The organism is Actinoplanes regularis (assembly GCF_900188005.1).
Lineage (GTDB): Bacteria > Actinomycetota > Actinomycetes > Mycobacteriales > Micromonosporaceae > Actinoplanes > Actinoplanes regularis.
In genome coordinates this window covers 1-115,343 of record NZ_FZNR01000017.1, presented here as the reverse complement: position 1 = coordinate 115,343, position 115,343 = coordinate 1, and the positions used below count along the sequence as shown (strand labels likewise).

The window sequence follows — 115,343 nt, the reverse complement described above, 5'->3', positions numbered from 1 at the left end:
GCGACCACGTCCTGATGATCAGTAACGGGGTCGGTGTCTCCCTCGCCGCCGCGGTCGTCCAGATCACCACGCTGCCCGTCTGGGCCACCGGGACGCCGCAGCCCTTCAGGGAGACGGTCGCGCGCGAAGAGCCGGTCGCGGCGGGATCGGCCCGATGAGCGACCCGATTCCGCGCTTTCCGTTCGCTGACCGGCCCGGGATCGAGCTGACCCCCGCCTACCTCGACCTGCTGCGCGCCGGGCCGCTACTCCCCGTGCAGCTGCCCGGCGGGCGGCAAGCGCTGCTGGTGACCGGGTCCGACGACGTCCGGACCGTGCTGGCCGATCCGCGGTTCAGCCGGGAGGCCTGGCAGAACGGCACCCTGTTCGCCCGTGACTCCAGCACGCTGGCGCTGGCCACCAGCGACCCACCGACCCACACCCGCCGGCGGCGCGCGGTCCAGCAGTGGTTCACCCATCGCAGGGCGGAGCAGTCCCGGCCGCGCATCGCGGCCGTCGCGCGGGAGCTGATGGCGGGCCTCGTCGACCGGGCGTCCACGGTGGACCTGATCGCCGAGTTCACCGCGCCGCTGCCGTACCGGGTGATCAGCGAACTGCTCGGTATCCCCCGCGACGATCTCGAACGGCTGCTGCCGTACGTACCGGTGATGATGTCGGCGGGCAGGTTCGGCGCCGACGAGGTGACCGCCGCCCGCGAGGCCATGTACGACTACTTCCGCGCCGCGCTGGCCGAACGCGGCCGCGCGACGGACCCCGGCGACGACCTGCTCACCGCCCTGCTGACGGCGCCCGAAGAGACCCGGCTCAGCCCCGAGGAGATCGCCGTCTTCGGCTTCGGCCTGCTGATGGCCGGCGGCGAGACCACCGCCTCGCACCTGGCGATGTGTGTACTGCAACTGCTGCGCCGGCCGGAGCTGGCCGGGCCGCTGCGCCGCGACCCGGCGACGATCCCCGCCTTCGCCGAGGAGATGCTGCGCTGGGTCTGGTTCGCCGGCACCGGCGGGCAGCCGCACGTGACCCTCGAGGAGGTCGATCTGGCCGGCACCGTGATCGGCGCGGGCGAGGTCGTCGTGCCGCTCACCGACGCGGCCAACCGGGACCCGGCGGCCTTCGCCGACCCCGATGAACTGCGCCCGGAGCGTACGCCGAATCCGCATCTGGGTTTCGGTCACGGCCGGCACATGTGCCTCGGCGCCGCGCACGCCCGCGTCGAACTGCAGGAAGGGCTGGCGGCGATCCTGCCGCACCTCGACCGGATGGAGCTCGCGGCCGACGATTCCGAGCTCGACTGGCGCGACAAGATGTTCATCCGCGGCCTGTGGACCCTGCCGGTGCGGTGGCGCCGGTGATCGGGCGGTGGGCTCGTTTCATCGCCGGTAGCTACCCGGTCCTGCCCTCGGTGCTGTTCGCGGTGGCCTGGGCCTACGGCGTCACCGGGCTGTTCGCCGCCGTCGATCCGCGGGCACCGCACTGGACGCCCGGCCCCGGGACCGCCGTGGCCGCGGCCACCCTCGCCGTCGACCTGCTGCTGATGCGGGCGCTGGACGACATCCGCGACCTCGAATACGACCGCCGGTTCAACCCCGGACGGCCGCTGGCCGCCGGTGCCGTGCGCGTCCGCGACCTGCTCGTGCTGTACGCGGCCGGCACGGCCGGACTGCTCCTGCTGAACGCCGCCGACCCGGTGGCCATGACGGTCCTCGCCGTCCAGCTCGGCTACGGCGCGCTGGTACTGACCCTGCATCACCGGGCGGGCTGGCCCAGCGGCGACAAGCTGCTCCTCGGCCTGCTGGTGAGCTTCCCGGCGCAGCTGTTCCTGCACGTCTACCTGTACGCCGGCTATCTGCACGCCACCTGGCTCGGCCCGCATCCCAGTGCCGCCGTCGCGATCGGCGTCGTCGTGCTCGCCGGCGTCCACCTCGAACTGGCCAGGAAGATCACTCGAGCGCCACGCCCCGGTGAACGCACGTACGTGAGCGTCTTCGGGTTGACCGCGACCATGGCCGTCGCGCTGACCGCTCCGGTGCTCTCGGCGGCGCTGCTGCTCGCCTGGGCCGGGCCGCCGGGCCGGATCGTGCTGCCGGCGGTCGTCGTACCCCTGGTCCTGCCCATGTTCGCGGCCTGGCGTTTCAACAGGACGGAAAGTTCCCGGTGGCCGGCCGCCGAACCCGCGCTGTATCTTCTGCTCACGTTCGCCGGTTACTTCCTCCTCGGCCTGCAGCCCAGTTGATCGCGCCACGCGACCGGACGCCCTGACCGAGAAAGGCAGCGAGAGGAGCACCGTGCCACGGCCGAAATCCGACACCCGGGCCCGCATCATCAGCAGCGCGCGCACCCTGCTGCGCAGGCACGGTTACCACGCCACCGGGCTCGCCCAGATCATCGCGCACAGCGGCGCGCCGCGCGGGTCGGTTTACTTCCTGTTCCCCGGCGGCAAGGAGCAGCTGGCGGTGGCCGCGGTCGCCGAATGGACCACCGAGTTCGACCGGCTCGTCCGCGAACTCCGGGCCAGCCACGACAACGCCCGTGCCTGGGTGCAGAGCATGGCCGATCACTTCGCCGCCGAGTTGCGTGCCTCCGATTTCATCGAGGGCCTGCCGATCACCGCCCTCACCCTCGATTCGGTGCCGATGTCGGCGAGCCTCACCACCGCGTGCCGCAACGCGTACGACGTGTGGACGCTCGCCCTGACCGACGGCCTGACCGAGTCCGGCGCCGATCAGGAACGAGCCGAGACCCTCGCGAAGCTGATGATGGCCAGCCTGGAGGGTGCGATGATCCTCTGCCGCACGTACCAGTCGACCGCGCCGCTCGAGCACATCGTGCCGTTCATCCTCGACCAGCTACCGGCCGAATCCGTGGTGTGACGGCACACCCTAGTTGCCCGCGCTCTCGTACCGGCGCAGTCCGCGTTTGAAGATGAACGCCGCCGTGCCGGCGCAGTACGCGGCCACCAGTGGCGTCAACAGCCCGACCCACCGCGACTGCCCGGTGTCCAGCAGGTACGCGACCGGGAAGAAGCTGATGAACGCGAACGGCAACGCCACGCCGAGCACCGCCTTGAGCGCCATCGGATAGATCGACAGCGGGAAGCGGGCCAGGTCACCCACCTGGTGCATGGCGAAGGCGAACAGCGGGGTGGGGCTGGACAGCCAGAACGACGCCGCGTTGGTGGCCAGGCTGATCGACAGCTTGATGACCACCGAGCTGATCAGCAGCAGGACACCGAGCGCCACCCGCCACGGTGTCCAGACGACGTCCACGTGCGCCAGTCCCGTGCCGATCATGAGACCGCCCACGACGATGTTGCTCAGCCCGTTGATCCCGACGGCGGCGCTGCTCGACTGCAACGCCACCGGGTACGGCCGGACCAGGAAGTAGTCCAGCTCCCCCCGGTTGATCTGCCAGGCCAGGTTCCACATGCCCTCGAAGAACAGGGATCCGACACCCTCGGCCAGGGTCACAGTGCCGAACATCAGCACCATGGACCAGAACGTCCAGCCGTTGAGCACCGGAACCCGCGCGAACAGCGCCGCGAGGAACACGAGGTTGACCACCTGCATCAGCACGGTGGCCAGCGCCAGGATCAGGAAGTCGGCCTCGTATTCCAGCAGCGCGCGGAAGTGGGCACCCAACAGCCGCAGGTAGAGCCGTGCCGTCCGCATGTCAGCCTCCGTTCACCGTGAGCCGGCGCAGCCCCGCGCGCCACATCAGGCGGGCGCCGAACCAGAGCAGCAGCACCCAGCCGAGCTGCACCGCGACCAGGGTCAGCCCGTGCCGTACGTCGACCCGGCCCAGGAAGATCAGCGCGGGAGTGGAGGTCAGCCCGGCGAACGGTGACCACTGGGCGACCGTGGCCAGCCAGCCCGGCAGGTAGGCCAGCGGGATGAGCGCGCCGGAGAGCAGGTTCATCACGGCCAGCCGCGCCCACTGCACTCCGATGAAGTTCTGCGTCCAGAAACAGAGCAACGTGCTGCCATAGACGATCAAGAACTTCAGCGGTACGAGCAGCAGCATGCTCACCACGAAGAGGGCGAGCGCCGGCCCGGCCGGGGTCCGCACGCCGCCGGTGACGGCCAGCGTGACACCCACGACCACCCCGATGAGGAGCACCTCGATCCAGAGCCCACCGATCGTCTCGGCGAACCTGGCCTTCTGATAGTCGACCGGCTTGACGAGGTCCAGCGCGACGTCCCCGTCCAGGATCCGGAAGGCCATCCGGAAGTCGCCGAAGGCCGAGACCACCGTCCCGGCGGCGAACGCCACCAGCAGGTAGACCCGCATCTGCGGCCAGGTGAAGCCGTTCACCGACGACTGGGCGAGGATCACGCGCCACACCGCCAGCAGAGCGACCAACTGGACGAACACGGTGCCGAGCCCGAGCAGCAGGTTGAGCCGGTAGGTGAGCGCGGACCGCGCGGTCGCCCGGGCCAGAGCACGGTAGGCCCTCATCGGCGCGGACCGGTCTCGTCGAGCACCAGTTCGCCCGAGTAGACCCGGCGGATCACGTCCTCGATGCTCGGCTCGTCCACCCGGAAGTCCACCAGGTCGGTCAGTCCGGCCAGTGCGGTCACCGCCTGCCCGGCCGTCATGATGAACCGGTCGAAGCGCACCGCGTACCGGACCTCGCTCTCCTCGACCGTGACCTGCGCGCCGGGCAGCGACGCGCGCAGGGTCTCCAGCGGCACCGGCCGGGCCGTCTCGACGTGCAGGATCCGCTCGCGGGCGAACCGGTCCTTCACCGCCTCCAGGTCGCCGTCGAAGATGATCCGGCCCTCGTCGATGATCACCAGCCGGCGGCAGAATCCCTCGATGTCGGCGAGGTCGTGGCTGGTCAGCATGACGGTCGTGCCCTCGTCCCGGATGCTCCGGAAGAACTCGCGGACCCGGTCCTTGACGGCCAGGTCGAGCCCGATCGTCGGCTCGTCGAGGTAGACCACCCGCGGACCGTGGATCAGCGCCGCCGCCAGGTCCGCGCGCATCCGCTGACCCAGCGACAGCTTCCGCCCGATGACCGGCAGGATCTCGCCGAGCTCCAGCACCTCGTCGAAGCGGGCCAGCCGCTTGCGGTAGGTGGCGTGATCGACGCCGTAGAGGTCGCGCAGCACCGCCAGCGACTCGCGCACCGGTAGGTCCCACCAGAGCTGCGTACGCTGGCCGAAGAGCACGCCGATGCGGTGCGCCACCGTCATCCGGTCGCGCTGCGGGTGCAGCCCGTCGATGCGGACCTCACCCTCGGTCGGCACCAGGATGCCGCTGAGCAGCTTGACCGTGGTCGACTTGCCGGCGCCGTTCGGCCCGACGTACGCCACCGCCTCGCCCGCCTCGATGGACAGGTCGATGTGGTCGACCGCGACCTTGTCCTGGAAGCGGCGGGCGAACAGATGCTTGACCGACCCGGCCAGGCCGGGTCCCTTGTCCGGGCGGCGGAACACTTTGGTCAGTGCTCGCGCCTCGACGATCGGCACGCGGAAGCCACCCCCGTCTGCGTGTGACATTGATCGTCACCACAGTACGGAACCGGTTCCGGCGCGCAAATCAATTCTCGGAACGACGGGCAGGCGTGCCGACCGGCACGCCTGCCCGGATCTCAGGACTCGCAGGCGACTTCCGTGTCACCGGTGTCGGAGGTGCACTTGTCGGTGCCGACTCCGCCGTCCGAGTCGTCGTTGGCGGACACGCCGTCGTCCGCCGACAGGGTGTCGTTGCCGCTGCCACCGAAGAGCTCGTCGGCCCCGAGGCCGCCGAAGAGCTCGTCGGCCCCGGACGCGCCGAGCAGCTCGTCCTCGCCTCCACCGCCGAGGATCCGGTCGTTGCCGACACCGCCGACGAGGAGATTGTCGGAGATGTTGCCGGCGACCAGGTCGTCACCCGAGCCGCCCTGCGCGTCCTCCACATCGGTGAGGAAGTTGTCCCCCTCACCGGAGGCGCCGTCATCAGCGGTCCCGTTGAGGCTGATGTCGATCGCCGTGGTGCGGTCCGCGTAGGTGCCGAGATCGCCTCCCGGCCCGCCGGAGAACCTGTCCGCACCGTCCGCGCTGCTCAGTGCCCGCGCGGTGTCGTTGCCGTCCTCGCCGTTCAGCGTGTCGTTGCCGGTCCCGCCGATGAGCGTGTCGTCGCCGGTCCCGCCGCAGATGACATCGTCACCGCCGAGCCCGTTCACGGTGTCGTTGCCGCCGAGGGCGTTGATGACGTCCCGGGCGGCGGTCCCCTGGATGGTGTCGTTGCCGGCGGTACCGACGATGGTCGCCGTGAGGCCGGCGCAGGTGACGGCGGCCTGCGCGCCGGTGCCGGGGATGAGCACGCCGGCCGCGGCCAACAGGCTGACCGCCGTACCCACGGTCAGCGTACGGATGGTCGATCGATGACGGTTCATCCTTGATTCCCCCTCGAGGTGATCATTGGGCGTGCCACACGCCACAACACCTGCCGCCAACGGAGTCTGTCGATGTGCCGACCGCCTAGCATCTGGTGAATGCCATACCTGCCATCATCCCGGGGCAATACCGGACGCAAGCCCGGCGGCCCCGGCTCCGATGTGGCGTTCGTGGGGCGCGCTGCCGAGTTGCAGTGCCTGCAAGCCGCCTACGACCGGGCGTCAGCCGGCTCGTGGACCGTCGTCGAGATCACCGGCGACCCGGGCATCGGCAAGTCGAGCGTGCTGGCCCGGTTGCTGGCACATGCCCGGGGCGCCGGCGCTCAGGTCTGCGCCGGCCAGGCCGTCGAGTCGGACCTGCATGTTCCGTACGGGCTGCTGGTCAACGCGCTCGGTGACGCGGTGCACCAGCCGCGGGCCGCACGACTGGCCGCGGCCCAGGCCGACCTGCCGGTGCTGCGCGCCGTCTGGCCGCAGCTGCCCGGGCCGGCGGCGGAGCCGGAGCCGATCCCGGCGGCGCAGCGCTACCGGGTGCACCGGGCCGTCCGGAACCTGCTCGCCGTACTGGCCGCCGACACCGGGGACGGGCCGCTGGTGATCGCCCTGGACGACATGCACTGGGCCGACGAGAGCTCGACCGAGCTGCTCGGGCACCTGCTCCGGCATCCGCCGCGCGGACGGGTCCTGCTGGTGGCGGCGTACCGGCCCCGGCAGTTGGCGAGCGGGCTGCGCGGCGCGTTCGCCGAGGCGGCCGTGACCGGCACCAGCGTCCGCGTGGACCTGCCGCCGTTGACCGAGGACGAGACCGCGGCGCTGCTGCCCGGCCGGCTGTCCCGGCGGCGGCGCCGGCAGCTGCACGCGGCCAGCGCCGGCAATCCGCTCTACCTCAAGGCGCTGTCGGCCGCCGCCGAGGTGACGCCGCCCGAGCCGGCCGGCGGTCACCGCCTCTCCGAGCAGGCCGGTGTGCCGGACCCGGTGTGGTCGGCGCTCGCCGCCGAGCTGGCCACCCTGACACCGGCCGAACGGCTGGTCGCGGCGGCCGTCGCGGTGACCGGCCCGGCCGCCGACATGGATCTGCTGGCCACCGTCGCCGCGCACCCCGTGCCCGAGGTGGTCGCCGCGCTCGACCGGCTCGCCGCCCGCGACCTGCTGCGGCCCGGCCCCGGGACCGCGCCGTTCCCGTTCCGGCATCCGGTGGTGCACACCGTCACCTACGAGTCGGCTCCGGCCGGCTGGCGGACAGCCGCGCACGCCCGTGCCGCGACCGCTCTCGCCGAGCGCGGCGCGGCGAGCACGGATCGGGCATATCATCTCGAACGCTGCGCCGGCGTGGGAGACACCGCGGCGGTCGGCACGCTGAGCGACGCCGCCTCGACGGTCCTCCCGGCGGCACCGGCGACGGCCGCCCGGTGGCTGACCACCGCGCTGCGGCTGCTGCCCGCCGGCGCCGCCGACAGCGATCGGTGGGAGCTGCTGGTCCGGCACGCCGAGGCGCTGTTCCTGGCCGGGGACCTGTCCGGAGGCCGGGACAGCGTCCACACGCTGCTGTCGCTGCTGCCGCGGCACCCCGCTGACAAGCGTGCCCGGGTGGCCGTGCTCGCCGCCACCGTGGAACGGCTGGTCGGCAACGCGATGGAGGCGGAGGCGCTGCTGACCGCGGAGCTCGCCGCCTGCCCCGAGGCGCACGGCACCGCCGGGGCGACGCTGCGGGCCGGCCTGGCCACGTGCGCCGTGATGCGTTCCGACCCGGTCGCGGCCGACCGGTGGACCGAGCAGGTGCTGCGGGACGCCCGGCATGGTGCCCGGCCGGCCCAGCTGGCCGGGGCCCTGGCGCTCGCCGCGATGTCCGGCCACCTCACCGGCGCGTTCGCCGTCGCCGCGGCGCGGCTCGACGAGGCGGCCCGGACCCTGGACGGCCTGCCCGACGACGACCTGGTCGAGGTGCTGCAACTGGTCGGCCTGGTGGGTGCCGCCGAGATCGCCCACGAGCGGATCCCGGACGCCGTCCGGCACCTGAACCGGGTCCTCGCGGTGGCCCACCGGCACCGTCCGGCCCACGTGCTCACCGACCTGTACGGACAGTTGGGCACCGCGTACGCGTTGACCGGCGACCGCGACCGGGCGGCCGAGTGCTTCGACGACGAGTACGACGCCGCGCTGCTCACCGGCAGTGCGGCGCAGTGCGGTACCGCGCTCAAACATCAGAGCTGGCTCGCGCTGTGGCGCGGCGACCTGCCGGCCGCCCTGCATCTGGGCGAGCGGGCCCTCGCCGACGCCCGCGCGCAGCGACACCCGCTGTCCTGGAGCTCCATGGCGATCTACGCCCTCGCGCACCTGTTCGACGACGACCCGGCGGCGGCGCTCCGGCTCCTCGACTCCGCCGGCGACCGGCCGCACAAGCCGACCATCGATCCGGGGGCGCGGATCCGCTGGTGGGAGGTGCGAGCGGCGGCCTGCGCGGCGACGGGAGACACCGGTGCCGCCCGGGACGCCGCCGAGCACGCGAGCCGGCTGGCCGCCGGCAGCAGTCTGCGCCGGAGCCAGGCGCACGCCGCCATGGCACGCGGGTACGCCCTGCTCGGCGACGACCCGGCCGGCGCCCTCGAAGCCGCCCGGGCCGCCAGCACCCTGCTGGACCAGGCGGGCGACCTCCTCGCCGCCGGACGGGCCCATCACCTCGCCGCGAACGCCTCGGCGGCGCTGCGCCGGCCGGCGCAGGCCCGGGCGGGATTCGCCGACGCACGGGCCCGATTCACCACGGCGCAGGCGCCGCTGCTGTACGACGCCGCCGTCCGCGACGAGCGACGGATGAACGCCCGCCGTCCTCGGCCCGGCGATCGAAGCGCACTGACGCCGCGCGAGTCGGAGGTCGCCGGACTGGTCGCCGAAGGACTGACCAACCGGCAGATCGCCGAGCGGCTGTTCCTCAGCGTGGGCACCGTCGGTGTGCACGTCGGCCGGGTGTACGCCAAGCTCGGCGTGGGACGCCGCGCCGCGGTCGCGGCCCGGCTCCCGGCGCCACCGCAAACCGCCGACCGGTCCGGCGACCACCGGTAGCGGTCAGCACGGTCAGCGCTCCGGCGGTACGGCTCGGGAGGCCCGGACCCGGCCGGCGGCGGGCCGGGATCGTGCCGCGCGCAGCAACGGGCGCAGCACGACGGCGGCCGCCACCGCACAGCCGGCGAGCAGCACCGCCTCGCCCGGCCGGTGGTGCCGCACCAACTGGGCCACGGTGAGCAGGAGCGCGGCGAGACAGGCGACGGCGCCGACGGCGCTGTGCAGGCGGCCCAAGTCGTGGTGCGGGAAGGCGTCCGGCGGGCCGGCCGGCGTCGGCTCCGGGTGCTGTGCCCGATAGCCGGCCAGCATCCGGCTGGACCAGGCGCTGGGATCGCGACGACCCAGCCGGTGCAGGCCGATCGCCCCGGCGATCAGCAGCAGGCCGTACCCCGCGGTGAAGACGACCTCGAACGGCATGCCGATCACCGCCCGGACAGCTCACCGGCGGCGGTGGCCTCACCCGGCTCCGGCGACTCCACCTCGGTGAAAAGCATCAGCTCCGCGATCTCACCGCCGCGGCTGGACGGCACGGCGGCACGGCCGGCCGCCGCACGGCCACCGCGCAGCCCCTGGAAGGTCAGCCAGAGCAGGGGCAGCACGCCGCCGACGATGAACACCACGTCCCCGGGCAGGCGCAGCCACTCGAACAGCGCGTTGGTGTCGTTGGTGAGGAACGCCATCGAGCGGGCCTCGAAGTATCCGGCGTCGACGGAGTGGTAGAGCTGCATGATGCCCAGCGGCAGCAGCGTCACGAACGCCATCCAGGCCAGGCCGGCGTTCAGGCTCCAGAAACTGATCCGGACCAGGTTGTCGTTCCACCGATGCGCGGGCACGAGGTAGCGCAGGGCGAACACGGCGAAGCCGAGGGCGAGCATGCCGTAGACGCCCATCATGGCGGCGTGGCCGTGGTTGGCCGTCAACGCCGTACCGATCTCGTAGTAGGAGACGATCGGCAGATTGATCAGGAAGCCGAACACACCGGCGCCGAGGAAGTTCCAGAAGCCGACGGCGACCAGGAACAGGACCGCCCAGCGGTGCGGGAACGCCGTCGCGCTGCGGGCCTCCTGCCGGGCGCCGAGGCGGATGAAGCTCCACGCCTCGACGGTCAGGAAGGTCAGCGGGATCACCTCGAAGGCGGAGAAGAACGCCCCGAGGGCCAGCGTCTGGGCCGGCGCGCCGCTGAAGTACCAGTGGTGCGCGGTACCGATGACGCCGCCCGCGCTGTACAGCACGATGTCCAGGAAGATCACGGTCAGGGCGATCCGCTCGCGGACGACGCCCAGCAGCACGAAGACGTAGGCGACCATGACGGTGGTGAACAGCTCCAGGAAGTCCTCCACCCAGAGGTGGACGACCATGAACCGCCAGTAGTCGGTGACGACGAAGTCGGCTCGCTGGTTCGCCATCAGGCCGGTGGCGTACACCAGCGGCAGCGCCAGCGCCGCGAAGAAGAACATCCAGGGCATGTTCGCCCGGCTCTCGGTGGCCAGGCGACCGCGCAGTCCACGCCAGAGGATCGCCACCCAGAAGACCATGCCGGCGGTGAGCAGCACCTGCCACAGTTTGCCCAGGTCCAGATACTCGAAGCCCTGCATGCCGAGCCAGTGCCAGGCACCGGTCAGTCCGCCGTGGATGCCGATCGCCTCGCCCGCCAGCGAACCCACCACGACCACCGCCAGCGCACCCAGCAGAAGGTAGGCCAGGACCGCCTGGCCCTTCGGATCCGGCCGGCGGGTGATCATCGGGACCAGGAAGATCCCGGCGGCGAGGAACGAGGTCGACACCCACAGCAGGGCCAACTGCACATGCCAGGTCCGAACCAGGTTGTACGGCAACCAGCGCTCCAGCGGGATGCCGAAGAAACTGGACAGGTCGGCGCGGTAGTGCTCCGAGGCCGCGCCGACCAGGGTCTGCACCAGGAACAGCGCGGCCATGGTGAAGAAGAACCAGGCGGTGGCCCGCTGCGCGCCGGTCAGCCGGACCTTCAACGGCTCACGGAAGCGCAGCTCCTGCTGGTCGCGGCCGTGCCAGCCGAGCCAGTTCCACCGGCCGAACGCGGCGAACAGCGCCCCGGTACCGCCGAGCAGCGCGATGAGGCTGAGCACGCTCCAGACGACCGTGTCGGCGGTGGGCCGGTTACCCACCAGGGGCTCCGGCGGCCAGTTGTTGGTGTAGCTGTGGTTGGTCCCGGGCCGCAGGGTGGACGCCGACCAGGCGCTCCAGGCGAAGTAGGCGGTCAGCTGCCGTACCTGCGCGGGGTCGGTGATCGCGTTCGGACGCAGTCCGGTCTTGCCGGCCGGGTTGCCCAGGGTCCGCGCGTAGTGCTCGATCAGCGTCTCGAACGCGGCCGCGCGCGCCGCGGAGATGGTCAGGGTGCCGGTGCCCGGGTCATAGCGGTTCGATTTGAAGTCCGCACGGGTCCGCTGGACCGCGCTGTCGGAGGCGGGTCCACCGTAGCTGTCGAGCACCGCGACGGCTGAGCGGCGCAGGAAGTCGGCGGTGAAGTCCGGGCCGAGATAGGCGCCGTGGCCGAAGATCGAGCCGTACTCCATGAGCCCGTTGCGCAGGAAGACCTCCTGGCCGGACCGCACGTCGTCCTCGGTGAAGACGATCCGGCCGGTCTCGGTGACGACCTGGCGCGGTACCGGCGGTCCCTGCTTGTACGCCTGGAAGCCCATCAGGATCAGGACGAAGAACCCGCAGATCGAGATGAGCGCGGCGGCCTGAACCCACCCCCGGCCGATGAGCGACCGCCGAGGTGTCACCGCCACTGACGTTGCGTCCATCGTTCCCCCGAAAATCGGCACAGCTCATAAACCGTGCAAATACCTCGAGAGCATATGTACCTTATTCAGTCCACCAAATCGGACGAAATCAGCCGCGTGCCACCGTTCGAGGGCCGGTCTGTCGAGTTCGTGACGTGCGGCGCTCAGGGGGTGAACCCGAAGCGGCTGTCGACTGTACTCATCCATGGCGCGACAACGGGCCACTGAAGATGGAAATTTGTTTATGTTGTCGGGGCAGTTGGTGGCTGGTCGGAGGAGAGATGGAAGCTGCGGAAGAAGCGAAGCTGACGCTGCAACGGCTGGTCGGCAAGGTGGCGCTACTTCTGACCTTCATATACATCCTGTTTCTTCTGGGCGGGGTGATGACGCTGGCACGGGGACGCGACGTCAGTCCCTTCACCTGGCCATTGTTCGTGCTGCCGGCCACCGCGTTCGTTCCAGCCGTACTGTTCGCCGTCAAACTTCATCAAACCTCTGATCCGGTGAAGCTGAAGGATCTGTGGAAGCGATGCGCCGTCTACGCCATCACTGGTTTTGCACTTCTTCTCGCCATGGCGTTCTCGCTGATCGAATTGAACGGCTGAATGATGTTCAGAGTCGATCCTGCGGCGCTGAGAATCTACGCCACTCACCTCGCTGGGCTTCAGCAGGCCGCTCAACGAGCGAAGGAATACGTCAACAAGCACGGCACTCTGGACATCCACTCACAGGGATTGATCGCCAAAGCCATGGGCTTTCATGACGACTATGTCAGGGACCTGAACGCGACTCTCGACCACCTTTCAGCACTCCTGGCGGCGTCCGGCGGGGCCTTGACGAAGTCAGCGGGCAATTACGAGCGCACCGACATGAAAGCGGCTGCGGCCATCGACGCCGCACTCCCGCCCACTCCGAGGGCAGTCCCTTCACGCGACTAGCGCCGATGAACGGGGGAACAACGGTGGATGACGATGACCTTCACCCGCTGGCCGTTCTGGGATGGCGTGACCCTACCGGGTACCTGGTTGAGCCCGGCAAGCCGGAAGAGTCGATCACCAACGGCTTCCTGAACCCTTTGGACCTCTTCAACGCAGTGAGCCCGACGGCCTGGCTCAACAGCGCCATTGAAGCGCTCACGGGCGTTGATTTCCTCGGATGGTGCACCGAGTGGCTGAGTGGCGACTGGGAAGGCGTCTGGAGATTCGGTGACGCCATGGGGAATCTCGCCGAGTGCATGCAGCAGATCGGCGTGGACCTCCAAGCGGGGTTCAGCCAGGTTGACGGCACGTGGGACGGAAACGCCAGCGATTCGGCCTACGCCTACTTCTCGAATCTGGCCACCAGGACGAGTGGGCAGCAGGTAGCGATCTTCCCGACGGAGAGCGCCTACCACAAGGCCGCGACCGGTGCATGGCAGGTTTCCAACCAACTGGGCAACATCGCTCAAGCGCTGGCGGACAACGCGATCCTCGCCGGCCTGGTTGTGGGTGCGAGTGGCGCCCTCATGGGAACAGGCGTCGGTGCTGTGGCCGGCGGTGCGGGCCTGGGCGCTGTCGGCCTGATCATCCTGGACATGCTCAAGCTGATCAACAATGCGTCCCTGATCATCAACACCGCGGGTACCGCCATCCTCGGCATCATCGGTGAAGCCATGTCGCTGGCTTACCAGGGTGGCGACCTGACCAGCCTGCCGCTCCCCAATGTCCCCTATGTCTCCCCGGAGATCTGATCCGATGAACGAGAACCTGGAGCACCAGATCGAGACGACGGTCAGTTCACCGAAGGTGGCCAGGGCGGTCAAGGACAGTCTTGAACGACTCCGGCGTGGTGACGGCGGCGCCGAGTTCCAAGAGATCGCACGTGACCTCCTGGAAGGCCGGATCACGCTGCGTGATCTGACACGATCCTCCGTCTACTCCGGTGTGTTCCTGGAACAGTTGCGGCGCTACAAGGATTGGGAAGCCAACCTCACCCAGGAACAGCGGAAAGAGTTCGAGCGGGAAGTCAGGGAAGCATACGGTCCAGTCGCGCCAGATCGCTGAAGATCCCGTCAGATCGACGTCGGGCACCGGCCGGCCACCGAGATCGGTGACCGGCCGGGCGCTCGGGAGACGGTGGGCGGGCCTCAGTGGTCTCGGGGGAGGTCGGCGGCCGCGGTCGCCCAGGTCCGGTTCGGGGCTGTGCCCAGGGTGAAGGCGACTGTGCCGCCGCGCTGGACGAACGACTCCGGCAGCCAGGAGCGGCTCAGGTTCTTCCCGTTGAGTTCGGCGCTCTGGACGTACTTGTCCGTGGTGTCGGCGGTGACGGTGAGCCGCACGCCGTTGCTGCGCAGGAGTTCGATCCGGGTGAAGACCGGGCTGCCGAGCAGCAGTTCGGCGCGCCCCGGAACCTGCGGGAAGAGGCCGATGGCGGCGAACACGTACCAGGCGCTCATCGTGCCGAGGTCGTCGTTGCCGGGCAGGCCGGCCGGGCCCGTTCCGTACGCGGTGTCGACGATCTGCCGTACCGTCTCCTGGGTCTTCCAGGGCTGACCGAGCCCGTTGTAGAGCCAGGGCGCGTGGATGCCCGGCTCGTTGGTCGGGTCGTAGCGCAGGGCGTTGCCGCCGAGCACGGCCCAGTTGCCGGCCTCGTCGTGGAAGAACCCGTCGAGCCGGGTCGCCGCCGCCTCCCGGCCACCCATCAGCGCCGCCAGCCCGGAGACGTCCTGCGGCACCATCCAGGTGTACGTGGCACTGGACCCCTGTGCGAACCCGACGTCGGTCGACGGGGTGAAGCCGCTCTGCCAGCTGCCGTCCGCACGGCGGGCCGCCTGGTAGCCGACCGCGGGGTTGAACGTGTTCTTCCAGTAGTCGCCGCGCGGCAGCAGTTGGCGGTACAGGTCGTTGCGCCCGGCCCGCCGGGCCCACATCGCCAGTGAGAAGTCGGCGAGCGAGTTCTCCAGGGTCTCGGCGGCCCCGCCCCAGCAGTGGCAGATGTCGTTCGCGGCGTACTTCAAGGCCAGGTAGGTGTTGAGGGTCGGCCGCTGGCCGAGGCACTGCCCGGGGCAGCCGAGGTCGGAGAGCGCGTCGGGGTTCTGCACCGTGGCCTGCCGGACCAGTGAGGTGAGCGCGGCGTCGGCGTCGAAGTTGCGCACCCCCATGGCGTAGTAGGTGGCCAGGGTCGGGGCGGCCGGATCCCCGGTCATGACGTGGGTGCTCGCGCCCAGGTGCAGCCAGCGGTCCCAGACGTTCTTGTTCTGCGCGGAGAAGTCCAGCATCGACTGGGCCATGTCGCCCGCGACGTCGGGCCGCAGCAACGCCAGCAGCTGGATCTGCGCGCGGTACTGGTCCCAGCCGGAGAACGTTCCGTACGCGTTGCCCTGGCCGGCTCGGACGGCGTGGATCTGCAGGTCCGCGCCGAGGTAGCGGCCGTCGAGGTCGCTGATGGTCTGCGGCTGCATCAGCGAGTGGTAGATCGCGGTGTAGAAGGCCTGGGTGCGGGCATCCGTGCCGCCGGCGACCTGGACGCGCCCGAGCTCGGTGTTCCAGGCGTCGCGGGTGGCCGCGGCGACGGAGTCGACGGTGGCGGTGCCGGGCACCTCGGCGTCCCGGTTCGCGGCCGCGCCGGCCTCGCTCACGTACGAGATGCCGACCCGCATCCGCACGTCGCCGCCGGCGGAGGTGTCGAAGCCGACCCAGCCGCCCGAGCCCTTCCCGGCCCGGTCGGCGCCGGTGAGGTAGCCCTCTCCCCCGGTCGCGGTGGTGCCGCCCGGGGTGACGGTCGCGTTCTGCCAGGTGCCGGTGCCGGCGAAGTCCCGGTCGAAGACCGCGCTGAAGTACAGGCGGTAGTACGACCGCCGGTTCGGGTTGGTGGCCCCGCCGCCGTTGCCCCGCCGGCCGCAGAAGCCACCGGTCAGGACGGATCCGGTCACCGTACGGGTGGCGGGGTCGATGGTGATCCGGGCGTCCTCGCTGCCGTTGAGCGAGTTGGAGGTACGGAACAGCAGATTGGCCGCGGAGCCGGTGGGAAACGTGAAGTCGGCGATCCCGGCGCGGGTGCTGACCGCGAGATCGGTGCGTACCCCGTTGTCGAGACCGACCGTGTACCGGCCCGGACTGGCCGCCTCGTCGGCGTGCGAGAACGTCGACACGTACCGCTGGTCTCTGGTGTCCGCCGTGGGTGAGCTGTTCACCTCACCCACGAACGGCATGATCGGCACGTCGCCCGCGGCGCCCGGGCTGCAGCCGGCCCCGTTGAGGTGGGTCAGGCTGAAGCCGCGCACCTTGGTGACGTTGTACTCGTAGCCGTTGCCGCCGCCGGTGCCGGTCTGATCCCCGCTGGTGCTGGTCGGGCTCCAGGCGATCATTCCGAACGGCCGGCTCGCGCCCGGCCAGGTGTTGCCGCCGCGGGTGGTCCCGATGAACGGGTCCACGTAGCTCGCCGGATCCTCGACCAGCACCACCGGCGGGGACGCCCCGGCGGCGGGGACGGCGGCGGCGAGCGTGACGACCAGGACCGCACCCACGAGCCCGGCCAGACCGGCACGCACACGTGACATCGACATGAGTCAGCCTTTCGCAGAGTTGCGCCGACCCTACGGGGATGTTGATGATCACAAATGCCGTGCCGGTCCACCGCGAGGTGAATGCCGCGCGAATCGTCGGCGGCGCGTCCCTCAGCCGTCGCTAAGCGGGCTCTATCCAGAGGTTGCGATAGCGGACGTTCGCGCCGGGATCGCCGTGGTCCTGCAGGCGGATCGGCAGGAAGGCCGGGCTCTCGGGCGCGCCGTTGCCCGTCGGCCCGTCGATGGCGACGTTGTCGTGGACGGTCGTGCCGTTCCAGACCACGGTCACCCGGGCGTTCTCGGTCTTCGTGGCGCCGTCGTACCGCGCCGCCCGGAACGTGATGTCGTACGTCTGCCACGTCTCCGGTGCGGTGCCGGCGTTGCTGGAGGGCGCGCGTTTCAGATAGATGGCGGCGCACTCGTTGTCGGCCAGGGCCGGCTTGCCGTACGTGTCGAGGACCTGGATCTCGTAGCGGTCCTGGAGGTAGATGCCGCTGTTGGCGCGGGCCTGGCCGGTCACGTCGGCCGGCAGGTTCGGCAGCCAGAACTCGGCGTGCAGCCGGAAGTCACCGAAGGTCTGTTTGGTGCGCAGGTCGCCGCCGAGCGCCTCGGCGGAGCCGCCCGAGATCGGCCAGGTCGCCGGCGTGCCGTCGGCGTTCTGGAAGGCCTGCAGGTTGCCGCCGTCGAAGAGCGTGACCCGGCTCGTGCCGTTGTGAGTCCATCGCTGCTGGGCCACGTCGGCCCACTCCCAGATCTGGATCTGGGTGCCGTTCGCGCTCGCCCCGCCCGCGGCGTCGAGGACCTTGCCGGACGCCGGGTTGAGCAGCGAGCCGTTGGGCTGGGCCTGCCACACCTGGGCGGGACCGTTGTTGCAGGTGTAGAGCTGGACCTTGGTGCCGTTGGCGGTGCCGGCGTTGTCGACGTCCAGGCACTTGCCGAGCGCCCGCAGCGTGTCGCCGTCGCGTGTCCAGCTCTGCGCGGACGAGTTGTTGCAGGTGTACAGCTGGATCTTGGTTCGGTCGGCGGCGCCGGCGTTGTCCACGTCGAGGCACTTGCCGCCGATGCCGGTGATGGTCCCGGTCCGCGTGGTGGCGGTGCCGGCACCGACGGTCAGGCTGTCGAGGTTGACGTGCCCGACGTCGCCGGAGTCCACCCGGTAGGCGATGGTGTTGCCGCCGGCCCGCAGTGTCACGGTGTCGGTCCTGGTCGCCCAGGTGTCCCAGTTCCCGGTGTCGGCCAGGCTGATCTGCCGTAGCTTGGCGCCGTTGACGTACAGGCTGACGGTCTTGGCGCCCGCCGACGGGTTGGGGCCGTTGCTGAAGCGCAGCGAGACCGGGTAGGTGCCGGCCGACGGCACGTCGACGGGGAACGTGGTCGCGGCCCCCGCGGAGCCGTAGCCGGCGACGAAGCCGGAGCCGGTGTAGCCCGAGTGGTCCGACGCCACCCCCGCGCTGCCGCTCAGCCCGGCGTTCTCCGCCTCGACCCGGTCGGTCCGCGGCGTCGTGCCGTCGGCGAGGCTGTTCAGCGTGTACCAGGCCTCCGTGCTCCACAGCGATGCACCGGAGGTCGAGGTGAAGGGCCGCGGTGAGCGCACGTGTACGACCCGGCCCGGTTTCAGCCCGGTCAGCTTGAGCGTCACCTTGAGCCGGTCCGCCGACAGGGTCGCCGAGGCGATCGGCAGCGATTCCTCGTCGATCTTCGGTCCGCCGTACGCCGGGGTCGGGACGTAACGCCACTGCTCGGCCCGGTACCGCGCGGCCAACTGCGCCGCGGTGTCGGCGGACACAGGCTGGGTGTACTCCAGCTCGAAGCCGTCGCCGATCGCGCGCATCGCCTTGATGTCGAAGACGCTGGTGCCGTTCGGTGTCAGCTTCTGCAGCCCGTACGTCAGCTTGCCCTCCTGGCCCCAGTTGCCGCCCGCGCCGAGCCCGCCCATGTACAGCGCCCCGTCCGGGCCCTGGCTCAGCCGCAGCACGCCCGACTCCAGGCCCTGGGTCAGGCGGAAGACCGCGCCCTGGTACTGCCCGTTGACCTTCTCCAGGAAGGCGCGCTGAATGCCGCCGTACGTGACGTCGCCGAACAGCATCTGGCCCGCGTACGGCCCGGTGTCGAGCAGCAGCGGAGTGCTCGGCGAGTTGGCGATCTCGTTCTGCGGAAGCCACAGCACGGGCTGGGTGACCGGCTGGCCGTCGAACGGTCCGTCCGGGTTGGTGTAGTGGCCGAAGAAGCGGCCCGGCTTGATCTGCACGAGCTTCGACGCGGGCAGCCAGCCGCCCTGGTTGTCGGTGACGAAGATGTCCCCTTCCGGCCCCCACCCGAGGCCGTCCGGGGTTCGCAGGCCGCCGGCGACGTACTCCACCGCGCCCGTCGCCCGGTTGATCTTCAGGGTGGTGCCCCGGTTCGGTGAGCCCTGCGGCTCGGTGGTCGCTCCCCCGAGGTTGATCGAGACGGACAGGTTCAGATAGAAGTAGCCGTCCCGGTAGAGCAGGCCGAACGCGAACTCGTGGAAGTTGCCGTCGAACGGCCAGGTGGCGACCCTGCGGTACTCGTCGGTGACGCCGTCGCCGTTGGTGTCGTTCAGTTCGGTCAGCTCGTGCTTCTGGGACACGTAGATCTTGCCGTCGACGATCTTCAGGCCCATCGGTTCCCGGAGCCCGGTGGCGACCCGCTTGTAGGTGACCTGGCTCGCAGTGGTGGCGCCGGTTACTCCACTGAGGACGTAAACCTCGCCGGTAACCAGGTCGCTGCCGCCCCAGGTGGCGATCGCCAGGCGCCCGTCCGGATACCAGTCCATGGCGCTCACCTGCGGCTGGAAGCCGGCCGGCCGCAGTTCGGTGAGCGTGTAACCCGGGTGCACGGCGGTGAGCGGGAGGCCGTCGCCGGGGCTGTCCGCCGCGCCCTGACACTCCTTGCGTCCGGGCGCGGTCACCCGCACCACGCCGGCGTCCGTACTCAACGCGGAGTTGGGCACGACCGCGAACGAGCCGGCGCCCGGCGGCCGCCATTCCAGGGTGAGCTGCTGGCCGCCGTCGCGCTCGAAGTAGTCGACGCGCAGTGCGTGGTAGCCGGTCGTGAGGGTGACGGCGCCCTCCTTCGCGGTCGAGCCGTGCAGACCGTCGTGGTTGATCACGGTCGCGCCGTCGATCAGCAGCCGGGAGCCGTCATCGCTGGTGAGCCGGAAGGTGTACGCCCCGGCGGTGGCGATGTTGACGTTGCCGATCACCTCCGCCTGGAAGCGGTCCTCGAAACCGAAGTCGGCGGCGGCGGTCCAGTTGACGGTCGGCATGAGCTTGTCGACGTTGGGGGTCTGACCGTCCTTCAGGGTGCAGATCGTGTCGCGTGCGGTCTGCAGGTCGTAGGTCCTGAGGGTGACACCTGGCTCCTGTGGCGGGACGGCCGCGGAGGCGGGTAGGGCGTGCAGCAGTCCCGCGAGCAGGAGGGCTGCACCCAGCATCGGTGAGACGGTGCGGATCAGTTTTGTCATCGCGCGCTCCAGAGGCAGCAGCACGACTCCGACCAGGGGTCGAGAGTCATCGATGCGTGGTCACGCTAGGCGGCTTCTGTTCGAAAGTCCATAACTTCAATGCAAACAGAGTTAACTTTTGCTCTGAAAAACAAAAGTCGCAGACGTACGTCGCCATCTCAAGAAAACGTCGAAGGGCTTGATCCGCGCATGGGAGCGCTCCCGTACTGCTGCCTGCAAGAAAGGCTCAGCTTCCGGCGGAGGGCGCGGGATTCCAATGTACAGATCACGGTTGAAGGTGGCCCGCTCCCGGGTCCGGCGGTGGCAGGTCGTGGCGGTGGCCGGCGTCGCCACGGTCGCGGTGGGGATCGGGATCGGCGTCGCCTCGGCGGGCCAGGCGGCCCCGACGGTCAACTGTCCACAGGTGAAGATCAACGTGGTGGTGCCCGCCCAGCAGCGGGCCGACGTGGAACGCAATCTCCAGCTGCTCAACACGCAGATCACCGAGGCGAACAACCGGCTGCGCAGCACCGTGGGGCAGGGCGGCCCGAACTTCATCCAGAACGCGATCCTCGGCCCGCTGCGGGACAAGCGGGTCGCCACCATCGACCGGATCGAGATCGCGATCGGCCGTAACGCGGCGCGCCCCAACCTGAACGCCGCCAAGGTCGCCACCTGCACCCTGAACTCCAGCGGTGGCGCCTCCCAGCAGCAGCCCACCGCGATGCCGGCCGCCACCAGGACCGCGACCGCCAAGCCGACCACCCCGGCGACGAAGGCTCCGACCACCGCGCCGGCGACCACGGCACCCACCAGCGCGCCGGCGGCGACCGCGACAGCGGTTCCGGCCGGGACGCCGGTCGCGGTCAACGGGCAGCTCAGCGTCTGCGGGACGAAACTGTGCAACAAGAACGGCACGGCGATCCAGCTGCGCGGCATGAGCAGCCACGGCCTGCAGTTCTTCCCGAACTGCGTGAACGCCGCCTCGCTCGACGCGATCCGCAACGACTGGAACGCGGACTTCATCCGGCTCTCGATGTACGTCCAGGAGGGCGGCCTGGAGACCGACCCGACCGGCTTCACGAACAAGGTCAACGGCCTGGTCGACACCGCCACCAAGCTGGGCCTCTACGTGATCGTGGACTTCCACATCCTCACGCCGGGTGACCCGAACTTCAACCTGGGGCTGGCCAAGACGTTCTTCGCGAACGTGACCGCCAAGCACGCCGGCAACGACAACGTCATCTACGAGATCGCGAACGAGCCGAACGGGGTCAGCTGGACCGCCATCAAGTCCTACGCCGACCAGGTCATCCCGGTGATCCGGAAGAACTCGCCGAACAGCGTCGTGCTGGTCGGCACCCGCGGCTTCTCCTCGCTCGGCCTGACCGACGGCGCGACCGAGCAGGAGATCATCGACGACCCGGTCACCTTCAAGAACGTGATGTACACGTTCCACTTCTACGCCGCGTCACACGGCGCGGACCGGCGGGCGGCGGTCGCCCGGGCGGCGAAGAGCCTGCCGCTCTTCGTCAGCGAGTTCGGCACGCAGACCTTCACCGGTGACGGCGGCAACGACTTCACCAGCACCACCGCCTGGCTCGACCTGCTGAAGAGCCTGAAGATCGGCTACGGCATGTGGAGCCTCTCCGACGGCCGGGAGACCAACTCGGCCTTCAAGCAGGGCACCTGCTCCGGCACCACGTTCAAGGGCACCGGCGTGCTGACCGAGTCCGGCCGCTACATCCGCAGCCGCATCCTGACCGGCGTCGGCTCCCCCAACTGACGCCACCGGCCCGGCCACGCCCACTCAGGGCGCGGCCGGGCGACTGGTGGAATCAGGACTTGGTCGAGGCGCTGCAGACCCAGTCGCCGTTCAGGACACCATCCTTGGAGCGGACCTGGCACGCATGCACAGTGATGTTCTCGCTGATGTCGTAGTTGCAGCGGCGGACCTCGGTACCGTCGTCGCCGATGCTGGTGTTGTCGTTGCAACCGGTGCGCAGATCCACCCAGTGCATCCCGTCGCATGCGGCGTTGGCGCAGACGTAAGACTGAATCTTGCCGTGCACGGCGTAGCCATCGGCGTCGAGGTCGTGGACGTAGAGCCAGTCACCGTCCGGGATGAACGTCGTACTGCCCCAGCTCTTGCTGATGGTCACGTTGGACCCGCTCGCGGCTGCGGAGCTCTCCGTCCCGACAACCATGATCGCGCTTGCCGCCAGGGCCAGACCGACGTGCGCCAGTCTCTTGAGCTTCATGAGGAGTTCCCTTCGTGCCGTCGTCCGGTTGAGGAGCGGAACGCGTCCGCTCCCGTTCGGCTGAAGAGACTTCGTACCGGCCAAGATGATTGATCACGACCTGGTGAGCGGGAAATCAATCATTCCCGAATGGTCAGGCCGGGTAGGAGCAGGCCGCGTTCACGGCCTCGGCGCGCTGCGAGGCGGTGAGCGAGACCGGCGGGAATTTCGGTCCGAGGCGGCCCGCACCGGCGGACCGGACGTCCACGATCCCGGTCGGCCCATCGCCGCCGAGGCAGGCGACCGCGGCGATGAGCACCGGATCCGGCCCGGTGGCGACCCCTCCGAGTCGCCAGGACACGCCGAAGCCGGGCTTGCCGGCGGTCTCCTCGGTGAAGCCGATCTGTCGCCAGCGCCGCGCCGTGGGCGGCTCGGCCGGCTGGTAGAGGGCGGCGAAGCCCACGATGTCCAGGCGGGTTCCGGTCGCCTTGAGCCGCACCGTGCCCGGCTTCGCCGGATCCACGGCCGCCGTCAGCGCGATCGTGCCGGGAGGTGTCCGGTCATCGACGCACCGGCTCGCGGCGAGACCTCGTGGCGGGTTGCCGTGGACGATTCCGGACGCGACGACGTCGCCGTCGGGCAGTTTGAACCAGCGGACGTCGGGCGTACCACCGGTGTTGTCGTGGATCTTCTCACCGAGGCAGTAGCCGACGAAGCCGATCGTGCACCCGCTCGGGATCGTCCGGGTGATCGGCGCGTCCCGGGCCGCGCCGGTGTGCGCCCGCGCCCCGGCGCCGTAGCTGACCGCGGTGAACGCCGGGTGGGCCGGCTGCTCCGGGCAGCCCGAGCCCCGCTGATCCCGCGCGAGGTACACGCCGCCGGCGGTCGCGGTCAGCAGCACCGGCACGGCGGCCCAGGCCACGAGTCGCCGAGGCGACGGCCGGCCACGCCGGGAGACCGCGTCGAGCGGCGCTGACGGCGCGGGCTCGACCGGATCGGCCTCGGGAAGAGGAACCGGATCGGCCTCGGCGACAGGCACCGGGCCGGCCTCGGTGAGGGGCGCCGAGGTCAGGGCGGTGTCCAGCTCGTGCCAGCGCCGGCGCCACAGGTCGACGTCACCGCGGCAGGCCCCGACATAGGCGAGCACCACGTCCAGGGTGGGTTTGCGGGTTCCGCCGGCCGCCTCGGAGAGGGTCGCGGCGCTGTAGCCGGCGCTCCTGGCCAACGCCCGGTAGGTCGGGCCGCCCGCCTCAGTACGTACCTTGCGCAACTCGAAGGCGAACGCCTGGAGCGGACCGGCCGCCGGATCCACCGCCTTCTCCTGACGAGCCACGCTGCTCCCCCCGATATGGCGGCTCGCGGTCGTCTCGTCGCCGAGATGGCGGGCAGATCACACCGGCGACAACATGTCGTCAGGCCGTCCGAACCCGGCAAACGATATCAAGCGGCCGGTAGCGCCTCCCGCGCGAACGCTCAAGCGTTGCCGGCCGAGGCCGAATGAAGAAGGAACGACGAAGGTTGTACGGGGAGGGAATGGTCGTGTCGATCGCTGCCGCGGAGCCGGACGCCGCCAAGATCAGGCCCTTGAGCCATTCCGAGCCGGAGATGCGTAACATCCTGAACTCCGTTCCGCGGGTCAGCTGGATCGCCGGTCTGAACGCCGTGCCGGAGTGGTTCAACGTGCTGGCGGTCGACTACAGCGGCAGCACGGCCTCCGCCGACGAGAAGTGGGACTGGATCAGGTTCATCCACCCGGACGACGTGCGGGGCGTGCGAGCCGCGGCCGAGCGGGGCGCCGACACCCACCTGTGGTACGAGGTCGACTGCCGGCTGCGCCGCCGTGACGGACGGTTCCTCTGGCATCGGGTGATGGCCATGCCGATGGCGGACGCCGCCGGACGGGTCACCGGGTGGGCCTGCACCGCGGCCAACATCGAGGACCAGAAGAACGTGGCGGCCACGCTCCGCGAGGCGCAGCGCGACAGCGCGGAGGCCCTGGCGCTCACCGAGGAGTTGCTGTCGGCGCTGCCGGTCGGCCACGCCCTGGTCGACCGTGACCTGCGCTACGTACGGATCAACGACACGCTCGCCGCCATCCACGGCACGCCGGTCGCCGGCCACCTCGGTCGTACCGTCGAGGAGGTGATCCCGGACCTCGCGCCGATCATCGGCCCGGACTTCCGTCAGGTGCTCTACAGCGGCGAGCCGCTGCTGAACCGGGAGATCACCGGTGCCTCGCCGGTCGGGCCGGGCCGGACCTGCCGGTGGCTGTGCAGCTATTACCCGGTGCGCACGGACGGCGAGATCGTCGGGGTCGGCGTCGTGGTCATGGACATCACGGCCCGCGCCGAGGCCGAGGAGTTCCGGTCGGTCGTCATGGACAACATGGCCGAGGGGCTCTACACCGTCGACGAGTACGGCGAGCTGATCTCGATGAACCACGCCGCGTCGAGCATGCTCGGCTGGACCGAGGACGAACTGCGCGGCCGGCTGGTCCACTCGGTGGTCGAATTCCGCGGCGACGACGGCTCGGCACCGGCGGTCGACCCGGCGACGCCGGCGCACCGCGCGGTCGGCACGGCGACGGTCACCTGCCGGGACGGCCGGAACCTCCCGGTGGCGTACTCGGCCGCGCCGTTGCGGGTCGGCCCCGCCACGGTCGGCGGCCTGGTCGTGGTCTTCCGGGACATCACCGAGGAGAAGCAGCGCCGGCAGCGCGAGATCGAATCCCGGCACGCCCAGAAGCTGGAGTCGCTGGGCCGTCTCTCGGCCGGCATCGCCCATGAGATCAACACGCCGATCCAGTTCGTCGGCGACAACACCCGGTTCCTGGCCAGCTCCGCCCAGGCCCTGATCGATCTGCTGCTGGTCTACCGCGAGGGCCTGGGCCTGTCGGCGACGTCGGAGCCGTCGCCGTGGCGGGACCGTCTCGAACGGGCCGAGGAGGAGGCCGACCTGGAGTACCTCACCGAGGAGGTGCCACTGGCGGTCAACCAGAGTCTGGAGGGTATCGAGCGGGTCGCCTCGCTCGTCCGGGCCATGAAGGTGTTCAGCTACAAGGACGCCGGTACCGCCGCGTACGCGGACCTCAACGAGGCGCTGGAGAGCACCCTGACCGTGGCCCGCAACGAGGTGAAGTACGTCGCGGACGTCGTCCTCGACCTCGGCGACCTGCCCCACGTGCTGTGCCACGTCGGCGACCTCAACCAGGTCTTCCTCAACCTCCTGGTGAATGCCGCCGACGCGATGCTGGGCCGGGACGGGCGGGGCACGATCACGGTCACCAGCCGGAAGGACGGGCCGGACGCGGTCATCACGATCACGGACGACGGCAGCGGCATCCCGGAGGAGCTGCACAAGGTCATCTTCGAGCCGTTCTTCACCACCAAGGAGGTGGGCAAGGGGACCGGCCAGGGACTGCCGCTCGCGCACGCGGTCGTGGTGGAGAAGCACGGTGGCACGATCGAGTTGAGCTCGGCGCCGGGCGAGGGGACGACGTTCGTACTGCGCCTGCCCGTCGACGGCAAACCCACCGGGACCGGCGCCACACCTTCGGTATAGGGACGGCAAACGTTCCATGAACACGGTCGAACCGACCCACCGCAATCGATGATCTTCCCGTTACGGTCCCTGCGGCGGGCTCCACAGAGGAGCCCGATCCGTTTCTCGGGGGGATCGAAATGCGCAGACGCGGACCTCGTGCCGCAGCCGGCCGGCTGACCAGCGCGGTTGTCCTGACGGTGGCGGTGACCGGGTTGACGGCGGGACCCGCCCAGGCGGTCGCGCCCAGCCCGGAGGGCTACACCCTGTTCGGTGGGAACGACATCTTGAACGGTGTCTCCTACGACAGCTTCCGGATTCCGGCCATCGTGAGCACCACGCCGGGAAGCCTGGTCGCGTTCGCCGAGGGGCGGCGTAACAGCGAGAGCGACTGGGGCGACATCGACCTGGTGATGAAGACCTCGGCCGACAACGGGGCGACCTGGTCGGGTCTGCAGCCCGTCGCGACCGGAGGAACCGACACGTGGGGTAATCCGACGCCGGTGTACAACCCCAACAGCGATCCCGCCACCGGCGGCACCATCTGGCTGTTCGCCCAGCGGACCGACGGGACCGTCACCAGCACCGATCAGACGACCTGGGACAACCGGGAGGTCTACGGACTGTCGAAGCAGGTCGGCGCGGACGGCGTACCGACCGGGTCCTGGACCTTCAAGAATCTGAACTCCACGCTCAAACCCGCCGGCTACAAATGGGACGCGATCGGCCCCGGCAACGGCATCCGCCTCACCCAGAGCGGCCCGGACAGGGGCGCTCTGGTCATCCCGGCATGGGGCCGCAACATCTACAGCAAGGACGGCGGGACCACCTGGCAGCAGTCGGCCCTGCCGAGCCGCGACGGCGTCGAGGGCACGGTCAGCGAACGCACCGACGGCAGCCTGTACCGCAACGACCGGCCGGGCAGCGGAAGCGGGTTCCAGCCCTACCGCAGATTCCTCAGCGGTACGCTCACCGGCGGCTACACCGCCTACCAGTGGCACGACGGCACCCACGACACGCTCACCGAGCCGACCAGCGGCGGCGGCTGCCAGGGCTCCGTGCTCCGCTACAACTTCGACGGCCGGCACCGGCTGATGTTCCTGCACCCGAGCGACGCCACCAACCGCCGGAAAATGATGATCAGCATCAGCTACGACAACGGCGCGACGTGGGACGAGATGTCCCGGCTCATCCCGCACCCGACCGGCTGGGGCGGCGACGATCCGGTGGAGGGCGGTTACTCCAGCATGGCCAAGACCTCGGATTACCACGTGGCAGCGCTCATCGAGGGCAGCAAGGCCGACCCGTCCGACCCGAGCGGGACCGGGGCGAAGGAGCACTTCATCGTCTTCCACAAGTTCAACCTGAACTGGATCCTCAACGGCCGCACCGAGCCGTAGTCCACACCGGTGTTACGGACCGTAAAACGTCCGATAACTTGTGGCGACAGCGGCGTGGCGGCGGCATTACGCTCGGCGGATGATCCGCCCTCACGCCGGTGGCCGGTGAGTGGGCCGGCCGACGACCCGGCGCGGCGACCTGCCGCCGATCGACGCGCGCCGGTCGCGTGACTCGGCCGGGGCGGTGCTGCGCGCGGTGCTCGACCACGGGCCGATCGCGCGCAGCTCCGTCGCCCGGGTGACCCGGCTGTCCGCGGCGTCGGTGACCGGGGTCGTCTCGTCCCTTCTGGACCGCGGGCTGATGTGTGAGGTGCCGGAGGCGGCCGGGCCGCCCGGGATCGGCCGCCCGCACGTGCCGCTGGACATCCAGGTCGAGGGCGCCGCCGTGATCGGCGTGCACATCGCCGTCCCACGGATCACGGTGTCGCTGCTGGACCTGCGCGGGCGGATCATCGCGCAGGTCCAGGAGCCGCATGGCCGTACCGACCCGGCGAGCGTCATCGCCACGGTCGCCGCCCGGATCGCCACGCTCCGCCGCCGGCACCCACGCCGCCGGGTCCTGGGGCTGGGCCTGGCCACCGGCGGCTGGGTCGACTCCCTGACCGGGACGATCGTCGAGCATCCGGCGCTGGACTGGCGGGACGTGCGGATCGGCGCGGCGCTGGCCGAGGCGACCGGCCTGCCGGTGCGCACCGACAACAACTCGCGGGCGCTGCTCCGCGCCGAGCTGCTCTTCGGCGCGGTGGCCGGCCGGGCCCGGGAGAGCGCCGTGCACCTGTTCGTCGGCAACGTCGTCGACGTGGCGTTCGCGACCGGCGGAGCGATCCATCAGGGACCACGGTCGGCGTCGGGCGCGGTGGCGCATCTACCGGTCGAGGGCTGCCGGGAGGCCTGCTCGTGCGGCCGGGTCGGCTGCCTGCAGGCGGCGGTCTCGGAGCGCGTGCTGGTCCGGCGGGCGATGACCGCCGGGCTGATCGACCGTCCGGAGATCCCGGCCCTGGTGAAGGCCGCGGCCGACGGCAGCGCCGGCGCGCTGGAGCTGCTGCGGGATCGTGCCCGGCTGGTGGGCCGCGCCGCGGCGCTGCTGCTGGACCTGTTCGACCCGGAGGTGCTGGTGGTCGCCGAGGCCGGCGCCAATCAGCTGCCGGAGTGCCTGGCGACGCTGCGGGCGGAGGTGGCGGCCTGGTCGTCGGCGGGAGCCGAGATGGAGCGGGTGGTGCACCCGTCGAGCTTCCCCGGCACCGTGCTGGCGGTGGCCGGCGGGGCCGTCGCCCTGGACCAGGTTTACGCGTCGCCGCTGGATCTCGGCGTGCGACTGCGCGCGTCCTGAGCAGCCGAAACTTAATTCAGTTCGACGCATACTTGCCTGCTAATCCTAGCGGCATAGTATGAATTCAGCGGGCGCACCCGACCCCCAGCCCGCGACCTCCGGGCCCGATCAGCCCTGCCCTCCTCGAATTCGGTTGGGAGCCCGCCATGACCGTCACTGTTTCCCGCCCGACCCCGCCCGCACCCGTCGACGCCGCCCTGTTCCGCCAGGTGTTCCGTCGCCACGCCGCCGGTGTGGCCGTCGTGACCGCCGACGCCGGCCGCGGCGCCGCCGGAGTCACCGTCACCTCGCTGGCCTCGCTCTCGTCCGAGCCGCCGTTGCTGTCGTTCAGCATCACGGGCACCGCGTCGGCCTGGCCGCACCTGCGCGACGCCGGCACCGCCGTCGTACACCTGCTGGGCGGCGCGCACACCGAGCTCGCCCGGACGTTCGCGACCAGCGGCATCGACCGGTTCGGCGCACCGACGCGGTGGCGGCGGCTGCCGACCGGTGAGCCGCTGCTGGACGACGCGGCCGCCTGGCTGCGGATCTCGATCGAGCTGCGCCACCCCGCCGGCGGATCGCACCTGGTCGTCGGCCGGATCGAGGAGGTCGGCCTCGCCGAGCACAGCGCTCCACTGCTCTATCACGACGGCAACTTCCACGTTCTCTGACTCAGCGGAAAAGGAAGACCCATGAGAAGAATTTCCCGAGGTACGGTCGCCGCCCTCCTCGCCGCCACCGTCCTGCTCGCGGCCGGCTGCGCGAAGGAGCAGGCCGGCACCAAGCTCGAGCTGACGGCGGCACTGCCGGACCAGGTCCCCAGCGGCACCGTGCTGCGGCTCGGCGACCCGCAGATCCAGGCCATCGTCGGCGCCTCCGGGCTGGACAAGGAGCTCACCGACGCGGGCGTGAAGGTCGAGTGGGCCAACATCAGCGGCGGCCCACAGAGCATCCAGGCGTTCCGCGCCGACAAGCTGGACTGCGCCTCGGTCGCCGACATCCCGTCACTGTTCGCCGCGTGGACCGGCACCTCCACGAAGATCGTGTTCCAGTCGGTCACCCTCGACCCGCTGAACCACCCGATCTACCGGCTCGGTGTCGCGCCCGGCGCGAACGTCAAGTCCCTGGCCGACCTGCGGGGCAAGAAGATCGCCTACAGCGCCGGCCAGGCCCAGGGCGCCCTGGTGCTGCGGGTGCTGCAGAAGGCCGGGCTGAGCCAGAAGGACGTCCAGCTCGTCGAGCTGACCAGCAACGGCGACTCCTACGTGACCGCGCTCGGCAGCAAGGCCGTCGACGTCGCGCCGATCGGCGCCCAGAACATCAAGCTGTACGAGGCGAAATACCCGGGCGCCAGCTCGATCGGCACCGGCATCCGGGACGACGCCTCCACCCTGTACTGCCTCACCAGCGCGGTGGAGAACTCGCAGAAGGCGGCCGCGCTGAAGGCGTATGTCGGCGTCCGCACCAAGGCCATCCTGTGGGCGAACGAGCACCACGCCGAGTACGCGAAGGCGTACTACCAGGAGAGCCAGGGGCTCAGCGCGGCCGACGCGAAGGCGGTCGTCGAGATCGTCGGCAACAAGGGCATCCCGGCGACCTGGGACGCCGCCATCGCCCGCCTGCAGGCGACCGCTGACCTGCTCGCCAGCGAACAGAACCACGAGAAGATCGACGTGAACAAGCTCGTCGACCGCCGGTTCGAAGCCGTCCAGGCGGCGGCCGCCGGCTCCCAGGTGGTCACCGGTGATGCCGCATGACCGCCACCCTGCACACCCCTGAGCCCCAGGTCCTCGATCGGGTCGACGAGCGGGTCGTCCGCCGCCGGCTCGGCCCCGGCCGCCGCATCCGCTTCGCCTTCTGGATCGGCCCGGCCCTCGTACTGGCCCTCTGGTCGGCCGGGTCCGCGACCGGCGTCATCACGCCGGCGATCCTGTCCGCGCCGTGGGACGTGGTGGTCGCCTTCGAGGACCAGTGGGTCAACCACGACCTGCTCGGCAACATCCTCTCCTCGCTGCAGCGCGCGGCGATCGGCCTGACCCTCGGCGTGGTCACCGGCGCGGTGCTGGCGGTCGTCTCCGGCCTGTCCCGGATCGGCGAGTCGCTGATCGACGGGCCGATCCAGATCAAGCGGTCGGTGCCGACGCTCGCGGTGATCCCGCTCTTCATCGCCTGGTTCGGCATCGACCAGGAGATGAAGATCATCACGATCGCGCTGATCAGCCTGGTGCCGATCTACATCCACACCCACAACGGGCTGCGCTCGATCGACGGCAAGTACGCCGAACTGGCCGAGACCATCGGTATCGGCCGCGGCGAGTTCGTCCGCCACGTGGTGCTGCCCGGCGCGCTTCCGGGGTTCCTGCTCGGCATGCGGTTCGCCGTCACCGCGTCGCTGCTCGGCCTCGTGGTCGTCGAGCAGTACAACGCGGTCGCCGGCATCGGCCACATGATCACCCTGGCCGAGCAGTACGGGCAGACCGACGTCATCGTCGTCGGCCTGGTCATCTACGGGGTCTTCGGCTACTGCGCGGACAGCGCGGTACGCCTCACCGGAAGGAGGGTGCTGGCATGGCGACAGACGCTCGAGGGCTGACCACCGAGGTCGCGGTCCGCGTCCGCGACCTGCACCGCAGCTTCAACAAAGACGGCGGCGTCCTCAACGGTCTCGACCTGGACATCGCCCCCGGTGAGTTCGTCGCCCTGATCGGCCGCTCCGGCACCGGTAAGAGCACCCTGCTGCGAGCGCTCGCCGGCCTGGACCGCGACGTCGCCGGCCACGGCCGGATCACCGTCCCGGAGCAGGTGTCGGTGGTCTTCCAGGACTCCCGGCTGCTGCCCTGGAAGCGGGTGCTGGACAACGTCGTCCTCGGGCTGCGCGGCCCGGACGCCGCCGACCGTGGCCGCAACGCGCTCGAGGAGGTCGGTCTCGCCGGGCGGGAGCGCGCGTGGCCGTACCAGTTGTCCGGGGGTGAACAACAGCGAGCCGCGCTCGCCCGCTCGCTGGTCCGCCAGCCGCAACTGCTGCTCGCCGACGAACCGTTCGGCGCCCTGGACGCCCTGACCCGCATCCGCATGCACGCCCTGCTGCGCAAGCTCTGCGCGGCCCACCGGCCGGCCGTGCTGCTGGTCACCCACGACGTCGACGAGGCCATCGTGCTCGCCGACCGGGTGATCCTGCTCGACGCCGGCGTGGTGCGCACCGACGTCCGGGTCGAGCTCACCAACCGGGTCCGCTCCGACGCCGAGTTCGCCCGGCTACGCACGCTGCTCCTGGATGAGCTGGGCGTGGACGAGGAGGCCCGGCGATGACCCGCAACCCGAACCGGCTGCACCTCAACGCGTTCCTGATGAGCGTCGGCCACCACGAGGCGTCCTGGCGGCTGCCGGAGAGCGACCCGTACGCCGGCTGGAGCGTCAAGCACTACCAGGAGCTGGCCCGCATCGCCGAACGCGGCCGGCTGGACTCGCTGTTCCTGGCCGACAGCCCGGTCCAGCAGGGCGACCCCGGCCGCCGGCCGACCGGCAAGCTGGAGCCCACCGTGCTGCTGACCGCGCTGGCCGGCGTCACCGAGCGCATCGGGCTGATCGCCACCGCCTCCACCTCGTACAACGAGCCCTACAACCTGGCCCGCCGGTTCGCCTCGCTCGACCACGTGTCGGACGGCCGGGCCGGGTGGAACATCGTCACCACCGCCGGCGCCGACGCGGCCCGCAACTTCGGCCTCGACGACGTACCGCCGCACCAGGAGCGCTACGAGCGGGCCGACGAGTTCCTGGAGGTCGCGACGAAACTCTGGGACAGCTGGGCCGACGACGCCGTCGTCGCCGACAAGCACGGCGGGGTCCACTCCGACGCCGCCAAGGTGCGGGCGATCAACCATCGGGGCCGGTTCTTCCGGGTGGACGGGCCGCTCAACGTGCCACGATCGCCGCAGGGCTGGCCGCTGCTGGTGCAGGCCGGCTCGTCGGAGGACGGCAAGGACTTCGCCGCCAAGTGGGCCGAGGCGGTCTTCACCGCCCAGCAGACCCTCGACGAGGCGCGGGCGTTCTACCGCGACCTCAAACAGCGCACCGCCGCGGCCGGCCGCGACCCGGACGGCATCAAGATCCTGCCCGGGATCGTGCCGGTCATCGGCGCCACCGAGGCCGAGGCCCGGGAACTCGACGCCGAGCTGGAACGGCTGATCAGCCCCGAGTACGCCCGCAGGCAGCTCGCCGAACGCTTCAACCTGGACCCGGCCGACCTGAAGCTGGACGAGCCGCTGCCGGACAACCTGCCGACCGAGGACGAGATCGAGGGCGCGAAGAGCCGGTTCACCCTGATCGTCGACCTGGCCCGCCGGGAGAACCTGACCGTGCGGCAGCTCATCGGCCGCCTCGGCGGAGGCCGCGGGCACCGCACCTTCGCCGGCACCCCGGTCCAGGTCGCCGACACCATCGAGGAGTGGTTCGACAGCGGGGCCGCGGACGGCTTCAACATCATGCCCGCGGTGCTGCCGTCCGGCCTGGCCGCCTTCGTCGACCACGTGGTGCCGATCCTGCAGGAACGGGGCCGGTTCCGCACCGAGTACGAGGGCACCACCCTGCGCGACCACTACGGCCTCCCCCGCCCCGCCAACAGCCTGGAGCTGATCCCACGATGAGCCGCCAACTGCACTTCAACCTGTTCCTGCACGACACCGGGCACCACGAGGCGTCGTGGCGGCTGCCGGAGTCCGACCCGTACGCCAATCTGTCGCTCGCCGCCCACCAGCACCTGACCCGGGTCGCGGAGGAGGCGAAGTTCGACTCGGTCTTCCTCGCCGACAGCCCGGTGCTCTGGAGCGACCCGGGCCGCCGTCCCTCCGGCAAGCTGGAGCCGACGCTGCTGCTGGCCTCGCTGGCGGCGACCACCACCCGGATCGGGCTGATCGCGACCGCGTCCACCTCGTACAACGAGCCCTTCAACCTGGCCCGCCGGTTCGCCTCACTGGACCACCTCTCCGGGGGCCGGGCCGGCTGGAACATCGTCACCACCGCCGGGGAGGCGGCCGCCCGCAACTTCGGCCTGGACGAGCAGCCCCAGCACCGGACCCGTTACGAGCGGGCCGACGAGTTCCTCGAGGTCTCCACGAAGCTCTGGGACAGCTGGGCCGACGACGCGATCCTCGCCGACAAGCAGGCCGGCGTGCACGCCGCGCGGGACCGGGTCCGCAGCATCGACCACCACGGAACCTACTTCCGGGTGGACGGGCCGCTGAACGTACCCCGCTCCCCGCAGGGCTACCCGCTGCTGGTGCAGGCCGGCTCGTCGGAGAACGGCAAGGAGTTCGCCGCCAAGTGGGCCGAGGCGGTCTTCGTCGCCCAGCCGACCCTGCGGGAGAGCCAAGACTTCTACGCCGACCTGAAACGCCGCGCCGTGGCGGCCGGCCGCGACCCCGACCATGTCGTCATCCTGCCCGGCATCGTGCCGGTCATCGGCGACACCGAGGCGGAGGCACGTGAGCTGGACGCCGAACTGGAGCGACTGATCGCCCCGGAGTTCGCGGTCGCCACCCTGGCCACGGTCCTGGGGGTGGACGCCGACCGGCTCCGGCTGGACGAGCCGCTACCGGCGGATCTGCCCGGCGAGGACGAGATCGAGGGCCACAAGAGCCGGCGCACCCTGATCGTGGAGTGGGGCCGGCGGGAGAACCTGACGGTGCGCCAGCTCATCGGCAAGCTCGGCGGAGGCCGCGGCCATCGCACGTTCACCGGCACACCCGTCCAGATCGCCGACACGATCCAGCACTACTTCGAGAACGGCGCCGCGGACGGCTTCAACATCATGCCGGCGGTGCTGCCGTCGGGCATCGAGGCGTTCGCCGCCAAGGTCGTGCCGATCCTGCAGGAGCGGGGCCTGTTCCGCACCGAGTACACCGGCCGCACGCTGCGCGAGCACTACGGGCTGCCCCGTCCCGCCAACCGCCTGGAGCTGATCTCCCGATGACCGTTCCCCTGCGCCCGTTCGGCCGTACCGGCGTCAAGGTCAGCGCCCTCGCGCTGGGCACCATGATGTTCGGCTCACGCGGCAACAGCGACCACGACGACAGCGTCCGGATCATCCGCCACGCTCTCGACGCCGGCATCAACCTGATCGACACCGCCGACGTCTACAGCCAGGGCGAGTCCGAGACGATCGTCGGCAAGGCCCTGCTCGGCCGCCGCGACGACGTCTTCCTGGCCACCAAGTTCCACGGTCAGATCGGCACGGACCCGAACCAGTTCGGCAACTCCCGCCGTTGGGTCGTCCGCGCGGTCGAGCACAGCCTGCGCCGCTTGCAGACCGACCACATCGACCTGTACCAGGTGCACCGGCCCGAGGACGACACCGACTTCGACGAGACCCTCGGCGCGCTCTCCGACCTCGTCCACCAGGGCAAGATCCGTTACATCGGCACGTCCACCTTCGAGCCCTCGGCGATCGTCGAGGGCCAGTGGACCGCCGACCGGCGCGGCCGCGAACGGGTCGTCGCCGAGCAGCCGCCGTACTCGATCCTGGCCCGCGGAGTCGAACGTGAGGTCCTGCCGATCGCCCGCAAGTACGGTCTCGCCGTCATCCCCTGGAGCCCCCTCGCCGGCGGCTGGCTGACCGGGCGGTTCCGGGCCGGCGGCGCCCAGCCGTCGAGCAGCCGCGCGGGCCGGCAGCCGGGCCGCTACGAGATCGACGCCCCCGAGAACGCGACCAAGCTCGCCGCCGTCGAGGCCCTCGCCGAACTCGCCGAACAGTCCGGGCTGTCGCTGATCCATCTGGCGCTCGGGTTCGTCCTGGAGCACCCCGCGGTCACCGCCCCGATCATCGGGCCGCGCACCCTGGAACAGCTCGAGGGCCAGCTCGGCGCCGCCCGGGTCCGGCTCAGCGCGGACATCCTGGACGAGATCGACAAGATCGTGCCGCCCGGTGTCACGCTCTCCGCCCGGGACCAGGGCTACCACCCACCGGCGCTCACCGACCCCACCCGACGCCGCCGTAGCGCAACCTGACAACGACAAATTCAAAATCCATTTCCCCTGGTACGACCGATGGAGCCCCGCCTCCAGGCCTTTCGGCCCAAGCACCGTGACACTCTCGCGCGAGGGCCGCGCCACCCCGGCCCACCGCCTTCGGTCACCGTGCCGGCGTGTCCGTCCGGGCACGCCGGCCGGCGATCATCGCGGTGGTGCCGGTGACCGCGGCGAACACGAGGCCGAGCGTCATCACCGCCGTGCCGGTCACGGTTCCCGCGTCGCCTGATCGGAAGTTCGGCGTCATCTGCCCGGCCGCCCATCCACCGACCACGATCCACAGCGAGATCAGCACTCCGGACACCGGCGCCCACCAGCGGCCGGACGCCACTACGACCAGGGCCGCACACGCCGCGATGAACAGAATCCCCGGCGGGAACCCGCCGAACTTCGCCGGGTCCGCGACCCACTGCACGACCAGCCCCGCGATGCCGGCCGCCAGCCCGGCCAGGGACAGTTTCGTGCTCTTGGGCGCCGCCGAGAACCGCGCCGCAATCGTGCTCAACACCATCTTCTCCTCACTGACGTCGCCGGATGGCGGCCGTCCCGCAGACGATCGCCGCGGCGAAACTGAGCATCTGTAGCCAGGCCGCGACGAATCCGGCTCCGGAACCGGCGGTGAGCCGGTCGACGAAGTCCGCGTCAGCGAACCCACCGAACAGGAAGAACGCCGACATCACCACCGCCGCCGACGGCACGAAACGCCATCGCAGCGCCGCGACCAGCACGGCGACACCGAGATAGATCAGCGGTCCGGGCCCGTCATAACCGGCCACCAGGCTGCGCGAGGCGACGATCTCCGGGCCGGCGTCACCGACCGCGGCCAGCACCAGCGCGGCGCAGGTCGCGGTGACCCATCCGGAGCGGTGGCCGGTGTCGTTCGCGCACTCGTTCGCCATGACCCGACTATCGGCCGTACGGCCGGGAACGGCGTCAGCTCATCGCGGTACCGGCCCGTACGCAAAGTCGCGTACGGGCCGGTCGGTAGACGTCACCGCGACTCGGCAAGCATGTCCTGGACACCGTCCGAGGCTCGCCGCTTGAGCATTGCCGGACACGCCGCAGAGGCGGGTCTCAGCCGCTCGTTCTGCCGGCGGATGCGGCCGGGGTCAGTCTCGGGCGACGTACACCCAGGCCGTGTCGCCGGAGGCGAGTGGTGCGGAGACCCGCTGGTAGTCGTCGACCTCGTACTCGTCGGCCTGCAGCAACTCGTCCTCGGTGATCTCCAGGACGGAGCCGGCCACGGTGTCGGCGGCGGCACCGGTGGCGGAGAGGATGGGGTGATGGGTCAGGCCGCTGACCGCCAGCACGTGCGGATCGGTGATCCGCACCTGATCGAGCCGGAACCCGATGATCCGGTCCTCGCGGCCGACGAGCTCACGACCGAAAGTGGACTTCTGCACAGCGGGATCACGAAGTGTCCCGTAGGAGAACAGCAGCGGCACAACCGCGTCCTCTCGCTACCGAGGCCGAAACCGATGCCGCCAGCCTATTCAGCGATCGGTCCACGCCGGCGACCCGGACAGCCCGTGCCGCCTGCTGAGACGAGGCCCCGGAGACCGGCGACCGGAGTTCCGACGGGCAGCACATGATCTTCAGATCGAATTCGCGTTGCCTCAACATCGGCTCAGCAACGTGCTGTCCATGTCGTACACCCCTGCCCGCACCGCCCTGGCTCGCGCCGGCGTCCTGACCGTCTCCGGTCTCGCTGTCGTCGCGTTCGCCGCCACGCGGCCCGCGGCGGCCGCCGATCCCGCCGGCTACCAGAACATCCGGATCAACGAGGTCACGTCGAGCAACAACGACACGGTCGAGCTGTACAACGCCGGCTCGACGCCGGTCAGCGTCAGCGGCTGGAAGATGTCGGACGACGGCTTCTCGCCGCAGTCGTTCAGCCCGTCCTCGACCACGATCCCCGCGGGCGGCTTCGTCACCTTCAATTCTCCCAAGGGCCTCGGTGACTCCGACAAGCTGGTGATCTACTCGGCGGACGGCACGGTGGTCGACCGCGTCGAGTGGGCCACGAACAAGGCCAAGCCGGCGATGGCCCGCTGCGGCGCGGACGGTACCGGCGCGTGGGTGACCGCGACGACCGCGGCGACGTTCGGTTCCGCGAACGCCGCCGGCTGCCCGGCGACGATCCCGGCCGCCGGCCGGCTGCGGATCAACGAGGTGACCTCGAACGGCTCCGACACCGTCGAGTTGTACAACGGCGGCACCAGTGCGGTCAGCATCGGTTCGTGGAAGTACGTCGACGGCGACACCTCCCACTCCACATCCTCGATCTCGTCGTCGTCGCCGAGCACGACCAGCATCGCCGCCGGCGGGTACGCCACGTTCAACTCCACGATCGGCCTCGGCGACAACGACGCGCTGTTCCTCATCGACGGCAGCGGCAACACGATCGACTCGGTGACCTGGATGCTCGACGGGGCCAAGCCGTCGGACGAGCGATGCGCCGACGGCACCGGCTGGTTCCGGACGGCCACCACCGCGACGCTCGGCGGCGCGAACTCCTGCTCGGGCGCTTCACCGACCCCGACGCCGACCTCGACGCAGCCGCCGACCGGTCAGCTGCTCGGCGGCGGCGGTGCGCTGACGAGCGGCTGCACCCCGGAGGCGGCGACGGGTACGGGCTCGGCCCCGGCCGGCACCGTGGCGTGGCCCGGTGGCCTGGACGTCACCATCGCCGACAACGTCTGCGCCTTCACCACCTCCACCGGTCCCGAGGGCCGCGACGTGAGCGGCCTGGCGTTCGACCCGTCGAACCCGTCGACGCTGTGGGCGGTCAAGAACAAGAGCTGGCTGTTCAAGCTGGTCAAGAGCGGTACCAAGTGGATCCCGGACGCGTCCTGGAGCGCGACGGGCAAGCACCTCCGTTTCGCCGGCGGATCCGGTGAGCCGGACGCGGAGGGGCTGACGATCGGCGGCAACGGCCACCTCTACCTCACTTCGGAGCGCGACAACGACCACAACACGGTCCCCAAGGACACGATCATGGAGTTCGACCCGGCCGCGACCGGTTCGACGCTCACCCCGCTGCGCCAGTGGGACATGACCTCGCAGTTCCCGCAGCTCAACACCGGCGACAAGGACGACGCCAACCTCGGTTTCGAGGGGGTGGCCTACGTACCGGACAGCTGGCTGACCGCCGGCGGCTGGATCGACCCGCTGACCGGGGCGGCCTACAACCCGGCGAACTACCCGCTGCACGGGTCGGGCCTGTTCTTCGCCGGCCTCGAGTGGGACGGCACGCTGCACATCTACGGCCTCAACTCGGACGGCACGCTCACCACCTTCGGCACCGTCGCCACCGGCAAGACCTCGGTGATGGACGTCCTGTTCGACGCGGGCACCCAGCGCATAGTCGCGACCTGCGACAACACCTGCGGTGAGACGCACACGTTCCTGAAGGTGAACGCCGGCGGCGCGATCGTCGCGGACGCGACCTACACGAACCCGGCCGTGCTGCCGGTCGGCAACCTCGAGGGCTTCGCGATCGCCCCGGCCGCCACGTGCGTCAACGGCGCACGCGAGGCGGTGTGGTCCGACGACGGCGTCTGGGGATTCGGCTCCGGCACCTCGTCGTACGGCCACGCCCTCTACAGCGGCACGTTCCCCTGCTGATGCCGGGGCGCCCACGGATCGAGCTCCGTGGGCGCCCCGCACCTCACTTCAGATCGGCGGCGTCCGGCAGGCTCTCGTCCGACCACTGCGACTTCAGGACGGCGGTGTACCGGCCCCGCTCGCCCTTGGTCCAGGATTCCTGCGCCAAGGCGTACCCGGTCGCCGGGTCGACGATGAGCCGCTGCTGCGACACGTTGCCGCTGTCGCCGCGCCGGCTGTAGCCGACCGCCATCCCGTCGCGGCCGAGGGCGTCGGTGACCCTGCCCAGCGCGGTGATGCCGGGCAGCTTTGCCAGCATCCGGTAGGCGGCCGCCCGGACCGGCGCGGGGACCGGCAGGTTCAGCGTGATCGCCACTCCGCAGTAGAAGAGATACTGGTCCCGGCCCTCGTTACTGACCTCGTCGCTGTACCACGAGAGCAGCCGCGCCTTGAGCCGGTCCGGATCGGAGGGCAGCGCGGCCAGTTCGGCGGGCGGTCGGGTCTGTCCCGCCAGCAGGAAGTTGTTCGCCGCGCTGTGGCCCTCCATGGGCCGGGCCCGCCAGTCGCGGGAGCCGACCTTGAAGTACGCGACGCTCGGGTCGCCGTCCCGCAGCGCGAGCCACTGCTCGTCGACGATCGTGGGCTTCGCCTGCTCGCCGTGCTGGAAGCGCACCACCCAGTAGCGGCCGTCGCGAACCGGTTCCGCGTCGTAGCGCTCCGCCGCCACCAGCAGCAGGCCGGCGGCGGTCGTCGGGACCACCGTGGGGGCGGTCGTGGCGGAGACGGAGGAGGACGCCGTGGCGTTCGGCGCCGGCACTCCGGTCCGCAGACTCAGCACGGTGGCGACCGCGGCCACGACCGCCACCCCGCCGCCGACCAGCGCCAGGCGGCGGCCGGGCCGCGGCGCCCGCGCCATCCGAGCGACTTCCCGGGGGTACGCGGTGAGCGCGGCCGGGTCGGGCAAGGGACCGTCCGGCTCGAGCCGGCTCGGCCGGGCCTTCGCCAGCGCCTGCATGGTGTCGCGGTGCTTACTCATCGGGTGTACTCCTGGTTCTGCGCGGAAACGGGGACGCGACGAGCCGCCGGCGGCGGGCCGGCGAGTGCCTGTTCGAGACGGCGGCGGGCCCGATGCAGGCGAACGAAGTACGTGGCGGTCGAGCAGCCGACCACCCGGGCCGCCTCGCGGGTGCTCAGGCCGTGCCAGGCGACCAGCGTCAGCAGTTCCCGGTCCTCGTCGCCGAGCCGGGCCAGCGCGTCGAGCATCGCCGCCCGTTCCGCCACACTGTCGGCGACATCGGCTTCCGCCTGTGTCCGCTCGACCCAGGCCCGCAGCTCGGTCGTGATACCGGCCTGCCGCACCTCGACCCGGTACCGCTCACGGATCATGTTGCGGGCGACCCCGAGCAGCCAGGGCAGCGGCGCCGGCGGTATCGCGTCGAGCCTGCGCCACGCGGTCAGGAACGTATCGCCGGCCACGTCCTCGGCGAGGTCACGGCCGGCCCGGCTCACCGCGTACGCGTACACCTGCGGGTAGCACGCGTGATAGATCGCGGTGAACCGACGGCTGTCGTCGGGATGCTCCACAGTCCTTCTCTCCTCTGTGCCGGCAGTGGCTCGTCACGAGGTAATGCGCGCACCGCCCCACTTCTTACCTGAGGACTCGACTTTGGACGGAAACGACGCTGCGCGTACGAAATGCGACGCACAGTCGCCACCGGAGCACAGGGGCGTAGCGACGCTACGGTAGTGTCCGCCCCCGTGCCAGAACTGCATCGACGTACGTCGACGGGCCCTGTCGTCGCGTCCGTCGAGCCGGATGGATGGGGGAGGAATGGCAGTACGGGGTTCATCGGCCGCGGCGCCGCCCGCACCGGACGCCGACCCGGAGCGGATCGTGACCCGGGAGGACTTCGGCCGGGAGTTGACCCTGCTACGTCAGGGGGCCGACCTGAGCGTGCGCCAGGTCGCGGCCAAGACCGGCAGCTACCGCAACCACAGCACCATCGGCGACTGGTTCGCCGGCCGTGGTCTGCCCGCCGCGGCCTCACGGGAACTCTTCGTCCAGGTGCTGCGGGCGTGCGGCGTCACCGACCCCGCGCTGCTCGCCGCCTGGGTGGCGGTCTGGCAGCGGCTGCGGCAGGCACCTGGCCCCCGTCCGCTGGGCCCCGAGCCGTACCGGGGCCTGGCCAGCTTCGAAGCCGAGCACGCGGACTGGTTCTTCGGGCGTGAGGCCCTGACCGCCGAACTGATCGACCGTCTCGCGACCGGGTACGCGGCGGGCGGCGGGATGCAGGTCGTCGTCGGCGCCTCCGGTGCGGGCAAGTCCTCGCTGCTGCGCGCCGGGCTGATCCACGCGGTCCTGGGCGGCCGGCTCGACGGCGACGGCTGGTCGGTGCGGCTGTTCACCCCGGGCCGCTCGCCCCTCGACGAACTCGCGGCCCAACTGGCCGCCGCGACCGGGCTGCCGGCCGAGGAGGTCACGGCCGACCTGCACGACTCCCCCTCCCGCGCGGCGGACTACGCCCGGCGCGCCGATCCCGGCTCGCACCGGCTGCTGCTCGTGGTCGACCAGTTCGAGGAGGCGTTCACCACCTGCGTCGACGGCGCCCAGCGGCAGTCGTTCGTCACCGCGCTCTGCGCCGTGGCCGGTCCGGGACGGGCCCTGGTGGTGATCGGGCTCCGGGCCGATTTCTACGCCCCGCTGCTGCGGCATCCCGAGCTCGTCGCGGCGGTGCGCGCCAACCAGCTCACGGTCGCGCCGATGGCCGACGCCGAGCTGCGCCGCGCGATCACCGAACCGGCCCGCAAGGCCGGCGTGGAGGTGACCGACGGCCTCGTCGAGCTGCTGCTCAGCGAGGTCGGCTCCGGCGAGATCCCGACCCGGGCGCACGACGCCGCCGTACTCCCGCTGCTGTCGCACGCACTGCTCGCGACCTGGCAGCACAGCCGCGACCGCCGGCTCACCGTCGCCGACTACCGCGAGGTCGGCGGCATCGACCGCGCCGTCGCGGCCTCCGCCGACGCGGTGTACGCGGCGTTCGACGAGCACCAGCGGCACCTCGCGCGACAGGTGTTCCTCGGCCTGGTGCACATCGCCGCGGACGCCCCGGACACCCGGCGCCGCCGCGAGTGGGCCGAGCTGGTCGCCGAGTGCGACGGCTCGACCGGCCAGGTGACCGAGGTGCTCGACCGCTTCGTCGCCCAGCGACTGATCACCGTGGACGCCGACCGGGTCCAGCTCAGCCACGAGGCGCTGCTGACCGCCTGGCCGCTGCTGCGCGGCTGGCTGGAGGTCGACCGCGCCGGCATGCTCACCCGCCGCCACCTGGTCGAGGCCGCCACCACCTGGCAGCGGGAACAGCGCTGCCACACCGCCCTGTACCGCGGTGCCCGGCTCGCGGTGGCGCAGGAGTGGGCGCAGCGCACCGGCGCACCGGCGCTTAACCCGGTGGCCCGCGAGTTCCTGGCCGCCTCGGTGGCCCGCGAGCTCGCCGAACAGCACGCCGCCCGGCGCCGGACCCGCCGCCTGCGCCAACTGGTCGCCGCGCTCACCGTGCTGTTCCTGCTCGCCACGACCATGACCGTGCTGGCGGCGCGGGCCGAGCAGATCTCCACCCGGCAGCGGGACGAGGCCGTGTCCCGGCAGGTCGCCCAGGAGGTCGACCCGCTCCGCGGTGACAACCCGGCCCTGGCCAACCAGCTGAGCCTCGCCGCGTACCGCCTGGCCCAGACCTCGGAGGCGCGGGGCGCGCTGCTCAGCTCGTTCGCGGCGCCGTACTCCATCCGGCTGACCGGGCACACCGGGTACGTGCACGACGTGCGGTTCAGCCCCGACCGCCGGCTGCTGGCCAGTGCCGGCAGCGACCGGACGGTCCGGCTCTGGGACACCAGCGTCGCGCACCGCCCGACGCTGCGAGCCGTGCTCGACGCGGCGTCGGACTACGTGTCGTCGGTGACGTTCAGCCCGGACAGCACCACCCTGGTCACCACCAGCGCCGACCGTACGGTGATCCTCTGGGACGTCCGGGATCCGGGCCACGTCACCCGGATCACCGCCCTCACCGGTCATCACGGCTCCGTCGACCAGGCGGCGTTCAGCCCGGACGGCCGCGTCCTGGCCACCGCGAGCTACGACCGCACCATCCGGCTCTGGGACGTCGCGGACCGGGCACACCCTCGTCCGATCGCCACCCTCACCGGCGCGCGGGCGTGGTTCGCGGTCGCGTTCAGCCCGGACGGCCGGACCCTGGCCGGTGGGGACGAGCGCGAGGTCCGGCTCTGGGACGTCACCGATCCGCGGCGGCCCGTCGAAGCCGGTGTGCTGACCGGGCACACCGCGGTGGTGAGCATGATCGCGTTCAGCCCGGACGGCCGCACCCTGGCCACCGCGAGCTACGACCACACCGCCCGGCTGTGGGACCTCGCCGCCCGCAACGTGTCGAGCGTGATGAGGGCGCACACCGGTCTGGTGTACTCGGTCGCGTTCAGCCCGGACGGCCGCACCCTGGCCACCGGCAGCGGTGACGCCACGGCCCGGTTGTGGAACGTGACGAATCCCGGCAGGCCGGTACCGATCACCGTCCTCGACCGGCACGCGGACGAACCCGGCGACACGAACGCGATCGCCGGGGTCGCGTTCAGCCCGGACGGCCGGACCCTGGCCACCGGCAGCTACGACTACACCGTCCGGTTGTGGGAGCTGACCGGCCCGGTTCCGACCGGCCAACCGGACGCGGTCCGGCCGTTGCAGTTCGGCCCGGACGACCACCGGCTGCTGCTCGGTCCGGGCCGGGCGCCGGCGGTACGGGTGTGGACGGTCGACGACCGGTCCGGGCCGGCCGACCCGATCGACGTCCCCGCGGACGGTTCGGTGACCTTCTGCCAGAATTCCCGGCTCCTGGTCGCCGCGGGCCCGACCACCGTACGGCTCTCCGACCTGAGCGATCCACGGCACGTCACGGAACTGTCCCGGCTACCGCACGGCCTGGTCGACGACGTCCCCCTGCCAGTGTGCAGCCCCGACGGGCACCTGCTGGCGGTGCTCGGCGCACGCAGCCGGGCCGCTCGGCTCTGGGACGTCACCGATGCCCGCCGGCCGGCCGACCTCGCCGCGTTCTCGGCGAAGAGCCACATCAACGCGCTGAACATGGCCGTCTTCAGCGCCGACAGCCGCATCCTGGCGACCGCCAGTCTCGACCACACGGCACGGTTGTGGGATCTGACGGACCCCCACCGTCCGGTCGAGGCGGGAACGCTCGCCGGCCACACCGACGCGGTCACCACCGCCGCGTTCAGTCCGGTCGGCCGCGTCCTGGCGACCGGCGCCAACGACGGCACCATCCGGCTCTGGGAGGTGAGTGACCCCTACCGCCCGTCCGTCCTGGCCACGCTGACCGGGCACACCGCGTACGTCGAGGAGGTCCGGTTCAGCCCGGACGGCCGGACGCTCGTCAGCAGCAGCGGCGACCACACCGTGCGGTTGTGGAACGTCGGCGATCCCCGCCGGCCGGCGAAGGTCGCCACCCTGACCGGCCACACCGCGACCGTGAGCGCGGTGGCCTTCACCTCGGACGGCCGGCACCTGGCCACCGCGAGCGCGGACGGCACGGTCCGGTCCTGGGACCTGGACCCCGAGCGGGTGGCCGCCCGCGTCTGCGCGCTCGCCCACCCGACGCTCACCCGTACCGAATGGGCGCTGCATTTCCCCGGCATCGAATACCAGCCGCCGTGCCGTACGGCGTTGTCCGGATAACCCCCTGACCTCGTCCGGGCTTGTCCGGACAACCCCGCCGGGCCTTCCGGAGCCGGCCGGCCGGGCCGGATCGTCTTCGGCAGACGTCCGGCACCGAACGCCGGCTACGAAGGGATCTCCACGATGAGCATGAACCCGGTCAAGGCCCTGAAGCGCACGATCATCGGCGCCACCGCCGCCCTGGTCGCCACCGCGGGCCTCGCCGCCGCCGCGGCACCCGCCCAGGCCGGCCCGATCGGCAACTGCGCCGAGCTGCGCGCCTTCTACCTGAACCTCGGGACCGGTGGCGACGACCTGCGGGACAACTCGGAGGTCATCGTCTGGCTGACCCAGCGCAGCGGCGGGGACGTGGAGCTCCAGCACGTGACGGGCGGGATCGGCAACTGGAGCAACCGCAGCTACCAGCTCGCCTACCAGAACACCAACTGGCACGTGAGCAGCTGCAACGTGACCGGCATCAAGGTCCGCATGATCTCCCACAACGGCACGTTCCAGTCCGACGACAACTGGAACATGGAGTCGATCAGCCTCAACGGGTACGCCGACGGGGGTGCCCCGGCCTACTCGATCTCCACCAACGGCAACCCGGTCAAGCGGTTCACCGGCAGCAGCCAGTGGTGGTCGATGCTCGGCTGACAACGCCGTACGGGGTGGGGAGGCCCGGGACCGGCCGCCCCACCCCGTATCCGTTCGTCACGCGAGCAGGCGGGCGAACTCCTCCGGGTCGATGACCGGGATGCCGAGCTGGGCCGCCTTCTTCGCCTTGCTCGTGGTGGTCTCCGCGGTCACCAGCGCCGTGGTCTTCGCCGACACGCTGCTGCTGGCCGAACCGCCGAGGGCCTCGATCCGCTCGGAGACCGTGGTCCGCGTGTAACCGGGCACCGAACCCGACACCACATACGTCTTTCCGGCCAGCGGCTTCTCCCCGCCGTCGTCCTCGACCCGCATGGTGAGCCCGCGCTCGGCCAGCCGGTCGATGACCTCGCTCATCGCGACCAGCCCGTCCACCACGTGCTGCGCCTTGATCAGGCCCATCTTGTCGATCTGCGCGATCTCCTCCACCGTGGCGGCCCGCAGCGCGTCCATCGACTTGAACCGGGCGGCCAGCCACCGGCCGACGCTGCGCCCGGTCATCCGGATGCCGAGCCCGGTGATGACCCGGTTGAACGGCTGACGCTTGCTGGCCTCCAGCCCCGCGATGATCCGCTCCGCGTTGGAGCGGCCCAGCGTCACCGTCCCGCCCGCGGCGGTCTTGCCCACCGCGAGCTCGGCGATCCCGTCGACGGTCAGGTCGTAGAGGTCGGCGACGTTACGCGCGATCCCCGCCTCGACCAGCACGTCGCAGAACGCGTCACCGGCGCCGTCCACGTCCAGCGCCTCCCGGCTGCACCAGTAGGCCAGCGCGTTCGCCGCCGCGCAGGACGCGGTGTGGCAGCGCCACAGCAGGCTGGACTTGTCCCACGGCTCGCCGCACTGCGGGCACTGCTCGGGCGCGGTCCACGGCGTGAGGCCGTGCGGCTGCTCGCCGATCGGGGCGGTCACCCGCGGAATCACGTCGCCGGCCCGCCACACCGCGACCGTCTGCCCGAGGGCCAGCCCCTGCTCGGCGACCCATTGCGGATTGTGCAAGGTGGCCTTCGTGACCGTGGTGCCGCCGACCATGACCGGGTCGATGATCGCGCGCAGGCTGATCCGCCCGGTCCGCCCGACCCGCACCTCGATGTCGCGCAGCACCGTCGACGCGGTGTCCGGCGGGTACTTGAACGCGGTCGCCCAGTACGGCGTCCGGCTGGCGAGCCCGAGCCGGCGGCGGGTGCTGTCGAGGTTCGCCTTGATCACCGCCCCGTCGATCGGGAAGGCCAGGTCGGAGCGGTGGGCCCCGATCGTCTCGATCGCGGCGATCACCTGCTCGGCGGTGTGGCACTCCCCCGCCGCCTCGGCGATCAGGGTGCACGCCGGCGGGAACCCGAGGCTCTCGGCGTGCGCCATGGCCGCCAGGTGACTGCCGAACTCCCCGCTGATCTCGTACGCCGCGAAGGTCATCGGCGCTTCGTAGTCGCGGTCGATCGCGCGGATCGAGCCGGCGACCGCACCGCGCGAGTTGACGAACGCCTTGCCGCCGGCGGCGACCCGGTTGGCGCTGGCCTCCTCGAAGTCGGTGACGGTCATGTAGACCTCGCCGCGCACCTCCCCGCTCCACGGCGTGGGCAGCTGCGTGGGGAGCCCGGCGATGCCGCGCCGCACCTGCGGGGTGACGTCCTCCCCGGTGGCGCCGTCGCCACGCAGGGCGGCCAGCACGAGGCGCCCCTCGACATATTCGACGCGGATCGCGAGGCCGTCGAGTTTCACCTCGACCAGGCACCCGTCGCCGCCGAGGGTGGCGACGAACGCCGCGACCTCCTCCGCGGTCTTGATCTTGTCGAGGGAGAGCATCGGCGTCGGGTGCCGCACGTCGCCACCGGCCGAGGCGCCGGCCGCGACCGCCGTGGTGATCCCCTGATCGTCCCAGTCCGGGTGGGCGGCGATCGTCGCCGCGATCCGGTCGGCGAGCAGGTCGTAGTCGGCGTCGGTCAGCAGCGCGTCGCCCGTGTCGTAATACGCCCGCGCGGCCCGGCGCGCCTCCGCCACCGCCTCGTCGAACGCGTCGCGGGCGGGGAACGGCGCGGTCACCGGCGTGCTCTCGATCATGTCTGGAGACTACGGGCGGGGTCTGACACTTTTCCTCGCCGCCACGAGCGCCTGTCATCATGGCATAAAAGACGCTTATAGTGCATTTAAGTCAAGTTTGGCGTATCCGTGCGGCCGACAGCCGTACGTCTGGCACATGTTCGAGCCGGCGTCCCGTGCGCGGACGCTGCCCAACCGGCTCTGGCCCACGGCGAAACCCGGCGGTCTGCTGCGGCCTCAGGCGTCGACCGGTCGGCGGCGCGCGATGAGCGGGATGACGGCCAGCGCGAGGATCCCGCCGCCGAGAGCGAGGGTGGCGTAGCTGGTGGCGGAGAGGATCATGCCGCTGGCGATGCCGCCGCCCGCGCCGGCGAGCGCCACGCACAGGTCGACGACCCCCTGCGTCCGGGCGCGGGTCTGCACCGGCAGCGCGTCGGTGACCATCGCGGTGCCGGAGACCAGGCCGAGGTTCCAGCCCAGGCCGAGCAGGGCCAGGGCCAGCGCGAGAGCGGTGACCGAATCGGTGGGGGCGCTCGCCGCGACCACCCCGGCGACCAGCAGCGTCAGCCCCGATGCCGCGGCGACCGGGATCCGGCCGAAACGGTCCACGAGCAGGCCGGTCAGCGGGGACGGCAGGTACATGCCGCCGATGTGGATCGCGATGACCAGGCCGGTCGCGTGCAGGTCGTGGCCGTGGGTCCGCATGTGGATCGGGGTCATCGCCATGACGGCGACCATCACGAGCTGGGTGAGGACCATCGTGGTGGTGCCGGCCAGGACGCCGCCGGTGGACGGCTTGCCGACGCCGGTCCGCTGCCGGCCGGTGGCGGCCGGGTCGGACGGCTCGGCGGCGGCGATGCGGCGTGAGGCCTGCAGCGGGTCCGGGCGGAGCAGGGTGAACAGAATCGTCCCGGCGAGGCCGTAGGCGACCGCGGCGAGCCCGAACGGGCCGGCCAGGGCCGGAATGCCGAGGTCCCGGGCGACGTCGCCGGTGGCGGCGACGAGGTTGGGTCCGGTGACCGCGCCCAGGGTGGTGGCGACGAGTACGGAGCTGACCGCGCGGCCCCGGCGTCGCGGGCCGGCGAGATCGGCGCCGGCGTACCGCGCCTGCAGGTTGGTGGCGGTGCCCGCGCCGTAGACCAGCAGGAAGAGCAGCAGCAGTACGACGCTGTCGACGGCGGCCGCGAGAACAACTCCGGCGCCGCCGAGCGCGCCGGCGGCGTACCCGGCGGTCAGTCCGGCGCGGCGTCCGAGACGCTGCGAGAGCCGGCCGATGAGCAGGGCGGTGCCGGCGGAACCGGCGGTGAACAGGGCCACGGGAAGCCCGGACAGGCTGCTGGTGCCGAGCATGTCCGCGGCCAGCAACGTGCCGACGGTGACCCCGGCGGCGAGCCCGGCGCCGCTGAACACCTGGGAGGCCATGACGACGCGCAGGGTCCTGCGCCGCAGCGCCTCACGGGCGGCCGGCGAGTCGAGGTAGTCGATGGCGGTCATCCGGACGGTTGATCCTTCCAGTCTGGACAACGAAGAGCCGCCGGCGCGTTCACCGGAAGGCTCGGTGCCGGACGCGGTCGAGGATATCGATCGGTACGGGTGGGGCAGGGCGGTCAGTCGCCGGCCGGGTTGCGGGCGAGTACGCGCTCGACGGTACCGGCCTTGAGCCGCTCGGCCTCCACGATGTCGAAGCCGGCCGCCCGGACCAGGGGCAGCTGGCGGCGGGTGAAGTGCTCCCCGGCCGCCCGGATGGTGAGCCGCTCGAGGAGCCACTGCGCGGCGCGGATCGGCGGCCAGGTGCTGCCGACGTGGTCCACCAGCAGCAGCCGCCCACCCGGCACGAGCACCCGTTTCATCGCACCGATCGCGGCGGCCGGGTCCGGGATCCCGCACAGCGACAGCGCGCACAGCACCGTGTCGAACGAGTTGTCGGGAAACGGCAACGCTTCGGCGTCACCGAGGTGCAGGTCGACGGCGCGGCCGAGGCGGGCGGCCCGGCGTTCGGCGATGGCCAGCATCGCCGGGCTCAGGTCGAGGCCGGTGATGGTGACGTCGGGCGGGTAGTGCGGCAGGTTGAGGCCGGTGCCGATCGCGACCTCCAGGACCCGGCCGCGGGCACGGGCAGCGAGCCATTCCCGGCCGCCGGCGAACCAGAACCGCTCGAGGAAGGCGATCTGCCGGTCGTAGCTCGGAGCGGTCTTCTCCCAGGCGGCCAGGACCTTGGCGGTCTCGTCGGGGGTCGCGCTCATGAGCTCCTCCAACTGTCGGCGGGTGCCCCGGCTGAACTCAGGTGACGGCGAACTCCCGCACGGCCCGGGCGACGGCGGGCGAGTCGTTGCGCAGGATCTTGCTGTGGTTGCTCGCGACCTTCGCGCTCACCGTGATGTTCAGGTTACGAGCGAGAATCGGATCGAGCACCTTCCGTCCCCCTCTACTCCTGCTGTGCGGTGGCACCGAATAGCTCCGATCAGGCGCGGCGGAACGCGCGCACCGCCAGCGGCACGAAGACCAGCAGCAGGGCGGCGAGCCAGATGAGCACCCGCGATACGGCGGGTGCGGGTTCGCCGAGGGTCAGGCCGCGGACGGCGTCGACGACGAGGGTGACCGGATTGTGTTCCGCGAAGGCGCGGACCGGCCCGGGCATGCCGTCGATCGGCACGAAGGCCGAGGAGGCGAAGGTCAGCGGGAAGACCCAGATGAAGCCGGCGGACTGGGCGGTCTCCGGATTCCGCACGGACAGCCCGATCCAGGCGCTGATCCAGGAGAAGACGAAGGAGAACGCGAGCACCAGCAGGAACGCGGCGGCGAGCGACCAGATCGGCCGGCCGGGACGGAAGCCGACGAGCAGGCCGACCACGGTCATGACCAGCAGCGTGAAGACGTTGATGACCAGGTCGGCGACGGTCCGGCCGAGCAGGACCGCGGACCGGGCGATCGGCAGGGAGCGGAGCCGGTCGACCACACCGCTGCCGAGGTCCTCGGTCAGGCCGAGGCCGGTGACCAGGGCGCCGAAGATCGCGGTCTGCACGATGATGCCGGGCATCAGGTAGTTGACGTAGGCGGTCTCGCCGGTGTCGATGGCGCCCCCGAAGATGTAGCGGAACAGCAGCACGAAGATGACCGGCTGGACGAACGAGAACACGATGTAGGTCGGACGGCGGAGCGTCTTGCGCAACTGGCGGGCGACGAGGACCTGGCTGTCGCGCAGGACAGCGACGGGGGTGAGCCGTTGCCGCCCGGTGCGGGTCGTGGCGATGGTCATCGGGACTCCTCGGCGGGTGCGGGACCGGCGGTGGCGTGGCCGGTCAGGGACAGGAAGACGTCGTCGAGGCTGGGCTGGGTGAGCTGGATCGCGGCGACGCGCAGGCTCCGGCCGTCGAGGCGGCGGAGGGCTTCCGCGGAGGCGTCCGGGCGGGAGACCCGGATCGTCAGCTCACCGGCGGAGCGATCCGGCACGACCGCGGTGCCGGCGGCCGCGAGATCGGCCAGCAGTGGTGCCGCGGCGTCCAGGGTGGAGGGCTCGCGCAGCCGGACGCGAAGGATGTCGGTGCCGATCCCGGCTTTGAGCTCGGCCGGGGTGCCCTCGGCGAGGACGGTTCCGCTGTCGATGACGGCGATCCGCTGGGCCAGCCGGTCCGCCTCCTCCAGGTACTGCGTGGTGAGCAGGACCGTGGTGCCCGCGTTCCGTAGCTCGTCGACGATGGTCCAGAGCTCCTGCCGCGAGCGCGGGTCGAGCCCCGTGGTCGGCTCGTCCAGCAGCAGCACGGGCGGGCGGCCGGTGAGGCCGGCGGCCAGGTCGAGCCGGCGTCGCATGCCACCGGAGTAGGTGCCGACGCGACGGTCGGCGGCTCCGGTCAGGTCGAAGCGCTCGAGGACCTCACCGGCGCGCCGGCGGGCCTCGGCCCGCGGCAGGCGGTGGAGCCGGCCGACCATCTCCAGGTTCTCCCGGCCGGTGAGCTCCTGGTCCACCGCGGCGTACTGGCCGGCGAGGCCGATCGCGAGGCGCACCGGCAGCGGGTCGCGGACGACGTCGTGGCCCATCACCCGGGCCGTGCCACCGGTGGGGCGCAGCAGGGTCGAGAGCACCTTCACCAGGGTGGTCTTGCCGGCGCCGTTGGGGCCGAGGACGCCGATGACGGTGCCGGCCCCGATGCGCAGGCTGAGGCCGTTCAGGGCGGTGACCGATCCGTAGGACACGACGAGGTCGTCGACCTCGATGGGATCCGTGTACGTATGCATGTACGTAGTCCTACACGTATGCGTACACTGCTGTCCAGAGGTGAGACGAATGCCGAACAAGACCATCTACATCGCCGACGACGACCTGCCGCTGCTGCAGCGGGCGCAGGAGCTGACCGGGGGCAACCTGTCGGGCGCCATCGTCACGGCCCTGCGCCGGCTGGTCGCGACCGAGGAGGCCAAGACGGCCGGGTACGACGAGATCACCGTCAAGGTCGGTCTCGGCAGCTCCTCCGTCAAACGCTTCCTCGGTGTCGCCCTCGGCGAGTGGACCGGGTCGAGCGTGGACGGCGACGAGACCTACTCGCTGTTCCGGACCGCCAAGGGCCGTTTCGCGGTGCACCACTCCCGGCCCGAGCTGCACATTCCGACCGGGTCCAACGCCGAGCGCAGCCGGAAGTGGTCCACCGGATGGCGCGGCTGGATCGGCGACTGGTCCCCCGACCAGGCCTGGATGCGCACGCCGGCACAGGCCACGTTCGCCGTCGTCGACACCGTCGAGGAGCTCGAGCCACTGCTGCCGGCGGAGCTGTACGCTCTCGCGCTGCAGACCATCCGGGACGAGCCCGTCGTGGAGGACCTCGACATCTGACCTGCCCCTGGCTCAGAGCCAGTCGCGCCGCTTGAAGACCCAGTGCAGCGTCATGCCGGCCACGATCATCAGCGCCACGGCGAACGGGTAGCCGAACGCCCAGACCAGCTCGGGCATGTGCTTGAAGTTCATCCCGTACACGGCGGCGACCAGCGACGGTGCGAAGAAGATGGCGGCCCAGGCGGAGATCTTCTTGACCTCCTCGTTCTGGGCGTAAGTGGCCTCGGTGAGCTCGTGCACCCGCTCGTTCTGGGTCTGGTCGGCCATCGTCGACCGCACCATGAGCAGGCTCTGGTAGAAGCCGATCACACCCTGGAGGTACTCGCGCTGCCCGTCGGCGAGGCGCCGGACCCGGGTGAACCGGTCGGCGATGTCGCCGACCGCCCTGCGCTGCCCCTCGGGCAGTCCGGACAGCTGGGCCATGTGGGTGTAGAGCGCGTCGCTGAGCGCGGCCATGGTCCGTACCGACAGCAGGCCATGGCGGGCCCGGTACAGATCGGTCAGGAACGCCTCCGGCTCGGTGACCTCTCCCCCGGTGACCTGCTGTTCCAGGGCCCAGACGTCTGCGGTGACGTGCTCGATGTACTCCTCCTGGTTGCGGATGAGCGCGGCCACGACGGCATGCGAGAGCGCGACAGGGGTCGCCGGGCGCAGCCGGCCGTTGTCGATGCGCTCGCGCGCCTCGCGGGTCTCCCGTTCCGCCGCGGCGGTGGTCACCGCCGGATTGTTCGGGCCGTGCACGGTGACCAGGTAGTTGGCGCCGATGAACTGGTCAAGCTCGAGATAGTGGACGTGCCCGCGCTCGCCGGGTTCCGGAGCGTGCAGGACCACGAAGATGTGGTCGCCGTAGACGTGCGTCTTCGGCACCCGGTTGCGCGAGCGACAGCCGAGGACCGCCAGGTGGTGGAATCCGAAAGTGTCGGACAGCACCCGCGCGGCCGCGTCGTCGCAGTGCGGGATGTCGACCCACACGAATCCGGTGTCCTCGGCGAGCAGACGGTCGAGGTCGGCGACGGTGTGCGGCACAGCCCCGTCCTCGGCGATCCTGAGGATGCGCACGCCTGCCAGCATGCGTCATCGGGGCAGACCCGAACCGTTTTATCGACGTTCTCCTGACGGTGGTGCCGGTCAGGGGGTCGCTGTGACGGTGTAGGCGCCACGGGCGCAGCCGGTGATCCGCCAGCCGCCCGTCACCTGCTTCGACGACGCGTCGGCGACCCCCGTCACCGTCAGGCGGGGCATCCTTTCACCGGGCACCCAGATGTCGACGAGGCAGTTCGCGGGGTCGTCCGCAGCGGAGGCGGTGATCCGCAACGCTCCACCCGGGCTCGAGGTGAGCGATTCCAGCCGGCCCGGCAAAGCCCGCGGGAAGGCCCGCGACAAGGGCTCGGCGAAACCCGCCGGTGGCGGCGTCGATTCACCGGTACGACAGTTGACCGCGACCAGATTCCCCGAGGTCGTAGCGTCGGCACCGGTCTCCGGCGAACCGCACCCCTGCCGCCACACCCAGAACGCACCGCCGACACCGAGCCGGTCCTGGGCCGCCGCGAAGCGCCGCACCTTGGCACCGTCCACTGCGGGGTCACCGAACCAGCCCCATTCGCCGAACCAGAGCGCGGACTTGTACGCCCGAGCCGCGCGGGCCGACGTCGCGAGGTTCCGCTCGATCGACGCGATCGTCAGGCCCAGACCCTGGTCCATGCTGATCGACTCGCTGTACGGGTGCGGGGCGAACACCAGCTGCCGGTCGTCGGTGAACCCGGGCGCCGGGGCCGCGTCGAACCCGAGGCCCGACCAGAGCACGCTCGGCTCGAAGAAGGCGAGGTGGGCGGGCCCGCCGGCGTCCCGTTCGGCCCGGCGGATGGCCGTGATCGCGGCGTCGTAGTACCGGCCGAGCAGCAGCCCTGAGCTGATCGGCGGGTTTGCTCCGATCCCGGGCTCGTTGAGCAGGTCGTAGCCGGCGACGGCGGGCTCGTCGGCGAAGGTCCGGGCGACGAACGCCCACGTACGGACGAGTTCGCTCTGAATGCCGTCCCGGTCCGTATAGAAGTTCCCGAACGCCGTCGCCACCGCCGGCGCCAGGTCGCGGGCCAGGAACTGGCAGTGCGCGGTCCCGTCGGTGACGGTCGCCCACGCCGGCGCGCCGTCCCAGCCGGTGGTCGGAGTCGTCCCGCCACCACACCGCTCGGACGGGCGGGCGATCGCGTTGCCCCACGCGTCCTCGTGCAGGTCCAGCACGGTGTAGATCCCGTGGGCCTTCGCCCCGGCCACCGCGGCCCGGATCTGCCGCAGGTAGGACTCGTCGAACGTGCCCCGCTGGGGCTCCAGCCGCGACCAGGACAGGCCGAGCCGGATCACGTTGAAGCCCATCGCCGCCATCTGCTCGAAGTCACCGTCGGTCAGCGGCTGGGTCGCCGGAACGGCCGGATCACGCAGGTAGTAGTCGATCAGCTGATTCACGTTGACGCCGCGAAGGATCACCTGCCGGCCGGTGACATCGCCGATCGTGGCGAGTTCGTCCGCGGTGCGCGCCGGGAGCACCCGCAGGTACTCCATGCCGCCGGACGCCGCGACCGCCTCGACGGCCGGCGGCCCGGCCGGAGCTGACGCTCCGATGACGGGCACGAGAGCCAGAAGAAGTACGCCGATCACCGCGACCGGCACCAACCGTGACCGCAGGGGCCATGCCACCGCGACCACGACCGCGCCGAGCAGCCCGATCACCGCGCCGTAGCCGACGCCGGTCGCGACGCTGATCAGCGAGGTGGCGAACCACCACTGGTCCGGCCCGGCGCCGGAGACCCGGTTCGACCAGGGCATCGCGGCGACGACGGCCTCGACCGCCCCGAGGCCGAGACCCGCCACCACCGACGCCAGGGCCACGGTCACCGAGACCGTCAGCGGGCCGGCTTGCGGCAGCCGTCGCCGCGTCATCCACATGGCCCCGGCGAACACCGCCAGGAACACCACCGCTCCGGCGAGGAATCCGAACACGCTGTTGGCCGCGGTCGGTGCGACCACGAATCCCGCGAACGAGTAGCCGACCGGTCCCCCATGCCACCAGTGAGCCGCCGGCCCGATCGCGGCCAGACCGGTCACCGCCACCATGACCGTCATGGGAAAGGCAGCCGGGAACGACTCGGCCTCGGCCTCCCCGGCACCGGACGCCGGCCGCGGCCCGAACCGGGCGGCGAGCGCGGCGCCGGCCGCGACCAGCGGGCCGGCGAGGATGAACTTGATCGCCGCGAAGCCGCTCGTGCTGAGCGCGTACGCCAGGGCCGAGCCGGCCGACAGGTGCGGCCCGACCATCGGAAGGGCCGCCGCGAAACCGCTGGCCGCCGTCGCCCAGGCACCGGCGCCGATCACCGCGGTCCAGGTGGCGACGAAGACCCACCTGGCCGGCGAGTGCCTGGCGACCAGGGCGACGGGGACGGCGGTGCCCACGAGCAGCACCGGAAGGCCGACCACGAGCGGTGCCCAGCGGAAGACGCCACCGGAGCCCAGCATCGGCAGCCCGCGACCGCCGATCGGCGCGAGCAGACCCGACGGATCCGATACGGCGGCAGCCACCATCACGGCGACGAGGATGACGACCGCGGCCGCGGCGGCGCGGACCCGCGGCACCGCCCAGAGCGACCGAAGGTACCCGGCGACAAGTGTGTTCCTGATCATGGTGGGCGCGAATCTTACTCGCGTTCTGCCCTTTGTCACCTGCATCAGCAGGGAAAGTATCCGCCTCGACGACGGCGATCAGGACTCTTCGCCCCTCGGTTCCCCGCGGGAATCGATGTTGATCTCACAGATCCAGGGCGCTCCTTCTCGAGCGATGCCAGATGACAGCCGCACCGGCTCCCATGACGATCTCTGCCAGCGCGGAGGACGCGAGGACCGACTTCGCGCTGTAAAGCTCCGCCAGAGACGCCAGGGCCACTCCTATCGTCGCCCCTCCCGCGCCGCCGGAGAACTGCATCAGGGAAAAGGCGAACGGCTGATGCGCGGCCGCGATCGACCGCTGAACCGCACCTTCCACGACGATGAGCGCCACAGCGCCGACCACAAGATGTGATCTCGACCCAGGCGCTGACGGTCCTGAAGAGCTGGGACAGTGCGAGGAACGGCGGATCCGGATCCAGTGACCGACACTTACCGTCCCGATTCTCCAGGTGGCCGATGAACGAGTTCAGGGCCACGCTCCCGGTGCCCCGCAGTGCACTATGCACCAGACAGTGCACCGGAAACACCGTAGATCCGAGTCAGAGGTTCTGGGCGAACTTGATGAGGTCGCCCATCCGGAACTGGCCGGTGGTCGGGGCGATCGGCGCCGCCGGGCGGAAGCCCGGGTTCTGCTTGAGGAAGCCGTCCTTGTCGGGGTCCAGGATGCCGAGGATCACCTCGGTCACCAGCCGGCCGCCGACCGGGCCCAGGCGCTCGCCGGAGCGGGTGAGCTCGGCCTCCTTCAGCAGGTAGAACCAGAGCGGCGCCTTGCCCTGCCAGCCCGCGTTGCCCGGATCGGGCAGGCCGAGCTCCACGTTCGTCAGCGGGGTGACACCCATCGCCCGCGCCACGTCCTGGCCGGCGGGCAGACCCAGGCGCTTGCCGCGGATGAGATTGCGCTCGGCGAGGGAGGCGCTGGTGCCGTCGGAAACCACCGTGGTGGGCAGGTTGAACAGCGGCAAGGAGAGCTTGCCGTCGATGCGGCGGGCGCGGTTGCGCGGCGTCGCGGGCTTTCCGGGTACGTCGAAGAAGTGCCACCAGTCGATCTCGAGGCGGGCCGGCAGCGGCCGGTTGCCGCGCAGGTCGCTGCCCTCGGCCCCGAAGATGGCGGCCGCCGCGGGCGGGGTGGTACGCGCGTTGAGCAGGTAGCCGGCCCGGATCATGCTGTGCCCGAAGCGGTACGCGGCGACCGAGTACTCGATCGGCATCATCGGGCGGTGCGGGTTCTTCGGCTTGTAGAACTCCCGCTTCACCTTGCCCTTGCCGTCCAGGAACCGGCTCACCACCTCGGCGCCGGCGACCTGCTCCAGGAAGTCGTGAATGATGATCCACTGGAAGTGCCAGCGGGTCAGCCGCTGCGCCTCCGCCAGGTTCTTCGCCAGCCCGGTCTCCAGCACGCGGTTGTGGAACTTCGCGAAGACCAGGTGGAGTTGGGCGACGATCAGGTTCTCGTCGTTGCGGGCGTCGCCGATGACGGCGCTGCCGTCGGCGCGGCGGGGCAGGTCGTCGACGCCGTTGGCGTTGCGGACCACGCGCATCCGGGTGCGGTCCGCCTCGTACAGCTCGGGGTCCTGGTCGGGACCGCGACCGTAGAGCGAGCCGAGGTCGAACAGCGGGGTGTCGAAGTTGGTCAGGGCCTGCGGGTCGGTCTGCTGCTCGGGCAGCGGGGTCCGGTCCAGCGTCATGTCGTGGTCGATGAACTGACCGAGGAACGTGAAGCCGGCCGAGATGCGCGGGTTGTCGAAGTCGGTCGGGTTCGGCCCGGTCGGCTCACCCATCTGCGCGGCGAGCGACTTGAGCAGGTCGTCCGGTGGGGAGTACGCCTCGGCGTGCTTGAACATGATGCCGAAGCGGCCCTCCTTGTCCCGGCCGGCCTTCACCGCGATGTCGCTGCCGCGGGTCCAGTCGGCCGCGTGTTTCCAACCCGCCGACGCGTCGGCGGCCGCGGCGCTCGCCATGGCGGCGCAGGGCGGGGCGAGCGCGCTCGTGCCCACCGAGGCCGCGACGGCTCCCGCGGTGCCGGCGAGCAGGGCCCGACGGCCGAGTTTGGCAGATTTGTCACCGTGAGCAGCTGCATCGACCATTTTCTCTCCCCTGGTCTGGATTGCCGGTATTGAGCACCGGTGCCAGGAAGTTAACGGCTCTCGACGCCTCCTCGTGGCCGATACCGCGAAACATCGGAGGTACGGCCCAGACGGACTAATCCGAGCTGGCAGCCTTCGCATCCATCGGGGGAGTTGACCGCAACCTGTCGTTCCACCTCACGTTGGAGGGCAGGACCTTCCCCGGCTCACCGCCCAGTGGTTCCGCCCACCGGACCCGGCTTCGACGGCTACCGTGTCAGATGTGCCAGGGCGTCTGGTGACGGTGTTCCTCGGCGGCGACGTGATGACCGGCCGCGGCGTCGACCAGATCCTGCCGCACCCTGGTGACCCGTGGCTGTGGGAGCGGCATGTCCGGGACGCGCGGACCTACGTCGAACTGGCCGAGGCGGTGAACGGTCCGATCCCGCGCCCGGTCGACGCCACCTGGCCCTGGGGCGAGGCCCTGCCGTTGCTCGACGACATCGCCCCCGACGCCCGGGTGATCAACCTGGAGACGAGCATCACCCGCTGCGATGAGCCGGACCTCAGCAAGGCCGTGCACTACCGGATGAGCCCCGCCAACATCGACTGCCTGACCGCGATCCGGCCCGACGTCTGCGTCCTGGCCAACAACCATGTGCTCGACTTCGGTCGCCCGGGCCTCGCCGAGACGCTGGAGGCGCTGGGCGCGGTGAAGATCCCGGCGGTGGGCGCGGGCCACGACGCGAGCGCGGCCGGACGATCCACGATGATCCCGGTGGCCGCCGGCTGCCGGGTGGTCGTCTTCGCCTTCGGCACTCGGTCCAGCGGCATCCCGCGAGATTGGGCCGCCACCGCGGATCGGGCGGGCGTGAACCTCCTGCCGGAGTTGTCCGATGCCGTCGCCGAAACGGTCGTCGCCCGGGTGCGGCGGGTCAGGCGCCCCGGCGACGTCCTCGTCGCCTCGATCCACTGGGGATCCAACTGGGGCTACGAGGTGCCCGCTGACCAGGTCGGCTTCGCGCACCGCCTCATCGACGGCGGCGTGGACGTCGTGTTCGGGCACTCCTCGCACCACCCACGGCCGGTCGAGATCCACAACGGCAAGCTGATCCTGTACGGCTGCGGGGACCTCGTCGACGACTACGAGGGCATCAGCGGCTACGAGGAGTACCGCGACGACCTGCGCCTGCTGTACTTCGCGTCGGTCGACCCGGACACCGGCCGCCTGGCCCGGCTGCGCATGGCGCCGATGCAGGCCCGCCGAATGCGCCTGCATCACGCCACCCGCGCTGACGCGGAGTACCTCCGCGACACCCTCGAACGGATCAGCCACCCCTTCGGAGCGCGGGTAGAGCACGCCGACGACAACATGCTCCACCTGCTGCCCGCACAACCATGACGCGCCGGCACTGTCGAGCAAGCCGTGGGACCGTGACTTCGACGGCGGCATCAAGATCGCGGAGGGGCATCCGTTACCCGCGCCCTCGGGCGGATCGTCGCCGGGCTGGGACCACGCCCACTGACCCGGATCGAGCACACGGCCAGCTGGCCGCCTCAGCGAGCGGTCATCGATCGAACTCGCCCGCGTTGACACCTGCCAGGAAGTCGCTCCATGCGCCTCGATCGAACATCAACACCGGGCTGGCGTCCGCCAGCTTGCTGTCACGGACGGCCATGGTCGCACCCATGGCGGCGACCTCCACGCAGCTGCCCGAATTGCAGTGACGGCTGCGCACCCACCTGGTGGCACCCTGATCAAGAAGTTCAGATTCCACTGTGCCTAACCTCACTTCATATCACCTTGTACGGGTATTGCGCGCTGAAGCCCGCGTCGCAAACACCATAATTTTTCACATGCACAGACGTAGATTACTAATCGCCTCAACCGTTGCACTGATCGTCGGCTGCACGATCGCCTCACCGATCCTTCTCTTGCTTATCAAGCGCATTGAAGGAGTTGACTGGAGAGATCTTGCCGATATTGGACAGACGTATGGGGTGGCGTCAGCCATCTACAGCGCCCTGGCGGTCGCCGGCGTCGCAGCGGGCCTAATATACCAGGAACGCGCTTATCGACTAGCCCGCGTTCAGTCCATTCGCACCAGTCACAGAGAACTACTCGCCCGAGTGATGGACAATCCGCAACTTTATGCTCCAGCGCTCGGCCTCACCGCACTACGACCAACGAACGACCTGCTCCAGCAGCATCTGATGACCACCAGTTGGGTCGGCTACCTTTACTCCACGTACGACGTCGGGATGGTGCGTGAAAAAGATCTAAAATCGGAAACCCTTCCCTTCCTTTTCGCCAGCGAGTCGGGGCGAAACTGGTGGGAAACAGCGCGGCAATGGTGGCTGAGCGCGACGGATCACAAGAATCGCGAGTTCGGGCGAATCCTCGATCAGGCTTACCAGGACGCCGTCGCCGCAGGCCCTGCTACTGCGGCCACCTCCGAACCCGACATCGAATCACGCGCTCCAGCGGTGGACCGTACTTATCTCGTCATAGGCACCGTGGCGATTGTCGTTACCACTTGGTGGCTCAGACGCCGCGGAAAGCCAAGACCGTGATCCGCACCCGCCCTTTGTCCAGAACCCGACCGTTCGCGACTCTTCCCAGGCGACTCTCCGCCGAATTCCCCCGCTATTCCTGATCGTCCGCAGCCTGAGGCCGTTCGGTCGCCGGCCCGGCGATCTCCTACGACCAGGTCCTCCAGGAGCCACTGATCTGCCAGAGCGGTCACCGGAAATTCATCCTTCGGGGGAGACACAAGGGCTCGCGGCGCCTCTGCCTTGGAGTCCGGCGACACACTGCTCACCGGGCAGCCGTCAGAAGTCGTGCCTGGCACGGTCAACGACCCCGCGAACCACACGCAGATCGAGATCGACGTGGTCGCCCTGGCCGCAGGACAACGCGTACGCGTTCGGCATGCCTCCGGGCGGACCGGGCGAGCCGGCGCTGCGCCGACTCGCCCGGTGCATCGGGGTCACTGCGGGCAGATCTGCCGCGCGTAGTCCACGGTCGCGGCCGCCGACGAGTACCGCCACTCCGGGTCCAGCACGCTCTGCGCGAGCTGGCCCGCCGCGGTCCGGTCCTCGACGATGTACCCGAAGTCCTGCAGCCACGCCGGGTACAGGTTCTTCGACCCGATGTAGAACGCGGCGCCGTCGACCGAGACCACCTTGTGGTGCAGCGCGTGCGGCTGCCCGTCCGCCCACTTGTCCGCGTCGCTGCCGCGGAACGAGGCCAGTTGCAGCCCTCGGCACATGGCGGCGCGGGCGGACTGCTGGTCGCCGGTGCGCAGCGCGAGCCGGTTGCGCAGCACGTCACTGATCTCGGCCAGGGACTCGATCTGCGAGTACCCGCCGCTGCCGGCGGTGCCGTGGTTGCGCGGGTCGCTGACCACGATGCGCACCTTGACTCCCGCCGCCAATTTGGCCGCGAGCACGTCGTAGAGGCGCACGTCGTAGCGCGGCAGCGGCGGGCACACGCCGTTGAGGTCCTGCTGGGAGATGTCGATCCGGCTGGTCGCGCTGCCGATCAGCGTGCGCAGCGCGGTCTCCTCCGGGTTGACGCTGTCGTACGCGGCATCGGTGTTGGTGTAGTCGTACACGGCGGCCACGCCGCACTTGGTGTCGGCGGGTGGTGCCGCCAGCCGGCCGGAGCCGGTGCCGCTGGTGATGCCGATGCCGAGGCCGCCGACCGCGATCACCGGCACCGAGCCGGTCCCGGGGACCGGGGCCGGGTGGGCGTCCCGCTGCATCGACGCCATGCAGGAAGCGCCGGACGAGGCGGCGAACCACACGTACGCGGGGTCCCACTTGCGGCCGCAGGTCCACGCCCACAGCGTGTCCAGGTAGCCGCCGGCGGAGCGGGCCGCGGGACCGGTCACCGCCATGTCCAGGTCGGTCACCGGGTGGGTGGTGTCGAGGTAGTCGTCCTTCCAATCGTTGATCCCGCCGACGATCGCGGTGGCGCCGTCGACCACCAGGATCTTCGAGTGGTTCCAGGAGAACCCGGTCTTCGAGGTGGTCACCGACGCCACGTTGAGCGAGACGTTCGCCGCGTCGGCACCGAGCCGGGCGGCCAGCTCATTGCGGTAGGTCGACGGGACCACGTTGAGGTTGACGCCGGGAACGGCGCCCACGAGGATGCGGACCCGCAGCTGGTGCCGGGTGGCGGCGGCTTTCAGACCGGCCACGATGGCGTCCTGGAACGCCCCGTTCGGCAGCGGGGCGAGCGAGCTGATGTCGACGGTGCGGGTCGCCTTGGCGATCGTGGCGGTGATGCCGGCGAGCAGCCGCCGGGTGCCGGCACGGTCGGTGCAGGCGGGGTCGCCCCAGCAGCCGGGCGTCTGCAACACCCAGCCGTCCCCGGCGGCGCCGGTGCCCGGGTCCACCAGTTGGTTGCCGTCGGTGCGCTGCCATACCGATCCGTCGAGCCCGGGCGCGACCTGCCGCAGGGCCTGTTCCACCGCGTCCAGGTGGGGGGTTTCCGCGACGGTCCCGGCCGGCTGGGAATCGGCCCAGGCGGTGAGGGAGGTCGCGGGCACGGCCAATGCGGCGGCCAAGGCGACGAGTACGGACGCGCCGATGGCCATGGGCCGTCGGCGACGGCGCGAGCGATGGATCACGGGGCAGGGCTCCTTGAGCGAGTCGTGAATGGGCGACGCAAGATCATACCGTTCGCGCGCAAATCAAGCTGATTCACAATCGTCATTACATTGCGAATATTTAATGTTTCGAAATGCTGTCGCATTGCGGACAGGTCGCGACTGAAAAATAATTTCACGCCGCCGAAAACCCTGGCCCTTGCCGCACGCCGGGCCGGCCTTCAGCCGATCCGCCGAGGTGCGACATCGGACGATCCGGCGTTGTTATCGCACACATCGACACATTGACTAGATGCGATGTACTGTCTGCCCTCTGTCTCCACAGGATGATCGCGTGGACGCGTGCTGCCCGCCCGAGCGTGGCGCCGCAACGAGAGAAGGGCCCACCCCAATGCGACCGCACCGGTTGCCGGCCGCCCTGGCCGTCGCCGCCCTGACTGTCTCCCTCTGCCCCGCCCCCGTCGCCGCCGCGCCCAGCGACCCGCCGTCCCCCTCGAGTTCGGCACGCCCCGCCACCCCGGCGCAGCCGGCCAAGCCCGCACCGGCCGCGGCCGCGGCCGAACCCGCCGGCGGAGCCGCCCGTTACGCGTACGACGCGGCGGGGCGGATCACCGGCGTGGTCAGCGCCGGTGAGGCGGCACGCTATTCGTACGACCCGGCCGGCAACGTCGTCCGGGTCGACCGGTTCCCCGCGACCCAGCTGTCGGTGCTCGGCGTGGTACCCGCCGCCGCCCCGCACGGCGCGCGCGTGACCCTGCGAGGAACGGCCTTCGCCGACACGACCGCCGGCAACACGGTGACCATCAACGGTACGGCCGCACGCGTCGTCGCCGCGGCCACCGACGAGCTGACCATCGAAGTGCCGGACGCGGCGACGACCGGCCCGATCGCGGTGCGGGCCGGTGCCGCGACGGCGGCCGGCGGCACCTTCACGGTCTCCGCCGACCCGCCGGCGGTCACCGGCATGAGCCCGTCCAGCGGACCGGCCACCACCGAGGTCACCCTCACCGGCCGGAGCTTCGACACCGCCCCGGGCGCGACCGTGGTGACCATCGGCGGCCACGCCGCCGACATCGTCGCCGTCACCGACACCTCGATACGGTTCCGGGTGCCACTGGGCGCGACCAGCGGCCGGGTCCGGGTGTCCACCGCGAGCGGTGACGCCACCGCGGCCCAGGACTTCCTCGTGCCACCGGCCGGGGTGGACCCGGCCCTGATCGAGTCCGTGACCCGGATCCCGCTCGGCACGACCCAGCCGGTGGCGGTGAACACCCCGGGCAAGGTCGCGATCGTGCTGTTCGACGCGCCGGCCGGGGCCGCGGTCTCGCTGGGCTTCGGCACCCGCACCATCTCGGGCACCCTCGACGCCACCGTCCTCGGACCCGACGGCAGGGCCGTGCCGGGCGGCTCGACCGGCTCCAGCCAGTCGTTCGACATCGACCTGACCCGGCTGCGGGCCGGCCGGACGCACCAGGTGGTCATCGACCCCTCCGGCGCCTCCGCCACCGGTCAGGTGCAGGTGAGCGTCTCCGAGCCGGTGCGCGGCACGCTGGACCCGGCCGGCCCGGGCACCGCCGCGGCGACCACCCTGGTCGGGCAGGACCTCCGGCTCGGGTTCGACGCCACCGCCGGTCAGGTGCTCAGCCTCGGCTTCGCGCCGAACACGATCAGTTCGTACACGGAGATCGAGGTCCTCGACCCGCAGGGCCGGACGGCCGGCGAGATGTCCCTCAGCGCCCGGGCCAGTTCCAGCCTCGATCTGGCTCCGCTGAGCGCCACCGGGCGATACGAACTGGTCCTCAACCCGTCGGGCACGGGCGTCGGCTCGGTCACCGTCACCCTGTCGGCCCGGGTGGAGGCCGGGCTGCTCACCGCCGACGGCGCGGCCGTCACGGCCACGGTCACCCGTCCCGGCCAGGACGCGGTGCTGGACGTCGACGCCACCGCCGGCGCCGCGGTGAGCTTCGGGCTCACCGGGAACACCATGACCACGGCCACCTACGTCAGCGTGATCGCGCCGGACGGCGCCAAGGTGGTCGATCGGCAGTACCTCGGCCGTACCGGCAAAGGTTTCGTCCGGGTCGGATCGCTGCCGGCCACCGGCCGCTACCGGTTCCTGATCGCGCCGGTGGACGCCGGCACCGGGTCGCTGGCGGTGACCTACGCGACGCGGGTGAACGCGGGCACGGTCGCCGCCGACGGCGACCCGGCGACGGTGACGATCACCCGGGCCGGGCAGTCGGCGGTGCTGCGGTTCGCGGGCACGGCGGGGGCGGCGGTCGGGTTCGGCCTGACCGGCAACACGTTCGCCGAGTCCATGTACGTGACCATCCGCAAGCCGGACGGCACCGTGCTGGTCGACCGGGAGTACACCGGCGCCCGGGCGACCAACGCCATCCACCTCTCCGCCCTGCCCGCCAGCGGCGACTATCTGCTGTTCATCGAGCCGAACGAACCGGTCACCGGCGCGGTCACGGTGACCTATTCGACGCGGGTGAACTCGGGCACGGCCACCGTCGACGGCACCGCGGTGACCATGTCCGTGGCCCGGGCCGGACAGTCCGCGGCGCTGCGGTTCGCGGGCACGGCCGGTGCGGCTGCCGGATTCGGCGTCACCGGCAACACCTTCGGCTCGACGGTGTACGTGACCATCCGCAAGCCGGACGGCACCGTGCTGGTCGACCGGGAGTACGTCAGCAACGGCACGGCCCGCACGATCCGTCCCGCACGGCTGCCGGCGACCGGCGAATACCTGCTGATCGTCGAGCCCGATCTGCCGGTCACCGGCGCGCTGGCCGTCACGTACTCGGTCCGCGCCCAGGCCGGCCCGGTGACCGCCGGCGGGCCGGCGCTGACCATGGCCGTGACCCGGCCCGGGCAGGACGTCGCGGCGACCTTCCAGGCCGGCGACGGTGACCGGCTCAGCCTCGGCTTCACCGCGAACCGGCTCACCGAGACCACGTACGTCAGCGTGTTCCGGCCGGACGGCACCGCCCTGGTCGACCGCCAGTACCTGTCGGAGTCCTCGAACGGCAACGTGGACCTGCCGGGCGTTCCGGCGGGCACCTATCAGATCGTCGTCGCACCCGACGCCGCCGGTACGGGCGATGTCGCCGTGACGCTCTCCGCCGAGGCCGACGCCGGGACGATCGCGGTCGGCGGTGCCGCCGTGCCGGTGCCCGTCACCCGGCCCGGCCAGAACGCCCGCCTCCGCTTCACCGGCACGGCCGGCCAGGGGCTGCGGGTGACCTCGACCGGGTCCACCTATCCCAACGCGATCGACGTGGTGCTGCGCAGACCGGACGGCACCAGCGTCGACACCGCCACGCTGTACGGCAACTCGTCGACCACCCTGGACGCACCGCCCGCGAACGGCCCGTACGACCTGGTGTTCGACCCGTACTACGCGGGCACCGGCTCGGTCTCGATCGCCCTGACCGTCAACGCCGCGGCGGTGGCCGCCGCTCCGCCCGCCCAGGCGGCGCGCAAGCCGGACCCGCGGCTGGCCGCCGAGCCGGCTCTGCCGCCGCCCGGCCCCGGCTCCTGGACGCCGGACAGGGCGAGCCTCAACGGCATCGACTGGAACGCGCGGCGCCCGAAGGTGACCCCGCCGACGCCGCTGCGCGCCCCGTCCGGCGTCACCGCGCTGGCCGGACACGTGCTCGGGCTGGACGGCAAGCCGCTGGCCCGGGTGGCCGTGTCGCTCGGCGGGAAGGCCACCCGCACCGACGCGCGGGGCCGCTTCCTGCTCAGCGGGGTCCCCGCCGGCGACGCGACGCTGGTCGTCGACGGCTCGACCGGCCGGACCACGCGCAAGCACGGCATCTTCGACATCAAGGTGTCGGTGACCGCCGGCCGCACGACAGTGCTGCCCTACACCGTCTGGCTGCCCGAGCTCGACCTGCGGCACACGGTGCGGTTCGCCTCGCCGGCGACGGCCGAGGTGGTCCTGCGTACCCCGAAGATCCCCGGTCTCGAGGTGCGGCTGCCGAAGGGCACCGTGGTCCGCGACGCGGCCGGGCATACCGTCACCGAGCTGGGCATCACCCCGATCCCGATCGACCGGCCGCCGTACCCGCTGCCGGAGAACGGCATCGTGCCGGTCTACTTCACCGTGCAGCCCGGCGCGACGTTCGTCTTCCCGGACGGCGCACAGGTGATCTACCCGAACTACACCAAGCTGCCGCCGGGCAGCCGGGTCGACTTCTGGGACTACGACCCGCAGCGGCGCGGCTGGTACGTGTACGGCCACGGCCAGGTCACCGAGGACGGCCGGCAGGTCGTGCCGGACGCGGACACCCGGGTCTGGGCCTTCCACGGCTCCATGTTCAACACCGGCGACCTGCCGAAGTGGCTCACGTCGGCGTTCGACGACGCGGTGGACTGGCTCTCCGGCGACCCGGTGGACCTCTCCACCGGTCTGCTCACCGACGCGCACACCGACCTCACCGTCGCCGACACGATGCCGCTCTCGGTCACCCGCCGGTACTGGCAGGGAGACGATCAGCAGCGCGAGTTCGGCACGGGGGTGACCGGCACGTACGGCATGTTCCTGCACTCCGAGGAGCAGTACCAGGAGGTCGACCTCTACCAGCCCGGCGGAGCGAAGGTCCACTTCGTCCGTACGTCCGCGGGTTCCAGTTACAGCGACGCGGTCTTCGAGGCGCGAGACACCGCGGGCGAGTACCGGGGCGCGGTCATCGACTTCGGGTCCGACCCGGCGCTGGGCAACAGCAACGGCTGGCGGCTGCACCGCCGCGACGGGATCACCCTGGTCTTCCCGATGTACAGCCCGCTGCTGGCGATCCGTGACCGCAACGGCAACCAGATCAACCTCACCCGCAGCGAGGGCACCAAGGGCCGGCTGGAGCAGGTCACCTCGCCGAACGGCCGGTGGATCCGGTTCGGCTACGACGGCCAGAACCGGGTCACCTCGGCCCGGGACAACATCGGCCGGACGGTCGGCTACGCCTACGACGGCGCCGGGCGGCTGGCCGCCGTCACCAACCCCGCCGGGGGCGTGTCCCGCTTCACCTACGACGCGCAGGGCCGCCTCGCCACCGCCGCGGACGCCCGCGGTGTCACCTACCTGACCAACGCGTACGACGCGGCGGGCCGGGTCAGCCGGCAGGAGCTGACCGACGGGGCGGTGTACGAGTTCGGGTACACCACGAACGCCGCCGGGCGGATCACCGAGACGCGGGTGACCGAGCCGGGCGGGGCGGTGCGCCGGGTGACGTTCAACGACGTGGGCGCGGTGCTGACCGACACCGCCGCGTCCGGCACCCCCGCCGCGCAGACCACGGTCTACGAGCGGGGCGCCGGTCAGCTGCTGACCGCGGTCACCGACCCCGCCGGCCGGCGCACGGAGTACCACTACGACGCGGAGGCCCGGCTGAGGTCGGCCACCGAACTGGCCGGCACCGGTGACGCCGCGCAGACCGGTACGGTCACCTACGGCGGGCCGTACGACCAGCCGCTGTCGGTCTCCGACCGGGCCGGGAACCGGACCGTCTACACCTACGACGACGCCGGCAACGTGTCGACCGTGACCGATCCGGCGGGCCGGCTCACCCGGTTCACCCGCGACCAGTCGGGTGCGCTGCTCAGCGTCACCGACCCGGCCGGCAAGCGCTCCACCTTCACCTACCGGGGCGGCGACCTGGCCACCGCCACCGATCCGCTGGGCCGGGTCACCCGCCAGTTCTCCGACGCGGCCGGGCGGGTCACCGCGGTCACCGACGCGGCGGGCGCGGTGACCCGCATCGGCTACGACCCGCTCAACCAGGTCACCGAGGTGACCGACGCCGTCGGCGCGCGCACCGCCTTCGGCTACGACCAGAACGGCAACCTGCTGTCGCTCACCGACGCCCGCGGCAACACCTCCAGCTGGGAGTACGACGCCAGCGACCGGCGGGTCTCGTTCCGCGACCCGCTCGGCAGGACCGCGACCACCGGGTACGACGCGGCGGGCCGGGTGGCCACCGCCACGAACCGGCGCGGCACGACCACGTCGTTCGGCTACGACCTGCTGCACCGGCCCACCACGATCGGCTACGGCACGGAGTCGTCGGTGACCCTCGGGTACGACACGGTGGGCCGGCTGAGCTCGGTGACCGACACGGCCGCCGCCGGGCCGACCACGCTCGAGTACGACCCGTTCGACCGGCCCGTCAAAGTCACCAGCCCGCAGGGCACCATCCGGTACGGCTACGACACGCTGGACCGGCGGACCTCGACCACCGCGTCGCCACGCCCGCCGGTGAGCTACGCGTACGACGCCGCGGGCGCCCTGACCAGGGTGGCGCAGGACGGGAACGGCACGACCGAGTTCGGCTACGACGACGCCGGCCGGGCGGACCGGACCACCCTGCCGGGCGGCTGGTCACGGGTGGCGGCGTACGACTCGGCCGGGCAGGTCACCGGCCTGACCTACCGGCACGGCGACTCGGTACGCGGGGAGCTGCGGTACTCCTACGACCGGGCCGGGCGCATCATCGCCACCGAGGGTTCCCTCGCCCGGGTACGGCTGCCCGGGACCCGCGCCGACCTCGCCTACGACGCGGCGAACCGGCTCACCGCGGCCGGCGGCACCACGCTCAGCTACGACGCGGACGGCAACCTCACCGGCGACGGCGTGCACGGCTACCGATGGGACACCCGGGGCCGGCTCACCGAGATGACCGGTGGCGGGCCGACCGCCGGCTTCGGCTACGACGCGTTCGGCCATCGGACCAGCCGGACCGTGGCCGGCACGACGACCGGCTTCCTGTCCGACGGGGACATGCCGGTGCAGGAGCTTGCTGGCACCGGCCCCACGGCCGAGCTGCTCTCCGCCGGCACCGACCGGTGGTTCTCCCGGTCCGGAGCGGAGGGCCGCCGGACCTACCTCACCGACGTCGCCGGCACCACGATCGGGCTCGGTGACGACAGCGGTGCGATCCGCACCGAGTACGGCTACGACCCGCACGGGGCCGTCGTCGCCACCGGTGAGGCGAGCACGAACGGGTTCACCTACACCGGCCGGGAGGACGACGGCACCGGGCTGATGTACTACCGGGCGCGCTACTACAGCCCGACGTTGCAGCGGTTCATCAGCGAGGACCCGATCGGCTTCGCCGGCGGAACGAACCTTTACGCGTACGCGGCGAACTCCCCGACCAACTACACCGACCCGTCGGGCAACAACCCGATGGTGGTGGGCTGCATCGTCGGCGGGCTGACCGACGGCGCGATGGAGTGGGCGTCGCAGCGGCTCTCGGGCCGCAAGGTCGACTGGGGCTGGGGTGGCGTCGGCGGAGCGGCCGCACTGGGCTGCGTGAGCGGCGCGTTCGGTGCCTGGCTCGACGAGGCGCTGGACGTCGGCCGCGGACTGAGCAAGGCCTGCAACAGCTTCGACGCCGACACCCCGGTGAAGATGGCCGACGGCAGCACCAAGCGGATCGCCGACGTCCAGCCGGGCGACCGGGTGCTGTCCACCCCGGACGACGATGCGAACGGCGGCGTCGCCGAGGCCCGGACCGTCGAGACGGTGATCAGCGGTCTCGGCGCGAAGTCGCTGGTCCGGATCGCCACGGCCGGTGGTGAGCTCACGGCGACGGACGGGCATCCGTTCTGGTTGCCGCGCGAGGACCGGTGGGTCCGGGCGGACGAGCTGCGTGCCGGGCAGTGGCTGCGCACCTCGGCCGGCACCTACGTCCAGGTCAGCGCGGTGGACCGGCTTCGTGCGTTCGAGCATGTCTACAACCTGACGGTCGCGGACTTCCACACGTACTACGTGGTGGTCGGCGGCGTGGCGGTGCTGGTCCACAACGTCAACAATCCGATCGCCTGTGGTCTCAACGGCGAGCCGATCTACGACATCCCGCTCGGCTCGGCGGGCGGACGTGGGGCGGGTGACCGGATTCCGTCGTCGGTGCTCGGCGAGTACAACATCGGTGTCAACGCACAGCCGGGCTCGGTGGGTCCGTTGTGCTCGTACTGCCGGACGAACCCGGCGACCAGCGTCGACCACGTTCATCCCCGCTCCCAGCTGGGCGATCTGACCGACGGGAACCTCACCCCGGCCTGCACGTTCTGCAACTCGTCGAAGCGGGACCGGCTGGCACCGCTGAATCCGCCGCCGAACTATGTTGGCTGGTGGCCGCCGCCGTGGTGGCCCAAGCGGATGCGACGGTGACAAGCCCACCGCTTCGAGCAGAGAACGGTTTGCAGATGCAGTTCATCGTCCACGACGCCCCCGCGCTGCGGGCCGACAGCGACTACCTCGCCCAGGTGGACCTGGCACCGTTCGGGTTCCCCGGCCTCATCGAGCAGGTCTGGCTGCGGCAGCTGCCCGGCGGCGAGTTCGCGTTGTGCTGCATCCCGTTCCGGGCGTACGGCCTCGCCCTGCGGGACCGGGTGCGGCTCGGGCCGGGCGGCGGCCGGATCGCGGCCCGGACCGAGCCGGCCGGGCACCGCGCCCTGCGGATCCTGTTCGCACCGTCGCGGGACGGCGCCGACGGGGTCGCCGGCCTCGTGACCGAGGCCGGGCTGCTGTCGGAGTGGAGCGGCGACCGGCACCTGGCGATCGACGTGCCGCCCGGCACCGACGTCGCCGCCCTGGTCGAGGCCGCCGAGGCGGCGCGCGGCACGGGCGCCTACTGGGAGTGGTCGGACGTCGAACCGTTCCGCGTTGCTTGAACGGCCGGACAAGGAGCGTAAGCGTGCGACAGGGTGAGCCCCGACCGCAGGGCGACGGCATGCCGGGCATCCGCCGCCGGCGAGTGCTGGCGGTGGCCGCGGCCGGCCTGGTCGCCGGCTGCACCGAGCAGGCATCGACCGGCAGTCCACGACCGGCCGCCGATCCGCTGGTCGCGACGCCGCCGGCACACGCGGTCGTCGCCGCGTACCGGCTGCCCGTCGAAGGGCGGGAAGAGGTCGGTGACCTGCTGCGTGGGCTCACCGACCGCGCGGCCGCGGCGGGTGGCGCCGGGCGGGAGGTGCTGCTCGGGCTGGGCGCCGGACTGTTCGACCGGGCCGGTCTAGCCGAGCGGCGGCCCCGGCAACTGACCGCGATGCCGTCGTTCCCCGGCGACGTCCTCGACCCCGGCCGGACCCACGGCGACCTGCTGGTTCATGTCGGGGCCGGCACCGCGCCGGACGCGGCGCGACTGCTCGCCACGGTCGCCGGACCGCTCGCCCCGAACTGGCGGGTCGAGGGATTCCGGGACGGGGCCGGGACCTCACCCGCGGGCCGGCCGACCGCCCTGAACCCGTTCCACTTCACCGAGGGACACGGCAATCCGGAGGCCGCGGTGGTGCCGGCCGAGATCCGGGTCGGCGCCGGCGAACCCGCGTGGGCGGCGGGCGGGACCTACCAGGTCGTCCGCGTCATCCGACTCGCCACCCGCATGTGGGACCACGACCCGGTCGACGAACAGGAACGCATCATCGGCCGGCGGCGCGACGGCACCTGGCTGGACGGCTCGCCGCTCGCCCAGGACCCGCCGTTCGACCGCGACCCGGGCGGGGCGGTGACACCGCTGGACGCGCACGTCCGCCTGGCCCGCGGCGCCGGGGAACGCCCGCCGATGCTGCGCCGCGGGTACTCCTACCGCGCCGGCGAGGAGGACGGGCTGCTGTTCATGGCGTACCAGAAGGATCTGGATCGGGGTTTCGCCGGGGTCCAGCGGCGTCTGGCCGGCGAGCGCCTGGCGCGGTACGTCCTGCCGGTCGGCGGCGGCTACTTCTTCACGCCGCCGCCCGGCACCGCCTGGCACACGGCCCTGTTCGGCCCCTGACGGACTGCCCGGATCAGATGAGGCCGAGATCGACCTCGACGAAGAACGGCGTGCTGACCTTCAGGACGCCGGTGAAGACGTCGCTGTCGCGGTAGCGGCCGGTCGCCGGGTCGAGCACGTAGGTGTAAACGAGCGGTGCACCGTTGGCGGCCTGCTCGACGCGCCAGTAGAACTGGATACCAGCCCTCGCGTACTGATCAGTCTTGACGATCCGGTCGGTTGTCTCCGAGCCGGGTGAGACCACCTCGACCACCAGAAGCACATGCTCGGGCCGTGTCGGAGTGACATCGAGGGTCTCCGCGCGGTACACCGTCACATCCGGTCGACGATTGTTCAGCGGCACATCCTGCAGCCGGACATCGAAGTCGGTGTCAGCGTTCCAGTCCGGCCCCGCGGCGGCGTCCAAGGCGTTCGCCAGTAGCCGGGCCAGGCGGTTGTGCCGCTTGGACGCGCTCGGACAGACGAGGACCATCCCATCCACGATCTCGATGCCCGCGCACTGCTCTTCTGTCCAGGTTTCGTACTGCTCGGCCGTGACCTGCTCATGCATCCAGGCCGGCGCGACCATCTCGACAGTCACACCCACCTCCCGGAAGGCAGTCGGCTACCGCATTCAAGATACCGTGGCGCCGGCGGCCGGCACTTCAACAGTTCGCCGCCGATCGGCGCCAACCTTTTCCGAGTGACCGGCGTCTTGGCTGGTATGAAAGCTTCACACGTTCGGGCGAGACGGGATTGCCGTGGACGAACTCACCGCTGACTTCGACGCCTTCGTTCATTCCAGGACGCCGGCGTTGCTCCGTTCCGCGTACCTGCTCACCGGCGACCAGCACCTGGCCGAGGACCTCGTCCAGAGCGCCCTGGGCCAGACCCATCGGGCCTGGCGGAACCTGCACGCCACGGGCAACGCCGAGGCGTACGCCCGCAAGACGATGTACCACCTGCAGGTGTCCCGCTGGCGGCGCCGACGGGTCGTCGAGTGGTTCTCCGGGGACGTGCCGGACCGGCCCGGTGTGCAGTCCGACCACGCCGAGCACACGGTGCTGCGGCTGTCGATGCTCACCGCGCTGTCGCGCCTGACCGCCAAGCAGCGCGCGGTCATCGTCCTGCGGTTCTACGACGACCTGACCGAGGCGCAGGCGGCGGAGACCCTGGGCGTCAGTGTCGGCACCGTCAAGAGCCAGACCTCGAAGGCGCTCGAGCGGCTACGGCTCCTCGCACCGGAACTCGATGGAGTCAACGTGATCGGAGACGCGCGATGATCGATCTCGACCTCCTCCGCCGGGAACTGAGCGAGACCGCGACCGAGGTCGGCACCGTCGACCTGCGCGAGCGGGCACTGGCCACCTCGCACCGCATCCGGATCCGGCGCACGGCCGCGACCACCGTGGCCGGGCTCGCCGTCGTCGCGCTGGCGCTGGGCACCGCCGTCGCGATCCGGGACGACCGCTCCCCCGCACCGCCGGCGGTGACCCCGTCGCCGACCCTGCTGCCGACCGAGCCGCCCGACAGTCAGCCGGACCTGGGCCCGTTCGAGTCCGGCACCATCACCGTGCCCAGTTGGGGTAGCGTCCCGATCGCCGACTGCTCCGCGGGGCGGATGACCTTGAGAAACGGGCAGGAGCCCGACGATGTGCACCGGCCGGTGAACATCCGGTCGTACATCGTGGTGGACGTCGACCAGGACGGCACCGAGGACTACGTGGCCCACATGACGTGCGGTGAGGGACCGGAGGCCGGCGGCAGCCAGGTCGTCGCGTTCCGGCTCGACGGCAAGGAGCTGCGGCCGATCGGTCGCATCGTCGGCACCCAGGACGGGTTCGGCATGATGGACTACCTCGAGGTCCGCGACGGTGGCCGGGTCGCCGTCCTGGTCGCCAAGGAGTACACCGACGGCGGCGAGGACAGCGTGCCGAACCAGTGGCGCACCTACGCCTGGCGGCAGGGCAAATTCCAGCAGGTGGACGGCCCGACGACGTTTCCGGCGAAGCCACCTGCCGCCCGGTTGTCCATCGTCCCCTCGACGCTGGCGTTCCGGCCGGCCGGGAAGGGATTCTCGGGCCAGATGACGGTGACGGTACGCAATGACGGTGACATCGACGTCGCCAGACTGGAGTTCAAGCTGATCCTGCCGGGTCAGGTCCAGCCCGCGGGTGGCGACTGGGCGGGCTGCACCGTTCCCGCCGAGAGCGACCCGGACGACGATGCCACCGTGTTGGTCTGCGCGGTCGCCGGACCGCGGGCGCGATCGCAGGTCTCGATCCCGTACACCTTCGTGGCCACGGAGAAGCCGGTGCCGGTCGAGGACGAGATCGGTCTGAGCAACCACTACGTGCAGACCAGACAGCTGCCACCGTTCGGTGGCCAGGTTCTGATCAACGATTTCGATGCGGAGATCCCGATCAGCCTGCCGTGAGCAGCTCCCCGCTGAGGATCTCCTCGGCGAAATGGCAGGCCACCCGCTGCCCCGAGTCGTCGAACACCCGCAGCTCCGGCCGATCCTCGGCGCAGCGGTTCTGCGACCAGGGGCAGCGGGTGCGGAACCGGCATCCGCTCGGCGGATCGGCCGGTGACGGCAGGTCGCCGGTGAGCAGGATCCGCTCGCGGCTGTCCTCCACCCACGGATCGGGGATGGGCACGGCCGAGAGCAGAGCCCGGGTGTACGGGTGCAGCGGGCGCTCGTACAACCGGTCGGCGTCCGCCTCCTCGACCAGCGAGCCCAGGTACATCACGCCGATGGTGTCGGAGATGTGCCGGACGACCGCGAGGTCGTGCGCGATCACCAGGTAGGTCAGCCCGAGCGACTCCTGCAGATCGCCGAGGAGGTTGACCACCTGCGCCTGGATCGACACGTCCAGCGCGGAGACCGGCTCGTCGGCCACGATCAGCTCGGGCCCGAGCACCAGGGCCCGGGCGATGCCGATCCGCTGGCGCTGCCCGCCGGAGAACTCGTGTGGGTATTTGTTCAGCGCCGACGCCGGCAGGCCGACCGAGTCCAGGGTGGACCTCAGGCGCTGACGCGCCGCGGCCTTGTCCCTGTCCAGTCCGTGCGCCTTGAGTCCCTCGACGAGCAGGGACTCCACCGACTGCCGGGGATCCAGGCTCGCCAGCGGGTCCTGGAACACCATCTGGATGCGCCGGCGGAAGCGCCGCATCTGCTCGCCCTCGAGCGCGCGGACGTCCGTACCGTCGAAGGTGATCCCGCCGCTGGTCGGCTCGATCAGCCGCAGCAGGCCGCGGCCCAGCGTCGACTTGCCGCACCCGGACTCGCCGACCAGGCCGTAGGTCTCGCCCCGCCTGATCTTCAGCGACACCCCGTCGACGGCGTAGACGTAGCCGATCGTCCGGTTGAGCAGCACTCCGCTCTTGATCGGAAAGTGCACCTTGAGGTCGTCGATCTCGACCAACGCATGGCTCATGCCGGCACCTGAGCCAACCGATTCGCTCGCAAGCTCGCTCATGCCGGCACCTCCTGCGGTACGGGGTTCGTGCACCGCAGCGCACCGCCGCGGGAAGTGGGCTCGAGCGGCACCGTCTCGCCGATGCAGTCGTCGACCACCCGGTCACAGCGCGGCGCGAAGGCACACCCCTCCGACCAGGGGATGTTGTCGTTGACCGAGCCGCGGATCTGGTGCAGCCGCCCGCCGCGGTCGGCGTCCAGCCGGGGCACGGACTGCAAAAGACCATGGGTGTACGGATGGCGCGGGTCCCCGAACAGGGCGTGCCGTCCGGCCCGCTCGACCACCCTGCCGGCGTACAGGACGTTGACCGTGTCGCAGAGCCCGGCCACCACCCCGAGGTCATGGGTGATCATCACCAGCGCCGTGCCGGACTGGTCGACCAGCTCCTTGAGCAGCGCGAGGATCTGCGCCTGCACGGTCACGTCCAGCGCCGTCGTCGGCTCGTCGGCGATCAGCAGGCGCGGCTTGCAGGCGAGGGCGATGGCGATCAGCGCCCGCTGCCGCATGCCGCCGGAGAGCTGGTGCGGGAACTCCTTGAGGCGCCGTGCCGGGTCGGGGATGCCGACCGCGTCGAGCAGCCCCCGGGCCTCGCGCAGCGCCGCCTGCCGGGTCTTGCCCTGGTGGCGTTCCAGCACCTCGGCCACCTGCAGGCCGAGCGGGATCACCGGGTTCAGTGAGGAGAGCGGGTCCTGGAAGATCATGCCGATGTCCCGGCCGCGCCGGTCCCGCAGGTCCTGCGGGCGCAGCTTGAGCAGGTCGGTGTCCTCGAAACGAACCTCACCGGTGACCTTGTTGCCGCGGCGCGGCAGCAGACCCATGATCGCCAGGCTGGTCACCGACTTGCCGCAGCCGGACTCGCCGACCAGTCCGACCGTCTCGCCGGGTTCCACGGCGAAGCTGACCCTGTCCACCGCCGTGAAGGGTTTGGTGCCCTTGCGCTGGAAGACGACCGACAGCTCACGAACGTCGAGCAGAGGCATGACAGATCACCGCCGGTTCTTCGGGTCGAGCGCCTCGCGCATGCTTTCGCCGAGCAGGGTGAAGCCGAGCGCCACGAGGATGATCGCCAGCGCCGGGAAGTAGGCCAGCTCCGGGCGGACCTCGAGGTATCGGACGCCGTCCACGCCCAGCATCAGGCCCCACTCGGCCCGGTTGATGTCCGGGTCGCCGAGGCCCAGGAACGACAGCGCGGCCGCGTCCAGGATCGCCACCGCGAAGGTCAGGGTGGCTTGCACGATGACCGCGGTGAGCGAGTTCGGCAGCATGTGCCGCAGCACGATGTCCCGCCGCCGCACGCCCAGCGCGCGGGCCGCGAGCACGTGATCGCTCTCCCGCTGCGCCAGCATCGATCCGCGCAGCAGCCGGGCGAAGATGGGCACGTTCACCACCGCGACCGCGATGATCACCGTCCACTGCGTGGACTCGCGGGCCAGGGCGACCAGCGTGATCGCCAGCAGCAGGCTGGGCAGGGCCAGCATGACGTCGGTGACCCGCATGATCAGCACGTCCACCCAGCCGCCGGCGGCGCCGGCGATCGCGCCGAGCAGCACCCCGAACAGCAGGCCGATGAGCGTGGCCAGGACGCCGACGAAGAGGGTCTGCCGGGCGCCGTAGATCATCCGGGACGCGAAGTCGCGACCCAGCGGGTCGCTGCCGAGCGGATGTCCGGCGCTGGCGCCCGGGACCGAGTCGACGGTCAGATCCCTGGTCAGCTCCGGAAACCGCTGCACCGGGTCGTGCGGCGCCACCAGCGGCGCGAAGATCGCGATGATCAGGAAGAGCAGGATGATGGCGGCGCCCACGATCGCGGTGGGGTTGCGCAGCAGCCGGCGGCCGGCGTCCCGGATCAGGCTGACCCCGCCGCCTTCGGACGTACGCGCGGTCAGTTCGTCGATGCGACGGCGCTTGTGGTCGGCGAGCGTCGTGATTCCTCCAGCTCCGCTCACTGCACACGCACCCTCGGGTCGATGATCGCGTACGAGAGGTCGACCAGCAGGTTGACCACGATGAAGACGACGGCGGCGAGCAGGATCAGGGCCTGCAGCACCGGATAGTCGCGGCCGCCGCTGATCGAGTCGGTGATCAGTGTGCCGAGGCCGCCCCAGTTGTAGACCTTCTCGGTCAGCACCGCCCCGGCCAGCAGCGCACCGGTCTGCAGGCCGATCGTGGTGACCACCGGCAGCAACGCGTTGCGCAGCACGTGCCGCTTGCGGATGGTGGCGTTGCGCAGGCCCTTGGCGTCCGCGGTGCGGATGTAGTCCTCGTCGAGGACGTCCAGCACGCTCGCCCGGGTGATCCGGACGATGATCGCCAGCGGGATCGTCGCCAGCGTGACGGCGGGCAGCACCAGGTGCCAGAGGGCGTCGGCGGAGGCGTCGAACTCCCGGGTCAGCAGCCCGTCCAGCACGAAGAAGCCGGTCACGTCGGTGTTGTCCATGCCGGTGCTGATCCGCCCGGACGGCGGGAAGAAGTGGATGCCCTGGGTCAGCCAGTCCTTGAGCAGGTAGCCCAGGAAGAAGATGGGGATCGAGATGCCGATCAGGGTGACGATGATGGTCGCGTTGTCGAGCAGCCGGCCGCGGTACCGGGCCGCGAGGTATCCCAGCGGGATGCCGAGCCCGACGGCGATGATGATCGCCGCGACGGCCAGCTCGATGGTCGCCGGGAAGGACCGGCTGATCACGTCCGTCACCGGCTCGCCGGTGCGGATGGAGTTGCCGAAGTCCCCGGTCACCACGTTCTTGAGGAAGCGCCCGTACTGGACCCAGATCGGCTGGTCATAGCCGAGGGCTCGGGTCAGCAGCTCGCGGGTCTGCGGGGTCGCGCGCTCGCCCAGCAACGCGTCGACGGGCCCGCCGGGCAGGCTGCGCAACCAGAAGAAGACCAGGGTCATCAGGGCGATCAGGGTGACGAAGAGCTGGATCAGGCGGCGCGAGACGACTCTCACCATGAAGTTTCCTCTTGGATCCGTGCCGGACGGCCCGGACCGGGGAGAAGGGTCCCCGGTCCGGGCCGCGGCGGTGCCTGGGTACTACGGATCTACTTGGTGAGCGAGACGGTGTTGAACTCCTCGGCGGTGAGCGGGCTCGGCACCAGGCCCTCGACGTTCTTCGTGGTGACCAGGGCCGGCGGGGCGTGCCAGATCGGCACGGCCGGCAGCCACTTGCTGGCCAGGTCACGGTTGACCTGCTCGAACGCGGCCTTCTTGGCGGCCTGGTCGACGGTCGCGTCGGCCTTGCCGATGGCGGTGAACATCTCGGTCATCGCCTGGTCGCCGAACTCGATCTTGCCTCGGCCGAAGAACGTACCGACGAAGTTGCCCGGGTCGTTGTAGTCGCCGGTCCAGCCGAGGATGTGCAGGTCCTGCTTGCCGAACTGCTGCACGTCGTCCTTGAAGCCGCCGTTCCACGGCCGCGGGACACCGTTGACCTTGATGCCGACCGCCTGCAGGTCGTTCGCCAGCACGGTGAAGATCTCCTGCGGGTTCGGCATGTACGGCCGGGACACCTCGGTCGGGTAGTAGAAGTTGAGGGTCAGCCCGGTCGCGCCGGCGTCGGCCAGCAGCTGCTTGGCCTTGTCCACGTTGTACTCGTACTTCTGCACGTCCGGCGCGTAGCCGAGCACCGTGTTCGGCAGGAACTCGTCGGCCACCGCCGAGCCGCCGGGACCCTTGGTCTGCACCAGCTGGGCGCGGTTCAACGCGTACGCGATCGCCTGCCGTACCCGGAGATCTTTGAGCTTGGGGTTGTTCTTCTGGTTGATGCCCAGGTAGAGGATGTTGAAGGCGGGCCGCTCGAGCACCTTGTAGCCCTCGCTCGCCAGCGCCTTGCGGTCGGCCGGGGCCGGGAAGTCGATCGCCTGCACGGTGCCGGCGCGCAGCTCCTGCTTCCGGGTGTTCTCGTCCTTGATGATCTTGATGATCATCTTGTCGACCTTGGCCTTGTCACCCCAGTAGTCGGGGTTCTTGTTCAGGGTGATCTCGCCGGTCGCCTTGTTCCAGCCGCCGAACGTGAACGCACCGGTGCCGGTCGGGTGCTCGTTGGCGAACGCGCTGTAGGAGAAGGAGTCGCCGCTCTGCGTCACCGTGTCGGAGCCGTACTGCTTCATCGCGGCCGGGCTCGCGATGGAGAACGCGGTGAGCGCGAACGCACCCGGGAACGCCCCCTTGTACTTCTTCATCGCCACGACCGCGGTCGACGCGTCCTGCGCCTTGCAGTTGTCGTAGACGGCGTCCGGGCTGCCGGCGAAACCACCGAAGACGTCGGTGTAGTAGATCATCTGGGACTGGGCGGCCTCGCCCTTCATGTTGTACCAGCGGTCGAAGTTCGCACAGACCGCCGTGGCGTCCAGCGCGGTCCCGTCGTGGAACTTCACACCCTGGCGCAGCTTGAACGTCCAGATCTTGCCGGTCGGGTCGTTGGACCAGCTCTCCGCCAAGCCGCCGGTGAGGTCCGCGGTGCCGGGCTTGTGGGTGATGAGCGTGTCGTACATCTGCCGGATCGGCCGGAACGACTCCCCGTCATCGTTGAAGATCGGGTCGAAGTTCTTCGGGTCACCGGCGGCCGCGAAGATGAAGGTGCCGCCGCCGGCCTTGCCCCCGTCGTCGCCGCCGCGATCGCTTTTCGCGCAACCGGCCGCGCCGATCGTCATCGCCGCTATGACACCGGCGGCGATGGCCGTCCGGAGCCTGCTCGGCTGCCTCCCAGGTGCACGCATCGTGTTCACCCCGTCCTTGGGTACGGACAAACGCGATGACGGCTGGCCATCGCTTTGGCGCGACACTAGCCATTCATGGTGATCAAGGTCATGGGTTGGTATCAGATTGTGTCCTTACCGGTTCGGAGCGCGAGCCCCGACCGCCGATCAGGGATCGTGAAGAGCCTCATAACGCGCCACCCATCCCCCTTGCGATATGGCGACCGGAGGCAACATGAAAGCGGCCCAAATATTGACTCTCATCAAATTAATTCCTAGCGTTCAGGCACGCATCCGGCGCGAGCCACACCCCCGCCCGCGCCGACTCCTCCGCGCGAAAGGGCGTTGACCATGCTCCGAGGAGTACGTCGCACGACGCTGGCCGTCACCGCACTTCTGTTGCTGCTCGCCGTGGCGGGCCCACCCGCTACCGCACACGACCCGGGCACCCCGGAAGGTAAGGCCGAACAGTCCGAGCTGCTCCGCATCTACGAGCCCACCTGGCGCAGCGGCACCCGCCTCGCCGGCGCGCCGGTGACCTGCGTCAACGGCATGGCCGACCGGTACCCGTGCAAGAACGTCGACCTGCTCAGCTTCCTGCCCCAGTCCGCGCTGGGCGGCGGCGGCTCGTCGAGCATGTGGTACTGGACCGACTCCCGCGACAGCAACGAGTACATCCTGTACTGCCGCTCCAACGGTGTCTCGTTCGTCAACGTCACCGACCCCGGCAACCCGCGATACCTCGGGAACCTGCCGGCCGCGAATGGTGTCAGCTCCTCCTGGTGCGACATCCGCACGTACCAGAATTACGCCTACATCGGCAAGGACTCGGTCGCGAACGGCATCCAGATCTTCGACCTCAACAAATTGCGCGGCGTGACCAATACCCAGACGTTCACCGCGGACGCCCGCTTCACCGGCCTGACGAACAGCCACACCCTGTGGATCAATCAGAGCACCGGCTTCCTGTACGTCTCCGGCGCGAACACCTGCAGCAAGGGCCTGACCATCTACGACATCAAGACGCCGCTCACCCTCAAACTGGCGGCGTGCTACAACCGCGAGGTCTACTCACACGAGTCGATCGTGGTGAACTACGCCGGTCCGGACACCCGTTTCACCGGCCGGGAGATCGCATTCAACTACACCGGCCAGGGCAAGCGCTTCCAGATCCTCGACGTCACCGACAAAGCGAACATCAAGGTCCTGTCGAGCGTCACCCACCCCGGCGCGAGCTTCATTCATCAGGGTTTCGCCACCAGCGACTACAAGCACATGATCGTCAACGACGAGACGATCAGCACCCGTGGCGGCAGCCCGGAATTCGTCTACAACATCGAGCGGCTCGACGCCGCGCGATACGTGGGCAAGGACGTCGCCACCCGCGGCGAATTCGTTAACCACAACGGCTACACGGTCGGCAACCGGCACTTCCAGGCGGCCTACCGCGGTGGCCTGCGGATCCTCGACACCGGCTCCGCCGCCTCGGCCGTGCTGCCCGAGGTCGGTTACTTCGACGTCGACCCGGCCTCCAACGCCAGCGGCTACAGCGGCAGCTGGATGGTCCTGCCGTACCTGAGGAACGGGGTCGTCGCCGTGCAGAGCATCGGCGTCGGCCTGTTCCTGGTCCGGCCCACCGGATCGGCGGCCGTGAGCTGACCGCCCGGCCCGCCGGCACCAGCTTTCGTCACCGCCGCCTGATGGCGGCGGTGACGCTCGCGGGATTCCTCGGTGCCGCCTACCTGTTCGCCGACAGCCGCGGCCCGGCCGCGCCACCGGCGCCGGCCGCGCCGGTCGTCTACCACAGCGACGGACTCTCCGACGCCTACGACGGTTTCCGCGCCGAGCCAATCGCCCTGCCCACCGGCCGCGGCCCGGCCACCGTGTCCGTGCGCGTCACCGGCCCCGCCGGGACGGCCCTCGACTTCCAGAACATTCATTCAAAACCGATGCACATGTACGTCCTCCGCGACGACCTGTCCGGCTACCAGCACCTGCACCCGGAGGTCGTCGACGGCGCCTGGACCGCGCCGGTGACCATCACCGACGGCGGCGCGTACCGGGTGTACCTCGAGTTCGTCCCGCACGGCCGTCCCGCGGGCGCCGACCCCACCGTCCTCGGCATACCGTTCGTCATCGCCGGGGACACCACCATGGTCCCGGTCCCCGCACCGCGGGCGGAGGCCCGCTCCGGCCCGTACACCGTGCGCCGTCTCGACGGCATCGCGGACCTGACCTCCGGCACCCAGACGGCGCTGCGGTTCCAGGTGTTGCGCGACGGCCGCCCGGCGGTGCTGGAACCGTATCTCGGCGCGTACGCCCACCTGTCCAACTTCGAGGTGCGCACCCAGGGCCTCGAACACCTGCACCCCATACCGGCCAACGCGACCGGCACCGCACCGGCCGACGGCGTCCTCGCCTTTCACGCCGCCTTCGCCGAGCGCGGCGACAAGCGGATGTTCCTGCAGTTCCGCGCCGGCGGCACCGTCCATCAAGTGGCCTTCACCGTCTTCACGACCTGACCGGGCGCCGCCGTAGGCCGGCCGGGCCCGGTCAGGACGGGCGGAGGAGGGCTACTCGGCGACCTTCGTGCGGGTGGACCACACGTACACCACGGGCCTTTCGCTCTTGCCGAGCTCCCGGCGTTCGAAATGCTCGTAGCCCGCGCCGTACGGAATCTTGACCTTCAGGGCGCCGGCCGGGACGCGGCGCACGCGTTCGGTTGCCGGGAAGCCGACGGGTCCGCCTTCGAGGATCGCGTCGATCAATTGAGGTTCCATCATCGTCTCACTCCCGCCTCGGGGCATCGCTTATGCCCGAAGCTATGGCAGCCGGGCGGTGGCGATAACCCGTGCCAACCCCTAAACCGGGAAACCGGCAATTGGCGTCAAGTTGCTGATTGAACCGCTCCGGAGGGCCCTCGGATACATGACTGATCGATACACTCCGCTCTTTGTGGATCTATCAGAGAGAATGGGGTATTTCATGCGGGAGGGCTATTTCGCCACCGCGGCCACCGACGCGCTCGGTGGCTTGCTGTCCGAGATCGTCGACGACACCAGCAGCCGATTCTCGTTGTCCTGGTACGACACCGCCCGCGTCCTGTCCCTGTGGAGCCGGCGCCCACACGGTCTCTCCGGCCGGCTCCGCGACGCGGCGGCCGGCGCGCTGACCGCCGGCCAGAACACCGACGGAAGCTGGGGTTACCCGCACGCCGCGGTCACCTACCGTCTGGCTTCCACCATGGCCGTCGTCGCCGCGCTGTCCGAGCTGGGCCTGACCGCCCCCGCCGCGCGCGGGCTGGAGTTCCTCGAGCGGCACGTGGATCAGTTCGCGCCGGAACGGCAGCCGGACACCGTGGCGGTCGAGCTGATCCAGCCGGACCTGCTCGAGTCGCTCGTCGCCGGTGGCGCCGCCGCCCTGGCTCCGGCCCTCAACCAGCAACGGGCCTGGCTGGTGCGGCTGCACGAGCTGCGCCGGCGGGCGGTGGCCGGGGAGAAGCTGCCGCTGCCGATCTGGCACTCGCTGGAGGTGCTCGGCCCCGCGGCGATCGGTCTGCCGGAGCTGAGCAGCGGGGCGATGACCTGCTCCCCCGCCGCCACCGCCGCGCTGCTGGCCTGGTCGCCGGAGCCCCCGGCGGAGGCGGTGGCGTTCCTGACCGCGGAGGCGTCCCGCTACGGCGGTGGCTGGCCGGCGGTGGCTCCGGTGCAGTTCTTCGAGGGCGCCTGGGTGGTCGGCGCGATGGCGCAGGGTGAGGCACCGATCGAACCGGGCCTGGCCGCCCGGGTGCGGGAGTGGCTGGCGTCGTCGCTGCGACCGGAGGGCGCCATTCCGGGGCACGGCCTGCCGCCGGACGCGGACGACACCGCGCGCGTCCTGTACGCCCTGCGCTACCTCGGTGCGACGCCGGACGTGAGCCTGCTCGACCGCTACCGGCAGGAGGACCGGTACACCACGTTCTCGGTCGAGCGCACCGCGTCCATCTCGACGAACGCGCACGTGCTGCGGACGGTGCGGGGCGACGAGCAGCGCTCGGCGGCGGCCCGCGCCTACCTGTTGAGCACGCAGAACGAGGACGGTTTCTGGTCGGACAAGTGGCACGCCTCGCCGTACTACGCGACCTCGGCGTCGGTGCTCGCGCTGGCCGGTGACCCGGCGGTCGAGGGCCGGGTGCGGCGCGCGGCCGCCTGGCTGGCGGACTCGCAACGGCCGGACGGGTCCTGGGGTGTCTGGCACGGCACGTACGAGGAGACCGCGTACGCCGTTCGCGCGCTGCTCGTCGCCGGGACGCCCGAGACGGACGCCGTCCTGCGCAGAGGGGCCGCGCACCTGGCCGAAGGCGTTCGTGCCGGCCTCCCGGCCGAGGGCCGTGCCCCCCTGTGGCACGGCAAGGAGCTCTACGAGCCGTGGCGCATCGCGTCGGGATACATCTTCTCGGCCGTGCACGCGTGTGCGCGGGCGGGGCTGCTGGACACGTCAGCGGATCAGTACGAATACTCCCGCCATCGCTAGCCCGACCGCGGCACCGGCCAGCACCTGGGCGAGCGTGTGGTCGGTGAGCCGCACCCGGGCCCAGCCGATCACCGCGACCAGGACCAGCAGTGACCACAGCTGCGGACCGTAGAGGACAGCCAGGACGCCGACCGTCATCATGGCCACCATCGCGTGCACCGAGATCTTCCAGAAACTGGTGACCGCGATGGTGGCCGCGGTGAGCACCAGAACCGTGCCGACGAACGCGATCAGGTCGCGCGGTGCGCCGGCCACGACGAGCACGACCAGGCCGGTGAGCACTGTGGCGAGGCCGATCACGAACGGGATCCGGCGGTGTTCGCGGACGCCGATGTGGACGTCGGTGAGGGTGCGCCGCCGCACCCGGACGATCACATAGCTGAGCGGGGCGGCGCTGACGAACGCGATGGCCAGCAGACCCCAGGCCAGACCGGGCCAGACGCCGGCCGCGTGCGCCGGCACCACCAGCAGAAGGACGCTGACGAGCACCGCCGGCGACAACACGTCGGTGATCAGCTTGGCGGCGCGGCGCATCGGTGTGCGATTCCCGGCCGGCGCCGTCCCGATGCTCTCTGTCTCGGTTGTCATACTTTCGCCCCCTCGAGCGCGGCTGGCGGATCGTCGTTGAGCCGCCGGAACGCCTCGGCGACCAGTTCGAGATAGCGGCTCTCGCTGGTGAGCCGGGCGTCGCCCTCCATCGGTTCGGGCGCGGCGTGTTCCGGGTCCGCACGCTGTTCCAGTGGCCGGTCGACGGCTCGCAACGCGGTGACCAGCTCGGCCGCGTCGACGGTGGCGCGCAGCCGGTCGCCGGCGAGGCGCCGCCGCACAGCGTCCCGCTCGACCTGACGCACCACGTCGGGATCGCTGCGCGTACGCAGGATGAGTTGGGCGTCGCGGATCTCGATGACCCGGCGGTAGAGGCGGATGCCGATCTCGCCGCGCCGGTAGCTGCCGGCCATCGCCTGCTCGGAGGTGAGTGCCACCTCGGGGACCGCGCTGTAGAGCGTCTCCCACAGCGGCGTGAGACGGCGATAGCTGAGCAGCTGACGCGCGCGCCGCCAGGGCAGGACGGTGTACTTCCCCCAGAGCGGCAGGGTCGCGCCGATCGCCACCAGCAGACCGGAGGTGCCGGCCAGCAACGCCGAGATCGTGGACTCGTCGCCGCCGTCCCAGTTCGCGAAGCCGCCGAACAGCAGGGCGACCCGGTAGACGAAGTAGCAGATGCCCGCCACCGCGCCGGCACTGACCAGGCGCAGCCCGGCGCGCAGCGCGCCGTCCGAATAGCGCGCGTAGCGAATCGAGAAGGTCAGCAGATCGGTGACCGCGAGGCTCAGGTAGCCCAGGTAGAACAGTTCGTAGATGACGACCGGCGGGTACCCGGCGTTGCCGCTGACGAAGTTCGGCCCCTCGACCGGGTGCCCGCTGAACAGCGCGATGGTCATCCCGGCCAGCGCGACGGCGAGCACGGTCAGCCGCCGCCGGACCCGGGGCCGGGCCTGTTCGGGCGTGTGGGCCAGGAAGATCATCATGGCCTGCAGCGCACCGGCGCTGATCAGGGTCAACGCGTTGCCGATCAGGCGGCCTAGGTTCGGCACACCGAACGCCTCGCTCACCGCTGGAGTGACCGGGGGTGCGGTGACGATGAAGGCGAGACCGAAGGTGCCGAGCATGACGCAGAGGGCGCGAAGCGCGGGACGATCCGGATTGCGCACGGCGTACGGCAGCTTCACGAAGCAGGTGATCAGACCGGCCAGGCCGGCCATGATCATGATTGTCGTCGCCACCGACCGCTCACCCGCTGAAGGTTGATCGGAGCCGGTCCATCTGTGGCGCCAGGTCGGCGTCGAGTTGGTGCTCGTCGGCGGGGCGGCGGTCAGCGACCCGCTCCAGCAGGAGGGTCGCGAACAGCTCGGCCTCCTGCTCCTCGACGTCCGAGTACGAACCCCGGTTGAGCAGGCTGCGCACCATGGCCGGGTCGAGGTCGGGCATCAGCATCCGCATGACGTCGTCGCCCTGCCCGATCTCCCCACGGTGCCGGCACAGCATGTGGCCGACCTCGTGCAGGACGATGTGCTCCTCGTGCAGCGGCGCGGTACGCGCGTAGACGATGATGTCCACATCGGTCAGCTGGAGCCACATGCCGCAGGCCCGGCCCGGGATGTAGTCGCTTGGCCGCAACACGATGCGGCGGCCGCGCCGGGCCTCGAGCTTGGCCAGGAACTCGTCCAGCGTGAACGGATCGGGCAGATCGCCGGCCTCGACGAGCGACCGGATCTGACGGTCACATCGTTGACGTAGCTCTCGATAACGCACGTCAAGCACCCTAACCGGAGAAATCGAGTTTTCCTCGGATATGATCATGCGACGGCAAAGTCTGGCCCTTGCCCATTCACTGCCCGGTGACCGATCGGCGTCATCCACTCGTGCCGTCTTCCCGCTGCTCACCACGCAGGTTGCCGCGGATGTTGCCCACCTCGCGCACGATCTGCGCGATCGAACGCCGGGTCGCCTCATCCATCGACATGGTTCGCAACGCGATGTCGCGCACCGACGCGTCCCGCAGGGCGATGGCCAGCTCGATCTGCTCGTCGATCCGCGCGGCGGCCTCGTCGTCGAAGAAGTATCCGACCGGGACGCCGAAGAAGGCGGCCAGCGCCTCCAGATGCCGCTTGGTCGGGTTTTCCCGCAGGCCGGTACGGAGTTGCCAGACGTAGGTCTTGGAGAAGGACCCGCCGATGGCCTCACAGCCCTGCGCGACCTCTTCGTAGGTGAACTCCCTGCCCTTAGGCTTCACCGTCTTGAACAGCTTGTCGATGCGCTGCGCGAGCGCTCCAGCGCCACTGCCGCCCGTCACGGCTACCACCTCGTCCGCCGATATGAACACCAACTCGGCCCCGAGACTACAACAGTTGACACGCCCACAACAGTCGCTATCGTGGTCGATGTTGTCAGCTCAGATGAACGGGTGTCGACAATGTGGACCAGCCGGCCGGTCGGCGGCACGGGGCGCCGACAACCGGCAGACCAGAGAATCCACGGGGGAATCGAATGCCAGCAGACCAAACACTAGTCGCGGTGGCGGACTCCAGGACGGGCGATCGATCCACGACGGAGTCCGCGCCGGTCGCCGTGACCGTCCTGAGCGAGGCCGAGCAGCGGGTGGCCGCACTGGCCGTTCGCGGTTACACCAACCGCGACATCGCGGCCCAGCTGTACCTGACGGTCAGCACGGTCGAGCAGCACCTGACCCGCACCTTCCGCAAGCTCAAGGTCAGCCGACGGCGGGACCTGCCCACCAATCTGGACAGTTGCCGCTACACCGATCTGCGCTACTCACGAATGCACGCCTGAACGGCTCGGGCGCGGGTCGGCGGGTCACTCCGGAACCTGGGCGGTGACCCGCCAGCCCGCGCCCTCGTCGCGTTCACCGGCGATCAGTGTGCCGCCGACCAGCGCCAGCCGCTCCCGCATGCCGGTCAGCCCGTAGCCCGACGGGCCCTCCACGGGTGGCGGCGGCACCGCCGGGCGGCCGTTGACGACTTCCAGACAGATCCGCTCGCCGGAGAAGTCGAGGGTCACCGTGACGGGCTCGCCCGGGGCGTGCTTCGCCGCGTTCGTCAGCGCCTCGCCCAGCGTCCGCACCAGCGACACCGTGGCGGCCGTGGAGGCCGGCCGTGGCTGCGGCACCACTCTCAGGTCGATCGAGGTCTGATGGTCCCGGCGGAACGCGTCGACCAGATCCGCGACCGCGTCCGGCAGCGACGGGACGTCCCCGCGCAGGGCCGCCACCGCGTTACGGGCCTCCACCAGGCCCTCCTCGGCGAGCCGGTTGGAGCGGCGCACCCGTTCCAGGGCCGCGACCGTGTCGCCCTTCTCGGACAGCAGCGCCTCGGCGACCTTCAGCTGCATGCCCAGCGCTCCCAGCGAATGCGCCAGCACGTCGTGCATCTCGCGGGCGATCCGGGCGCGCTCGTCCAGAGCCGCCGCCCGCGCCCGCTCCTGCTGGGCCAGCTCGGTCTGCCGGAGCAGCTCCTCGGCCTGGTCGGTGCGCAGCTCGTACTGACGGCGGTGCAGGCCGAGCAGGGTGACCAGCAGGATCATGCCGGGATAGCCGATGGAATCCTGCCAGTCGTGCCCGGTCGTCAGATAGGCGACCGCGCTGCCGGCCACGACCAGGCCGACCAGCACCACGATCGCGGTGCCGCTCGGCGAGGTCAGCGACGCGAACCGGCTGAGCACCACGCAGATCATCACCAGCGCGGTCGCGTCGTCCGCGGCGCCGACGACGAACATCGGCAGCGTCGCGCTCACGGCCAGGGCCGCGTTCGCGAGCCGGCGATGCCACGGGTCGGCCACGATGAACGTCAGCCAGGCGAGCATCGAGGCGGCGTAGACGGCCCAGACCCCGAGGGTGTCCTCATTGGCGGTGAAGAGCGTGAAGAGCAGCACCGCCGTGCCGAGCAGCTGCACGACCAGCCAGCTCGGAGCCATCCGGTCGACGAAATGCCATCGTGCGCTCATGCCGGGAAACTCTATTTCTTGTTGACCACCCGGTAGATCACGATCATCGCGAGGATCACCACGATGGCCGCGACGGCCACGATGCCGATCTTCCAGAGCAGATCCGTGAACAGGTGGTGCAGGAGTTCTTCACCTTCCAGGGCGAACATGGTCACCTCCGCCGGCCGCGGTCGTCGAGCGAGTTCAGCACGGCGCGCAGGATCGTCGAGAGGATCCCACCGCGGCGGCTGCCATACCGGTAGTCACGGCGACTGTCCAGATAGGCGCGAGCCGCCGGGGCGACGTAGTCGCCGTACTTGCGGGCGTCGTCCAACCGGCCTCGCTTCTTCAGCACGACCAGCACCGTGAAGACCACCAGCACCAGCACCGCGGCGCCGGCGACGAGCAGCGCGAACCGGATCAACAGCAGGGTCATCAGGCTGTCGGTGTCCAGCGCGACGTACATGTCGAGCTCCTTTCAACCGCTCCTCGCGGGGTCGGACCGAAGCTATCGGCCGGGCCACGAGGTCCGGCACCTTCGCAGGGTGGAGAGAAGGGGTGGAGATCCGCGTCCTCGGTCTCCACCCCGGCCGGTCACTCCGACCGTCAGAGACGGCCGGCCGCGACCGGAACCTTTCCGGTCGTGTCGAACAGCGACCGGGCGCCGGCCAGCACCTTCGGCTCGTACTCGCGGTGCCGCTGCAGGACGACGGTCATGTCCGCCTCGGCCAGGGCCGCGGCCAGGTCCGGTTCCCGCTCCACGTGCCCGCCGCGCCAGGACAGCTCCTCCGCGTACGGATCGTGGAAGCGCACCCGCACCCCGCGCTCCTGCAGGGCCCGCGCGATCGGCTCGGCCGGCGAGTGCCGGATGTCGGCCGTGTCCGCCTTGTAGGTCACCCCGAGCAGAAGCACCGTCGACGCCGCGGCGGCCCGGCCGCCCGACTCCAGCTCCTTGCAGACGCGGTCGGCGACCCAGAGCGGCTGACCCTCGTTGATCTCGTGAGCGGTCTCCGCCATCCGGAACGGCCGGCCCTGTGAGGCCGCCGCGTGCACCAGGTACAGCGGATCCGCCGGGATGCAGTGCCCGCCGACCCCCGCGCCCGGCCAGAACGGCGCGAACCCGTACGGCTTCGTGGAAGCCGCGTGCACGGTGTCCCAGACATCGATGTCCATCGCCCAGCAGATCTGCGAGAACTCGTTGACCAGCGCGATGTTGACCTGGCGGTACGTGTTCTCGAGGATCTTCGCGGCCTCCGCCTCACGCATGCCGCGGGTCAGGTGCACGGTGCCGACCTGGCCGTAGAGCTCGGCGGCCCGGTCGCGGCACGCGGTGGTCAGGCCGCCCACCACGCGCGGGGTGTTGGACACCCCGAACGTGGCGTTGCCCGGGTCGATCCGCTCCGGCGAGTACGCCAGGTTGAAGTCGGCACCCGCGGTCAGGCCGGTCTCCTCCAGCACCGGCCGGACCAGGCCGTCGGTGGTGCCCGGGTGGGTGGTCGACTCGACCACCACGAGCTGACCCCGGTGCAGCTGGTCGCGGACCGTACGAACGGCGCCCAGCAGCGGTTCCAGGTTCGGCGCGCCGTCCTCCACCGGGGTGGGCGCGCAGACCAGGATCACGTCGCAGTCCCCCAGCACCGCCGGGTCGACGGAGGCCCGCAGGTCCGGGCCGAGCGAGCGGAGTTCCGCGTCGGTCACCGTGTCGACCGGCGAACGGCCCGCGTTCACCTGCTCGACACGGTGGTAGTCGATGTCGTAGCCGTACACCCGGTTGCCCGCCTGGGCCAGGGCCACGGCCATCGGCAGGCCGGCGTAGCCGATACCCACCATGCCTATGCGTTGCGCTGCCACATTCGTCACCTTCGACAGAGACGGCCGGTCAGAAAGCCAGCCGGTAAGGGACAAAGCTCTCGGCGTACCGGGTGCCGATGGCGGCACCGGTCGCCGCGTCGATCCGCTCGATCTGGTCGATCGAGCGCGGACCGGCCGAGCGGATCTGCGTCGCGTACGCGCGCAGCGCCTCCTGTTTGGCCGGCCAGTAGTCGGACGTGTCCACGTGCAGCCACCACGGCTCGTCCACCGCGCTCCAGCGGTCCTCGACGCCGCGGTAGCCGAGCACGATGCGCGGCGTCGGCTTGAGACCCGCCGGATGCACCCGGGCGGCGGCGAAGCCGGCCCGGAACACGGCCTGGTGGTCCTGGTGGTAGCCGCCGGCCGCCGGGATGATCAGCGCCACCGGGTCGACCGCCGCGAGCGACGCCTCCTCGTGCCGCTCGATCAGGTCGACGAGTTCCCGCTGCCGGGTGGAGATGTCCATCCGGCCGGTCTCGTCGATCCAGGCGATGGCCTGATTGCGTACGCCGAGGGCCGCGCACGCCTTCGCCAGCTCCTGCTCCCGGATGAACGGGTCGCTCTCGCTGCCGTACATCGCGCCGCGCCGCACCGTCACGCACAGGACGTGCACCTCTACGCCGATCGCCGCCAACCGGGCCAGGGTCCCGCCCGGCCCGATCGTCTCGTCGTCCGGGTGCGGCGCCACCACCAGCACGCGGTCCCCGGGCCTGAGCCCGGCGATGTCGTCGGCGTTCACACCGCACCCGCCGCGGCGAGCTTCTCCAGGTGCGTGATGACCCCGCTCATCCCCGGCAGCCCGAGGATGCGGCGCTGGGCGGCCCGCGCGTTGGCGATGATCTTCTCGTCGGTCATCAGCTGCCGGCAGGCCACGGCGATGCCCTCCGCGCTGACGTCGGTCACGTGCACGCCCAGGCCCAGCTCGGCCACCCGGGCGGCGTTGTGGTGCTGGTCGCTGTACTGCGGCAGCACCGCCATCGGGACGCCGGCCCGCATGCCCTCGCGGATGCTGTTGTACCCGCCGTGCGTCAGGAACACCTGCGAGCACTGCAGCAGCAGCGGCTGCGGCACCCAGTCGGCGACCTGCACGTGCGCCCCGGCGTTCATGTCGTCGGTGGGCAGGCCGCCACTGGAGACGATGCCGTGGCAGTCGAGCAGGGACAGGCCGCCGATGATGGACCGCAGGGTGTCGGCGGGCGCGGCCATGCCGTCGGGCAGCGGGATGCCCATCATCTGCATCGCCAGCACGACCGGCAGCGACGTACCGACCGAGGCCAGCACGATCGGCTTGTCGCCGGACAGGTTGGCGTACTCCGGCGGCAGGGTCTCGGTGCCGTCCACCGACAGCGGCTGCGCGTACTCGAACGGCGCGGGCAGGTCGAAGGCCGCGAAGTTGTAGGCGTGCGGCAGGCAGCTGATCCGGCCGTACCGGTAGATCGACCACTTGTCGTCCTGCTGCGGCAGCCCGAGCTCGGCCCGGCGCTGGTTGAGCAGCTGGGCGACGCCGTCCGGGTCGACCAGGTTGCCCGCCCCGGACGGTGCCGAGATGTGCGGCAGGCCGAGCTTCTCGGCGACCAGGCAGCCGGCCAGTTCGCCACCGTCGCGCAGGATGATGTCGGGCTTGAACTCCCGGGCCCGCTCCAGGATGACGTGGTACGCGGATGAGACGTGCGGGCCGGCCGCGAAGCCGATCATCTGCATCCGGGTGTCGATCTCCTCACCCGAGCCGAAGATCTCCGGGTCCAGCGCGTCGCGCATGGATCGGAGCTCCTTCATCGAGTCGATGAAGTCCGGCATGATCGGCTCGACCTGGGCGCCGCACTCGGCGTACACGTCGGCGAGATGTGTGGGCAGGATGACCAGCACTTCGTGGCCGGCCTTGGCCAGGGCGCGGACCATGGGCAGGACGGCGCGGGCGTGGCCCTGGGATCCGGTGACGGTGGACAGAACGCGCATGGGAAAGCCCTTCAGGCGTACGGGTATCAGAGGGATGTGAGGCCGGGGCGCGCGGCGTTCACCAGGGCGGCCATGTTGCCCATCGGGCTCTGGTTGTCGAAGAGCATCTGGTGCGCCTCGCCGATCTGCTCGAAGCTGCCGCACCAGTTGACGCAGGCGCTCAGCCGGCCGTCGGCCATCAGGCTGAGGACCTCGCGGTTCTCCTTGTCGTTGGAGCCGTGCGAGCCCTGCAGCCGCTTGCTGCGCATCCACAGATAGCGCAGGTCGATGTCGCCGTTGTAGCCGCTGGTGCCGCCGCAGAGGACGACCATGCCGCCGTTGTCGCAGACCATCATCGAGGTGGGCAGGGTGTCCTCACCCGGGTGCTCGAGGACGACCCGGACGTTGCGTCGCTCGCCGAGGATCTCCCAGATCTTCTTTCCGAAGCGGCGAGCCTCGGCGTTCCAGACCTCGCAGGCCTTGTCGTCGTCGATGTCCGGCAGCCGGCCCCAGTGGCTGAACTCGTTGCGGTCGATCGTTCCGGCCGCGCCGAGATCCATGCAGTACCGGGCGCGCTCGGGGCTGGAGACGACGGCGATCGGGATGCCGCCGCGGATCCGGGTGATCTGGATGGCCGCGGAGCCGAGCCCGCCGGAGCCGCCCCAGATGAGCACCGGGTCGCCCGGGCGGACGTCGTTCGGCACCCAGCTGGTCAGCTGGCGGTACGCGGTGGCGCCGGTGACCAGGAAGCTGCCCGCGTCCTCCCAGGCCAGGTTGTCCGGCTTCGGGTGACACTGGTGTTCCTGGACGAGCGCGTACTGGGCGAACGAGCCGTAGTTCGACTCGTACCCCCAGGCGGTCATCGAGCGGCTCAGCAGCGGGTCCACGCCGAGCCGGATGTCCTGATCGGACTCGTCGTAGATGGCGCCCGACGTGACCACCGGATCCCCGGGCTTCACGTGTCGCACGCCTTCGCCGACCGCCCAGACGATGCCGGCGCCGTCGCTGCCACCGATGTGGAAGTCCTCGGTGGCGCCGTACACCTTCTGCCGCATCGAGATGACGTCGAGGGGCTCGCCGAGCGACGCCCACACGTTGTTGTAGTTGATGCCGGCGGCCATCATGTACACCAGCACCTCGCCGCGGCCCGGCCGCGGCACGTCGACGATCTCGGTACGCATCGCGTCGGCCGGCTGGCCGAACCGCTCGCGCCGGATGACCGTGGCATACATCTGATCCGGGACCACGCCGAGTGGCGGGATCTCGCCGATTTCGTAGAGTGACTTGGACACGAACGCCCTCCTATCAAGTGGCGCCGATGCTGAATTCAACTCAAGTTATCGGCGCGGAAGGCATTTCGAATCCCCTAGCCTCCCCTACCTCGATTGCCGCCCCTGTCTTGTCGATAAATGGTCGACGCCGGCCTGTTGAGGCGCGACCATCGGGCCATGAGCATCGATGGAAAATGGCATATCGCAATCAACAGCCCGCTGGGCAAGCAGGAGGCGACCGCGCATTTCGAAAGCGACGGCGAGCGCCTCGGCGGCAAGGTGGACGCCGGCAACGGCCGGGTCAACGACATTCTCGACGGCGTCGTCGACGGCGATCACCTGACGTTCAAGGTGCCGATGTCGACCATGCCGATCACGCTCGCGTTCGACGTGACCAGGGACGGTGACACCCTCGCCGGAAAGGCGGCGGCGGGCGCGTTCGGCAAGGTGAAGGTGTCCGGCCACCGGCTGTGACAGAGACTGACCGGCGCCCGGGGGAATCGCTCCCCCGGGCGCCGCTGGCATTTCCGTCCTTCCGGCGATCCTCAGTCGACCAGCAGACCACACGCGGCGACGATGGCCTGCTGCGCGGCGACCGAGTGCACGGCCCGGGTGTCCATCGGCGATCCGGGGAACATCCGTCCCGGTGCGAGGGCACGGAAGACCTGGCCGATCGGCGCGACCCGGCAGGCCAGCCCGGCGAGACGGGTCAGCTGCACGCGAGTGTGCCCGTCGGCGGTCCACGGCTCGAGGTAGGCGTCGCGCAGCCGGGCCAGCACGGCCGGGCCGTCCGCGCCGAAGCGGTCGCGGACCACTCGCGCGGTGACCACGAGGCTGGCGAACGGGAAGGCCACCGACGCGGCGTCCCAGTCGTGGAAGACGTACCGGCCGCCGCCGCGGGTGAAGACCTGGCCGTCCTGCAGATCGCCGTGGTCCAGGGTGACCGGCACGCCCGAGGCGGCCAGCTCGGCGCACCAGCCGGCGTACCTGGCCCCGAGGCCGCCGATCGCGTCGTGCACCGCGTCGTCCACCCCGCCGGCCCGGGCGAGCAGCATCCCCATGCCGCCGGCCAGCAGCTGCGGACGGCGGTCCGGCACGCCCAGTTCCAGCAGCGCGTCGACGCGCGCCGCGAGGGTGCGCTGCAGCTCGGCGTACTGCTGCAGGGGTGCCACCCAGGCGTCCGGGCCGGGGGCCGCGTCGGCGATCGAGCCGCCGCCGTCGGCGAACAGGGTCCAGCCACGCTCGGCATCGATCGCGATCGGGTGGAGCACCTGGCCGGGCACCCAGGCGGGCAGCGCGCCGGCCAGCGCGGACTCGAACGCGGAGGCCGGGGCGTTGGCCTTGAACCAGACGGTCGCGCCGCCCTCGACCGGGATGCCGGCCACCACGGACCACGGCCGCAGCCGCACCCGGACAGCGGACCGGCCGGCCGGTTCGTGGCCGGCCGCGCGCAGCCGCTCCTCGGCCCAGGACAGCGCCTCCGCGCGCCAGCCGGGCTCCGCCCAGGGAGTCAGCGCGTCGAAGCCGCCGGTGTCCGCGACGGGCTCGTCGACGATGGTCATGGTCTGCCTCATCTCAGTCGGTGTCGGGTGCGCGGTGCCGGCCGAAGTACTCCTCGGGCTGCACCGCGGGAACGATCTGCAGGTCCGGCGGGCGCATGGCGAGCGCCAGCACCGCGGCCAGACCCATGAGGACCGCGCCGGCCACGAAGACGTGGCTCGCGGCCTCGTGAAACGCGAGCTGGAACGCCCTGGCCAGCCGGTCGTCCATGGACGCGAGGAAGGAGGAGTCGGTCAGCGGCGCGCGGCCGCCCCGCAGCACGGTGAAGAACGGCTGGTTGGCCGGGTCGCCGGCGACCTCGCGGTCGCGCAGCAGGAGAGCCACGCCGGGCTGCGCGGCGACGCGGGCCACGGCCGCCGACAGCGCGGCCGGAAACGCGGCGAACAGCAGCGAGAGGTACGCCGCGACGCCGACCGCGCCGGACATCTCCCGGAAGAAGATGGTCGTCGACGTGGCCACACCCAGGTCCTTCTTGGGCACCGCGTTCTGGGCGGTCACGTTGAGCGAGCGGGAGGTGCCGATCCCCACCCCGAAGGCGATCATGATGAGGGCCATCACCCAGACCGGGGTGTCCACCGACAGCCGGGCACAGGTGATCAGCCCGGCCGCGGTGGCGACCGCACCGACCGCGGGCAGCACCCGCAGGCCCTGGCCGCGCTTGACCACCTTGCCGGAGATGACGACCGACACCAGCGTGCCGCCCATCATCGGCAGCATCATCAGGCCGGAGGCGGTCGGCGACAGACCGTGCACCACCTGCACGTAGAGCGGGATGGTGGAGATGACGCCGAACATGCCGGCGCCGAACAGCGCCGAGATCGTCATCGACAGCGTGAAGGCCGGAACCCGGAACAGGCGCAGCGGGATGAGCGCGTCATCCCCCATCCGCGACTCGCGGAGCAGGAACGCCAGCAGCCCGGCGGCACCGATCGCGTAGCAGACCAGCGCCTCGGTGGAGGTCCAGCCGCGCTCGTGTCCTTGCTCGGCGACCAGCAGCAGCGGCACCGCGGTCGCGGTGATCAGGGCGGCGCCCCAGTGGTCGACCCGGCGGGCGGTGCGGGGGCCCTCGGTGCGCAGCACCCGCAGCACAACGGCCATGGCGATCGCCCCGACCGGGACGTTGAACAGGAAGATCCACCGCCAGCCGTCGATGCCGAGCAGCGTGCCGGTGGACGCGAAGAGGCCGCCGACCAGCGGGCCGATCAGGCTGGCGGCGAGCCAGGCGAGCATCGTGTAGCCCTGGAAGCGCGCACGCTCACGGGGCGGGACGAGGTCGCCGGTGATGGCGCTGGAGACCGCGAGCAGGCCGCCCGCGCCCAAGCCCTGGACGGCCCGGAACGCCGCCAGTTGATAGATCGTCGTAGCGAAGACGCAGGCCAGCGACCCGAGGACGAAGACCGTGATGGCCACCGCGAACATCGGCCGGCGCCCGTAGACGTCGGAGAGCTTGCCGTAGAGCGGCGTGGTCACCGTCGACGTGATCAGGAAGGCGGTGGTGACCCACGCCTGCAGGCTCAGCCCGCCCAGATCGTCGGCGATCGTCTTGATCGAGGCGCTCATCACGGTCTGGTCCAGTGCGGCCAGGAAGATCGCCGCGAGCAGGCCGGGCAGCACGGCCATGACGGCCCGGTGCCAGTCCTCCCGACCGGCCGGGCTCTCCGGCTTCATCGGCGCCGGCGCGATCGCCGTGGACATGCGCCCCTCCTGTGTCCATTTCGGATCCGACCCTGACGAGCCTGGTCCACGCATCCGGCGCGGGTAACCCCTTAGTTGTCCCGGTGGGCCGCTGCGGTCGATAGGGGTTACGCCATTCCGGCGCCATTAATACGTTGTTCGGCAACGTGCGAACGGCCGCGCCTTCGAGGGGTTCTCCCATGACGACAGCAGAATTGCCACCGCTGACGATGCTCATTCCCGACTTTCCATTCTCTTATGACGAATGGCTTCGGCATCCAGCCGGCCTCGGTACCGTTCCGGCCGATCGGCTCGGTACCCGGGTGGCGATTGTCGGCGGCGGCATGGCGGGGCTCACCGCGGCGTACGAACTGATGCGCCTGGGGCTCCGCCCGATCGTGTACGAAGCCGAGCAGCTGGGTGGACGGCTCCGCTCCGTGTCCTTCCCGGAGGCGCCGACCGCGGTGGCGGAGATGGGCGCGATGCGGTTCCCGATCTCGGCCCGTTCCCTGTTCCACTACGTCGACCTGCTCGGCCTGCCGACCCGCCCGTTCCCCAATCCGCTGGCCCCCGACACGCCGGCCACCGTGGTCCACCTCAACGGCGACGTGCACCACGCCCGGACCGCCGACGACCTGCCGGCGCCGTACCAGGAGGTGGCGGACGCCTGGGAGAAGGCGCTGACCGAGCACGCCGAACTGTTCGCGATGAGCACCGCCATCCGCGAGCGTGACGTGGCGACCCTCAAGTCGGTGTGGAACCGCCTGGTCACCGAGCTCGACGACACCTCGTTCTGGGGCTTCCTGGCGGCCAGCCCGGCGTTCCGCTCCTTCCGGCACCGCGAGCTCTTCGGCCAGGTCGGCTTCGGCAGCGGCGGCTGGGACACCGACTTCCCCAACTCGGTGCTCGAGATCCTGCGCGTCGTGTACACCGGCGCGGACACCGACCACATGCTCATCCCGGGCGGATGCCAGCAACTGCCCCGCGGCCTGTGGCACCATCGGCCGGACCGTCCGGCGCACTGGCCGAAAGGCACCTCGCTGGCCGTCATGCACGGCGAGCAGGGCCCGCGCCCGGCGGTCACCTCGATGCGCCGGCGCGACGGCGGCATCGAGGTCCGCGACGCCTCCGGCCGCGGCGAGGTGTTCCAGGCCGTCGTCTTCACCCCGCACGTGTGGACGCTGCTGAACCGGATCGAGTGCGACCCGGCGCTGCTGAGCCTGGACCAGTGGACGGCGGTCGAGCGGACGCACTACATGGGCTCGTCGAAGGTGTTCGTCCGCACCGACCGGCCGTTCTGGCGGGACCTCGACCCGGCGACCGGCCGCGACACGATGGGCATGACCCTCACCGACCGGATCGCCCGGGGTGTGTACCTGTTCGACAACGGGCCGGACCAGCCGGGCGTCATGTGCCTGTCGTACACCTGGAACGACGACTCGCTGAAGGTGGCGACGCTCTCCGCGGCCGAGCGGCTCGAGGTGCTGCTGCCCCAGTTGGCCGCCATCTACCCGGGCGTGGACATCCGCTCGCACATCGTGGGCGACCCGGTGGCCGTCACGTGGGAGACCGAGCCCTCGTTCATGGGCGCGTTCCGCGCCAACCTGCCCGGACAGTACCGCTACCAGCGCCGGCTGTTCACCCAGTTCATGGACGAGCCGGACGGGTTCTTCCTGTGCGGCGACGACGTGTCGTGGACCGCTGGATTCGCCGAGGGGGCGATCACCACCGCGCTCAACGCGGTGTGGGGCGTCGTGCGACGGCTCGGCGGCGCCGCCCCGGCCGGCAACCCCGGCCCGGGTGATCTGTTCGATCGGCTCGCCCCGGTCGAGCTGCCCTATTCCTGAGCTGACCAGAGAGGCACACGAGATGACCGTGACCGCGCCCGACGTACTTTCGTCGGCCACCCGCACCGTGATCGGGCAGCTTCGGCTGCGCGCCAAGAAGAACCCTGATCAGCTCGCCTACGGCTTCCTGCGCGACGGCGAGGAACTGGCCGAGACCCTGACCTTCCAGCAGGTGGAGGAGCAGGGGCGGGCGGTGGGCATGGCATTGGCCGCCCAGGGCCTGTCCGGCGGTGCCGCCGTGCTGCTCTGCCCGACCGGGCCGGACTTCGTCCGCGCGCTGGTCGGCTGCCTGTTCGCCCGGGTCGCCGGCGCACCCGCGCAGGTCCCGAACCGGCTGAGCGGTCTGGCCCGGATCCGGCGGATGGCCGACGACGCCGGCACCACCGTTGTGCTCACCACCGCCGAGGTGAAGGCCCGGCTGGAGAACGACTTCGCCGGCACGCCCGAGCTGACCGGGCTCGCCCTGATCGACGTCGCGCACCTGGCCGTGCCGGGCTACGTCGAGCTGGACGAGCCCGGCCCGCAGGACACCGCGCTGCTGCAGTACACCTCGGGCTCGACCGGCAGCCCGAAGGGTGTCGTCGTCTCGCACGAGAACTTCCTGGCCAACGTGGCCGAGACCGACGAGCTCTACCCGTGCGACCCGGACGGCGTGGTGGTCTCCTGGCTGCCGCTCTTCCACGACATGGGTCTGCTGTTCGGGGCCATGCTGCCGCTGTGCACCGGCACGCCGGCGTACCTGATGACCCCCGAGGCGTTCATCCGCCGGCCGGCGCGCTGGCTCGAGGCGATCTCCCGGTTCCGGGGCACGCACGCGGCGGCGCCGAGCTTCGCGTACGACCTGTGCGTCGAGGCCGCGGCGCAGGGCCTGATCGGCGACGACGTGGACCTGTCGTCGTGGCGATGCGCGGCGAACGGTGCCGAGCCGGTGCGCTGGCGAACGGTGCGGGCGTTCATGACGGCGATGGCACCGTACGGCCTGTCACGCACGGCGATGAGCCCCGGATACGGCCTGGCGGAGAACACCCTCAAGGCCACCGGCAGCCAGCCCGACGAGGAACCCAGAGCGCTGTGGGTGGACTCGGCGGAACTGCGCCGCAACCTGGTGGTGCCGGCCGACGAGACGAACGGGCAGCCGCTGGTCAGCAACGGCGTGGCGGTCGGGGCCACCCGGATCGCGATCGTCGAGCCGGAGACCGGGCGATGGCTGCCGGAGGGCCGGATCGGCGAGATCTGGATCAGCGGCCCGTGCGTGGCCGGCGGGTACTTCCGCCGCCCGGCGGAGAGCGCCGCCACGTTCGCCGCGCTGATCACCGACGGGGATCAGCGCCCGCACCTGCGCACCGGTGACCTGGGCTTCCTGCGCGACGGCGAGCTGTACGTGACCGGCCGGCTCAAAGACGTGATCATCCGCAACGGCCGGAACTACTACCCGCAGGACCTGGAGCTGTCCGCCGAGATGTCGGTTCCGCTGCTGCGGCCCAACTGCGCGGCGGCGTTCTCGGTCGACGACGGCGAACGGGAACGGCTGGTCGTGGTCGTCGAGGCCGATGGCCGGGCCCTGCGCCGGACACCGGCGGAGAAGCTGCGCGAGGCCGTCGCCGTGGCCGTCTACGAGGGGCAGCGGCTGCGCACCGACGAGGTCGTCCTGATCCGCCGCGGCATGCTGCCGCGCACCACGAGTGGGAAGGTTCAGCGCCGCGCCGCCCGCGAGCGCTACCTGAACGGCGAGTTCGACGGCGGTCCCCAGCCTGCCGCGTGAGCTCGTGGCCGCCGGTATGGAGGCGGCGTACCACCGGGCCCCAGCCGTCCCCCGGCTGGGGCCCGGTGGCGTCCGGGCCCGGTGCCGAACCCGGCCGATAGGGTGGGGAATCAGAGGAGGTGTCCACGATGCAACGTTCCGGGGCGGAGCCGATCCGTGTCCTGGTCGTCGACGACCAGCAGATCGTCCGGGAGGGACTGGTCGCGCTGGTCACGCTGATCGACGAGGTGGAGGTGGTCGGCCAGGCCGGCGACGGCGCCGAGGCGGTCCGCCTGGCCCGCGAGACGTCACCGCACGTGGTGCTGATGGATCTGCGGATGCCGGTGCTCGACGGCGCCGAGGCCACCCGGCAGATCGTGGCTGCCGATCCCGAGACGAACGTCGTGGTGCTGTCCACCTACGCGGACAACGAGTCGATCGCGGCCGCGATGCGCGCCGGGGCGCGGGGCTACCTCACCAAGGACGCCACCCGCACGCAGATCACCACGGCGATCCGGTCGGCTGCCGAGGGTCAGTCCACGTTCGACCCGACGGTGTCGCGACGCCTGGTCGCCGCGCTCAGCGAGCCTGCCGCCGAACCGTCCGCCGCGGCGCCCGCCCGCAAACCGAGCCTGCCGGACGGGCTGACCGCCCGGGAGGCCGAGGTGATCGAGCTGATCGCGCGGGGCCTGACAAACGCGGAGATCGCCGCCGAGTTGTTCATCGGCGAGACGACGGTGAAGACCCACATCAACAACGCGTTCCTGAAGATCGGGGCGAAGAACCGGGTCGACGCGGTGCGCTACGCCTACCAGCACGGCATCGGCCGGCCCTGACCGCGGGGTTCGGTCAGGGCCGGCCTTTTCGGGGTGGATCTCGATGCCGGGCGGGTCAGCCGACGGTGACCTCGCCACGCTCGTCGGCGCCGGCCCGGACGGTCGCGGCCGGGATCTGCTCGAGGCGCCGCCAGCGGATCAGGCAGACCATCGTCCGGTAGCCCACCATCGTCATCGCCATCAGCACGAAGAACGCGGCGATGCCGTCCGAGTCCAGCCGCTGCTCGATCATCCAGTGACCGAACCGGTCGGCGAAGGCGTCCCAGTTCTCCAGCGCGTACAGGAATGCGGTGCGGGCGAGCAGCACGGCAAGCCAGATACCGAGGTAGGCCCAGCCCGCCTTGGTGTAGACCCGCTGGTTGTCGGCCTGCCGGTAGACACGCATCACACGCATCAGCAGAATGCCGATCACGGTGCCGATAAGAATGCCGAGGGCGCCCGCGGTGACATTAGGTGCCGACAGTTCGGTGCGGTTGTAGGTGTCCCAGTAGAGATATCCGACGAAGGCCATCGAGATACCCCACTTGATCCAGCCGAAGCGGTGCTTGCCGACCTGTGTGAGCAGGACGATGGCAAGCAGACCACCACTCACCAGCAGCGCTTCGCGCATGGCGTCGCTCATTTTTTCCTCCCGTTTTTTGATGCAGCGTCACCGCTACCGGAGAATCTATTTCGTACGGTGCTCGGAGCACCTGGTCCGCTGGGTGGAGAAACGAATCGAGATTTTCTCCACCCAGCGGAGGTGGATCAGTGATCCACAGTGCTCGCGAGCCATTCCTCGACGACGGCGGCCGTCTTGTCGGCGTACTCCTCCATCATCGAGAAGTGATCGCCGGCGGTGTCCCGGACGGCCTCGGCGTCCGCCCAGGCGGACCGCCAGTCGCCGGTCGTCTCCCAGCCCGCCAGCGGCTCGGTGGCGCGCACCAGCAGCGTCCGGGTGGCGAGCGGGGCCGGCTGCCGATCGGTGAGCAGCCGGAAGTAGCCGGCCATCGCGGTCAGGCGGGCGTCGTCGGCGGGCAGCAGGCCGTCGTCGTCACCGGACATGCTCGCGGCCAGGCGGCTCTCGATGCCCGCGAAGGCGGTACGGCTGGGGCCGTACACGTCGATGAGGACCAGCGCCGCGGGCGGCTCGCCGCGCCGCTCCAACTCCTCGGTGAGCGCGTGCGCCAGCATGCCTCCGGACGAGTGCGCCACGACGGCGACCGGACGCCCGTCCCGGTGCGCGAGCAGCGCGTCGGCGTGCGCGCGAGCCAGGGCGGACAGGTCGGCCGGGAACAGTTCGCCGGGCCGGAAACCGGGCGCGGGCAGCACGGACACGTCGCGAACCTCGCGGAAGGCGGCGGCCAGGCGGGCGTACTCATGCGGGCCGGAGATGGCCAGCACCGAGGGGATGCAGACCACCGCGGTCGGCGCCGGGCCCTTGGCGAGCCGCACCACGGAGAGTTCCCCGGTCAGCTCGGCGGACTCGGTGAAGGTCGGCCGGAACTCGGACGCCGTCTGCAGCAGACCGATGAACTCGGCCAGCCGGCCGGTCGCCGCCGCCCGCCGGGCCATCGCGTCGAACACCCCGGCCGGCTCGGCCGGGCGCCCGGCCACCGTTGCCCCGGCCCGCTGCCCGTAGGCGGCGGCCACGTGGCCGGCCAGCGCCTTCGGCGTCGGATTCTCGAAGACCACGGTCGGGGCCAGCCGGAACCCGACCGCGGCACCGATCCGGTTGCGCAGTTCGACGGCGGTGAGCGAGTCGAAGCCCATCTCCAGGAAGGCGCGATCCGGGTCCACGTCCGCCGGGCCGTCCAGGCCGAGCACGGCCGCGATCTGGGCCCGCAGGTGGTCGAGCAGGACGGCGGGCCGGTCCGCCTCGGCGGTGGCCGCGAAGGCGCGCCGGAACTCCTCGGCGGCGCCGTTCGTCGCGCCGCCGTCCCGGCGTACCGTCGTCCGGATCAGGCCGCGCAGCAGCGGGGGCGCCTCGTCCAGGGTGGCGCGCAGTGCGGCCAGATCGAGTCGCATCGGCACCAGCGCGGATCGGCCGGAGGCCAGCGCGGCGTCGAGCAGGGCGAGGCCCTCCCCGGTCTCCAGCCCGGACATGCCGGGCCGCAGCTTGGCGGCGAGCTCCTCGTCGGTGCGGTCGCCGGCCATGCCGCTGCGCTCGTTCCACAGGCCCCAGGCCAGCGAGGTGGCCGGCAGTCCGAGGCCCCGGCGGTGCTCGGCGAGCGCGTCCAGGTAGGCGTTGGCCGCGGCGTAGCCGCCCTGGCCCGGATTGCCGGCCACCCCGGCGGCCGACGAGTAGAGGACGAACGCGGTGAGCGGCCGGTCACGGGTCAGCTCGTGCAGGTGCCAGGCCGCGTCCACCTTGGGGCGCAGCACGCCCGCCAGGCGGTCGGCGGTGAGCGACTCGATCACACCGTCGTCGAGGACGCCGGCGCTGTGCACCACCGCGGTGAGCGGGTGCTCCGCCGGGATCGCGTCGAGCAGTGCGTTCAGCGCGGCCGGGTCGGCGGTGTCGCAGGCGGCCAGGGTCACCTCGGCGTTCAGGGACCGCAGCTCCGCGGCGTTCGGGGCGTCCGCGCCGCGCCGGCTGATCAACAGCAGGTGGCGGCAGCCGTACGCGTCGACGAGGTGCCGGGCGGTCAACGCGCCCAGCGTGCCGGAGGCGCCGGTGACCAGCACCGTGCCGTCCGGGTCGAAGGCCGGCGCCAGCTCGTCCCCGGCGCGTGGCAGGCGGGCCAGGCGGGCGGCGTACAGCGCCCCGTCGCGGACCGCGATCTGCGTCTCCCCCGCTGTGAGGGCGGCTAGGGCCGCGGCCGGGACCGGACCGTCACCCTCGAGGTCGACCAGCCCGAACCGGCCCGGGTGCTCGGCCTGCGCCGAGCGGATCAGACCCAGCGCCGCCGCCTGGGCGAGGTCACGGGGAGCTCCGCCGGCCGCGGTCGCGCCCCGGCTCACGATGACCAGCAGCCGGTCGTCTCCGCCGTCGGTGAGCCACTGCTGGACGGTTCGGAGCGCTGCGGCGACCGCGGAGTGGGCGGCCTCCGGCCCGGTGCCGCCGGCCGGCAGCTCGACGACTTCGGCGAGCGGTGCGGGGCCGCCCCGCGGCCGGCTCAGCCGGGTCCACTCCACGGTGAACAGCGAGTCGTGGCGGCCGCCGGCCGAGGCGCTGAGCCGTTCGGCGGACACCTCGCGGACCATCAGCGACGCGGCGGTGAGGACCGGACGGCCGCTGTCTTCGGCCGCTTCCAGGCTCACCTGGTCGTCACCCTGGACGAGCCGGACGCGCAACCGTGCCCCGGCCCGGCCGTCACGGGTCAGGCCGGTCCAGGCGAACGGCAGGCGCAGCGGCATCGAGTCGTCGACGTCCGCGCCCACCATGCCGGCGTGCAGAGCCGCGTCCAGCAGGGCGGGATGCACGCCGTAGCCGTCGGCCGGCTGGTCCACGGCCACCTCGGCGTACGTCTCGGGGCCGGACCGCCATGCGGCGCGCAGGCCCTGGAACGCCGGGCCGTAGCCGATCCCGGCGGCGTTCAGCCGTGGATAGAAGCCCTCCAGGTCGAGCCGTTCGGCGCCGGGCGGCGGCCAGGCGGTGAAGTCGAAGGCCACGTCCCGCACGGCGGGTGAGCCGAGGACACCGGTGGCGTGCGGGGTCCAGTCGTCCTCGGCGGACTCGTCGCGGCCGAAGACGGTGAACTGCCGCCGCCCGTCCTCGTCCGGTTCGCCGACCGCGAGGTGGACGGTGACGCCGCCGCGCTCCGGCAGCACCAGCGGCGCGGCGAGGGTCAGCTCCTCGACCCCGGCGCAGCCGGCCGCCTCGGCGGCGGTGAGCGCCATCTCGACGAAGGCGGTGCCCGGCAGCAGGACCGTGTCGACCACCGCGTGGTCGGCGAGCCACGGCTGGGCGGCGAGCGACAGCCGGGCGGTGAGCAGCAGGGTGTCCGCGCCGGCCGGGCGGACCAGGGCGGAGAGCAGCGGATGCCCGGCGGGTTCCAGGCCGGCCGCGGTCACGTCACCGGCACCGGCCCGGGTGTCCAGCCAGTAGCGCGTGCGCTGGAAGGCGTAGGTGGGCAGCGGCGTCCGGGGGCCGGCCGGCAGCAGGGTGCCCCAGGCGACCGGGGCACCGTGGCAGGCGGCCTGGGCGAGCGCGGCGCGCAGCCGGGCCCGGCCGCCGTCGTCGCGGGCCAGGGTCGGCACGACCGGGACGGTGCGGTCCGCGGCGTCGATGATGCCCTGCAGCGGGACGGTCAGGACCGGGTGCGGGCTGATCTCGAGCAGCAGCTGGAATCCGTCGTCGAGCAGCGCGGTGGCCGCGTCGTGGAACCGCACCGTCTGCCGGGCGTTGCGGTACCAGTACTCGGCGTCCAGTTCGGTGGTGTCCAGCGGGGCACCGGCCACGGTCGAGTAGAAGGCCGTCGGGGAGGCGGCCGGGGCGACCCCCGCGAAGTCGGCGAGCATGCCGTCACGCAGGGCCGCGACCTGGGCCGAGTGGCCGGCCGCCCGGGCGCCGCGGATGGCCCGGGCCCGCAGCCGGTCGGCGGTGCACTCGGCGACGAACTCGTCCACCGCGTCCGGGTCACCGGAGACGACGCAGGCGGCGGGCCCGTTCTGGGCCGCCACGGCGAGCCGGTCGCCGTAGCGGGCGAGGCGGCGGGTCACCTCGTCGGCGGAGGCCAGCACGGACGCCATCGCGCCGCGACCGGCCAGCGAGCAGAGGGCGACGTTGCGACGGGCGGTGATCCGGGCGGCGTCGCGCAGGGTGAGAGCGCCGGCCACGTAGGCGGCGGACACCTCACCCTGTGAGTGGCCCAGCACCGCGCTCGGCTCGATGCCGTACGAACGCCAGACGGCGGCCAGCGACACCATCATCGTGAACAGCGTCGGCTGTACGACGTCCATCCGGTCCCAGGCGGGCGCGTCCGGATCACCACGCAGCACGGCCGCGACCGACCAGTCCTGGAACTCGGCGAACGCGGCGTCGCACTCGGCGACGGTGGCGGCGAAGACCGGCTCGGTCTCGAGGAGACCGGCGGCCATGCCGGCCCACTGGGAGCCGTGGCCAGGGAAGATGAAGGCGATCTTCGGGCGGGCCGGGCCCGTGCCGCCGACGGCCGTGGTCCCGTCCGGCTCCCCGGCGGCGAGGGCGGCCAGGCCGGCGAGCGCCGACTCGCGGTCGGCCGCCGGCACCGCACCGCGGTGGTCGAAGGCACCACGGCCGGCGAGCAGTTCCCGCGCGACCGGGCCGAGCGGCAGGCCGGGCCGGTCGTGCAGGAACGCGCGCAGTTTCGCGGCCTGACCGCGCAGGGCGGCCGGAGTGCGGGCGGACAGCAGCAGCACGGGAGCGGCGGGCGGCTCCGGCTCGTCGGCCGGCTCGGCCACCGGCGCCTGCTCGAGGATCAGGTGGGCGTTGGTGCCGCTCAGGCCGAACGAGGAGACCGCGGCGCGGCGCGGATGGCCGGTCTCGGGCCAGGGGCGGCGCTCGGTTGAGCAGCCGGACCGTGCCGGCCGACCAGTCGACCGCCTGGGTCGGCTCGTCGACGTTGAGGGTCGGCGGCAGCTCGGCGTGCCGCAGCGCCTGCACCATTTTGATCACCGCGGCGACACCGGCCGCGGCCTGGGTGTGGCCGATGTTCGACTTGAGCGAGCCGAGCCACAGCGGTTCGCCGGTACGGTCCCGCCCGTACGTGTCGATCAGCGCCCGGGCCTCGATCGGGTCGCCGAGGGTGGTGCCGGTGCCGTGCGCGTCGACCGCGTCGACCTGGTCGGCGGGGAGACCCGCGTTGGCCAGCGCGGCCCGGATCACCTCGCGCTGCGCCGGCCCGCTGGGGGCGGTGAGCCCGTTGGAGGCGCCGTCCTGGTTGATGGCGCTGCCCCGCACCACCGCGAGCACCCGGTGGCCGTTGCGCCGCGCGTCGGAGAGCCGTTCCAGCACGACCATGCCGGCGCCTTCGGCGAAGCCGGTGCCGTCGGCGGACTGCGCGAACGACTTGCACCGGCCGTCCGTCGCCAGCCCCTGCAGCAGCTCCAGCTCGAAGAACGTGGTGGGCGTGCACATCACGGTGACCCCACCGGCCAGCGCGAGCGTGCAGTCGCCCTGCCGCAGCGCCTGAGCGGCGAGGTGCAGCGTGACCAGCGAGGACGAGCAGGCCGTGTCGACCGTGACGGCCGGGCCCTCCAGCCCGAGGGTGTAGGCGACCCGTCCGGAGACGATGGCGCCGGTGCTCCCGGTGCCCAGGAACGGTGCCACTCCCTCCGGGATGTCGGTCAGCGGCGACACGTAGTCGGTGTTGTTCATCAGCCCGGCGAACACTCCGGTCGAGGTGCCGCGCAGCGTCGCCGGATCGATACCGGCGTGCTCCAGCGCCTCCCACGCCACCTCGAGGGTGAGCCGGTGTTGCGGGTCCATGGCCCGCGCCTCCCCCGGCGAGATGCCGAAGAACAGCGGGTCGAAGCCGGCCACGTCGTCCAGGAAGCCGCCGCGGCGGCAGCGCAGGGTACGACCGTCCGCGTCGATGTCCCAGCCGCGGTCGTCCGGGAAGCCGGTGATGGCGTCGCGGCCGTTGACCACCAGCTCCCACAGTCCGTCCGGGTCGGTCACCCCGCCCGGCGTCCGGCAGGCCATGCCGACGATCGCGATCGGCTCGCTCGACCGTCCCTCCATCTCGGACAGACGTTGCCGGGTCTGGTGCAGGTCGGCGGTGACCTGCTTGAGGAAATGCCGCAGTTTGTCCTCGTTGCTCATTGAATCCCCCGCAGGTCAGGAAAGGCCGAACTCGCGGCCGATGAACTCGAACATCTCGTCGTCGCTGGCCGTGTCGATCACGTGAGCGATCTGCTGCTCCTCCCGCTCCTGCTCGTCGCCGGCCAGGCCGGCGAGCAGCGCGCGCAGCTGCGCGGTGATCCGGGCACGCTGGCCCTCGTCCGGGCGGCTCGCCGCCAGCCCGGCGGTGAGCTGGTCCAGGTGACCGAAGACCGGCAGCTCGGCCGGTACGCCGGTGAGCTCCTGAGCCAGCTGAGCGACCAGCTCAGCCGGCGTCGGGTGGTCGAAGACCAGGGTCGGCGGCAGCTGCAGCCCGGTCATCGCGGCCAGCTGGTTGCGCAGCTCGACCGCGGTGAGCGAGTCGAATCCGAGGTCGCGGAACGGTCGCCCGGCCTGGATCTCGGCCGCGTCGGTGATGCCCAGAGCCGCCGCGACCTCGGCGTGCACGAGCTCGGTGAGCACCCGCTCCCGCTCGTCGGCGGGCAGGGCGGCGAGCTGCTCCCGCCGTCCGGCGGCGGCCGCCGCCCCCGCCGCGACGGTACGCGTGACGCGTCGCCGGATCAGCGAGCCGAACAGCGCCGGAAGCTCCGGATGGCTGCGCAGGGTGGCCAGGTCGAGTGCGATCGGCGCCAGCACCGCCCGCTCGCCGTCCAGCGCCGCGTCGAACAGGGCGAGGCCCTGCTCGGTGGTGAGCGCGTTCACTCCCGCCCGGTTCATCCGAGCCGTCTCGCCGCCGATCGCGCCGGCCATACCCTCGCCGTCCTGCCACAGGCCCCAGGCGAGCGACACGGCCGGGTGGCCGGCCGCGCGCCGGTGCTGGGCGAGCGCGTCGAGGAACGTGTTCGCCGCGGCGTAGTTGGCCTGGCCCGGGTTGCCGAGCAGGCCGGCGGCCGACGAGTACAGCACGAAGGCCGTCAGCGGCAGGTCCGTGGTCAGCTCGTGCAGGTGCCAGGCGGAGTCGGCCTTGGCTCGAAGCACCGCGGCCAGCCGGTCCGGCGTGAGCGCGTCGATCATGCCGTCGTCGAGCAGCCCGGCGGTGTGCACGACGGCGGTCACCGGATGTCCGGCGAGCATCCCGGCCACGGCGTCCCGGTCAGCGGTGTCGCAGGCCACCAGCGTCGCGTCGGCGCCCAGGCCGGCCAGCTCGGCTCGCAGCCCGGCGGCGCCGGGGGCGTCCGGGCCACGACGGCTCGCCAGGACCAGCCGGGTCACGCCGTGCCGGGTGGCCAGATGCCGGGCCAGCGCGGCGCCCAGCGCACCGGTACCTCCGGTGATCAGCACCGTCGACTCCGGTCCGAAGGCCGGAGCCCGCTCCCCCTCGCCGGTGGTGTGCCGTACCAGGCGCGGTGCGAGCACGTCGGCGCCGCGGATCGCCAGCTGCGGCTCCGCCGAGCCGACCGCCTCGGCGAGGCGGGCCGGATCGTCGACGTCGATCAGCTGGAACCGGTCCGGGTGCTCCGACTGGGCCGAGCGCACCAGGCCCCAGAGGGCGGCGTGTCCCAGGTCGAGCACCTCGTCGCCGGGTGCCGCCGCGACCGCGCCGGAGGTGACGAAGACCAGCCGGGATCCGGTCAGCCGCTCGTCGGCCAGCCACGCCTGGATGGTCTCCAGTGCGCGGGCGGTCGTCGCGTGCGTGGCCTCCGGGCCGGTACGTCCGGCGTCGCCGTGGGCGAGCAGCACCACATCGGGCAGGTCCGGGGCGGCCAGCAGCTCCGGCAGGCCGGCCGGCTCCGCCGGGTCCAGACCCGACCGTTTCAGGGCCGCACGCAGCTCCAGCGGGTCCGGACCGAGGATCGCCCAGGAGCGGTCCGCCTCGGCGGTGCCGGTGACCGGCACCCAGTCCAGGCCGAACATCAGGTCGCCGGCACCGGCTGTGGCGGCGGACGGATCCGCGGCCCGCAGGCTCAGCGAGGCGACCGAGAGGATCGGGGCACCGGCGCTGTCCGCGACGTCGAGAGCCACCGCGCTGCCGCCGGCCGGAGCGATCCGCACCCGCAGGTGGGTGGCGCCGGTCGCGTGCAGGGTGACGCCGTTCCAGGCGAAGGGCAGGCGGGCCTTTCCGTCGTCGGGGAACAGGTCGCCCAGGCCGATCGCGTGCAGGGACGCGTCGAGCAGGGCGGGGTGTACGCCGTACCCCTCGATTCCCAGGTTTTCCGGGAGGACCACCTCGGCGTACACCTCGTCTCCCAGCCGCCATCCGGCACGCAGGCCGCGGAACGCGGGTCCGTAGCCGAGGCCCGCCTCGGCGAGGCGGGGATAGACGTCGTCGATCTCGAGCGTCTCCGCACCGGCCGGTGGCCAGGGTGCGGCCGGTCGCGGCGCGGGCACGGCCGCGCTCAGCGTGCCGGCCGCGTGGCAGTGCCAGGAGTCGCCGGCCTGTGAGTGGATGGTGACCGCGCGCTTGCCGTCCCGCTCGCCGCCGACCAGCACGCGGATGGCGACCGGGTCGGTCAGGACCAGCGGGGTCTGCAGGGTCAGCTCCTCGAGGTGGCCGTGGCCGACCTCGTCACCGGCCCGGATCGCCAGTTCGACGAAGCCGGTGCCGGGGAACAGGACCGCGCCCGCCACCGTGTGGTCGGTCAGCCAGGGCTGAGCGGCCGCGGCGAGCCGGCCGGTGAGGACCAGGCCGTCGGAGTCGGGAAGCGTGACCACCGCGGTGAGGAGTGGGTGGCCGGTCGCGCTCAGGCCGGCCGTCGTCACGTCGCCGCTGGTAGTGGATCCGGTCAGCCAGTAGTGCTCGTGCTGGAACGCATAGGTGGGCAGGGCGGCCAGGCCGGATTCGCGACCGCCGAGGAGGGCGGTCCAGTCGAGGTCGATTCCGCTTTCCCACAACCGTCCGATCGCGGTCAGCAGCGACTGCGGCTCATCCCGATCACGACGTAGCGCCGGTACGAACAACGCCTCCACACACTGCTGGCCCATCCCGGACAACACCCCGTCCGGACCCAACTCCAAGAACCGCGACACTCCCGCATCCGCCATGTAAGCGACCGAGTCCGCGAACCGGACCGCCTCACGCACATGACGCACCCAATACCCGGCATCAAACTGCTCGACCACCGTGCCGGTCACGTTCGACACCACCGCCAGCTGAGGGCGGTCATACGACAGCTGTGCGGCGATAGCACCGAACTCCGCCAGCATCGGCTCCATCAACGCGGAATGGAACGCGTGACTGACCGACAACCGGCGAGCCCGACGACCCTGTTTCTTCCATTCCGTGACCAGCGCGTCCACGGCCGCTTCAGAACCGGAGACGACCACCGAACCGGGGCTGTTGACCGCCGCGACATCCACGCCGCGACCAGCCACCTCCAACTCCGTGCCAGCCAACGCCGCCATCGCCCCACCCACCGGCAACGCCTGCATCAACCGACCCCGAGCCGTCACCAACCTGGCCGCATCCTCCAGCGACAACACCCCAGCCACATGCGCGGCCACGATCTCCCCCACCGAATGCCCCGCCACAAAACCCGGCCGCACCCCCCACGACTCAACCAACCGGAACAACGCCGTCTCCACAGCGAACAAACCCGCCTGCGTCCACAACGTCTGATCCAGCAGCTCACCACCGCCGAACACCACATCCCGCAACGCCGACGGCAAAAACACATCCAACGCCGCACACACCTCGTCGAAGGCCGCAGCGAACACCGGGAACGCCTCGTACAGGCCGCGGCCCATCCCCGACCGCTGCGCACCCTGACCGGTGAACAACACCCCCAAACCACCAGTGGCAACCGCAACCGGCTCCACCCGCGCCAACGCCGACCGCCAGCCCTCACGGTCAGCGGCGACCACGACCGCGCGATGCGGCAGGTGGGCGCGGCCGAGCGCGGCGGTCCGGGCGAGATCGGCGAGTCCGGCACCGGCGGCACCGTCCAGATGGGCGGTGAGGCGGGCGATCTGATCGTGCAGCGCTTGCGGGGTGCGGCCGGAGACCGGCAGCGGCACCATCGGCAGGACGGGCGCGGCGGGCCGCGGGGCGGCCACCTCGACCGGCTGCTCGATGATCACGTGCGCGTTCGTGCCGCTGATGCCGAACGACGAGATACCCGCCCGGCGCGGCCGATCCACGGCCGGCCACTCACGCCCGGCGGTGAGCAACCGGACCTCGCCCGATTCCCAGTCCACGTGCGGGGTCGGCTCGTCGACGTGCAGCGTCTGCGGCAGGATGCCGTGCCGCATCGCGAGGATCATCTTGATCACGCCGCCGACACCAGCCGCGGCCTGAGTGTGACCCAGATTCGATTTCAGCGAACCCAGCCACAACGGCTCGCCGCCGGCCCGATCCTGCCCGTAGGTCGCCAGCAGCGCCTGCGCCTCGATCGGGTCACCGAGTGTCGTACCCGTACCGTGCGCCTCAACCGCATCCACTTCAGACGGACGAAGATCGGCACTGGCCAGCGCCTGCCGGATCACCCGGGCCTGCGACGGACCGTTCGGAGCGGTGAGGCCGTTGGAGGCACCGTCCTGGTTGACCGCGCTACCCCGGATCACCGCGAGCACGTCGTGGCCCTTCGCCCGGGCGTCGGACAGCCGCTCGAGGATCAGCACACCGACGCCCTCACCCCAGCCGGTGCCGTCGGCCGCCGCGGCGAACGATTTGCAGCGCCCGTCGGTCGCGAGGCCCCGCTGTCGTGAGAAGTTCACGAAGGTGTCCGGGGTCGGCATGACCGTGACGCCGCCGGCCAGCGCCATCTCGCACTCGCCGCGCCGCAGCGCCTGGACGGCCAGATGCAGCGCGACCAGCGACGACGAGCACGCCGTGTCGACGGTCATCGCGGGCCCTTCCAGGCCGAAGACGTACGAGACTCGGCCGGACAGGACGCTGGAGGAGGCCCCGGTGCCGAGGAAGCCCTCGACCTCCTCCGGGATCTCGGCGAGCCAGGAACCGTAGTTGTGATACATCACCCCGGCGAACACACCGGTCCGGGAACCACGCAACGTCGACGGATCGATACCGGCCCGCTCGACCGCCTCCCACGACGCCTCCAGCAACAGCCGCTGCTGCGGATCCATCGCCACGGCCTCACGCGGACTGATCCCGAAGAAAGCCGGATCGAACAACGCCGCCTCGTGCAGGAAACCCCCCTCACGCACGTACGACGTACCAGCCCTACCCGGATCATCACTGAACAACGTCGACAGATCCCAACCCCGATCAACCGGGAAGTCCGAGATACCGTCCCCACCCGCGACCAGCAACGCCCACAAATCCTCAGGCGACGCCACACCACCCGGATAACGACAACTCATCCCCACGATCGCGATCGGCTCGTCCGTCGACGTCACCACGGGGGCATCGACCGTGGCCTCGGTGCCGCCGGACAGCTCACCGACGATGAAGCGGGCGAGGGTCTCGGGCGACGGGTAGTCGAAGACCAGCGTGGCCGGCAGCCGCAGACCGGAGACCTCCGCAAGCCGGTTACGCAGCTCCACCGCGGTCAGCGAGTCGAAGCCCAGATCGGCGAAGGACGCCTGGGCGGCGACCTCGGACGCCGCGCCGAAGCCCAGCACCCGGGCCACCTCGCCGCGGACCGCGGCGAGCACCGCGTCGAAGTCCGCGGGCAGGTCGGCGGCTCCGGTGGACGCGGACGCCGTGCGGCGGCGGGTACGCACCAGACCGCGCAGCACCGGCGGCAGGCCGGTCTCGGGCAGGCGGGCCGGATCGACCCGCATCGGCACCAGGCCGGGTTGCCCGGCGGCGAGGGCCGCGTCGAACAGCGCGAGGCCCTCCTCCTCGGTGAGCGCGACGATGCCGGAGCGGGAGATGCGGACCGAGTCCCGTGCGGCCAGCGCGCCGGCCATGCCCTCGGTGGCCCACGGCCCCCAGGCCAGCGACAGGCCGGGCAGGCCCTGGGACCGGCGGTCGGCGGCGAGCGCGTCGAGGTAGGAGTTCGCGGCCGCGTAGTTCGCCTGACCCGGCGAACCGAGCACACCAGCAGCCGACGAGAACAACACGAACGCCG

General features: G+C 71.1%; 89 protein-coding genes and 1 pseudogene (1 of these 90 running past the window's edge). 39 read left to right on the top strand and 51 right to left on the bottom strand.

All coding sequences use genetic code 11. The features are described 5' to 3' along the window. The 4 genes in view from CHC09_RS33055 to CHC09_RS33040 are tightly spaced (at most 52 nt apart) and all read left to right on the top strand, a layout consistent with a single transcriptional unit that may run on beyond the window. A protein-coding gene (locus CHC09_RS33055) for a ketoacyl-ACP synthase III family protein (protein WP_089297184.1) crosses the window boundary here: on the top strand, window positions 1-158 show its final stretch. 958 nt of this gene lie to the left of the window's left edge; the window shows 158 of its 1,116 coding nt (coding positions 959-1,116); its start codon lies beyond the left edge, outside the window; the stop codon is at window positions 156-158. Next, complete coding sequence (locus tag CHC09_RS33050) at window positions 155-1,348, top strand: cytochrome P450 (RefSeq protein ID WP_089297183.1); 1,194 nt, start codon at window positions 155-157, stop codon at window positions 1,346-1,348. Before CHC09_RS33055 ends, CHC09_RS33050 begins: the two co-directional genes overlap by 4 nt. After that, window positions 1,345-2,229, top strand: coding sequence for a UbiA prenyltransferase family protein (locus CHC09_RS33045; protein WP_143232737.1), 885 nt, complete (start codon window positions 1,345-1,347; stop codon window positions 2,227-2,229). Before CHC09_RS33050 ends, CHC09_RS33045 begins: the two co-directional genes overlap by 4 nt. Before the next feature lie 52 nt (window positions 2,230-2,281). Beyond that, window positions 2,282-2,866, top strand: coding sequence for a TetR/AcrR family transcriptional regulator (locus tag CHC09_RS33040; protein WP_179277380.1), 585 nt, complete (start codon window positions 2,282-2,284; stop codon window positions 2,864-2,866). A gap of 9 nt (window positions 2,867-2,875) precedes the next feature. Here CHC09_RS33040 and CHC09_RS33035 read toward each other — a convergent pair whose 3' ends face one another. From CHC09_RS33035 to CHC09_RS33020, 4 genes are all read right to left on the bottom strand, one after another. After that, window positions 2,876-3,664 (bottom strand): ABC transporter permease, encoded by a 789-nt coding sequence (locus tag CHC09_RS33035; RefSeq protein ID WP_089297180.1) that lies wholly within the window; start codon window positions 3,662-3,664, stop codon window positions 2,876-2,878. Window position 3,665: 1 nt separating this feature from the next. Further along, window positions 3,666-4,451: an ABC transporter permease gene (locus CHC09_RS33030; protein ID WP_089297179.1), complete on the bottom strand. Its 786-nt coding sequence runs from the start codon at window positions 4,449-4,451 to the stop codon at window positions 3,666-3,668. Continuing rightward, a complete protein-coding gene (locus tag CHC09_RS33025; protein ID WP_239138682.1) occupies window positions 4,448-5,497 on the bottom strand; it encodes an ABC transporter ATP-binding protein in 1,050 nt (349 codons plus the stop codon). The genes CHC09_RS33030 and CHC09_RS33025 overlap by 4 nt, the downstream gene beginning before the upstream one ends. Window positions 5,498-5,589: 92 nt before the next feature. Next, window positions 5,590-6,375 carry a calcium-binding protein gene (locus tag CHC09_RS33020; RefSeq protein WP_089297177.1) on the bottom strand — a complete coding sequence of 262 codons (786 nt, stop codon included), beginning with the start codon at window positions 6,373-6,375 and terminating at the stop codon, window positions 5,590-5,592. A 99-nt stretch (window positions 6,376-6,474) separates the two neighbouring features. Here CHC09_RS33020 and CHC09_RS33015 point away from each other — a divergent pair, with 99 nt between their 5' ends. Continuing rightward, window positions 6,475-9,432, top strand: coding sequence for an ATP-binding protein (locus tag CHC09_RS33015; RefSeq protein WP_089297176.1), 2,958 nt, complete (start codon window positions 6,475-6,477; stop codon window positions 9,430-9,432). Window positions 9,433-9,444: 12 nt separating this feature from the next. Here the strand turns inward: CHC09_RS33015 and CHC09_RS33010 are convergent, their stop codons facing one another. Together CHC09_RS33010 and CHC09_RS33005 are read right to left on the bottom strand one after the other, a co-directional pair. Then, window positions 9,445-9,849 carry a hypothetical protein gene (locus CHC09_RS33010; RefSeq protein WP_143232736.1) on the bottom strand — a complete coding sequence of 135 codons (405 nt, stop codon included), beginning with the start codon at window positions 9,847-9,849 and terminating at the stop codon, window positions 9,445-9,447. Window positions 9,850-9,854: 5 nt separating this feature from the next. Next, the gene (locus CHC09_RS33005) at window positions 9,855-12,197 is read right to left on the bottom strand and encodes a nitric-oxide reductase large subunit (protein ID WP_203833310.1); all 2,343 of its coding nucleotides are present in this window, start codon (window positions 12,195-12,197) and stop codon (window positions 9,855-9,857) included. Window positions 12,198-12,478: 281 nt separating this feature from the next. On the opposite strand from CHC09_RS33005, the gene CHC09_RS33000 reads away from it, so the two are divergent. Genes CHC09_RS33000 through CHC09_RS32985 form a run of 4 tightly spaced genes read left to right on the top strand, consistent with a single transcriptional unit; the run spans window position 12,479 to window position 14,239 of the window. Further along, on the top strand, window positions 12,479-12,802 hold the full coding sequence (locus CHC09_RS33000; RefSeq protein WP_089297173.1) for a hypothetical protein: 324 nt from the start codon (window positions 12,479-12,481) through the stop codon (window positions 12,800-12,802). Continuing rightward, window positions 12,803-13,135 (top strand): type VII secretion target, encoded by a 333-nt coding sequence (locus tag CHC09_RS32995; protein ID WP_089297172.1) that lies wholly within the window; start codon window positions 12,803-12,805, stop codon window positions 13,133-13,135. It abuts the gene before it with no gap. 23 nt (window positions 13,136-13,158) lie between these two features. Further along, window positions 13,159-13,926 carry a hypothetical protein gene (locus tag CHC09_RS32990; RefSeq protein WP_089297171.1) on the top strand — a complete coding sequence of 256 codons (768 nt, stop codon included), beginning with the start codon at window positions 13,159-13,161 and terminating at the stop codon, window positions 13,924-13,926. Between the two features lie 4 nt (window positions 13,927-13,930). Then, window positions 13,931-14,239: a hypothetical protein gene (locus CHC09_RS32985; protein ID WP_089297170.1), complete on the top strand. Its 309-nt coding sequence runs from the start codon at window positions 13,931-13,933 to the stop codon at window positions 14,237-14,239. Between the two features lie 83 nt (window positions 14,240-14,322). On the opposite strand, the gene CHC09_RS32980 is transcribed toward CHC09_RS32985, so the two are convergent. Then, window positions 14,323-16,740, bottom strand: coding sequence for a GH92 family glycosyl hydrolase (locus CHC09_RS32980; RefSeq protein WP_089297169.1), 2,418 nt, complete (start codon window positions 16,738-16,740; stop codon window positions 14,323-14,325). Window positions 16,741-16,861: 121 nt separating this feature from the next. Beyond that, window positions 16,862-20,224 (bottom strand): 3-keto-alpha-glucoside-1,2-lyase-like domain-containing protein, encoded by a 3,363-nt coding sequence (locus CHC09_RS32975; protein ID WP_089297238.1) that lies wholly within the window; start codon window positions 20,222-20,224, stop codon window positions 16,862-16,864. A 256-nt stretch (window positions 20,225-20,480) separates the two neighbouring features. On the opposite strand from CHC09_RS32975, the gene CHC09_RS32970 reads away from it, so the two are divergent. Beyond that, a complete protein-coding gene (locus CHC09_RS32970; RefSeq protein ID WP_203833309.1) occupies window positions 20,481-21,989 on the top strand; it encodes a glycoside hydrolase family 5 protein in 1,509 nt (502 codons plus the stop codon). 52 nt (window positions 21,990-22,041) lie between these two features. On the opposite strand, the gene CHC09_RS32965 is transcribed toward CHC09_RS32970, so the two are convergent. Both CHC09_RS32965 and CHC09_RS32960 read right to left on the bottom strand, forming a co-directional pair. Beyond that, a complete protein-coding gene (locus CHC09_RS32965) occupies window positions 22,042-22,464 on the bottom strand; it encodes a hypothetical protein (protein ID WP_089297168.1) in 423 nt (140 codons plus the stop codon). Between the two features lie 133 nt (window positions 22,465-22,597). Further along, window positions 22,598-23,776, bottom strand: coding sequence for a helix-turn-helix domain-containing protein (locus CHC09_RS32960; RefSeq protein WP_143232735.1), 1,179 nt, complete (start codon window positions 23,774-23,776; stop codon window positions 22,598-22,600). Window positions 23,777-23,982: 206 nt separating this feature from the next. On the opposite strand from CHC09_RS32960, the gene CHC09_RS32955 reads away from it, so the two are divergent. From CHC09_RS32955 to CHC09_RS32910, 10 genes are all read left to right on the top strand, one after another. Further along, a complete protein-coding gene (locus CHC09_RS32955) occupies window positions 23,983-26,004 on the top strand; it encodes a PAS domain-containing sensor histidine kinase (RefSeq protein WP_179277379.1) in 2,022 nt (673 codons plus the stop codon). 119 nt (window positions 26,005-26,123) lie between these two features. Next, the gene (locus CHC09_RS32950; RefSeq protein WP_089297165.1) at window positions 26,124-27,383 is read left to right on the top strand and encodes a sialidase family protein; all 1,260 of its coding nucleotides are present in this window, start codon (window positions 26,124-26,126) and stop codon (window positions 27,381-27,383) included. A 109-nt stretch (window positions 27,384-27,492) separates the two neighbouring features. Further along, on the top strand, window positions 27,493-28,713 hold the full coding sequence (locus tag CHC09_RS32945) for an ROK family protein (RefSeq protein WP_089297164.1): 1,221 nt from the start codon (window positions 27,493-27,495) through the stop codon (window positions 28,711-28,713). Window positions 28,714-28,859: 146 nt separating this feature from the next. After that, entirely contained in the window at window positions 28,860-29,366 is a 507-nt protein-coding gene (locus CHC09_RS32940; RefSeq protein ID WP_089297163.1) for a flavin reductase family protein, read from the top strand. A gap of 21 nt (window positions 29,367-29,387) precedes the next feature. Then, window positions 29,388-30,452 (top strand): ABC transporter substrate-binding protein, encoded by a 1,065-nt coding sequence (locus CHC09_RS32935; RefSeq protein ID WP_089297162.1) that lies wholly within the window; start codon window positions 29,388-29,390, stop codon window positions 30,450-30,452. Continuing rightward, window positions 30,449-31,288 (top strand): ABC transporter permease, encoded by an 840-nt coding sequence (locus CHC09_RS32930; protein ID WP_089297161.1) that lies wholly within the window; start codon window positions 30,449-30,451, stop codon window positions 31,286-31,288. The genes CHC09_RS32935 and CHC09_RS32930 overlap by 4 nt, the downstream gene beginning before the upstream one ends. Further along, window positions 31,264-32,004, top strand: a complete 741-nt coding sequence (locus CHC09_RS32925) for an ABC transporter ATP-binding protein (protein ID WP_089297160.1) — start codon at window positions 31,264-31,266, stop codon at window positions 32,002-32,004. The genes CHC09_RS32930 and CHC09_RS32925 overlap by 25 nt, the downstream gene beginning before the upstream one ends. Beyond that, window positions 32,001-33,338 (top strand): LLM class flavin-dependent oxidoreductase, encoded by a 1,338-nt coding sequence (locus CHC09_RS32920; RefSeq protein ID WP_089297159.1) that lies wholly within the window; start codon window positions 32,001-32,003, stop codon window positions 33,336-33,338. The genes CHC09_RS32925 and CHC09_RS32920 overlap by 4 nt, the downstream gene beginning before the upstream one ends. After that, window positions 33,335-34,663, top strand: a complete 1,329-nt coding sequence (locus CHC09_RS32915; RefSeq protein ID WP_089297158.1) for an LLM class flavin-dependent oxidoreductase — start codon at window positions 33,335-33,337, stop codon at window positions 34,661-34,663. Before CHC09_RS32920 ends, CHC09_RS32915 begins: the two co-directional genes overlap by 4 nt. After that, complete coding sequence (locus CHC09_RS32910) at window positions 34,660-35,697, top strand: aldo/keto reductase (protein ID WP_089297157.1); 1,038 nt, start codon at window positions 34,660-34,662, stop codon at window positions 35,695-35,697. Before CHC09_RS32915 ends, CHC09_RS32910 begins: the two co-directional genes overlap by 4 nt. A gap of 124 nt (window positions 35,698-35,821) precedes the next feature. On the opposite strand, the gene CHC09_RS32905 is transcribed toward CHC09_RS32910, so the two are convergent. The 3 genes from CHC09_RS32905 to CHC09_RS32895 form a co-directional block, all read right to left on the bottom strand. Next, complete coding sequence (locus CHC09_RS32905) at window positions 35,822-36,229, bottom strand: hypothetical protein (protein ID WP_089297156.1); 408 nt, start codon at window positions 36,227-36,229, stop codon at window positions 35,822-35,824. Between the two features lie 7 nt (window positions 36,230-36,236). After that, window positions 36,237-36,617: a hypothetical protein gene (locus CHC09_RS32900; protein WP_089297155.1), complete on the bottom strand. Its 381-nt coding sequence runs from the start codon at window positions 36,615-36,617 to the stop codon at window positions 36,237-36,239. Window positions 36,618-36,827: 210 nt separating this feature from the next. Further along, the gene (locus tag CHC09_RS32895) at window positions 36,828-37,163 is read right to left on the bottom strand and encodes a gamma-glutamylcyclotransferase family protein (RefSeq protein WP_089297154.1); all 336 of its coding nucleotides are present in this window, start codon (window positions 37,161-37,163) and stop codon (window positions 36,828-36,830) included. A 199-nt stretch (window positions 37,164-37,362) separates the two neighbouring features. On the opposite strand from CHC09_RS32895, the gene CHC09_RS32890 reads away from it, so the two are divergent. Further along, window positions 37,363-39,345, top strand: coding sequence for a lamin tail domain-containing protein (locus CHC09_RS32890; protein ID WP_089297236.1), 1,983 nt, complete (start codon window positions 37,363-37,365; stop codon window positions 39,343-39,345). 43 nt (window positions 39,346-39,388) lie between these two features. Here the strand turns inward: CHC09_RS32890 and CHC09_RS32885 are convergent, their stop codons facing one another. Continuing rightward, the gene (locus CHC09_RS32885) at window positions 39,389-40,360 is read right to left on the bottom strand and encodes a CU044_5270 family protein (protein ID WP_089297153.1); all 972 of its coding nucleotides are present in this window, start codon (window positions 40,358-40,360) and stop codon (window positions 39,389-39,391) included. Continuing rightward, complete coding sequence (locus CHC09_RS32880) at window positions 40,357-40,908, bottom strand: RNA polymerase sigma factor (protein WP_089297152.1); 552 nt, start codon at window positions 40,906-40,908, stop codon at window positions 40,357-40,359. The genes CHC09_RS32885 and CHC09_RS32880 overlap by 4 nt, the downstream gene beginning before the upstream one ends. Before the next feature lie 247 nt (window positions 40,909-41,155). On the opposite strand from CHC09_RS32880, the gene CHC09_RS32875 reads away from it, so the two are divergent. Together CHC09_RS32875 and CHC09_RS32870 are read left to right on the top strand one after the other, a co-directional pair. Beyond that, window positions 41,156-45,076 (top strand): nSTAND1 domain-containing NTPase, encoded by a 3,921-nt coding sequence (locus tag CHC09_RS32875; protein WP_089297151.1) that lies wholly within the window; start codon window positions 41,156-41,158, stop codon window positions 45,074-45,076. Window positions 45,077-45,199: 123 nt separating this feature from the next. Then, window positions 45,200-45,712, top strand: coding sequence for a hypothetical protein (locus CHC09_RS32870; protein WP_143232734.1), 513 nt, complete (start codon window positions 45,200-45,202; stop codon window positions 45,710-45,712). Window positions 45,713-45,769: 57 nt separating this feature from the next. On the opposite strand, the gene ligA is transcribed toward CHC09_RS32870, so the two are convergent. From ligA to CHC09_RS32845, 6 genes are all read right to left on the bottom strand, one after another. Further along, complete coding sequence (gene ligA / locus CHC09_RS32865; RefSeq protein ID WP_239138681.1) at window positions 45,770-47,764, bottom strand: NAD-dependent DNA ligase LigA; 1,995 nt, start codon at window positions 47,762-47,764, stop codon at window positions 45,770-45,772. Between the two features lie 216 nt (window positions 47,765-47,980). Continuing rightward, the gene (locus CHC09_RS48550; protein WP_089297149.1) at window positions 47,981-49,237 is read right to left on the bottom strand and encodes an MFS transporter; all 1,257 of its coding nucleotides are present in this window, start codon (window positions 49,235-49,237) and stop codon (window positions 47,981-47,983) included. A 113-nt stretch (window positions 49,238-49,350) separates the two neighbouring features. Then, the gene (locus CHC09_RS32855) at window positions 49,351-49,986 is read right to left on the bottom strand and encodes a class I SAM-dependent methyltransferase (protein WP_089297148.1); all 636 of its coding nucleotides are present in this window, start codon (window positions 49,984-49,986) and stop codon (window positions 49,351-49,353) included. 37 nt (window positions 49,987-50,023) lie between these two features. Beyond that, window positions 50,024-50,155 carry a hypothetical protein gene (locus tag CHC09_RS48545; RefSeq protein WP_275407926.1) on the bottom strand — a complete coding sequence of 44 codons (132 nt, stop codon included), beginning with the start codon at window positions 50,153-50,155 and terminating at the stop codon, window positions 50,024-50,026. A gap of 49 nt (window positions 50,156-50,204) precedes the next feature. Beyond that, on the bottom strand, window positions 50,205-50,999 hold the full coding sequence (locus CHC09_RS32850) for an ABC transporter permease (RefSeq protein ID WP_089297147.1): 795 nt from the start codon (window positions 50,997-50,999) through the stop codon (window positions 50,205-50,207). After that, complete coding sequence (locus CHC09_RS32845; protein ID WP_089297146.1) at window positions 50,996-51,976, bottom strand: ATP-binding cassette domain-containing protein; 981 nt, start codon at window positions 51,974-51,976, stop codon at window positions 50,996-50,998. Before CHC09_RS32845 ends, CHC09_RS32850 begins: the two co-directional genes overlap by 4 nt. Before the next feature lie 49 nt (window positions 51,977-52,025). Here CHC09_RS32845 and CHC09_RS32840 point away from each other — a divergent pair, with 49 nt between their 5' ends. Beyond that, the gene (locus CHC09_RS32840) at window positions 52,026-52,568 is read left to right on the top strand and encodes an EXLDI protein (RefSeq protein ID WP_089297145.1); all 543 of its coding nucleotides are present in this window, start codon (window positions 52,026-52,028) and stop codon (window positions 52,566-52,568) included. A 12-nt stretch (window positions 52,569-52,580) separates the two neighbouring features. On the opposite strand, the gene CHC09_RS32835 is transcribed toward CHC09_RS32840, so the two are convergent. From CHC09_RS32835 to CHC09_RS32820, 4 genes are all read right to left on the bottom strand, one after another. Further along, a complete protein-coding gene (locus CHC09_RS32835; RefSeq protein WP_203833308.1) occupies window positions 52,581-53,627 on the bottom strand; it encodes a magnesium transporter CorA family protein in 1,047 nt (348 codons plus the stop codon). Window positions 53,628-53,696: 69 nt separating this feature from the next. Then, entirely contained in the window at window positions 53,697-56,240 is a 2,544-nt protein-coding gene (locus CHC09_RS32830) for a cellulase family glycosylhydrolase (protein WP_143232733.1), read from the bottom strand. A gap of 124 nt (window positions 56,241-56,364) precedes the next feature. After that, on the bottom strand, window positions 56,365-56,613 hold the full coding sequence (locus tag CHC09_RS32825; protein ID WP_143232732.1) for a hypothetical protein: 249 nt from the start codon (window positions 56,611-56,613) through the stop codon (window positions 56,365-56,367). 208 nt (window positions 56,614-56,821) lie between these two features. Continuing rightward, entirely contained in the window at window positions 56,822-58,366 is a 1,545-nt protein-coding gene (locus tag CHC09_RS32820; protein ID WP_143232731.1) for a peroxidase family protein, read from the bottom strand. A 262-nt stretch (window positions 58,367-58,628) separates the two neighbouring features. Here CHC09_RS32820 and CHC09_RS32815 point away from each other — a divergent pair, with 262 nt between their 5' ends. Next, window positions 58,629-59,747: a CapA family protein gene (locus CHC09_RS32815; RefSeq protein WP_089297140.1), complete on the top strand. Its 1,119-nt coding sequence runs from the start codon at window positions 58,629-58,631 to the stop codon at window positions 59,745-59,747. Window positions 59,748-59,913: 166 nt separating this feature from the next. Here CHC09_RS32815 and CHC09_RS32810 read toward each other — a convergent pair whose 3' ends face one another. Continuing rightward, window positions 59,914-60,123, bottom strand: coding sequence for a DUF397 domain-containing protein (locus CHC09_RS32810; protein ID WP_143232730.1), 210 nt, complete (start codon window positions 60,121-60,123; stop codon window positions 59,914-59,916). 79 nt (window positions 60,124-60,202) lie between these two features. Between CHC09_RS32810 and CHC09_RS45595 the strand changes: the two genes are divergently transcribed. After that, window positions 60,203-60,919: a DUF6082 family protein gene (locus CHC09_RS45595; RefSeq protein ID WP_143232729.1), complete on the top strand. Its 717-nt coding sequence runs from the start codon at window positions 60,203-60,205 to the stop codon at window positions 60,917-60,919. A gap of 416 nt (window positions 60,920-61,335) precedes the next feature. On the opposite strand, the gene CHC09_RS32805 is transcribed toward CHC09_RS45595, so the two are convergent. Continuing rightward, a complete protein-coding gene (locus CHC09_RS32805) occupies window positions 61,336-62,982 on the bottom strand; it encodes a phospholipase D-like domain-containing protein (protein WP_203833307.1) in 1,647 nt (548 codons plus the stop codon). Between the two features lie 370 nt (window positions 62,983-63,352). On the opposite strand from CHC09_RS32805, the gene CHC09_RS32800 reads away from it, so the two are divergent. From CHC09_RS32800 to CHC09_RS32790, 3 genes are read left to right on the top strand one after another with little or no spacing between them, the layout of a single operon-like run. After that, window positions 63,353-71,140, top strand: coding sequence for an RHS repeat-associated core domain-containing protein (locus CHC09_RS32800; RefSeq protein ID WP_143232728.1), 7,788 nt, complete (start codon window positions 63,353-63,355; stop codon window positions 71,138-71,140). 35 nt (window positions 71,141-71,175) lie between these two features. Further along, window positions 71,176-71,643 carry a DUF4265 domain-containing protein gene (locus CHC09_RS32795; protein ID WP_143232727.1) on the top strand — a complete coding sequence of 156 codons (468 nt, stop codon included), beginning with the start codon at window positions 71,176-71,178 and terminating at the stop codon, window positions 71,641-71,643. Window positions 71,644-71,666: 23 nt separating this feature from the next. After that, window positions 71,667-72,743: a Dyp-type peroxidase gene (locus CHC09_RS32790; RefSeq protein ID WP_143232726.1), complete on the top strand. Its 1,077-nt coding sequence runs from the start codon at window positions 71,667-71,669 to the stop codon at window positions 72,741-72,743. A 13-nt stretch (window positions 72,744-72,756) separates the two neighbouring features. Here CHC09_RS32790 and CHC09_RS32785 read toward each other — a convergent pair whose 3' ends face one another. Next, window positions 72,757-73,311: a Uma2 family endonuclease gene (locus CHC09_RS32785; RefSeq protein ID WP_239138680.1), complete on the bottom strand. Its 555-nt coding sequence runs from the start codon at window positions 73,309-73,311 to the stop codon at window positions 72,757-72,759. Window positions 73,312-73,483: 172 nt separating this feature from the next. On the opposite strand from CHC09_RS32785, the gene CHC09_RS32780 reads away from it, so the two are divergent. Both CHC09_RS32780 and CHC09_RS32775 read left to right on the top strand, forming a co-directional pair. Beyond that, window positions 73,484-74,005: a SigE family RNA polymerase sigma factor gene (locus CHC09_RS32780; RefSeq protein WP_089297134.1), complete on the top strand. Its 522-nt coding sequence runs from the start codon at window positions 73,484-73,486 to the stop codon at window positions 74,003-74,005. Next, on the top strand, window positions 74,002-75,159 hold the full coding sequence (locus CHC09_RS32775) for a hypothetical protein (protein ID WP_089297133.1): 1,158 nt from the start codon (window positions 74,002-74,004) through the stop codon (window positions 75,157-75,159). Before CHC09_RS32780 ends, CHC09_RS32775 begins: the two co-directional genes overlap by 4 nt. Here CHC09_RS32775 and CHC09_RS32770 read toward each other — a convergent pair. The 5 genes from CHC09_RS32770 to CHC09_RS32750 form a co-directional block, all read right to left on the bottom strand. After that, complete coding sequence (locus CHC09_RS32770) at window positions 75,146-76,162, bottom strand: ABC transporter ATP-binding protein (protein WP_179277378.1); 1,017 nt, start codon at window positions 76,160-76,162, stop codon at window positions 75,146-75,148. The genes CHC09_RS32775 and CHC09_RS32770 overlap by 14 nt on opposite strands. 38 nt (window positions 76,163-76,200) lie before the next feature. Then, window positions 76,201-77,184, bottom strand: a complete 984-nt coding sequence (locus tag CHC09_RS32765; RefSeq protein WP_089297131.1) for an ABC transporter ATP-binding protein — start codon at window positions 77,182-77,184, stop codon at window positions 76,201-76,203. Between the two features lie 6 nt (window positions 77,185-77,190). After that, window positions 77,191-78,132: an ABC transporter permease gene (locus CHC09_RS32760; RefSeq protein ID WP_089297233.1), complete on the bottom strand. Its 942-nt coding sequence runs from the start codon at window positions 78,130-78,132 to the stop codon at window positions 77,191-77,193. Window positions 78,133-78,146: 14 nt separating this feature from the next. After that, entirely contained in the window at window positions 78,147-79,154 is a 1,008-nt protein-coding gene (locus CHC09_RS32755) for an ABC transporter permease (protein WP_089297130.1), read from the bottom strand. An 89-nt stretch (window positions 79,155-79,243) separates the two neighbouring features. After that, window positions 79,244-80,854: an ABC transporter substrate-binding protein gene (locus CHC09_RS32750; RefSeq protein ID WP_239138679.1), complete on the bottom strand. Its 1,611-nt coding sequence runs from the start codon at window positions 80,852-80,854 to the stop codon at window positions 79,244-79,246. Window positions 80,855-81,250: 396 nt separating this feature from the next. On the opposite strand from CHC09_RS32750, the gene CHC09_RS32745 reads away from it, so the two are divergent. Together CHC09_RS32745 and CHC09_RS32740 are read left to right on the top strand one after the other, a co-directional pair. Further along, window positions 81,251-82,558, top strand: a complete 1,308-nt coding sequence (locus CHC09_RS32745; protein ID WP_089297129.1) for a choice-of-anchor B family protein — start codon at window positions 81,251-81,253, stop codon at window positions 82,556-82,558. Between the two features lie 41 nt (window positions 82,559-82,599). Beyond that, entirely contained in the window at window positions 82,600-83,421 is an 822-nt protein-coding gene (locus tag CHC09_RS32740) for a hypothetical protein (protein WP_239138678.1), read from the top strand. Between the two features lie 51 nt (window positions 83,422-83,472). Here CHC09_RS32740 and CHC09_RS32735 read toward each other — a convergent pair whose 3' ends face one another. After that, on the bottom strand, window positions 83,473-83,667 hold the full coding sequence (locus tag CHC09_RS32735) for a DUF5988 family protein (protein ID WP_239138677.1): 195 nt from the start codon (window positions 83,665-83,667) through the stop codon (window positions 83,473-83,475). Window positions 83,668-83,884: 217 nt separating this feature from the next. Here CHC09_RS32735 and CHC09_RS32730 point away from each other — a divergent pair, with 217 nt between their 5' ends. Beyond that, window positions 83,885-85,411: a prenyltransferase/squalene oxidase repeat-containing protein gene (locus tag CHC09_RS32730; RefSeq protein WP_143232725.1), complete on the top strand. Its 1,527-nt coding sequence runs from the start codon at window positions 83,885-83,887 to the stop codon at window positions 85,409-85,411. Here CHC09_RS32730 and CHC09_RS32725 read toward each other — a convergent pair. The 4 genes from CHC09_RS32725 to CHC09_RS32710 all read right to left on the bottom strand — a co-directional run bounded on the left by CHC09_RS32725 (window position 85,376) and on the right by CHC09_RS32710 (window position 88,265). Then, entirely contained in the window at window positions 85,376-85,999 is a 624-nt protein-coding gene (locus tag CHC09_RS32725; protein WP_239138676.1) for a phosphatase PAP2 family protein, read from the bottom strand. The two genes, CHC09_RS32730 and CHC09_RS32725, sit on opposite strands and share 36 nt — an antisense overlap. Beyond that, window positions 85,996-87,195: an MAB_1171c family putative transporter gene (locus CHC09_RS32720; protein WP_143232724.1), complete on the bottom strand. Its 1,200-nt coding sequence runs from the start codon at window positions 87,193-87,195 to the stop codon at window positions 85,996-85,998. The genes CHC09_RS32725 and CHC09_RS32720 overlap by 4 nt, the downstream gene beginning before the upstream one ends. 7 nt (window positions 87,196-87,202) lie before the next feature. Then, entirely contained in the window at window positions 87,203-87,724 is a 522-nt protein-coding gene (locus CHC09_RS32715; protein ID WP_089297124.1) for a hypothetical protein, read from the bottom strand. Between the two features lie 100 nt (window positions 87,725-87,824). Further along, on the bottom strand, window positions 87,825-88,265 hold the full coding sequence (locus tag CHC09_RS32710; protein ID WP_179277377.1) for a helix-turn-helix domain-containing protein: 441 nt from the start codon (window positions 88,263-88,265) through the stop codon (window positions 87,825-87,827). A gap of 221 nt (window positions 88,266-88,486) precedes the next feature. Here CHC09_RS32710 and CHC09_RS32705 point away from each other — a divergent pair, with 221 nt between their 5' ends. Next, window positions 88,487-88,762: a helix-turn-helix domain-containing protein gene (locus tag CHC09_RS32705; RefSeq protein WP_373871987.1), complete on the top strand. Its 276-nt coding sequence runs from the start codon at window positions 88,487-88,489 to the stop codon at window positions 88,760-88,762. 24 nt (window positions 88,763-88,786) lie between these two features. Here the strand turns inward: CHC09_RS32705 and CHC09_RS32700 are convergent, their stop codons facing one another. The 7 genes from CHC09_RS32700 to ccrA form a co-directional block, all read right to left on the bottom strand. Then, complete coding sequence (locus CHC09_RS32700; protein ID WP_089297122.1) at window positions 88,787-89,932, bottom strand: sensor histidine kinase; 1,146 nt, start codon at window positions 89,930-89,932, stop codon at window positions 88,787-88,789. Between the two features lie 11 nt (window positions 89,933-89,943). Then, a complete protein-coding gene (locus CHC09_RS46680; protein ID WP_179277376.1) occupies window positions 89,944-90,081 on the bottom strand; it encodes a hypothetical protein in 138 nt (45 codons plus the stop codon). Window positions 90,082-90,083: 2 nt separating this feature from the next. Next, window positions 90,084-90,377: a hypothetical protein gene (locus tag CHC09_RS32695; protein ID WP_089297121.1), complete on the bottom strand. Its 294-nt coding sequence runs from the start codon at window positions 90,375-90,377 to the stop codon at window positions 90,084-90,086. Window positions 90,378-90,517: 140 nt separating this feature from the next. Then, a complete protein-coding gene (locus tag CHC09_RS32690; RefSeq protein WP_307833945.1) occupies window positions 90,518-91,762 on the bottom strand; it encodes a nucleotide sugar dehydrogenase in 1,245 nt (414 codons plus the stop codon). Between the two features lie 28 nt (window positions 91,763-91,790). Further along, on the bottom strand, window positions 91,791-92,501 hold the full coding sequence (locus CHC09_RS32685) for a PIG-L deacetylase family protein (RefSeq protein ID WP_203833306.1): 711 nt from the start codon (window positions 92,499-92,501) through the stop codon (window positions 91,791-91,793). Continuing rightward, on the bottom strand, window positions 92,498-93,718 hold the full coding sequence (locus CHC09_RS32680) for a glycosyltransferase (protein WP_089297119.1): 1,221 nt from the start codon (window positions 93,716-93,718) through the stop codon (window positions 92,498-92,500). Before CHC09_RS32680 ends, CHC09_RS32685 begins: the two co-directional genes overlap by 4 nt. Window positions 93,719-93,744: 26 nt before the next feature. Then, window positions 93,745-94,989: a crotonyl-CoA carboxylase/reductase gene (ccrA, locus tag CHC09_RS32675; RefSeq protein WP_239138675.1), complete on the bottom strand. Its 1,245-nt coding sequence runs from the start codon at window positions 94,987-94,989 to the stop codon at window positions 93,745-93,747. A gap of 117 nt (window positions 94,990-95,106) precedes the next feature. On the opposite strand from ccrA, the gene CHC09_RS32670 reads away from it, so the two are divergent. Then, window positions 95,107-95,442 (top strand): hypothetical protein, encoded by a 336-nt coding sequence (locus CHC09_RS32670; RefSeq protein ID WP_089297118.1) that lies wholly within the window; start codon window positions 95,107-95,109, stop codon window positions 95,440-95,442. 71 nt (window positions 95,443-95,513) lie between these two features. Here the strand turns inward: CHC09_RS32670 and CHC09_RS32665 are convergent, their stop codons facing one another. Together CHC09_RS32665 and CHC09_RS32660 are read right to left on the bottom strand one after the other, a co-directional pair. Continuing rightward, on the bottom strand, window positions 95,514-96,530 hold the full coding sequence (locus tag CHC09_RS32665) for an aminoglycoside phosphotransferase family protein (protein ID WP_089297117.1): 1,017 nt from the start codon (window positions 96,528-96,530) through the stop codon (window positions 95,514-95,516). Window positions 96,531-96,543: 13 nt separating this feature from the next. Further along, window positions 96,544-98,223 carry an MDR family MFS transporter gene (locus tag CHC09_RS32660; RefSeq protein WP_179277375.1) on the bottom strand — a complete coding sequence of 560 codons (1,680 nt, stop codon included), beginning with the start codon at window positions 98,221-98,223 and terminating at the stop codon, window positions 96,544-96,546. A gap of 302 nt (window positions 98,224-98,525) precedes the next feature. Between CHC09_RS32660 and CHC09_RS32655 the strand changes: the two genes are divergently transcribed. The 3 genes from CHC09_RS32655 (at window position 98,526) to CHC09_RS32645 (ending at window position 102,626) form a co-directional block, all read left to right on the top strand. After that, a complete protein-coding gene (locus tag CHC09_RS32655; protein WP_218827181.1) occupies window positions 98,526-100,049 on the top strand; it encodes a flavin monoamine oxidase family protein in 1,524 nt (507 codons plus the stop codon). A 22-nt stretch (window positions 100,050-100,071) separates the two neighbouring features. Next, window positions 100,072-101,811, top strand: coding sequence for a fatty acyl-AMP ligase (locus tag CHC09_RS32650; protein ID WP_089297114.1), 1,740 nt, complete (start codon window positions 100,072-100,074; stop codon window positions 101,809-101,811). A gap of 128 nt (window positions 101,812-101,939) precedes the next feature. After that, entirely contained in the window at window positions 101,940-102,626 is a 687-nt protein-coding gene (locus tag CHC09_RS32645; protein ID WP_089297113.1) for a response regulator transcription factor, read from the top strand. 55 nt (window positions 102,627-102,681) lie between these two features. On the opposite strand, the gene CHC09_RS32640 is transcribed toward CHC09_RS32645, so the two are convergent. The 4 genes and pseudogenes from CHC09_RS32640 to CHC09_RS32630 all read right to left on the bottom strand — a co-directional run. Continuing rightward, the gene (locus CHC09_RS32640) at window positions 102,682-103,248 is read right to left on the bottom strand and encodes a DUF1453 family protein (RefSeq protein ID WP_089297112.1); all 567 of its coding nucleotides are present in this window, start codon (window positions 103,246-103,248) and stop codon (window positions 102,682-102,684) included. Window positions 103,249-103,373: 125 nt separating this feature from the next. Then, entirely contained in the window at window positions 103,374-106,622 is a 3,249-nt protein-coding gene (locus CHC09_RS32635) for a type I polyketide synthase (RefSeq protein WP_373871988.1), read from the bottom strand. A 171-nt stretch (window positions 106,623-106,793) separates the two neighbouring features. Next, a pseudogene (locus tag CHC09_RS48885) lies at window positions 106,794-109,353 on the bottom strand (type I polyketide synthase); the annotation flags it as partial. A gap of 15 nt (window positions 109,354-109,368) precedes the next feature. Then, the coding region (locus tag CHC09_RS32630) for a type I polyketide synthase (protein WP_143232723.1) at window positions 109,369-115,343 on the bottom strand (5,975 nt) is incomplete at its 5' end.

Excerpts from the sequence above, each read along its gene's own strand:
- CHC09_RS33020 (WP_089297177.1), bottom strand. The coding sequence starts at position 6,375 with ATGAACCGTCATCGATCGACCATCCGTACGCTGACCGTGGGTACGGCG.
- CHC09_RS32820 (WP_143232731.1), bottom strand. The coding sequence starts at position 58,366 with ATGGTCGATGCAGCTGCTCACGGTGACAAATCTGCCAAACTCGGCCGT.
- CHC09_RS32965 (WP_089297168.1), bottom strand. The coding sequence starts at position 22,464 with ATGAAGCTCAAGAGACTGGCGCACGTCGGTCTGGCCCTGGCGGCAAGC.
- CHC09_RS32925 (WP_089297160.1), top strand. The coding sequence starts at position 31,264 with ATGGCGACAGACGCTCGAGGGCTGACCACCGAGGTCGCGGTCCGCGTC.
- CHC09_RS32680 (WP_089297119.1), bottom strand. The coding sequence starts at position 93,718 with ATGCGCGTTCTGTCCACCGTCACCGGATCCCAGGGCCACGCCCGCGCC.
- CHC09_RS32750 (WP_239138679.1), bottom strand. The coding sequence starts at position 80,854 with ATGACGATCGGCGCGGCCGGTTGCGCGAAAAGCGATCGCGGCGGCGAC.
- CHC09_RS33000 (WP_089297173.1), top strand. The coding sequence starts at position 12,479 with ATGGAAGCTGCGGAAGAAGCGAAGCTGACGCTGCAACGGCTGGTCGGC.
- CHC09_RS32855 (WP_089297148.1), bottom strand. The coding sequence starts at position 49,986 with ATGAGCGCGACCCCCGACGAGACCGCCAAGGTCCTGGCCGCCTGGGAG.
- CHC09_RS32785 (WP_239138680.1), bottom strand. The coding sequence starts at position 73,311 with ATGGTCGCGCCGGCCTGGATGCATGAGCAGGTCACGGCCGAGCAGTAC.
- CHC09_RS32915 (WP_089297158.1), top strand. The coding sequence starts at position 33,335 with ATGAGCCGCCAACTGCACTTCAACCTGTTCCTGCACGACACCGGGCAC.
- CHC09_RS33010 (WP_143232736.1), bottom strand. The coding sequence starts at position 9,849 with ATGCCGTTCGAGGTCGTCTTCACCGCGGGGTACGGCCTGCTGCTGATC.
- CHC09_RS32670 (WP_089297118.1), top strand. The coding sequence starts at position 95,107 with ATGGTCGACGCCGGCCTGTTGAGGCGCGACCATCGGGCCATGAGCATC.
- CHC09_RS32695 (WP_089297121.1), bottom strand. The coding sequence starts at position 90,377 with ATGTACGTCGCGCTGGACACCGACAGCCTGATGACCCTGCTGTTGATC.
- CHC09_RS32800 (WP_143232728.1), top strand. The coding sequence starts at position 63,353 with ATGCGACCGCACCGGTTGCCGGCCGCCCTGGCCGTCGCCGCCCTGACT.
- CHC09_RS32850 (WP_089297147.1), bottom strand. The coding sequence starts at position 50,999 with ATGACCATCGCCACGACCCGCACCGGGCGGCAACGGCTCACCCCCGTC.
- CHC09_RS32905 (WP_089297156.1), bottom strand. The coding sequence starts at position 36,229 with ATGGTGTTGAGCACGATTGCGGCGCGGTTCTCGGCGGCGCCCAAGAGC.
- CHC09_RS32765 (WP_089297131.1), bottom strand. The coding sequence starts at position 77,184 with ATGCCTCTGCTCGACGTTCGTGAGCTGTCGGTCGTCTTCCAGCGCAAG.
- CHC09_RS32935 (WP_089297162.1), top strand. The coding sequence starts at position 29,388 with ATGAGAAGAATTTCCCGAGGTACGGTCGCCGCCCTCCTCGCCGCCACC.
- CHC09_RS32640 (WP_089297112.1), bottom strand. The coding sequence starts at position 103,248 with ATGAGCGACGCCATGCGCGAAGCGCTGCTGGTGAGTGGTGGTCTGCTT.
- CHC09_RS33015 (WP_089297176.1), top strand. The coding sequence starts at position 6,475 with ATGCCATACCTGCCATCATCCCGGGGCAATACCGGACGCAAGCCCGGC.
- CHC09_RS48550 (WP_089297149.1), bottom strand. The coding sequence starts at position 49,237 with ATGACCGCCATCGACTACCTCGACTCGCCGGCCGCCCGTGAGGCGCTG.
- CHC09_RS32985 (WP_089297170.1), top strand. The coding sequence starts at position 13,931 with ATGAACGAGAACCTGGAGCACCAGATCGAGACGACGGTCAGTTCACCG.
- CHC09_RS32795 (WP_143232727.1), top strand. The coding sequence starts at position 71,176 with ATGCAGTTCATCGTCCACGACGCCCCCGCGCTGCGGGCCGACAGCGAC.
- CHC09_RS32995 (WP_089297172.1), top strand. The coding sequence starts at position 12,803 with ATGATGTTCAGAGTCGATCCTGCGGCGCTGAGAATCTACGCCACTCAC.
- CHC09_RS32740 (WP_239138678.1), top strand. The coding sequence starts at position 82,600 with ATGGCGGCGGTGACGCTCGCGGGATTCCTCGGTGCCGCCTACCTGTTC.
- CHC09_RS32890 (WP_089297236.1), top strand. The coding sequence starts at position 37,363 with ATGTCGTACACCCCTGCCCGCACCGCCCTGGCTCGCGCCGGCGTCCTG.
- CHC09_RS32980 (WP_089297169.1), bottom strand. The coding sequence starts at position 16,740 with ATGTCGATGTCACGTGTGCGTGCCGGTCTGGCCGGGCTCGTGGGTGCG.
- CHC09_RS32700 (WP_089297122.1), bottom strand. The coding sequence starts at position 89,932 with ATGAGCGCACGATGGCATTTCGTCGACCGGATGGCTCCGAGCTGGCTG.
- CHC09_RS32730 (WP_143232725.1), top strand. The coding sequence starts at position 83,885 with ATGCGGGAGGGCTATTTCGCCACCGCGGCCACCGACGCGCTCGGTGGC.
- CHC09_RS33035 (WP_089297180.1), bottom strand. The coding sequence starts at position 3,664 with ATGCGGACGGCACGGCTCTACCTGCGGCTGTTGGGTGCCCACTTCCGC.
- CHC09_RS32900 (WP_089297155.1), bottom strand. The coding sequence starts at position 36,617 with ATGGCGAACGAGTGCGCGAACGACACCGGCCACCGCTCCGGATGGGTC.
- CHC09_RS32660 (WP_179277375.1), bottom strand. The coding sequence starts at position 98,223 with ATGTCCACGGCGATCGCGCCGGCGCCGATGAAGCCGGAGAGCCCGGCC.
- CHC09_RS32930 (WP_089297161.1), top strand. The coding sequence starts at position 30,449 with ATGACCGCCACCCTGCACACCCCTGAGCCCCAGGTCCTCGATCGGGTC.
- CHC09_RS32950 (WP_089297165.1), top strand. The coding sequence starts at position 26,124 with ATGCGCAGACGCGGACCTCGTGCCGCAGCCGGCCGGCTGACCAGCGCG.
- CHC09_RS32870 (WP_143232734.1), top strand. The coding sequence starts at position 45,200 with ATGAGCATGAACCCGGTCAAGGCCCTGAAGCGCACGATCATCGGCGCC.
- CHC09_RS33050 (WP_089297183.1), top strand. The coding sequence starts at position 155 with ATGAGCGACCCGATTCCGCGCTTTCCGTTCGCTGACCGGCCCGGGATC.
- CHC09_RS32840 (WP_089297145.1), top strand. The coding sequence starts at position 52,026 with ATGCCGAACAAGACCATCTACATCGCCGACGACGACCTGCCGCTGCTG.
- CHC09_RS32665 (WP_089297117.1), bottom strand. The coding sequence starts at position 96,530 with ATGACCATCGTCGACGAGCCCGTCGCGGACACCGGCGGCTTCGACGCG.
- CHC09_RS32775 (WP_089297133.1), top strand. The coding sequence starts at position 74,002 with ATGATCGATCTCGACCTCCTCCGCCGGGAACTGAGCGAGACCGCGACC.
- CHC09_RS32875 (WP_089297151.1), top strand. The coding sequence starts at position 41,156 with ATGGCAGTACGGGGTTCATCGGCCGCGGCGCCGCCCGCACCGGACGCC.
- CHC09_RS32910 (WP_089297157.1), top strand. The coding sequence starts at position 34,660 with ATGACCGTTCCCCTGCGCCCGTTCGGCCGTACCGGCGTCAAGGTCAGC.
- CHC09_RS32940 (WP_089297163.1), top strand. The coding sequence starts at position 28,860 with ATGACCGTCACTGTTTCCCGCCCGACCCCGCCCGCACCCGTCGACGCC.
- CHC09_RS32970 (WP_203833309.1), top strand. The coding sequence starts at position 20,481 with ATGTACAGATCACGGTTGAAGGTGGCCCGCTCCCGGGTCCGGCGGTGG.
- CHC09_RS32830 (WP_143232733.1), bottom strand. The coding sequence starts at position 56,240 with ATGATCAGGAACACACTTGTCGCCGGGTACCTTCGGTCGCTCTGGGCG.
- CHC09_RS32645 (WP_089297113.1), top strand. The coding sequence starts at position 101,940 with ATGCAACGTTCCGGGGCGGAGCCGATCCGTGTCCTGGTCGTCGACGAC.
- CHC09_RS33030 (WP_089297179.1), bottom strand. The coding sequence starts at position 4,451 with ATGAGGGCCTACCGTGCTCTGGCCCGGGCGACCGCGCGGTCCGCGCTC.
- CHC09_RS46680 (WP_179277376.1), bottom strand. The coding sequence starts at position 90,081 with ATGTTCGCCCTGGAAGGTGAAGAACTCCTGCACCACCTGTTCACGGAT.
- CHC09_RS32975 (WP_089297238.1), bottom strand. The coding sequence starts at position 20,224 with ATGACAAAACTGATCCGCACCGTCTCACCGATGCTGGGTGCAGCCCTC.
- CHC09_RS32755 (WP_089297130.1), bottom strand. The coding sequence starts at position 79,154 with ATGGTGAGAGTCGTCTCGCGCCGCCTGATCCAGCTCTTCGTCACCCTG.
- CHC09_RS32845 (WP_089297146.1), bottom strand. The coding sequence starts at position 51,976 with ATGCATACGTACACGGATCCCATCGAGGTCGACGACCTCGTCGTGTCC.
- CHC09_RS45595 (WP_143232729.1), top strand. The coding sequence starts at position 60,203 with ATGCACAGACGTAGATTACTAATCGCCTCAACCGTTGCACTGATCGTC.
- CHC09_RS32725 (WP_239138676.1), bottom strand. The coding sequence starts at position 85,999 with ATGACAACCGAGACAGAGAGCATCGGGACGGCGCCGGCCGGGAATCGC.
- CHC09_RS32650 (WP_089297114.1), top strand. The coding sequence starts at position 100,072 with ATGACCGTGACCGCGCCCGACGTACTTTCGTCGGCCACCCGCACCGTG.
- CHC09_RS32885 (WP_089297153.1), bottom strand. The coding sequence starts at position 40,360 with ATGAGTAAGCACCGCGACACCATGCAGGCGCTGGCGAAGGCCCGGCCG.
- ligA (WP_239138681.1), bottom strand. The coding sequence starts at position 47,764 with ATGATCGAGAGCACGCCGGTGACCGCGCCGTTCCCCGCCCGCGACGCG.
- CHC09_RS32745 (WP_089297129.1), top strand. The coding sequence starts at position 81,251 with ATGCTCCGAGGAGTACGTCGCACGACGCTGGCCGTCACCGCACTTCTG.
- CHC09_RS33025 (WP_239138682.1), bottom strand. The coding sequence starts at position 5,497 with ATGTCACACGCAGACGGGGGTGGCTTCCGCGTGCCGATCGTCGAGGCG.
- CHC09_RS32920 (WP_089297159.1), top strand. The coding sequence starts at position 32,001 with ATGACCCGCAACCCGAACCGGCTGCACCTCAACGCGTTCCTGATGAGC.
- CHC09_RS32770 (WP_179277378.1), bottom strand. The coding sequence starts at position 76,162 with ATGAGCCATGCGTTGGTCGAGATCGACGACCTCAAGGTGCACTTTCCG.